This is a genomic window from Nonomuraea sp. NPDC051941 (assembly GCF_044593615.1).
Map to the genome: position 1 here is coordinate 225,379 of NZ_JBIUCF010000005.1, position 115,343 is coordinate 340,721.

Sequence of the window (115,343 nt, forward strand, 5' to 3'; positions counted from 1 at the left end):
TCGTCTCATCGACGTAGCCTATGATCGCCCGATTCACCACAAGGCGTTTGTCGATGAAATCGATCTCGGCAGGGCGGACCGGAACCGCGGGGAGTTGAGCGTCAACTTCCAACTTCTGTTCCCGTTGGGAGACGAGGAGATCGCCCAAACAATCATTCACGAGATGATGCACATGGCGCATTACGGCCATCCCGAAAGGCACGGCCCTCCCGCAGGGACCCCCTGCACCTCCCCGCCGTTCGACTGCCCCGGCGACAATGGCCCGTACTACGGCACGCCTCCACTGCGGGCCGAGCTTTGCATTGCGGGCGACCAGAGCCTGCACGGGCGACTTGAGCGCAAGGCTTTCAACAAAGGTTGCATGAGCGATGGGCAAGATGTGGCCACGATCTACGTCGAGTCTTCAGGGACGCCCCGTTCTCGTCGGCCCGCGTACAGGTGATCACCCGCATGAAGCCCATCGGTCGTGCGGCCCGCCAGGCCACCGAGTGAGGGACCGAGGAGGCGTTGCGGGTGCCGTCCGTCGCGCACCGGGTGACTTCCGGCGTTCGGCCGTTGTCGAACAGGTGGGCCACCGCACGATCCGTGCCCATGTGCCGTCCCGCTGCCGGCGCCGAAACAACCCGTGATCATCCTTCGAGACGCGGGCCGGCGTGCCCGGCCAGACAGAGCCAGCGGTCCCCTTCCTTGACCCAGGTCTGGGTCATCGGCATCCGGAACGTCGAACGAACGCTTTCGTCGCTGACGACGTCGTCGGCCGCCACGCAGCGCAACACCGCGACCTGCTCGACCACCACCACCTCGGCGTCGGTCAGCGACTGCTTCTTCCACGTGATGGCCCCCGCTGTGTTGGACCGGACATAGTCCTCTCGATCGAACTGCTCGCCCAGATGCGACGTCCAGTGAAAGTCCGGGTGCAGCAACCGGCGTAGCCGATCAGAGTCTCCCCCCGCCAGAGCGTCCGCGCGCTCCAAGGCCGCCGCAATGACCTCCTGCTCCGCATTCATGTCTGGAGTCTCAGCGCCGGCACCCAAGAGATCAAGGAACTCCTCGCGGCCCGCCAGAAAATCGGCCTGATTCCAGCAGCGAGGCCGGCCGACTCCATGGACAGTGCCCGACAGAAGCCAGCAGCGATCCGGCAGAGCCGCCTGGCAAAACGACGGACGTCCTCATCGTCGGTGCCGGCCCGACCGGGCTCACCCTCGCCGTGCGCCCTACCCGCCGCTGCGGGTCAGAATGGGCAGGGTGGCCGTGTGGCAGGCCCGCATGCACAAGCGCGTTCTGGCCACGGACGCGGTCCCCTACCCGACGGTGATCATGCACCCGCAGTGGCTCACCGAAGCGGTGCTGCGCGAGCGGCTCGCCGAACTGGGCGGGAAGGTGGAGCTGGGTACCGCGCTGACCGGTTTCGAGCAGGACGCGCACGGGGTAACCGCCAGGCTGGGCACAGGGGGGATCGCGGGTGCGTTACCTTGTCGCGGCGGACGACGGCAGGAGCCCGGTACACAAGGCGCTCGGCATCGGCTTCACCGGCGAGACGCGCGAGGAGGAGCGGATGGCCCTGGGGGGTCAACATCCGCCTCGCCGACCGTTACCGCTCCGGCCGCGTCTTTCTGGCCGGGGACGCCGTCCACGTGTACCCGCCGACGGGCGAACGAGTGCCCGACGGCCCGCTTCGGCTGGCCGACGGGACGCGGGCACGCATGTTCGACCTGCTGCGGGGCCCGCACTTCACCCTGCTGTCACCCGACCCCGTCCCTCGCGTCGCGCATGGTCCCGAGGTACGCGCCTACAGCCCGGCCACGCCCTACGGCGGCGAACCGCACACACTCGTCACTACGCGGTGAACGAGGGGGCCGATCCGTCCTGGGCCACCGCTCGTGGCGAGCTCACCCGCCGCCGCACCTGGGACCCGCCGCGATCAGCCGGAAACGCCGATGCTGCCACCGCCGATTCCCTACCGTGCGAGACATCGGTCCGGAGATGCGGGAGGCGCATGCGCTACTCAGAAGAAACCTCAGAGGAGTTCGCCGCCAAAGCGGCCGCCTCGTTCACGGTCACCCGTCCGAGTAAAGGCTCGATCGTGCTGTCGGGCTCCTGCCCCCGATGTTCCTCCTCGATGGTCTTTCCAACGGTCGATCGCCTCTATCGGAGCGCGGTTCCCGAGGCCGAGGTGAAACCCATCCTGGTCTTCTGCACGGCGGTCGACCAGGAATATGAGGGGCGGCCGAACGGCCGCGTCGGGTGCGGCGCGTACTGGAACCTCGTCCTGTGAGCGAGGACGTGCTCCGGGCCGGGCCACCGGCCGCGCTCGATGAGTTGCGCCGAGCGCAGGAGCGGCACCGGCTGCTGGCCTCCGAACTCGACCGGGTACGGGGAGCGGCGCTGGCCTGGCGCAATGGGCTGGGCGCGCTGCTGGCCGGATTGGTCGGCTTCGGACTCCTGAAAGGACGCAACGATGTCAGCGCGGCGGCCGTGCCGTACGCGATCGCGGCGGGTGTGTTCCTGCTCGCGGCGTTGGCCTGCGGCGTCTGCGCGGCGTTGTACCTGCTGCGGGCGGCACACGGCAAACCCGCGGTGGTCGACGCCGACGCCGTCCAGGTGAGGGAGATCGCCGATCATGAGGAGGCGCTGGGTGCCGCACAAGCCCTGCGCAAGGGCATCGGCCTGACACTTGTGTGCACGGTGCTCCTGGGGGTGGCGGTCGGGGTGACCTGGTACGCGCCGACTCGGGACACGCAGCTGAACCTGCGGGTCAGTACAGCCGCGGGTACGGTGTGCGGAACGGTCCAGGCGCAGGCCAGAGGCTCCGTCACACTGAAGGGCAAGGACGGCGTACGGCAGGTGGCGCTCGCCGAGGCCGTCGCCGTCCAGCCGGTGGAGTCCTGCCCGTGAACGCGACACCCATGAGCAGAGACGAGGCCCTGGCCGCCGTGTACGGACGCCTGGAACGCGCCGATCCCGGCGGCGAGTTGGAGGCCGTGCGCGAGGACGGGGCGCTCGACGACGGCTGCGCGTTGCTGGCGTGGGAGCCGGAGGTGTTCGACGACCAGGAGGCCACGGTCGCGCTGGGCTGGCTGTACTGGTATCGGTTGACCACGGTGTCGCGCGAGGAGATCGGCGGGCCGCTTCCGCAAGCGCTCGCGGTGGCGGCCGCCTACCTGATCAGCCCTCAATATCTGCAGGATCGCAAGGTCGTCCCGAAGGAGTTCGCCGCTTTTCTCAAGACCGTGCCGGGCGATCTCCTGGAGTCCTTCGGGTGGCAACCCGCGTACACGATTCCGCACGCCCAGGTGCTGGCCGCCTCGGGTACGCGCGAGTCGTTGCGGGTGGCGGCGGGCATGCTGTATCGCAGCACCCACCTGACCGGGATCGAGCATCCGGTGGCGCCGGCCCTGTTCGGGCAACTCGGCGGCGTCGTCCGGGCGCATCACGAGCTGACCGGGGACCTGCCCGAGCCGCTGGAGTCCTGCGCGGGGAACGAGCCGGTGATGCTCAACGACTACGCCTTCGCACTGCGTCAGCACGCCGAGGATCTGGGAAACGAGCCCGCGGCCGCGGACCTCGGCATCGAGATCGCCCGGCGGGCGGTGGCCGCGACGGAGCCGGGCGAGGCGCAGCGCGGGGCGGCGCTTTCCACGCTGGGGCTCTTGCTCCGGATGCGGGGCCTGCTGGAGGAGGCCGTGGACGCGCTGCGCGAGGCGAGCCGAACCGACGACGAGCGGGCGCAGCGCGGCGGACGGCTGCACAATCTGGCCGTTGTCCTGGTCGAGCTGCATACGGCGACGGGACGCCCGGGGCTGCTCACCGAGGCCGTCGAGGCGCACCGCACCGCGCTCACCCTGGGAGATCCCGCCCTCGCCGCGGAGACGCACGAGCACCTGGCGGCCACGGCCAAGCTCCGCTACGAGCGTGAGCCGTCGGACGAGCACCTCGACGCGGCTCTCGCGGCGGCCAGACAGGCTCAGGACGGCGGACAGGTGGCCGAGCTGCTGCTGGAGGTGTATGCCGAACGTGGCGACGTCCGGGCCGCCCAGGAAGCGCTGGCCCACTACCGCCGCGCGCTCGCCGAGTCGCCCAGAGCGGAACGTGCGGAGGCACGGCTGCGGCTGGCGCTCGCCCTGTACTCGGTGTCGGAGGGCGAGGACTTTCCCGAGGCGCTGGAGGAGTCCGTCGCGTTGTTACGCCGGAACTCCCGGGTACGCGGCCTCGACCCGAGGCTCAAAACCATGAACGCTTCGTTGCTCGAGCAGATCATGAACGCCGAGCAGGGCCGGCCCGGCGAAGTCGAGATCATCTTCAACCCGGCTTACCTCGAACCTCCGGCCAGACCGGACGGACAGGCCTCGGCTCGCGAGGAGTCTCCCGCCGGCGAGACCACCCGGCTTCGCCGGCTCTACGAGCGCAACGGCGACCTGCCGACCCTGGCGGAGGCGGTGGAGGCGGGCCGTAGGGCTCTCGACGTGTCGAAGGGCACACCGGCCTGGCGCGGCGCGGCCACCGAACTGGCCGTCGCCCTGTCGCTGACCTACGCGACCACCCGGAATCAGGCGGTGTTCGACGAGAGCCGGGATCTGTTCCAGGCCGCGCTGGACAGGGAGGCCCCGGATTATCCGTACATATCGGGAGAGCTGGGTATTCTCCTGCAGTACGCCCGTCACACCGACCCCGGCCTGCTGGACGAGGCGAACAAGCGGCTGCAGGAGGCATACGCGGCGGCGCCGGAGGGCAGTGACGGGCGCTGGTCCGTCGGCTCCAACCTGGCGCTGTGCCTGATGCAGCGCTTCGAGTCCACCAGGGACCTGGCCTCACTCGAATCAGCGGGGAAGCTGATCCAGCAGGTGGCCGAGCTGGTACCGGCGCAAGCTCCGCAGCGGGCGGCCGTGCTGACCAACGGCGCGAGCATCCTGCGCCTGCTGGCCGCCGAGACCGACCAGCCGCCTACGGCCGCCGCCGGGATCAGGCTGGCGCAGGCCGCCGTTGACCAGGCCGCGCCGGATGATCCGCGGATGCCGCTCTACCGGCTGAACCTGCTGCTCAGCTTGCGCGACCCCTACCACAACGACGAGATCCCCATTGGCGCGCTGTGGTACCGGCAGGAGCTGCGGAAGATCTGCGCCCTGCCCGACCATCCCACCGTGCCGATGGAGCTGCGGAAGAGCCTGCTGGCCGACGCGCTCCTGATGTCCTTGGACCTGGCCGCCGGGCGCAGGGGGGACCTGCTGCCCGGGCTGTCACCTGTCACAGGTGCGCGGTGGGCAGGTGAGGACGACCGCGTCCGCGACGAGCGTGAGGTGGAGTCGTGGCGGGCCGAGGCGTTCGCGCTCCTGGCCGCCGCGCTGGAGCGCAGCGCGCCAGGCAGCCCGGCAGAGAACACTGCCCGGGTCCGGCTTGGGTACGCCTACCTGATGCATGGCGACGCGGACCGGCAGGAGGAAGGGCTGCGACTGCTCGCCGCCGCCCTGCGCCGCGAGGGAGGTCTCACTCCTGTCGAACGCTGCCATATGGCCAGGGTCTGGGCGCGTGCGGCCGGCGAACGCGGCGACTGGACGGGCGCGGCGCAGGCTTACCGGATCGCGGTGGACATGCTGCCCAGGATCGTCTCTCGGCGGCTGGACCAGATGGACGAGGAGCGCGAGTTGGGCGCGCTGCACCTGCTCCCGATCGAGGCGGCGGAAGCGTGCGCGCTGGCGGGTGACGCGGCGGGCGCGGTCTCCGTGCTGGAGCAGGGACGCGGACTGCTGCTTGCCCGCGCTCTGGATCAGCGCATCGATCTGGACGCGCTCGCGGCCGTGCGACCCGACCTCGCCCGGCGGTTCGGCGCGCTGGCCGAGGCGCTCGACGGCCTGACCGATCCCCGCCGGCTCCTCTCACCCGGTGACGCCTCGCCGAGTGAGCGCCGGCACGAGATCGCCGCACTCTGGGACAAGCTGATCGCCGAAATCCGGCAGGTGCCGGGCTTCGACCGGTTCCTCGCGCCACCCCGGCCGTCCGAGCTGCTGCCTGGCGCGCCGGGCGAGGCGGTCGTGTACCTGAACGCGGGCTGGCGCAGCGCCCACGCGTTCCTGCTCACGAACGGCGATGTCCAGGCGGTGGCGCTGCCCGGCCTCTCGCTGGACGCGGGCACCGACCTGGCCAACACGTGCCTGCGCACCGAGCATGTGCTCCAGTCTCCCGCCGCCACCGCGACCGAGGTCTACCAGGCCGAGCTCGCACTCACCGATGTGCTCGCGGAGCTGTGGGACAAGCTGGCCGCACCCGTGCTGGAAGCCCTGGGCCATACCGGGCGGCCGGAGGGCGTCTGGCCGCGGGTCCGCTGGGTGCCGACCGGGCCTTTCACCTTCCTGCCCATCCACGCGGCTTCCGCCGATGGGCACGCCGTTCTCGATCGCGTGGTGTCGTCGTACCTGCCAACGGCTCGGATCTCACGCCCGGCCAGGGCGGAAGCGGGTGGACGGGCGCTGGCGGTGGCGGTGTCCGGGGAGCCGCCGCTGGCGGCGGCTGTGGAAGAGGCCGCCCTGGTGGCGGATCTGATGGGCGGACGGCTGCTGTCCGAGGGCGAGGCGACCAGGGCGGCGGTGCTGGAGCTGCTCGGGGACTACGGATTGATCCATTTCGCGTGCCACGCGCTCAGCGACCTGGACGGGCTGACCGGCGGACGGCTGATGCTGGCCGGCGAGGAGCCGCTGGCCGTGGCCGACATCGCGCGGTTGAACGTTCCGGAGGGGCGGATGGCATTTCTGTCAGCCTGCGGGACGGCTCAAGGCAGCACCACGATCCTCGACCAGGCGATCCACATTTGCTCGGCGTTCCAGCTGGCCGGATACTCCGATGTGATCGGAACGTTCTGGCCGGTGGCGGACGGGGTGGCGTACGTGCTGACGGAGGACGTTTACACCAGGCTGAGTGCGGGTGAGATCCCCGCGCTCGCCCTGCACCACGCGGTCCGCGAGACCCGTGACCGCTTCCCCTACAGTCCCTGGTTGTGGGCCGCGTTCGCGCATTTCGGTCCCTGAGGACTTCATGAACCGACGTCCGCCCCAAGTCGCACGCTCGGGACCGCGTACCCAAACCTCACGGGACAGATCAGCTAGAACGCCATGTGGGCCAGCCAGTGCTCCAGCAGCGCACGGTCCCCGGAGACCGCCACCCGGGCGTCGTCGAGGGGAAGGCGGCGGGAGCACACCAGCATGAGGTCCGCGACGGCTCCCGACACCACCGCGTCCACCTCCACCGGCCCGTGCTCCCACCACAACCCCTCGGGACTCCTGACGATGACCCAGCCGTCGCCCACGTCCGGCCGCACCCCCAGCCGCTCGCCCCGGCCGCGCAGCTCCACCAGACTCGGCTTCAGCGACTCCGAACCCGGGGAGGCCGGCATCTCCATGCCCTCGATGATCACGTCGGCCGCGAGGTCGTCGGCGATCCCGAACGCGGCCCCCGTCGTGGCTGGGCGCGACGCACCTGTGGCTGACCGACTCCCTCGAACGCTCGATCCGCTCCACCCGCTGAACCACCCGGCCCGGCGCGGAGATCGGGGTGACGGTCACCTTGAGCGGCGGGTCATGAGGACGGCGAGGACCGCCAGCGCCAGCCAGGCCGACGTGAGGCCGATCAGCCAGGCCCAGCCCGCGTGCCCGTACACGACGCCGCCCGCCGTGCCGCCGAGGCCGCTGCCCAGGTAGTAGCAGAGGGTGTAGACGCCGGCCGCGCGGCCCCGGGCGCTCGGGGGCGCCTCGGCGGCGACCCAGGCGTTGGCGATGGCGTGCGCGGCGAAGAACCCGGCGGTCAGTACGGCGAACCCGGTCACGATGAGCGGCAGCGACGGGTGCGCGGTGAGCACGGAGCCCGCCACCGTCACGGCCAGGGCCGTGACCAGCGCCTTCGTCCAGCCCAGCCGGGCCGCCAGGCGTCCGGCGGCGGCCGAGGAGGCGGTGCCCATGGCGTAGGAGAGGAAGACGAGGGAGGCGGCGGCGGGGGCGAGCGACAGGGGAGGGGCGGCCAGGCGGAACCCGGCGGCGTTGTAGAGCGCGACGAACGCCCCCGTGGCCAGCGTCCCCACGGCGAACGGCCCGACCAGCCCGGCCCCGATCCGAGCCCTCCGGACGGGCTCGGCATCCGGCGACCCGCGCCCCGAGGCCTGCGATCCGGGCTCCGGGCCGAGGTCGCGCGGGAGTGTGAGGGCCGCGAACAGTGCGCACAGCAGGGACAGCACGGCCACCACCAGCAGCGCGCCGTGCCACCCCATCGGCCCGGCGGCGAACCCGGCGCCGAGCCGGCCCAGCATCCCGCCGACCGAGTTCCCGGCGATCATCGCCCCCACCGCGGCGGGCAGCCGTGCCGTACCGACCGCGTCGGCCAGGTACGCCGCCGCGACCCCGGCGAACCCCGCGACCGCCACCCCCTGCACCGCCCGCATCACCAGCAGCACGGGGAAGGACGGGGCCAGCGGCAGGAGCAGCCCGATGATCACCGAGGCCAGCACCGACCAGACGATCACCCTGCGCCGCCCCACCCGCCCGGCGAGCCACGCCACCGGCAGCACGGCCACGGCCAGCGCCCCGGTGGCCACGCCGATGGTCAGCGAGGCGCTGCCCGGATCCAGCCGGAACCCGGCGGCGAGCTGCGGCAGCACGGGCTGCGGCGCGTACAGGAGGGCGAACGACGACACCCCGGCGGCGGCCACAGCCGCACTGACCCGCCGCGTGTCACGAACCGGAGGAGCCTCGAGAACCACCACGCCTGCAACGCTAAGCAAGGCTAATAAATACGTCTAATGCAAGAATGGGCGACAATTCATACCATGATGGATGAATCGGCGGACGAGCGACTGGCGGCTCGGCTGGCGCCCGCGCTGGCCCTGCTGGCCGCCGTGGGTGAGACGGGTCACGTGACGCGCGCCGCCGAGCTGCTCGGCATCCCGCAGCCCACGGCCAGCCGCCGCCTCGCCGCGCTCGCGGACCTGGTCGGCGCCCCGCTCGTCGTACCCTCCGGCCGTGGCATCCGCCTCACCCGGGCGGGCCGCACCCTGGCCGGCGCCTCCGCCCGCGCCCTCACCACGATGGCCGCCGCCGCCCGCGAGGTCCGCGAGGAGATCGACCCGGCCTCGGGCCGCGTCGTCCTGGGCTTCCTCCACCTCCTGGGCCGCACCCTCGTGCCGTCCCTCATCGGCGGTTTCCGCGAGCACCACCCCGGCATCCGCTTCAGCCTGGTGCAGGGCTCGCGCCACGACATGATCGAGGAGCTCCGCGAGGGCCGCATCGACCTGGTGTTCGTCGCCCCCATGCCCGTGGACGCCCCCGACCTCGCCGGTGCTCGCCTCGCCGACCAGGAGCTGGTGCTGTCCGTGCCGCCGTCCCACCGGCTCGCGGCGCGGGCGCGGGTGCGGGCGGCGGAGCTGGCGGGGGAGGAGCTGGTGACGCTGGAGCCGGGGTACGGCCTGCGCCAGATCACCGACGACCTGTGCGCGGCGGCGGGGTTCGAGCCGAGGATCGCGTTCGAGGGCCAGGAGACGGAGACCGTACGCGGACTGGTGGCGGCCGGGCTCGGCGTCGCCGTCCTGCCCCGCTCCACCCACCCCGCGGCGGACGCGACCGCGGCCGGCGTGGTGGAGATCCCGCTGTCCCCGCCGCTGTACCGGACCATCGGGGTGAGCTGGCTCCAGGACGCGCGCCTTCCGCCGGCCGTACGAGCCTTCCGGGACCACGCCCGCGCCGGCACCACCGCCCTGGGCCCGGGCTTCCGCCCCGCCAGCCCCTGAACCCCGTCAGACTGGTGGCCATGAATCACGATGGCGATGCCGGCGTGCCGGGTTCGTTGGCGAGGGTGCTCGCGGACGTGACCGCCGAGCGGGTGGCCCAGGACGTGCGGTGGGGCATGCAGCTCCTGCCCGACGGCACCGGGCACGAGGGGACGGCGGCCGAGTCCGGCCGGGCCAGGTCCGAGACGGACGCGGCGGCCGAGGCCGGGACGCTGACGTGGCGGCACGTGCTGGCGGAGGAGGTGCTGGAGGCGTTCGCGGAGTCGGACCCGGAGCGGTTGCGCGCCGAGCTGGTCCAGGTGGCCGCCGTCGCCGTCAAATGGGCCCAGGCCCTCGACCGCCGCCCACCCCTCACCCCCGATCGAGGGCTGCCGAGGGAACGTTTCCGGGCGATCGTCGACGTGCACGTGCTCCTCCTCCGCGACTCCACGGTGCTGCTCGGCAGGCGGGCCGGCACCGGGTACGGCGACGGGCTGTGGCACCTGCCCTCAGGCCACCTCGAAGCGGGCGAATCGGCGACCGAGGCGGCCGTCAGGGAGGCGGGCGAGGAGGTCGGCGTGACGATCGATCCGGACGACCTCAGGTTCGTCCACGTCATGCACCGGGCCCCGGAACGCGTCGGCCTCTTCTTCGCCGCCGACACGTGGACCGGCGAGCCGTACAACGCCGAACCGGACAAATGCTCTGAGATCGCCTGGTGGCCCTTGGACGGCCTGCCCCGCGACATGGTCGGCTATCCGGCGGCGGCCATCGCCAACGTCGTGAACAGCGTGCCCTACGCCCTGCACGAATGGTCTACACCTCGATGATGCGCCGTACGTAACAGAAGGCAGATTGCTGACCGCGAAGGCCTGCGAATCCTGCGACGTGACTCGGAAAGCACTACACAGCCTTGACGCAACTAAAAGCCTGCTGTTGAACTCGGAGGTGTCGAGCGGGAGGCGGAGGTCCGGGATGTCCATCGACTACTCCGAGCGCATACCCAACAACGTCGACCTCGCGGAGGACCGCCGGCTGCGGCGGGCGCTGGAGTCGTGGCAGCCGCGCTTCCTGCAGTGGTGGTCGGAGATGGGCCCCGCGCTGCCCACCCAGGACGTCTATCTCCGTACGGCCGTCGCGGTCGGCCGCGAGGGGTGGGCGCATTTCGATCACGTGGCGCTGCCGGACTACCGCTGGGGCATCTTCCTCGCCGAACGCGACACCGACCGGCGCATCGCGTTCGGGCAGAACAAGGGGCGGCCCGTCTGGCAGCAGGTGCCCGGCGAGCACCGGGCGGACCTGCAGCGGCTCATCGTCATCCAGGGCGACACCGAGCCGGCCAGCGTCGAGCAGCAGCGGCGGCTCGGCCTCACCGCCCCCTCCCTCTACGACCTGCGCAACCTCTTCCAGGTGAACGTGGAGGAAGGGCGGCACCTGTGGGCCATGGTCTACCTGCTGCACGCCTATTTCGGCCGGTCCGGGCGGGAGGAGGCCGAAGCGCTCCTGCTACGCAACTCGGGCAGCGAGGACTCTCCGCGCATCCTGGGCGCCTTCAACGAGGAGACGCCGGACTGGCTGTCGTTCTACATGTTCACGTACTTCACCGACCGGGACGGGAAATACCAGCTCGGCACGCTGAAGGAGTCGGCGTTCGACCCGCTGAGCCGTACCTGCGAGTTCATGCTCAAGGAGGAGGCCCACCACATGTTCGTGGGGACCACGGGCGTGGACCGCGTGGTGGAGCGTACGGCGCAGCTGATGCGCGAACACGACACCGACGACATCTGGGAGCACGGCGGCATCCCGCTCGACGTCCTCCAGAAGTACATCAACTTCCACTACAGCGTCAGCCTCGACCTCTTCGGCGGCGAGACCTCCACCAACGTGGCCAACTACTTCACCGCCGGGCTCAAGGGGCGGTGGCAGGAGGAGCGGCGCAGGGACGACCACCTGCTCACCGAGGCGGTCGCCGTCGTGCAGCGGGTCGAGGCGGGGCGGCTGGCCGACGTCGAGTTGCCCGCGCTCACCGCGCTCAACGCCGACCTGCGCGGCGAGTACGTCGCCGACTGCGTCACCGGCGTCAACCGGTGGAACCGGATCCTCGCCGACCGCGGTCTCGGCGCCGTCCTCTACCTGCCGCACCTGGGGTTCAACCGGCGGGTGGGCATGTTCGGCGGGCATCACATCTCGCCGCACGGGCGCCTTCTGGATGAGCCGGCCTGGGAGGCGTCCCGCGACCGGTGGCTGCCGACGGCCGAGGACAAGACGCGCGTCCAGGCGCTGATGCGCCCCGTCTACGAGCCGGGGAAGATCGCGGCCTGGGTGGCGCCGCCCCGCAACGGCATCAACGGCCGTCCGTTCGACTACGAGTACGTCCACCTGTGACGGGCCACTCGGGAGCGGATCTTGCGGGGAGTGGAGGCGTGACCTGGCCCACAGGGTGTTATCTTGCCTGCGTGGCGGGCGTGGATGGGGAGGACGGGCTGACGGAGGCCTTTCTGCGCGAGCCGCGGCGCTATACCAGCCACCAGGTGGCCTACATGGCAGGGGTGCCGGTCTATCGCGCGCGGCGTTACTGGCGTGCTCTGGGGTTCGCGAACGTGGCCGACGACGCGGTCGAGTTCACCGACTCCGACGTGGAGGCGCTCAGGACGATGCTCGAGCTGGTCAGCTCGGGCGTCTACGACGAGGAGCACATGCTGCTGGTCGCGCGATCGATCGGCAGCGCGACGACCCGGCTGGCCGAGTCGCAGGCCGAGCTGGGCGTCGAGGCGCTCGACCAGGCCGGGGTGCCGCTGGCCGAACGCCCGCGGGCCTGGCGCAGGCGGGCCGAGCGGGTGGTGCCCGACCTGGCGCGCCTGCTGGTCTACGGCTGGCAGCGCCAGCTCGCCGCCGCCGCGGGGCGCATCGCCGAGCAGGACATGAGCGCCGTACGCCTGGCCGTCGGCTTCGCCGACCTGGTCGCGTTCACCCGGCTGAGCAGGCAGATCACGGGGAGCGAGCTGTCCAGGCTGATCGACAGGTTCGAGGGGCGCTCGGCCGACATCGTGACCTCCACCGGTGGGCGGGTGGTCAAGACGCTGGGCGACTCGGTGCTGTTCGTGGCCGACCAGTCGCACGTCGTGGCCGAGATCGCGCTGCGGCTGGTGGAGACGCACGCGAAGATCAAGGACATGCCGGAGCTGCGGGTGGGGCTGGCGGCGGGCCCGGTGATCTGGCGCATGGGGGACGTCTTCGGCACCACGGTCAACCTCGCCAGCCGGCTCACGGCGCTGTCGCTGCCGGGGACGATCCTGGCGGATCCGCAGTTCGCCGAGGAGCTGGAGGGGGACCGGGCGTTCCGGCTGCGGCCCGTCAACCGGCTGTCGGTCCGCGGGCTCGGCGAACTGGCCCCGTTCACGGTCACCCGCGCCGGCTCCTGACCCACCAGCCCGGCCCGCACCACTTCCGCTGAACCGCTGCGCACGGCACGGGGCCGGCGCGGCGGAGTGCCGAGGCGCTGGGGCGTTTCGGACGGTGGCCGAGGCCGGGCGGTGGGATCGGGTGTGCGCTCGCCGGCCGTTGCCGGGGGCGGGCAACCTGGGGTTGCGGTCGATGCGTCACTACCGGCAACGGGCTCTCACGAGAGGCAAATCAAGTTGGCGGATAGGGCGATATTTCAGGACTTCGTGGTGGCGAGGTCGGATCGGCTGTTACGCACGGCGTACCTGCTGACCCACGACTGGGCCACCGCGGAGGACCTGCTGCAGGAGGCGCTGGCCAAGGCGTGGTTCGCCTGGCCGGGCATCGACGAGCCCGAGGCGTACGTGCGCCGCGTCCTGGTGACCACGTACACGTCCTGGTGGCGCCGCAGGTGGCGCAGGGAGCTGCCCAGCGGGGACCTGCCGGAGGCGCCCGCGTACGACGACGCGGGCAGGGGCGACGAGCTGTGGCAGGCGGTCGGGCGGCTGCCCGCCAGGCAGCGCGCGGTGATCGTGCTGCGCTTCTACGAGGACCTGCCGGTGGCCGAGGTGGCCGCGATCCTGGGCTGCCAGGAGGGCACGGTCAAGAGCCAGACCGCCAAGGCGCTGGCCAAGCTGCGAGTGGACGAGTCGATCGTGAAGGAGCTGCACCGATGACCGTGCAAGACCTGCGTGACGTCCTGCGCGAGCGGGCCGAGGCCCCCTCGCCGGGCAACCCGAACCGGCACGAGCAGGTCAGCTCCCGCATCCGCAGGACCCGCCTGCGCAGGCGGGCGACGGCGGGCGCGGCGGCCGTGGCGGCGAGCGCCGTAGTGGGTGTCTCCTTGTTCCCCGGTACGGTGACGGCACCAGGGCCCGGCACGACCGCCACGGCAAGGACCGAACAGGACAAGCCCGCCGGACTGCCCGAGGAGTTCACCGCCGGGGACGGCACCGCGTACCGCAGCCTGGCCGTCGGCACGATCGGGAAGGAGGGCGCGAAGAAGGTCTCGCTCACGGTGCCGGTCTCCGGCAAGCCGCTGGACGTGGCCATGACGTGCGACGGCGACACCGGCGCCGACTCGCCCGTCGTCGTCGTGAACGGCAGGGCCGACACCGGCTCCCAGGCCGTGCCGTGCGGGAGGTCGATGCAGCTGCGCCCGCTGTCCGTGGTCCGGCGCGGCGCGACGGAGGCCACGGTCACGTTCGACACGACCGTCGTGGCCCGGGGCTGCGTCCAGTTCAAGAAGGACGGGCCGTGCGTGACTCCCGAGCCGAAGGAGGCCACCTGGCACGTGGCCGTCTACGAGTGGACGCCGCCTGCCCGGCCGGTCGAGCCCGAGCCGGTCAGGGACTTCCCTGATCGGTTGGCGGGGTGGAAGCTGGCCCGTTCGGCGACGGGTATGTGGGATCGGAATCGGTCCTTCACCCTCGTGGTCACGAGCCCGGGCGGCAGGATCAGCGTCGACGGGCTCTGCACGGGTGAGCTGGCCACGCGGATGTGGTTCAAATACCGGGTCGATGCCGAGGAATCCATGGCCACGAGCTGCGCCGTCTGGAAATCAGGCCCGTACCCCATGGCCATGCAAGAATTTTTCGTCCCCAAAGGCAAGAAGGTGACGATCACCGGAAAGATCGGCTTCTGGGGCGAGTACACCAACCGCCCGGTGCGATGGTCGGTGGGCGTGTACGTAAAGTAGATCGCGTGACGGAACGGGCAGCCTTCGAGGGCAGGCTGGTGGACGCCGACGCGCGCCTCATGTGGCAGGCGCGCTACGGCCACTTCACCGCCATGCAGGTCAGGGATCGCCGGGTGCGGGGGCTCGACCTGCACGTCGCCCGGCTGGAGGCGGCCAACGCCGAGCTGTTCGGGGTCCCGGTCGACCGCGCCGCCGTGCTCGGCTCCGTCGCGGCCGTGCTCGGCGACGACGTGCGGGACGCGAGCGTACGCGTGTCCGTGGTGGAGTTCGCCGACGGCCCGCGCGTCATCGCCGTCGCCGCCCCGCCCCACGAGCCGCCCACCGGCCCGGTGAGCGTCAAGTCGGTCGTCGGCCAGCGCTACCTGCCGCACATCAAGCAGGCGTCCGGCATGATGCAGGCCCACATCGGGCGGCAGGCCGAGCGCGAGGGCTTCGACGAGGCGCTGCTCACCGCCGAGGACGGCCTGATCAGCGAGGGCTCGATCACCAACGTGGGCGGCTTCGCCGGTGGGCGCCTGGTCTGGCCGGACGCGCCGATGCTGCGCGGGATCACGATGCAGCTGCTGGAGCGGATGGACGTCCCGCAGGAGCGGCGGCCGTTGAAGGTCGCCGACCTGCAGGGCCTCGACCAGGTCTTCCTCTGCAACTCCTGGGGCGTCTGGCCGGTCGGCGGGGTGGACGGCATCCCGCTGCCCCAGGACGACACGCTGATGGCGAGCGTTCTCGAGCATTACGACCGTATTGCGTGGGATCCACTGGACTGACCCCTTTGTCAGGTACTATCGCCGATCATCGTTCTGCGATCGCAAGGGAAGTCCGCATGACGACTCGCCGGCACGCCATTGGTGATCTCCTCCGTCGCTCCGCCGCCCGCCACCCGGCCAAGACCGCCGTCGTCTACGGCGACCTGCGGCAGAGCTACGCCGACCTCGACCTGGCGGTGAACCGCACGGCCAACGCCCTGGCCGCGCGCGGTGTCGGCAAGGGCGACCGGTTCGCCGTCTTCAGCCACAACAACCACGCGTTCGTGGTGGCGTACTTCGCGCTGGCGCGGCTGGGCGCGATCTCCGTGCCGATCAACTTCATGCTGGGCACGGCGGAGGTGGCGTACATCCTGGAGCATTCCGGCGCGACCGGGATCCTCGTGGAGGAGGCGCTGCTGCCGGTGGCCGCGGCGGCGGCCGGGCCGCAGGTACGGGTGCGCGGCGTGATCGGTGCGGCCGACGGCTGGGAGTCGTTCAAGGAGTGGGCGGCCTTCGACGACGCGTCGGAGCCGCAGGTGGAGATCGCCGACGACGACCCGATCCAGCTCATGTACACCAGCGGCACCGAGTCGCGGCCCAAGGGCGCCACGCTGTCCAGCCGCAGCCTGATCGCCCAGTACGTCACCTGCGTCGTGGACGGCGAGATGAGCCACCACGACGTCGAGATCCACGCGCTCCCGCTCTACCACTGCGCCCAGCTGCACTGCTTCCTGACGCCCGGCGTCTACCTCGGCGCCACCAACATCATCCTGCCCGGCGCCACCCCGGCGTCGATCCTGGCCACCATCGAGGGCGAGCGCGCCACCAAGCTCTTCTGCCCGCCCACCGTCTGGATCGGCCTGCTGCGCCACCCGGACTTCGACCGCCGCGACCTGTCGTCCCTGCGCAAGGGCTACTACGGCGCCTCGATCATGCCCGTCGAGGTGCTGAAGGAGATCGCCGCCCGCCTGCCGGACGTCCGCCTGTTCAACTTCTACGGACAGACGGAGATGGCCCCGGTCGCCACCATCCTTGGCCCGGAGGAGCAGCTCACCCGCCTCGGTTCGGCCGGCAGGGCCGCCCTCAACGTCGAGACCAGGGTCGTCGACGACCAGGACAGGCCCGTGCCGCCCGGCGTGGTCGGCGAGATCGTCCACCGCAGCCCGCACGCGATGCTCGGCTACTGGAACGACCCGGACAAGACCGCCGAGGCGTTCAGGGGCGGCTGGTTCCACAGCGGCGACCTGGGTGTCATGGACGCCGACGGCTACCTGTCCGTGGTGGACAGGAAGAAGGACATGATCAAGTCGGGCGGCGAGAACGTCGCGAGCCGCGAGGTGGAGGAGGCCATCTACCAGCATCCGGAGGTGGCGGAGGCGGCCGTGTTCGGGGTGCCGGACGACACGTGGATCGAGGCGGTCACGGCCGCGGTGGTGCTGCGCGAAGGGGGCGGGGCGACGGAGCAGGGGCTGATCGCGTTCCTGCGGGAGCGGCTGGCGGCGTTCAAGACGCCCAAGCGGGTGGTGTTCGTGGACGCCCTGCCCAAGAACGCCTCCGGCAAGGTGCTCAAGCGGGAGCTGCGCGACGCGTTCTGATCGCGCGCTTGCGTCAGCTCGGCGATTAGCGGGCATTCACTCTCGGTGACGAACTCCTCCTCAGACCCTGGGGCGCTCCTCCGCCTCGACCGAGAGAGACCGCATGCCGAGTTTGCCGGAGATCATGCACCGTACGTTCTTCCGTACCCTGTCCCTGCTGTCTCCGGAGGGGCAGGCGGTGCTCCTGCGCTACGTCTTCGACTGGCTGCACCGGACCCCTGACCCGTGGAGCCTCGCCACGGACAGTTACGAGCAGGACAAGTACCGGACCACGCTCATGCACCTGCCCGCCCGGCCGTACCGGCGGATCATCGACGTCGGGTGCAGCGAGGGCGTGTTCACGCACGTCCTCGCGGTGACGTACCCGGACGCGGAGATCATCGGGGTGGACGTGTCGGAGCGGGCCCTGGCGCGGGCGCGCGAGCGGGTGCCGCCGGACGGGCGGGTGCGCTTCATCCGGGCGGACATCCTCACCCACCGCCCCGACCAGCGCTTCGACCTGGTGTTCTGCTCCGAGACCCTCTACTACCTGGGCCGCCACGAGCGCCTGCGGCGAGCTTCGGCGCAGCTCAGCGAGCTGCTGGTGCCCGACGGGGTGCTCGTGGCGGTCCACCCGTGGCCCGAGGCCGGCCGGCTGCACCACTACCTGGACTCGCACGCGGCGCTGTCACGGCTGACCGAGCAGGTCTACACGGCCACGTCGCGCCCGTTCGCCATCACCGTCTACGGGACGAAACCGGCGCCGCCGACCTCCTAGCCGCCAGTCTTGCCCAGGAGGTCGGCGGCGATCTGGCGGATCACCACGCGCTGGATCTTGCCGGTCGCCGTCTTCGGCAGCTCGTCCAGCACCAGGACCTCGCGCGGCCGCTTGAAGGAGGCCAGGCCCTCCCGGCAGAAGCCGATCAGCTCGCCGGCGTCCACCGTGCGGCCCGGGGCGGACACCACGCAGGCCACCGGCTTCTCCAGCCCGTCCTCGTCGATGTACGCCACGACGGCGCACTCGCCCACCGACTCGTGCTGGAGCAGCCGGGCCTCGACCTCCATCGGCGACACCCAGATGCCGCCCGCCTTGATCATGTCGTTGGAGCGGCCGAGACACTGGTAGAAGCCGTCCTCGCCTCTGATGTAGGTGTCGCCGGTACGCAGCCACTCGCCCTGGAACACCTGCCGGGTGGTCGCCGTGCGGCACCAGTAGCCGGTGGCCACCGAGTCGCCCCGGACGTACAGGTGGCCCGGCTCCCCGTCCTTGACGGGCGCGCCGGAGTCGTCGAGCAGCTTGGCCTCGTAGCCCGGCACGACGGTGCCCGAGCTGCCCGGGCGTACCCGGCCCGGGTGGTTGGAGATGAAGATGTGCAGCGCCTCCGTCGAACCCAGGCCGTCGATGATGTCCACCCCGAAGCGCTCGGTGAAGCGGCGGTGGATCTCGGCGGGCAGCGCCTCGCCTGCGGAGACGGCCAGCCGTACGGACTGGAAGGCGCCGGCGGGGATGTCGGCGGCGAGCAGCGCCGCGAAGAACGTCGGGCCCGCGAAGAACAGCGTCGGCCGCTCCTCGATCACCCTGGCGACCACGCCCGCGGGGGTGGGCCGCGCCGGGTCGAGGACCGCCGTGGCGCCCGCGGCCAGGGGGAAGAACATGGAGTTGCCGATGCCGTACGCGAAGAACAGCCGCGCGACCGAGAAGCACCGGTCGTCGGGGCGGATGCCGAGGACCTGCCGCCCGTACCCCTCGTAGACCTCCTGGATGGCGCCGTGCCGGTGCATGGCCGCCTTGGGGGCGCCGGTGGTGCCGGAGGTGTAGAGCCAGAGGGCGGGGGAGTCGCGCCAGGTGTCATAGGGGAGGCCCGCCGCCCTGCCCGACTCCAGGACGTCGGACCACAGGCACACCGGCGTTTCCTCCTCCGCCGGCGGCGGGTCGATGAGGACGAGCACCGCCACGTCGGGCGTGCTCCGCACGGCCTCGCGCACGGTCGGCGCGAACTCGGGGGTGGCCACGACGACCCTCGCCCGCGAGTCCCGGACCAGGGTGGCGAGCTCGGTGGGGTTGTACATGGTGGAGACCGGTACGGCGACCGCGCCCATGCGCATGACGGCCAGGACGGTGATCGCGGTCTCCGGGCGGTCGGACATGACGAGCAGGACCCGCTCCTCGGGGCGGACGCCCATCGTGCGTAAGCCGGCCGCGAACCTGGCCACGTGGTCGGCCAGCTGCGCGTAGGTCAGCGTGCCCGCGGGGCCGGTGACGGCGATGCGATCGCCGTGGCCCGCTTCGACCTGGCGGTCCACGAGAAAGACGCTGGCGTTGAACGACTCGGACGACATGGGCGTCCCCATCCGCAGGCGCGTGTACGTAGGGAAATCTTCTACATAGGAGGGATGTGACGTCAATGACATGTAGTACGGGGAAACCGGTCGTCCGGGGTTGCGGTCCTTGGGAGGTCAGTCTCCGCTGATGAGCTCGTCTATCGCGGTGCAGCTCGCGTGCGAGGCGGGAGCCCGAGTGATCGGCACCGGCGGGGCCGGCGACAGGGATCGCCCAGCGCGCCCCCGCAAGACGATCATCCGGGTGGCGGCAGCCGAATAGCCGGGCACGTGCGCGGCCGCCGGCTGCCGGCCCGGCCACACGGCAGGATCGGCCGCGCAGTTCGTCGCGGCGCGGTCCTCAAGCGGCTCGACCTGCGCCTGAACAGACCATCGCCAAGGCTTGATTTCGCCCTCGATAGGCATCGAATCGCTTGGGCAGCGTACTCGAGCACGTCCACCCCGCCTGGCCGGGACGCCACACCGAGGTCAGCGCCTGTCTGCGGTGGTGTGGCGAGTCGGAGCAGCGAGCCCTCAGGGCCGGAGCGCGGGGAGGCCTCGGGATCGTCCCGTCGGCCTCAAGGTCCAAGCGGGATAGGAGAGACGTCATGATCCGACGGCGGTGCGCCGGTGGCATTCTGGCTGCCGGCATGGTGGCCGCGGCCGCCGCATGTGCTCCCGTAGCAGAGCATGCGACCGGCAAGGTGCAGGGTGCGGCCGAGGTGCCGGCTGCCGTCACGGTTACGCAACCGCCGACAGAGACGCTCTCGATTCTGTCGGAACAGGCGCTTCCCAATGTCAAGGGCAAGACGTTCACCTCGGCGATCGCAGACTTCCCGCCAGGTTCACGTGCGGTGCCGCATCGGCACGGCAACAGTTTTGTGTACGCCTACGTGCTTGCAGGAACTTTTCGTAGCCAGATCGGTGGCGAGCCGGTGCGAACCTTCCCTGAGGGCGAGCACTGGGTCGAGCCTCCGGGTGCCCACCATGTGCTCACGGAGAACACCAGCCAGACGAAACCGGCGAAGCTGCTGGTCATCTTCATCTCCAACACAGGAGACAAGATCAAGATCGATGACCCGCCAGGGTAGTCCATCGATGGCACAACCACCGGCCGAGCGGACGACCGCATGCCGCGGGTTCTCGACGGCTGCCGCCGTTGGTTGCGGCCGTGACGCGACCATGACACGGCGCGGACGAGGCGGGGACATATCCGGCCGACAGTGGGTGGGGTCGGCGGGCGAGCTACGGGTGAGTTACCGGGCGTGCGGCGAAACCCGGCGGCGTGTCATGAGTGCTGTCGATCGAGGATGACCGACCGTGCGGGAGGGCCTTGGGGCCCCTCATCGAGCAGGGCGAGATGAGCCGGCCGGGGCTGCGGTGACCGTCCGTTGGATGGAAAGTTCCGGCGAAGGTGATCACGAAAAGGAGAGGGCGTTGGTTGATGGCGGAGAATGGGACCGGCGTTCGGTGTTACGGGGCGCCGCGGTGCTGGCCGGTGCGGCCGCGACGGCGCCGCTGTCAGGCGGGGCGGCCACGGCGCTGGCCGGCAGCGGTGACGCGGACGCGCTGTTCAAGGCCGGGAAGTTCGAGGAGGCCGGCCGCGCCTACGAGGAGATCCTGAGAACAGACCCCACGAACCTGCACGCGGCCCGCCGTCGCGGCTATGTCGGGCTGCTGGCCAACCAGTTCCCCGACGCCGAGAAATACCTCAAGATGGCGCTCAAGCTGGCGCCCGAGGACAAGGACGCCAACTACTATCTGGCCGACTGCTACCTCCGGCAGGACAAACTCTCCCTCTCCATACCGCACTGGCAAGCAGCCGGCGAAGAAATCTACGCCAAATGGTTCGCGGCAGTACGTGGCAAGCCGTATCGGATCCACGGCGACATCGCGCGGGTGCCATGGCAGCAGACGGACCCGATGCCGCTGGTAGAGGCCTCGGTCAACGGCGGACCGCCGAAGCGCTTCACGTTCTACACCGGCACCGGGTGGCTGGGCCTGTCCTCGACGGTGGCCAAGGAGGCCGGGCTGAGCCCCGTCGCCAGTCAGAAGATCGAGTTCCTGAACGGCGTCATATGGCAGTACTTCGGGGTGCTGGACTCGTTCAGGCTGGGCGGCATCGAGCTGCGCAACATCCCCGTGGGCTGGTCGGCGACGGAGTCGGGCGAAGATGTCGACACTGACAGCGACGGCATCATCGGCACGTGGGTCTTCTACCACTTGCTGACCACCTTCGACTACGCGGGCCGGTCGCTGATCCTGCGCCGCCGAACCCCCGAAACGGCCGGCAAGGCACGCGCCGCCGCCACCCGGGCGGGCGCCAAGCCCCTGCCGCTGTGGCTGGCCCGTGAACACGGGTGCCACAGCAGGGGCAGCATCGCCGGCATCGCCGACTCCGGCACGCAGGTGGTGGGCGTGCTCTGCGGCGGACACAGCGAGGTCACCGCGGTCGTGAACGGGGAAAAGGCCAAGCAGTTGCAGATCCGCATCGACTACGACCGCCCGGTCGAGACTTTTGCCCACAGCCACCCAGTTGTCACCTACCCCTGCTACCCCAAGGAAATCCGCCTCGGAAACGCCGTCGCCAAGGAGGTCTACTGCTACACGAACCCAAACTCGCCGCTCGCCCCCAACGGGTTCGACGTGTCGGCCGCCTTCTTCCACAGCTTCCACAAGCCCAACAACATCACCCTCGACTTCACCGACATGAACCTCTACATCGCCCGTGGCAAGGCCACCTGATCACCGCGACTGCACGGGCGTCATGAGAGGCAGGAGCGTGGATCTTCGTGGGGGCCGTGGCCGAGTTGTCGGTGAGCGTCTCGTCCGGCTCGGGGGCGCCGGTGATCTTAGCGGTGCTCGTGAGCGTCGTGCCGTCACCAGCCGTGCAGGGGACCGTGAACGTGAAGGTCTCGGTGGCCGGGGTTGAGGGACGGCGGGGCAGCCATGATCGGTGACAGTGATCGCGACCTGCGCCAACACTCAAGATCGCGTTGCCGTACGGGATTGCAGCGCCATGTTCGAGTCAAAGCTGACTCAACACCGTTGGCCATTGCAGCCCGCGGGGGGTGCGGACGGTGAACGTGTCCAGCCACGGCTGGCGTCCCCAACCCCCGCCGGCACGGCCCTCGCGGTTGGCTAACCTGATCAATAGAGGGTGAGGAGGGGGCCGATGACTGTCTCGATGGCGGTAGCAGTCCTGATGCTGCTCACGGTTGCGGCGATCGCTGTCCGTTCGGCGTGGTCACTGCTGTTCCGCAAGGCTCCCGTGCCCAGGCGTCGGGCCCGGGGCCGCCACCTGCCGTACCACGGTCCGATGGATAACGCCGGTCAGTACCCCATGCCCGGCGCGGACGGTATCGGCTGTGACCCAGGGATGGTCATGGCGTCTCTAGCCGTAGCAGGCGTCGTACATGACGCCGCCGCGGCTGAGCAGGAAGACGTGCGTGTAGGTGATCTCGGGGGAGTCCTCGATGATGACGCCCTCGCTGAGCTGCGACTCGAAGACGTCGCGGACGAGGTCGCCGACTCTGGACCAGGACCAGCGGCCTTCCGTGTCCGCCTGATCAGCCCACACGGCGGCGGTGGTGTCGCCCACCAGGGCGGCCGGGAAGAAGTCCCCGCCGGCGCGCGGCTGAACGAGGGCGGTCCCCAGGCCGAGGTTCACCTGCTCCTCGGGCGGGGCGCCGGCGTCGTGCCAGCCGGTGCCGGCGGCGTCGGTGACGTGGGCATATAGCGGCTGCCTGTTGGCGGTGATGAAGGCGCAGACCTGTGGAGCCTTGTCATCGGCGTTCTGGATGGCCGTCACGCCGGCGGTGCCGCTGCTCGGAACCGGCGGCCTTTCGAGGTTGATCCATCGGGTCTCGCCCGTGTCGGAGACACACAGCCACAGGTTTCCGTCGCCACCGTTCATGTAGACGTGCAGGAGCCCGTGACCGGTCGTTCGGTCGGTGACGGCCACCACGCCGATCTTCCCGCTGAGGCCGACGCCCTCGGGGTGGCGCAGGTTGGCCCACTGCCAGCGGTGCTGAGTGGCGTTCCACCAGCCGGCCCACAGATTGGTGTCCTGGCCGCGTACGACCACGAACGGCTGGGCGCCGGCGCCGGGGACCAGTGCGAGGGAGACCGCGCCGATGCCTTCTTTGAGGGTCGTGCCGGGTGGCGTGCCCAGAGCCGTGGGGACCCACTTGGTGCCATCCCACCAGTACAGCTGCAGTTGCCTGTCAAGCAGGACGAAGATATAGGGGCGGGTGCCCCGGCTGTCGTCGTCGACGGCGACGACGCCCACCGGTTGGTCGGCCGCGCCTTTCACGTGCTTCCACTCCCACACGCCGGGACCGTGCGGTGTGACCATCCACAGGTGGCCGTCGGTGCCCTTGACGAAGGCGACCGGCGAGGGGATGGGGGCGAACGTGGAATTGAGCATTCTGATCGCGCCGAGCATTTCGGCGATCGCCCCGGATTGCGGCTGGCCGACCTTCTCCAGGTGCCACCGTCGCCGGATCGGCACGTCCTGGTGAATGTCCTGCGCCTGTGTGTTCTGCCGGCCATCGTTGGTTGTCATGGTCCGTCCCGTTCTGATGGATTCGATGCACGTACCATCACTCGCCCGGATCGCCGAACTCTCACAAATCGATACACGCTCTATCGGCGCTGATCGAAATACTTTGGCGGGTGCGAAAAAAATGCACTTATTGACATGTCATGGGGTGCCCTGGCAGGCGTACCGCGACAACGTGTGGTGGCAGCCGCCACGATGAACGGCCGCCGGCGCCGGACAACGTGGGTCACGCGGGCTACTTGGGGATAACGGGGCGACCGGGATGTCAGGCCGTTCAGTGGCGATCGCGAGATCGTGCAACCAGGCGACGGGGCGGCAGCGGGGGATCAGTCGAGGAGGGCGCTGAGGGCGGGGCGTTCGGGGGCGGGGATGTAGCCGGCGTAATAGTCGTACATCGCCTTTTTCGACAGCCGAGCGGCCAGCGGGCCGTCGCCGGCGCGCATGGCGGCCAGCACCTCCTCGTGGTGCCGGATGCTCTGCCGCATCAGCGCCTCCCGGTCGGGCGCGTCGGCGATCTTCTCCGAGATCAGCTTGAGCACGATCGAACGGACCACGTCCGTGCAGATCTGGATGAGCTTGTTGCCGCTCGCCCGCGCCACCACGTCGTGGAAGGCCACGTCGGCCTCGCCGAACGTGTCCTGCCCCGTCTCCACGGCGGTCCGCATGTGCGCGACGGCCGACTCCATCTCGGCGAACTGCGCGTCGGTGCGCAGCCGGGCCGCCAGCAGGATCGCCGACGAGTCGAGCACCATCCTGAACTGCACCAGCTCGGCCAGCGACAGCTCCTCCACCCTGGCCAGCGTGGTCATCGACTTGTGCAGCGTGGCGGGCGAGAACGGCAGCACCTCCGCCCCGTTGGGGTCGCCGGGCCGTGACCGCACCAGGCCGCGCGCCTGCAGCACCCGCAGCGCCTCGCGCACGGTGGACCGGCTGACCGAGAACTGCACCATGAGCTCCCGCTCGCTCGGCAGCCGCTCGCCCGGCGAGAGGGAGCCGCTCTCGATGGCCTCCTCGACCTGCTCCACGACCCGCTCATAGGCGCGTACGGTACGCACCGGCTCGAACCGCGGACCACCCATGAAAGCCCCCTTGACCCGAGCCGCCGCCGACTGGCAATGTGCGTAGCCTACTGGTCCGACCAGTGCACTAGCCAGGAGGCAGTAACACATGAGGCGAATCGGCATCTGGATCGCCGCCGGCGGTCTCCTGCTGGGCACGGCCGCCTGCGGCGGCACCTCCAGCGGCGGCGGCAGTGCGGGCACCCCCAAGACCCAGGCCCTTTCCGTGGGATTCGTGGCCGAGCCCGCGAACCTCGACTTCACCTCGACGGAGGGCGCCGCCATTCCGCAGGCGCTGCTCGTCAACGTCTACGAGGGCCTGGTCAAGCTCGACCAGGACGGCAAGATCGTGCCGCTGCTCGCCGAGAAGTGGGACGTCTCGCCCGACCGCAAGACCTACACGTTCAGCCTGCGCAAGGACGTCAAGTTCAGCAGCGGCGCGCCGTTCACGGCCGACGACGTGGCGTTCTCGCTCGACCGGGTCAAGACGGACTGGAAGCTCAAGATCAAGGCACAGCTCGACGTCGTCGACAAGGTGGAGAAGAAGGACGACTCCACCGCCGTCGTCACGCTCAAGAAGCCGAGCAACGGCTTCCTCTACTCGATGGCCACCAGGCTCGGTGCCATGTTCAGCCGCACCGGGATCGCCGACCTGGCCAACAAGCCCGTCGGCACCGGCCCGTACACGCTCGGCTCGTGGCGGCGCGGCGACTCCATCCAGCTCAACGCGAACGCCTCCTACTGGGGCACCAAGCCGCCGCTGTCGTCGATCACGCTGAAGTACTTCAAGGACGCCACGGCGATGAACAACGCGCTGCTGACCGGCGGCATCGACGTCATCTCCGCCGTGCAGGCGCCCGAGTCGCTGCAGCAGTTCGCCGACCCCAACCGCTTCCAGACGGTCGAGGGCACCACGAACGGCGAGGTCGTGCTGTCGATGAACAACAGCCGCCCGCCGTTCAACGACAAGAAGGCCAGGCAGGCCGTCCGCTACGCGATCGACCACAAGGCGCTGCTGGAGACCGCCTGGGCCGGGCGCGGCCAGCTGATCGGCTCGATGGTGCCGCCCACCGACCCCTGGTACGAGGACCGCACCGGCGACTACCCGTACGACCCGGCCAAGGCCAAGGAACTGCTCGGCGGCAAGACGCTCAACGTCAAGATGCGCATCCCCAACCTGCCGTACGCGGTGGCGAGCGCCCAGGTCGTCAAGTCGCAGCTCGCGCAGGTCGGCATCACCGCCGACATCGAGCCCCTGGAGTTCCCGGCCCGCTGGCTGGACGTGGTGTTCAAGCAGGGCGATTACGACCTGTCCATCATCAACCACGTCGAGCCCCGCGACATGGGCATATTCGCCGACAAGTCGTACTACTTCCGCTACGACAACCCCGAGTTCGGCAAGCTCCTCGCTTCCGCCGACGAGGGCACCGAGCAGCAGCAGACCGACGACCTGAAGAAGGCCGCCAAGCTGCTGTCCGACGACGCGGCCGCCGACTGGCTCTTCCTCTTCCCCAACCTGATCGTGGCGAAGAAGGGCGTCACCGGGCTGCCGAAGAACGCCATCGCGGAGTCCTTCGACTTCACCGCGCTCTCCAAGCAGCAGTGACGCTTTACCTGATCAAACGCCTGGCGGTGCTCGTCGCGAGCACCGCCGTGGCGGGCGTGGTGGTGTTCGCGTTCATGGCGCTGCTGCCCGGCGACCCGGCGGAGGTCGCGCTCGGCGTGAACGCCACGCCCGACGCGGTGGCGGCGCTGCGCAAGCAGTTCGGCACCGACCGGCCGCCCGTCGTGCAGTTCTTCGACTGGTTCGGCGGGCTCCTGCACGGCGACTTCGGCACCTCGTACGTGACCAGCTCGCCCATCGGCCCGCAGATCAGCGACCGGCTCGGCGTCACGGCCGTGCTGGTGCTCGGTGGGATGCTGGTGGCGCTGGTCATCGCGGTGCCGCTCGGCACGTTCGCGGCCGTGCACCACCGCAACCCGCTCGGGGCGGCCATCAGCGCGCTCAGCCAGGTCGGCATCGCGATCCCGGCGTTCCTTGCGGGCATCCTGCTGGTGTTCGTGTTCGCGGTACAGGCCCAGGCGCTGCCGTCCGGCGGCTACGTGCCGATCGCCGAGAACCCGGCGCAGTGGCTGCTCAGCCTGCTGCTGCCGTGGTTGTCGCTCGGCCTCGTACAGGGCGCGGTCCTGACCCGGTACGTGCGCAGCGCCGTGCTCGACGTGATGCGCGAGGACTACCTGCGCACGGCCCGCGCCAAGGGCCGGGGCAGCACCGGCGCCCTGTGGCGGCACGGCCTGCGCAACGCCTCGATCCCCGTCGTCACCGTGCTCGGCCTGCAACTGGCCACGCTGCTGATCGGCGCGGTAGTGGTCGAGCGGGTCTTCGTCATCCCCGGGCTCGGCGACCTGCTGCTCAACGGCGTCGCCGGGCGTGACCTGCTGCTCGTCCAAGGTGTGGTGATGGTGCTGGTGGCGGCCGTCCTGCTGATCAACTTCGTGGTGGACGTGGCCTACCGCGTGCTCGATCCGAGGCTGCGATGAGGGGCCGGATGAACGCCGGGCTGCTGGTCGGCGGCGTGCTCGTCGGGCTCGTGGTGCTGGCGGTGGCGGTGTCGTTCTTCTGGACGCCGCACGACCCGACGCTCGTGGACGCGGCGCGCAAGCTGCGGCAGCCGGGCGGCGGCTACCTGCTGGGGGCCGACAAGTTCGGCCGCGACACCTTCAGCCAGATCATGGTCGGCGCCCGGACCACGCTCTACGTGGGCATCGTGGCCGTCGGCATCGCCGCCGTCATCGGCACGCCGCTCGGCATGATCGCCGGGATGACGCCGCGCGGCTGGCTCTCCGAGCTGATCATGCGGGTCAACGACCTGGTGTTCGCGTTCCCGGCGCTGCTGCTGGCCGTCATGCTCGGCGCGGTCTACGGGCCGGGCACGCTCACCGCGATGATCGCGATCGGCGTGGCCACCGTGCCCGCGTTCGCCCGGGTGGCCCGCGCCGCCACGCTCCAGGTCATGGTGACCGACTACATCCTGGCCGCCAGGGCCGCCGGGCGCCGCCGCCCGGCCATCGCGATGCGCCACGTGCTGCCGAACATCGGCTCCGTGCTCATCGTGCAGGCGTCGGTGTCGTTCGCGATCGCGATCCTGGCCGAGGCGGCGCTGTCGTTCCTCGGCTTCGGCACCCGCCCGCCCACCCCGTCGTGGGGGCGGATGCTGCAGGAGTCGCAGGAGCTGCTGTTCTCGACCCCGCGCCTGGCGCTCTGGCCCGGCCTGGCGATCGCGCTCGCGGTGCTCGGCTTCAACCTCCTCGGGGACGGCCTGCGCGACTACCTCGATCCGAAGCTCAGGAGGGTCCGTGCTGAAGGTTGAGGGGCTGACCGTACAGGCTGACTCGCTGGAGCTGGTGCACGAGGTGTCGTTCGCCATCGCGCCCGGCGAGCGGGTCGGGCTGATCGGCGAGTCCGGGTCCGGCAAGTCGCTGACCGCGCTGTCGCTCATGGGCCTGCTCCCCGAGGGCGTCACCGCCTCGGGCACGGCCACGATGGGCGGGAACGACCTGGTCGGCGTGCCCGAGAGCCGGCTGAAGCGGCTGCGCGGCCAGGACGTCTCCATGGTCTTCCAGGAGCCCATGACCGCGCTCAACCCGCTCATGCGCATCGGCGCCCAGGTCGCCGAGGTCATGACCCTGCACGGCACGCCGCGCGCGCGGGCCCGGGAGAAGGCGCTCGACCTGCTGGAACGCGTACGCCTGCCCGAACCGGCGCAGATCGCCCGCGCGTACCCGCACCAGCTCTCCGGCGGCCAGCGCCAGCGCGTCATGCTCGCCATCGCCCTGGCCAACGAGCCGAGCCTGCTCATCTGCGACGAGCCCACCACGGCGCTCGACGTCACCGTGCAGAAGCAGATGCTGGAGCTGATCGCCGAGGTCGCGCCCGCGCTGCTGTTCATCACCCACGACCTCGCCGTCGTGGCGTCGGTGTGCGAGCGGGTCCTGGTCATGTACGGGGGCCGCGTCGTCGAGAGCGGCCCGATCCGCGAGGTCTTCACCCGGCCCCGCCACCGCTACACCGAGGGCCTGCTGGCCGCCTCCAGGCTCACCCCGCGCGGCACCCGGCTGCCCACCATCAAGGGCAGCGTCCCGCCGGCCGGGCAGTTCCCCGGCGGCTGCGTCTTCCGCAACCGCTGCCCGCACGCCACCGCCGAGTGCGAGACCGTACCCGCGCTGACAGGAGACGGCCATGCCCACGCATGCTGGCACCCCGCTGATTGAGGCCCGCGACCTCAGCCGCGTCTACCACCGGCCCCGCACCTCGCTCACCAAGGCGGGCGCCGCCGTGCACGCGCTCAAGGACGTGTCGCTCACGGTCGGCCGGGGCGAGCGGTACGGCATCGTCGGCGAGTCCGGCTCCGGCAAGTCGACGCTGCTGCGCCTGCTGTGCGGGCTCGATCAGCCGACCGGCGGGTCCATCCGGTTCGACGGGCAGGAGATCGCCGGCAAGCCGGAGCGCCGGCTGCGCTTCCTGCGGGAGAACCTGCAGATCGTCTTCCAGGACCCGATGAGCTCGCTCGACCCCCGCATGCGCGTCCGGGACCTGGTCGCCGAGCCGCTCGTCGCGCTCGGCCTGCCGGTCGGCGACCGCGTGACCGAGCTGCTGGAGGGGGTCGGGCTGCCCGCCTCGGCCGCCGAACGCTACCCGCACCAGTTCTCCGGCGGGCAGCGCCAGCGCATCGCCATCGCCCGCGCGCTCGCGCCCCGGCCGAAGGTGCTGGTGGCCGACGAGCCGGTGAGCGCGCTGGACGTGTCCGTGCGCGGGCAGATACTCAACCTGCTGGCCGACCTCGTGGACGAGCTGGGGCTCACGCTCGTGTTCGTCTCGCACGACCTGTCCGTGGTGCGGCACGTGTGCGAGACGGTCGCGGTCATGAGCCATGGGGAGATCGTGGAGAGCGGGCCGGTGGACGAGGTCTGGGCCGCGCCCGCCCACGCCTACACGCGTACGTTGCTGCAGGCCGTACCGACTCTGGAGGGATTGTTTTGATCGACGTCGATGCCGACGGAGTGGTGGGGTTCACCCAGGAGCTGGTGCGGATCCCCAGCACCAACGACCCCGGGCGGCGTGAGCGGGCCGCCGCCGAGCTGGTGGCCGCCAAGATGCGGGAGTGGGGCTGGGAGCCCACCGTGTACGAGGTGGAGCCGGACCGGCCGAACGTGGTGGCCGTGGTCGAGGGCGGCGGCGGTGCCGGGCCCACCCTGATGTTCGAGGGCCACACGGACGTGGTGACCGAGGGCGACCTGTCCACCTGGACCGTCGACCCGTTCGGCGGGGAGATCCGCGACGGGAGGTTGTGGGGGCGGGGCAGCGCCGACATGAAGTCCGGCCTGGCCGCGACCCTCTACGCCACCCGCGCGTTGCAGCTGGCTGGACCGTTCCCCGGGCGGATCAAGGTGTGCGCGCTGGCCGACGAGGAAGGCCTCATGATCGGCGCGCACCACTTCGTCTCCGAAGGGCTGACCGCCGACGTGGACGGCGCGATCGTCGCCGAGCCCGAGGCGGGCGAGATCTGCGCGGTGGCCAAGGGCGCGCTGCGGCTGCGCGTCGACCTCGCTGGCAAGATGGCGCACGGCGCCATGCCGCAGCACGGCCGCAACCCCCTCCCCGCCGTGGGCTCGCTGCTGGTGGGGCTGGGGTCGCTGCAGGAGGAGCTGCAGGGACGGCACCCGGCGCACGAGCATCTCGGCGAGGTGTACGTGACGCCGACCGTGCTGCGGGCCGGCTCCGAGGAACAGGTGAACGTGATCCCGGCGGCCGCCTCGGTCTTCGTGGACGTGCGGACGATCCCCGGGGTCGAGCACAAGCTGATCGCCGACCGGGTGGCCGCGCTCGCCTCCTACGACGGGATCGCCGCCGAGGTGTCGGTGCTGGTGGACCGGCCGCCGGTGGACGTGCCCGTGTCGGACCCGGTGGTGGCCGCGCTGGCCGCCGCCCACCGTACCGTCACCGGCGCGGAGCCCGTCTACGGCGGGGTGCCCGGGTCCACGGACGGGACCGTGCTGACGCACTGGGGCGGGATCCCGTCCGTGGTGTACGGGCCCGGCGGGAAGTGGATCGCGCACCAGGCGGACGAGTTCGTGGAGGTGGCCGAGATCGTCCAGTGCACCCGCGTGTTCGCCGAGGCGGCCCGGCGCTTCCTCAACGGGGACTTCTGATGCGCGCCGGGCCTTCCAACTCGCTGATGGACGTGGCCGGGCTCCGGGTCGGCCACGCGCAGCGGGTCGGCGGCGGCTACCGCACGGGCACCACCGTCGTCCTGGCCCCTCCTTCGGGGGCCGTGGCGGGGGCGGACGTGCGGGGCGCCGCTCCCGGGACCCGCGAGACCGAGCTGCTGGATCCGCGGAACCTGGTGTCGCGCGTGCACGCCGTGGTGCTGACGGGCGGGAGCGCGTACGGGCTGTCGGCGGCCTGCGGGGTGGTGGAACGGCTGGCGGACGCGGGCATCGGGTATCCGGTGGCCGGCGGGGTGGTGCCCATCGTGCCGGCGGCGGTCATCTTCGACCTGGGGCGCGGTGGCACGTTCCGCGCCGTACCGGACGCCACCTTCGGCACCGCCGCCCATGACGCCGCCGCCCCGGACGGTGGGTCGGCCGCTCTCCCGCCGTCCGTGGCGGGGGTCCCTTGGGGGAGAAGCGGGACGGGCTCGCCGGACGGCGTCGTACCCGTCCGAGGGACCGTCACCCTCGACGGCGGGGTGGGGAATGGGTCGGTCGGGGCCGGGACCGGGGCCAGGGCCGGTGGGCTGGCCGGAGGGGTGGGGACGGCGAGCTTCGTCCTGCCCGGCGGCGCCACCGTGGCCGCCCTGGTCGTCGCCAACCCCGTAGGCTCGGTCCTCGACCCCCGCGACGGCACGCTCGCCGGCGCGAGGTACGGCCTGCCAGGCGAGTTCGACCACCTCCAGCCCCCGCTCCAGGCGGAGATCGACGCCTGGAGCCCGCAGAACGCCCCCTCCTTCAACACCACCATCGGCGTGGTGGCCACCGACCTCACCCTCACCAAGGCCCAGTGCGGCAAGCTCGCCGCGGTCGCCCACGACGGCCTGGCCAGGGCGATCAGGCCGGCCCACACCATGACCGACGGCGACACGATCTTCGGCCTGGCCACCTGCGCCGGCCCCGAGCCCGACCACGACACCCTGCAGGAGGTCCTGGCGGCGGGGGCCGACGTGTTCAGCCGCGCCATCGCGCACGCCGTCCTCGCCGCCACCGGCCACGAGGACGCGCCCGCGTACCTCGACGTGTTCCCCAGCGCCCAACGGAAGCGAGCATGAGCATCGACACCGCATGGCCGTCCGGCCTGCCCATCGGCGACGGGTGGGTGGAGACGGCGGAAACCGACGACGTCACCTTCCCGTACGACGGCTCCCTCGTCGCCACGGTCCCGAGGGGCGACGCCGGTCTCGCCCGGCGGGCCGTGGACGCGGCCCTGGCCGTCGCGCCCGCCATGGCGGCGCTCCCGTCGCACGCCCGCCGCGCCGCCCTCATGAAGGCCCACGACGCGCTCGCGGCCAACCGGGAGGAGTTCGAGCGGCTGCTCGTCCTCGAGACCGGCAAGCCGCTGGCCGACTGCAGGGTCGAGGTCGCCAGGACGCTCGTCACGCTGGCCACGGCCGCCGAGGAGGTCGCCAGGCTGCACGGCGAGACCGTGCCGCTCGACCTGCTGCCCTCGGGAGAGGGACTGGTCGGGTTCTGGACGCGCCGCCCGATCGGCGTGGTCGTCGGGATCACCGGCTTCAACTACCCGCTGCTCCTCGCCGCCCACAAGATCGCCCCGGCCGTGGCCGCGGGCTGCCCCGTGATCGTCAAGCCCGCGCCCGCGACCCCGCTGGCCACGCTCTGGCTGGTGCACCTCATCCGGTCGGCGGACGCGCTCCCCCCGGCCGCCGTGCAGCTCGTCACCGGGGACGTCGAGGTCGGCAGGACGCTGGTGGAGGACCGCCGGATCGGCGCGGTCTCGTTCACCGGCTCGGCCGCCGCCGGGCACGCCATCGCCCGCAACGCCGCCCCCACCAAGGTCCTGCTGGAGCTGGGGTCGAACGCGGCGCTCGTCGTGGCGGCCGACGCCGACCTGGAGGCCGCCGCCGACGCCGTCGTTCGCGGCGGTTACTACGCCTCCGGCCAGGCGTGCATCTCCGTCCAGCGGGTGCTGGTCGAGGAGCCCGTACGGGAGCGGTTCGTGTCCTTGCTGGCCGACCGCGTCAAGAACGTCACGGTCGGCGACCCCCGCCTGGCGGAGACCCGCGTCGCCCCGCTCATCGACGAGACCGCCACGGACCGCGTGCTGGAGTGGATCGCGGAGTCGGGGGGCGAAGTGGTCACGGGCGGGCACCGCGACGGCCGGGCCATCGCGCCGACCGTGCTCGCGGGCGTCGGCGACGGGGCCGCCGCGTGGGATGAGGAGATCTTCGGCCCGGTGGTGTGCGTGCGCCCGGTGCGCGACCTCGACGCCGCCTTCGCCGCCGTCAACGAGTCGCGGTACGGCCTGCACGCCTCGGTGTTCACCCGGTCGCTGGCCACGGCGTTCGCGGCCATCGAGCGGATCGAGGCCGGGGGAGTGGTGGTCAACGAGGTGCCGGGGTTCCGGGCGGACAACATGCCGTACGGCGGCGTGAAGGACTCCGGGATCGGGCGCGAGGGGCCCCGCTTCGCCATTGAGGAGCTGACGGTGACCCGGATGGCGATCATCCGGCCCGCCTAGCGGGTGGTCATGGCGACCGGGTCGCGGGACCCGGTCGCCGGCGCCTTTCTAGTTGGGCGGGTCGAAGCGGCCGTCCACGGCGGTCCAGCCGCCGTCCACGTACAGGACCGAGCCGGTCACGAAGCTGGCCGCGTCGCCGGCCAGGTAGACCACCGCGCCGGCCATCTCCCGCGCCGTCGCCCACCGGCCGAGCGCGCTCTTGTTCGCGTACGCGGCGTACCAGTCGGGGTTGTCCTTGATCTGCCTGGTCAGCGGCGTCTCCACCACGCCGGGCGCGATGGCGTTCACCCGCACCCCGTGCGGCCCGAACTCGGCCGCCGCCGTCCGCAGCAGCTGCACCAGGCCCGCCTTCGTGGCCGAGTAGACGCTCTGCCCCGGCTCGGTCACGGACGCGCGGATCGAGGCGAACCCGATGATCGACCCGCGCCCGCGCTCGACCATGCCCGCCCCGAAGGCCCGCACCACGTCGAACGAGGCCCGCAGGTTCAGCCCCACCACCCGGTCGAACTCCTCGCCGGAGTAGTCGAGCAGCCGCTTGCGGACGTTCGTGGCGGCCGTGAACACCAGCACGTCGGCGGGCTCCTCCCCGGCGGTCCTCTGCACCTCGGCGGCGTCCAGCACGTCGAGCAGCCGGGCGTCGCCGCCGCACGCGGCGGCGGTCTCCTCGGCCGAGGCCAGGTCGCGGTCGGCGCACACCACGGAAGCCCCGTGGGCGGCCAGCGCCAGCGCCGCCTCCCGGCCGATCCCGCTCCCCGCCCCGATCACCACGGCCCGCCGCCCATCCAGGCGGAACAGCGCGTCATATCCCATACGAGGCACCCTAGCGACTGGTCCGACCAGTGCACCAGGTTGGGGGTCAGCGCGTCTCCCATTCGGCGCGCGTCAGCTCGTACTCCACCTCGCCGTGCTCGGCTCCCGGCAGCGGGTCCTCCCACTCCAGGTGGAAGGTGCGGGTGAAGCGCAGCCCGCACTTCTCCATGACCCGCCGCGAGCGCACGTTCACGGCCATCGTCTGGGCGTAGACCCGGCGCGCGCCCAGCTCCCGGAACGCCTTGTCGATCAGCGCGAGCGAGCCCTCGGTCGCGTACCCCCTGCCCCAGGCCGACTTGTGCAGCCGGTAGCCCAGCTCCGGCTCGTCGTCCGGCGTGCCCTTGGGCGCGCGCAGGTGGAACCACCCGAGGAAGGCCTCGGACGGCTTCTCGATCGCCGCGAAGAAACCGGTTGCGATGAACGCGGGCAGCGTCTTCCCGACGATCACCTCGTGCGGCGTGGGCTTGCCGCCGTTGAGGAACTCCATGACCTCGGGGTCGTTGTGGAGGGTGAAGAGGTGGCCGGCGTCGGACTCGGTGAAGCGGCGCAGGATCAGCCGCCCGGTTTCCAGATAGATGTGCACCGGCAAACGCTAGTGAGCCGGTGGCCGCGCCTTCGACAGGTTTTCCGACAGCTCGCGCAGCCGGGCCCGCGCCCCGGCGTCGTACGCCTGCTCCAGCGCCTGCGAGGGCCACAGGCCGTCGAAGAAGCGCCCGGACACCTCGTCCAGCTCGGGGTCGGTGACAAGCCGCGACGTGGCCTCCACGCCCTCCCGCAGCTCGCTGACCGGTGTGGCGACCATTTTGGTCGGCATGTAGGTGGCCGGGTGCAGGGCGTTGGCGGTGACCCCGGTGCCCGCCAGCTCCTCGGCCAGGTCCACGGTGAACATCACCTGCGCGAGCTTGCTCTGGCAGTACGCGCGCACCCCGCTGTAGCCGGCGGCCTGCATGACGTCGCCGAAGTCGATCGGGGCCTGGCCGAGGCTGCTGACGTTGACGATCCTGGACGGGGCCGACTCGCGCAGCACCGGCAGCAGGAGCCGGGTGAGCAGGTAGCCGGCCAGGTAGTTGACCGCGAAGCGCAGCTCGTGGCCGTCCGCGCTCTCCTGCCGCACCCCGCCGCCCGGCACGGTCGTGCCGATCCCCGCGTTGTTCACCAGCGTGTCGAGGTCCTTGTGGTCGGCCGAGACGGCCTGCGCGAGCTCGCGTACCTCGTCGAGCGAGGCCAGGTCGGCGCGGTACCAGTGCAGCCGCGCGGCGGGGACGGCGGCCCGGATCTCCGCCAGCGTGTCGTGGCCGCGCCGGTCGTCGCGGCCGTGCACGAGGACGGTCGCGCCGCGTGCGGCCAGGTCGGCGGCCAGCGCCCGGCCGAGCCCGTCGGTGGCGCCGGTGACGAGGATCGTCCGCTGCTCCATGGGACGCATGCCCACCACGGTATCAAGACGGAATTTCGTTCTCTGTTACTCTGCCGCCATGGAACGTAATTCCCTCGCGGCCACCGTGCGGGCCAGGCTCTCCGGGCTGCACGACGCCGAGGCGCGGGTCGCGCAGGTGGTGCTCGACCAGGGCGCCGGGCTCGTCCACCTGAGCGTGAGCGACGTGGCGCGGCTGGCCGGCACGTCGGCGTCCACCGTCGTACGGGCGTGCCGGCGGCTCGGGTTCGGCGGCTACCAGGAGCTGAAGATCGCCTCCGCCCGCGAGACGCCGCGAGCGCCTGAGCCCCAGGACGACCGCGACCCGCTGGCCGCGACCGTGCGGGCGGCGCAGGAGGCGCTCGGCGGGCTGGGCGCCACGCTGTCGCGCGACGACCTGAACGCCGCCGCCGAGGCACTCAGCGGGGCCGCCCGGGTGCTGTTCGCCGCCACCGGCCTGTCGGGAGCGGTCGCCGTCGACGCCGCCTACCGGCTGCGGGCCCTCGGCCTGCCGGTGGACCTGCCGCCCGACCCGCTCACCGCGCACCTGGCCGCCGAGCTGCTGCCGGAGCCGTCGGTCTGCCTGGCGATCAGCCACAGCGGGGCCACCCGCTCCACCGTCGACACCGCCCGCCGCGCCCGCGCCGCCGGGGCGCGGGTCGTGGCGATCACCAGCTACGCCAGCTCGCCGCTGGCCGAGGAGAGCACCTGGGTGCTCGTCGGCGGCGGGCAGGACCTCGTCTTCGGGATGGAGGCGGTCGCCAGCCGCCTGGCCCACCTCACCATCGTCGACACGCTGTCCATGATCGTGCTCGCACTGCGCGGCGGCACGGCCGAGCGGGCGGTGTCGGCCTCCGCCGACGTCACGGCGGACCACAGCTACTGAGAGGGCACAGTGATCAGTCAGACTTTCGACATCGCCGGTGAGCTGCGGGTCAACCGGCTCGGGTACGGCACGGGCATGCTCACCGGGCCCGGCTACTGGGGGCCGCGCCTCGACCCGGACGAGGCCGTCGCCATCCTGCGGCGCGCCGTGGAACGCGGGGTGACGCTCGTCGACACGGCCGACAACTACGGGCCGGACCTGGCCGAAGAGCTGGTGGCGCGGGCGCTGCACCCGTACCCGGACGATCTGGTGGTGGCGACCAAGGGCGGTGTCGTCCGTACGGGCCCCAACGTCTGGCACGTCTCCGGGCGGCCCGAGCGGCTGCGCGCCATGTGCGAGGCGAGCCTGCGCCGGCTCAAGACCGACACCGTCGACCTCTACCAGCTCCACCGGATCGACCCGGACGTGCCGCTGGCCGACCAGCTCGGAACGCTCGCCGAGCTGCGGCAGGAGGGCAAGATCCGGCACATCGGCCTCGACACGGTCACCGTGGAGGAGCTGGAGCGGGCGCTGGGGATCACGGAGATCGCCTCGGTCCAGAACCGCTTCAACCTGCTGGACCGCGAGTCCGCGCCGGTGCTGCGGGCGTGCGAGGAGCGCGGGCTGGCGTTCCTGCCGTGGTTCCCCCTGGGCAACGGCTCGCTGGTCCGCGACGGCCTGCCGGAGACGGCACGGCGGCACGGGGCGAGCGCCGGTCAGGTGGCGCTGGCGTGGCTGCTGCACTACTCGCCCGTCATCCTGCCCACGCCGGGCACCGGGTCGCTCGCCCACCTGGAGGAGAACCTGGACGCGGCCGCCGTCGAGCTCACCCCCGACGACCTGGCCGCCCTGGACACCTTCCTGCCCTAGCGGCGGCGCAGGATCGCCGACCACGCCGCCGCGCAGCCCTGGGCTCGCAGGGTACGGGATGAGCACCCGGTCCTGGACGTTCCCGTACCGGTACAGGACGCCCATCGCATCAAAGACGATCACCTTCACGAAGATCTCCTCCCGCACCGACGCTACTGCGGCGCGGGATGGCCGAGGCGTCGAGCGCGGGCTTGCAGATTTCCATAAGACGCGGCATGAGAAAGGCATGCCCTTTGCGGGGCGGCCCTTCGGGTGCAATGTGGGAAGGAACCTCAAAGTTGCCCAAGACCAGCTGAGAGGAACTCATCATGCGCGCGAACGTCGGTGACCACCTGATCGTCCACGGCAACGTCGTCGGCCACGGAGACCGGATAGGCGAGATCATCGAGACCCGGGGCGAGAACGGCACGCCACCGTTCCTGGTGCGATTCAAGGACGGACACGAGCAACTCGTCTTCCCGGGACCCGACGCGGTGGTCGAGCCGGCCGAGGCCGTCTGACCGCCGTCCTCGAGTTGAGCCGTGCCGACCCACACCACACGAATCCGGCCCCGACCGACCCACAGCCGCACCACGACCAGCAAGCCCAGACGCTTGGCCACCGCCCATCTCAACACACTCGACCGAGCTCAGAGATCACGGCGAAACCGTACTGGACCCGCCGGGAACGTCAGTCCAGGCGGGCGCGCAGGGCCTCGGTGAACCAGCCGAGGGCGGGGCTCAGCGGCTCCGGCGAAGGCCAGCCGTTGATCACCGCCAGCAGTTCGAGGTAGTGGTCCCTGCGTGGGTCGTCCGCCTCCTCCAGTCGGTCCAGCAGCCGCCGCCGGAGGGCGGGGTCGTCCGGGAAGCCGAGGTCGCGGGCGTACGCGGCCACGACCGCCGCCACCACGGAGTCCGCCTCGGGGGCCTCGGGGGCGAGACCCGCTGTGAGGGCCGGGCGGGCGTGGTCGCGGGCCAGTGCGGCGGGGTCGGGGCGCGGGGGCGCGTCGGCCTCGCCTCGTTCGGCCGCGTGCCGGGCGAGGATGCGCCGGACGGCGGCCCGGAAGTCCGGGTCCTGCGCGAGCTCGGCCAGCTCCACCCAGGCCTCCACCTGCTCGGGCGAGGGGTCGTCGGGCAGCTCGGGCGTCATCGAGCGCATGATCCCGGCGAACCCCGGAACGGTGTCCAGGCCGTCGAAGGCGGCCTCCAGGAAGTCGTCGACGAGGCGGCGGCGTTCGTCCTCGGAGAGTCTTGCCAGTTTGTGCATGAGATCCATTTCCTCGGGGCTGGAGCCGCGCCTGGCCACCGCCGTGAGCACCGCGCGCCGCAGCCGGAGCGTGCGGATCTGCACGGCCAGCGCTTCGGCGTGCGCCGCGGCGACCTCGGGGAGCGAGACCTCGTGTGCCACGACCCGCCGGATCGTGGGCAGGTCCACTCCCAGGTCGCGCAGCGTCCGTACGAGCTCCAGGCGTGCGACGGCGTCGAGGTCGTAAAGGCGGTACCCGGTGGGGCTGCGGTCGGTAGGCGGCACGATCCCCCGATCGGAGTAGAACCGGATGGTCTTGACCGTCAGCCCGGTGCGCCGGGCCAGGTCACCGATGGAGTAGAGCGCCATGTCTCCACCTTTCCGCCTCCCCTAGATGGAGACTCAACCGCTTGACAGTGATCCTGAAAATTGGGGTCCCATGTCCAGGTGGGTTTGACTACCTGTGAGGAGGTGTGGTCGCATCGTGACCTATGTTTCTGATGGGATGAATTAGACCGGTCCGGGGGAGAACGTTTCATGCCGCACGCCCTTCTGCGCGTGCTCGCTTCGACGTCCATCGCAAGCGCCACAGTCCTGGTGGCCCTGCCACCGAGTGCCCAGGCCCAGACGCTGGGCCACACCCAGGTGAGGGTCCAGCCCGTGCCCGCCGTGCAGGAGCCGCCGGCCGCCGCGGTCAGCGTTCCCACCCGGCCCTCGCTCGCCGTCAGGCCGGCGGGCACCGGGCGGGTGGGGCCCGACGAGCCCGAGGTGACCACGCCCGCCGGGCCGCGGCTCATCGACGAGGTCACCTCCGAGGCCGCCTCCGTCCAGGAGGAACAGGGCTTCGGCAGGCAGGCGCCCGACGTCCGGAGTGTGCTGCCCGACACGGCGGACGCCGAGCCGCTGACGCTGATCAAGCCGCTGGCGCCGATCCTCAAGGCCTTCGACGGGCTGGGTGGGCTGGGCAAGGTGGTGCCGGGGCTGACGTACCGGCTCTGCGTCCAGAGCGAGGCCGTGCCGGTCTCCTGCTCCATCTCGCAGCCGGTCGCCACACCGGCCGTCGCCGACGTCACCGGCGACGGCCGGCCCGACCTGGCCGCCGACCTCGTGCCGACGGCCAACCCCCTGGAGGGGGCGGCCGGGCTGGGGTTCGCGGTCAAGCGGCTGTCGCAGGGGCAGGTCAAGGCGCTGGTCTGGGCCGAGTACGACGGCAAGGTGTCGGTCGGGTTCGACGGCCTGCGGCACGGCGCGTCGTTGTCGGCCTTCGACTGGGGGACGTTCGGCGTAGACCTGACGGGCAAGCAGGTCAAGGCCAGCGTGAAGCGTACCGATCCCGGGAAGTCCGCGGCCCTGGTCGCGGGGCTGACGGGCCGCAGCGTGGTGAGCCTGCGCCAGACGCCCGCCACCGAGAAGCTCAGCGTGACCGCCGCGCTCGACTCGCCCTCCCTGGACGTCCACGCCTCCGCGCCCGCCAAGCTGGAGGCGCTGGCGGTGAACGGCCGCCAGTTCACCCAGGCCGTGCTCGACCGCATGCCCGCCCGCGCCGCGGTACGGCTGTCGGACGGCGAGGTCCGCTTCACCAGCCCGTCCTCGATCGCCCGCGCCCGGCTGCACAGCTTCACCTACCGTGACGGCAAGCTGGCCAGGGTGCTGAGCGCCCAGGTCAGGAAGGTGCCGCCGACCCTGACCGCCAAGTACGCGGCCGCGGACGGCAAGCAGACCCTGACCGTCGAGTCCGCCAAGGGCCGGGCCGGGGCGGCCTCTCTGCTCTTCTTCGACCGGGCCGCGGACAAGACCGTGCTGAGGACCGAGCTGAGCGACCTGCCGGCCAAGGTGCGCCTGGTCAACGACCTGGCCGAGCACCGCGTCACGCACACGACCAGCTCGCCCATCGGCCGGTTCGCCGTGGTGCTCCAGCGCAACGAGGGCGCCATCTCCAGCCCGCGCGGCGGCCACGTCACCATGATCAAGAAGGGTGACGCGGTGGGGGTGTCGGGGCTGCTTTCGGGGCTGTCCGGGTTCGACGTCACGTACGGGGCCGTGCCGCACGCCCACCTGGAGGTGGGCTCCAGCGGGCGCTCGTTCGTGGGCGCGGCCAGCATCGACGGCACCCACGTGGCCCGCCTGGAGATCTCCAACACGCCCGCCACCGTGGACGTCACCCTCGACCCCGCGGGCCGGAAGGCCGAATACCAGGCCAGCGGCGTGATCCGCAGCATCCGCGCCGCCTATGCGAATCTCGAGACGGGCCCCACCGTCGACGGCACCGTCCTGGGCGTGCGCGACGACGTCAAGGCCTCGTGGGAGCTGGGCGAGCGCTCGACCGTCAAGGTCGCCACGTCCGCCAAGATTGACCAGATCAAGATTTATGCCAATAAAGCGCACGTGACCTCGCCGTCCGGGGAGGACCTGGAGGCGACCGTCGAGGGCGTGCGCAAGAGCGTCGAGCTGGTCGCCGACACGGGCGCCCGGACCCTCACCTGGACCGCGGACGCGCCGGTGGCCAAGGTCTCGGCCCTGGCCAGGGTCAAGCTCGGCGACCGGTACGCCAGGGCCGCCGCCGAGGTGAGCGGCGTGCCGGCCCGCTTCGACGCCTCGTGGGACCCGGCGTCGTACCGTTTCCGCGGCCTGTCCGGGCCGGTCGGGTCGGCGGAGGTGGCGTTCACCAACCACGACGGCGCCAAGGCCCCCACCGGGCCGCACCTGGCGGCGCACTACAGCCAGGCCACCGGCGACCTGGACGCCAGCGTGCTGGTCAAGGGGCTCAAGCAGGTCGGGTTCACCCCCTTGAAAGGCGCAGGGGCGCAGGGGTTCAGCGCGGACTTCCGCTCGGCCCGGCAGAGGCTGGCCGTGGACGCCGACATCACGCAGGGTGACGCCCGCTTCGGCCTGATCGGCACGCTCGGGCCCGTGCCCGGCAGCCTGTCGGTCACCTCCGACGGGGGCAAACTCACCTACGCCGGCTCGCGCCTGGACGTGCGCGCCCGCGCCTGGCTCGGCAAGGCCGGGGCGCTCGACCGCATGCGGGCCGCGCCCGCCGTGCCCGGCGGCGTGTCCCTGGTGGACGGCGGCTGCGCGGCCGGATCCGCGGGCTGCTCCCAGGGGCCGTTCTGCACGCCGGATCGCGGCTGCTTCGGCCTGCAGGGATACCTGGACGTGAGCGGGCTGCCGGACCAGGTGACCGTGGACATGACGGGTAAGACGTTCGCGTTCTCGGGGTTCAGCCCGCGGCGCAAGAGCCTCGGCGTCTATCTCGCCAGCAGCGTCCTGTCACCCGTGCCCGTCAAGGCCAGGGCCACCCTGACCGGGCTGCCCTCCCAGATCACCAGCATGTCGCTGGGGCCGTTCGGCGTGGCGCAGGGCAACGCCGTGCAGGCCGCGTACCGCATCGAGCCCGCCGCCACGCTCGGCGCGCTCGACGTGCAGGCCGAGGCCGGTGACCTGCGCGGGCACGTGTCGATCGACCCCGTGCCGGCCTCGGTGTCCGTCCAGGGCACGTACGGCGCCCAGACCCGCATCCGCGTCAACAACTCCGCGGCCGTCAAGCGCCTGGACGCCAAGGTCACCCTGGCCGGGAAGGGCACCGGCGAGCTGCGCTTCGCGGACGTGCCGGCCTCGTTCGGGGTGGACGCCGACGCCTCGGCCGCCGGGCTGAGCGTGCCGGCGCTCACCTACAAGTCGAACGTCAGCACCCTCGACGGCTACCTCGGCGTGGAGGGCGGCCTCGTGGACCCGCAGGGCAGGCTCGGGGACGTGTCGTTCGCGGTCAAGGACCTGGCCGCCGACACCACGATCCGCATGAACCCCGACCAGTCGCTCGACCTCGTCTCCCGCCCCGTCCCCACGGGCCGCCTGTCGCTGCACGCGGGGCTGCGGATGGACGCGGTCGCGCCGCAGCAGATCTCCGTGAGCAAGGAGGTCCCGTACACGACGGGCTTCCTCACCTACAACGTCGGCGGGAAGTTCGGGTTGCAGGCGAGCGCGGTCAAGGACCTGTCGCTGGACGCGCAGCGCGTGTCGTGGCTGCGCATCCGGCCCGGCAAGGTCCCGTTCGGGCTGAAGGCACCCCCGGCCCTCGGGTACGTCGCGCCCGGCTTCGAGGGCGACTACGGCCAGCTCAAGCTGGCCGCCAAGGGGGTGGACCTGCGGCCCGAGGTCTCCCTGGACGTGCGGCTGAGCAGGGAGGTCGGCAGCGACGTCTTCCGCGACTCGGTGCGGCTGGCCCCCACCGACTCGCTCGCGCTGCGCCGCTACGACCAGCGGATGCGGCGGATCGGCGCCAAGCAGGAGATCAAGGCGGCGGGGATCAGCCTGGCGTGCGTGACGGTGGACGCCAAGCCCGGCTTCGCGGCCGGGAACGGGTCCAGCTCCATCACGCTGCGTGGCGCCGACGGGCCCCAGATGGTGTCGCTGCTGGATCCGGGGGGCCAGGTGCCGGACTACGCGGTGGACCTGCTGACCCACTTCATGAGCCCGTTCCCCGGGGCGGAGTGGAAGGTCGCGGGCACCAAGGCGGGCGGCTGCGACCCCGAGCGTCGCCCGGCCTCCCGCTGACCCGGCCCTGCTGCTCACGGGCCTGCTCGCCCGGCTGACCGCCGCGCCCGGCGCGGCGGTCAGCTCGGGCCGCGGTAGCCGGGCGGCGGGCGCTCGCCCTCGTACGCCTCCACCGGGCGCCCGGACAGGAACGCCCGCAGGACCCCGAGGTACGGCTCGCTCGCATAGGCGTCCGTGGAGGCCTGGTCGTCGAGGTAGGCGAGCGTGGCCGACGGCAGCGCCCGCCGGTAGGCCATGGCCGACGTCCAGGCCTCCTCGTCACACCGGCTCTTGACGATCAGCACGGGGGACTTCGCCTCGGACAGGCTCAACGGGAGCGAGGAAGGCGCAGTCCGCCCGGTCAGGCCGACGTACCCTCCGGATCCGGTCGTGGCGGCGGCCGGGCACGGGTGCGGCTCCCCCTGCCGGACGAGGCCGAGGTAGGCGTCCAGCTCGCGGTCACCCGCGAAGGCGTGCGCGGCGTGCGGGTCCACCCGCAGCAGCGTGGAGACGGCGAGCAGGCGCGGGTCCGGCGAACCGCCCCGCCCGAACATCGCCGCCAGCTCGACCTCGCCGTCCGGCTTCCGCTCCGGCGGCAGCCCGGTGGGGGAGGCCAGGACGGCCTTCGCCACCCGGTCGGGATGCGCGGCCAGGTAGGCGGTGGCGAGCTGCGCGCCGTAGTCGTGGGCGATGAGGTTCAGCCGGTCCGCGCCCACGGTCTGCCTGATGGCCTCCAGGTCCTCCACGTCGCGCGTCAGGCCGTACTCGCGCGGGTCCCGCAGCCGGGCCGAGCGCCCGGCCCCGAGCTGGTCGTAGACGTACACCTGGTAGCCGTCCGCCGTCAGCTTCCTGAAGAAGGCCGAGGAGGCCGCCAGGTCGGCCACGCCGGGCCCGCCGTGCAGGAACACCACGGGGTCGGGGCGCGTGACCCGCTTCGGCGCGAGCCGTACGTACGCCAGCTCCGAGCCCGTCGGCAGCCGCCACTCGCGCTGCCCGGCCACCGGCGCCGGGGGAGCGGAGGGCTGCGGCGGGCGCAGCGTGGCGACACCGACCGGCCACACGACGGCCGCCTCCACCCCGAGGATCACCAACGCCCGCAACCAGCGCCCCCACACGGCCCTCGGCCTGGGCACGCACAGCAGCAGCCCCAGGAAGAACACCGACGCGAAGACCGCCAGCCCCGTCACCGTGAACGTGGTCGCCTCCGCGCCCACCATCGCCATCCCGGCCAAAGTGGCCAGCCCGAGGACCGGTGACAGGGCCAGCACCCCGGCGCCCGCCACCGCCCGTCCGGCCAGCCTGGCGAAAGAAGCCACAAGGGGACGTTAGTGCACGCCACGGGTTTCGGTCAGGTGGATGGGGTTCCGGACGCGGAGTGGGATAGCGCTTACCGGCGGGATGAGGTGAAATATCAGCGTCCCTCTACGAGGCTGGAGATTCCGTGCCACTGTTCGACCTGCCGCTTGAGCAACTCCGCAGCTACCTCCCCGAACGCGACGAGCCCGCGGACTTCGACGCGTTCTGGTCACGCACTCTGGCCGAGGCCAGGGAGTTCGACCTGAGCGCCGAGTACGTCCCGTACGACCTGCCCCTCGCCACCGTCGACGTGTTCGACGTGTCCTTCGCGGGCTGGGGCGGGCACCGGATCAACGGGTGGTTCCTGGTGCCGCGCGGCGTCGAGGGCCCGGTGCCGTGCGTGATGCACTACATCGGCTACAGCGGCGGTCGCGGGTTCGCCAAGGACCACCTGTTCTGGCCGTCGGCCGGGTACGCGGTGTTCGTGATGGAGACGCGCGGCCACGGCGGCGCGAACGCCGGCAGCCCCGGCGCGACCGGGGACCCGCACGGCAGCGCCTCGCCGCAGGCGCCGGGCATGATGACCCGGGGCATCCTCGACCCGGACGACTACTACTACCGGCGCGTCTTCACCGACGCCGTCAGGGCCGTGGACGCGGCCCTCGAGCACCCGGCGGTGGACGCGAGCCGGGTCGTCGTCTCGGGCGGCAGCCAGGGCGGCGGCATCGCGCAGGCCACGGCCGCGCTGCATCCGGCGGTCAAGGCGGCGCTGATCGACGTGCCGTTCCTGACCCACTTCCGGCGGGCGGTCGAGATCACCGGGAGGGACCCGTACCAGGAGCTGGTGCGTTTCCTCTCCACCCGCAGGGACACAGCCGACCAGGTCTTCCGCACGCTGTCGTATTTCGACGGGCTCAACTTCGCCGCCCGCGGCCAGGTGCCCGCGCTCTACTCGGTGGCGCTGATGGACGACGTCTGCCCGCCGTCGACCGTGTTCGCCGGATACAACCACTGGCAGGGCCCGAAGGAGATCTCCGTGTGGCCCTGGAACGGCCACGAGGGCGGCGGCGGCTTCCAGACGGAGGAGCAGCTGCGCTACCTCCACAAGCTCCTCAGCGACGGCTGACGGGCGCGCCCGCCGTGCCGGTGCGGCACGGCGGGCGCCCATGTCACGCCATCTGATCCTTGACCAGGAACGACACGCTTCCCTGGTCGTCGGCTCCGGCGTCCAGTGACTTGTCCTCCAATACGGTGGCCGCCACGGGGTCGAGGTAGACGCGCGCCCCCTCGGCCTCGACGACCTCGTCCGCCGGCTCCGGAGCGGTGGCCAGCGTAAGGGTGAGCGAACTCGCGCCCTCTCCCTGAGACGAGATGCGGATCCCGCTCTGGGCAGGTTCGGGCGCAGTCGAGGTCAGATCGCGGATCGCCTGGGCTGCGTTGGCTGTCAGGGTGAGCACTACGGCTCCTCCTCACGGTCGACGTTCAGGAGTTGCCTGCCCTTCCCCCAACTTTTCAGCTCAACCCTTCTTGGCTGTTTCTTTACTCAGATTTCCTGGAGCTCCCTGTGGAGAATGGGGGCCATGGACTTCGCGGAGCAGAGGCAGGCCATGGTGGCGCACCTGCGGAAACGCCAGGACATCAGCGATCCCGTGGCCGCCGCGCTGCTGGCGGTGCCGCGCCACCTCTTCGTGCCCGGCGTCGACCCCGAGGACGCCTACCGTGACGAGCCCATCGTCACCAAACGTGACGACGCGGGCCGGCCGATCAGCTCGTCCTCGCAGCCCGCGATCATGGCCACGATGCTCGACCAGCTCGGCGTGGAGCCGGGGCACCGGGTGCTGGAGATCGGCGCGGGCACCGGCTACAACGCGGCGCTGCTGGCCCGCCTCGCCGGGCCCGCCGGGCACGTGGTGAGCGTCGACATCGACGAGGACATCGTCGCGCGGGCCGGACGGCACCTGTCCGCCGCCGGGGCGGAGCGGGTGGAGGTGGTGTGCGCGGACGGCGTCCAGGGGTACGCGGAGCGGGTCCCGTACGACCGCGTGATCGCCACGGTCGGCGTGTGGGACCTGGCCCCGGCGTGGCTGGAGCAGCTGGGCGCGGGCGGGCGGCTGGTGGCGCCGCTCGACCTGCGGGGCGTGCAGGTGTCCGTGGCCCTCGAACGTGCCGGTGACCACTGGGCCAGCCGGTCGGTGGCGCCGTGCGGGTTCATGCGGATGCGCGGGGCGTTCGCCGGGCCCGAGGCGATCGTGGTGCTGCGCCAGGATCCCGAGCTCATGCTGAGCCTGCCCGAGTGGCGCGAGATCGGCGACGTGCTGGCCGCGCTCGACGCCGAGCCGGACGAGGTCGCCGTTGACGGGGGCGAGGAGGTGGCGTACGGGCCGGGTGTCACGCTGTGGCTGGCCCTGCGCGACTCCCGGTGCTGCGTCCTGACCGGCAGGCTGGGGCAGGGGTACGGCATGAGCATCGGCCTCGTCGACGGTGACGCCGTCGCGCTGCTCGGAGGGCGGGGCGCGCACGTGGCCCGCGGCCGGGGACCCACCGGCCCCGGTCTGGCGGCCCAGGGCCACGGGCCGGGCGGCGCCGCGCTGGCGGCCGACCTGGCCGGGCACGTGCGGGCGTGGAGCGAGGCGGGCCGCCCGGAGACGGGCGACCTGCGCATCCATGCCTACCCCGGGGCCTATCCCGGGCGCGCCGGCGACGACGGAAAGGGGGCGGTCATCCCGAAGCGCCACACAACCCTGGTGGTCACCTTCAACTGACCGTCCACCCGCCGTCGCGGATGAGGTCGCGGCCGCGCAGCTCGTTCGCCTCGCGCCAGGCCTGCAGGCGCACCGGCGTGATGCGGAAGTAGTGGTAGGACTCGGGCTCCTTGCGCGGGTCGAAGCCCGTCTTCGCCGCGAACGCGTCGCCGACCCCGGCCGGGATCTCGGCTTCGGGGATGGCCTCGGCCGTGCCCTCGACGAGGACGACGTCGCGCACCAGCCCCACGCCCACGCGCAGCCGCCCGGAGGCCAGCAGGTTGCGGGCGGTCCGGCTGGCGCTGACGGTGGAGATCAGCAGGGTCGCGCCGTCCCACAGGAACGACAACGGCACCAGGTACGGCACCCCGCCCTCGTCCGCCGTGGCCACCCAGGCGTCCACGTCGTTCTCGAGCCGGTCGAGGGTGTCCCGCTTGCGCTGGTGGGGCGTGCGGGGATCTGGCTGGGTCATCCGGGCTCCGGTCACATCGGCCTCATGGTCGTCGTCATTATCGTTCGTGCCCGGCTCCGCGCGCCCGGGGGTGGGATGTCGGGTTTTGGGGGAAGGGGTGATTACGTACTGTATTTGAGTCGTATCACAATGTTATAGGAAATGCTCATGCGCACACTGTTGCTGGCCGCCGTGGCCCTCGCCGCTCTCGGGGGCTGTGCCGACGTGCCGACGGACACCGCGGGCCTGGTGTCGCGTACCGACACCCAGCCGTCCGAGCAGGACAAGGCCTGGATGCGGGGCATCCACGAGGCCAACCTGGCCGAGGTCCAGGCGGGGCAGCTCGGGGTGGGCAAGGGGAGCACGGCGCGGATCAAGGCGATCGGCAAGATGCTCGTCGTGGACCACACCAAGCTGGACACGCAGGTGACCAACGCGGCCACGCGGCTCCGCATCCCGCTGCCCATGTCCCCGAGCGCCGACCAGCGCGCCATGCTGGCCGAGCTGCAGGACTCGCCGCGCGACGAGTTCGACCAGGACTTCACGGCCGCCATGATCAACGCGCACCAGCAGACGCTGGCGGCCACGAAGGTCGAGATCTCCCACGGGACCTCGCCGACGGTGGTGGCGCTGGCCAGGACGGCCGAGCCGGCGCTGGTGGCGCACCTGACCGCCTTGCGGCAGTCCGGGGGCGGCCAGCCCACGCAGACACCCACAGAGTCGCCTACTGGGTCGCCTACTGGGTCGCCCACCGAATCGTCCATCGGCACGCCCACGGAGACGATCCCGGGACCGGAGACGCCTCACGGCGAGTAGAGCTCGATCTCGTTGAGCATGCTGCACGTCCGGCCGAGCTCCGGCTCGCAGCCGGAGCTCGGCTCAGTGACGATCTTGATGTGCCGGCCGGTGCGGTCGATCTCCTCGTACCGCATCGCGTAGTCCGTCCGGTCCGTGATCGTGACGACGGGCTCGCCCCAGGAGCGGCCGTCCTCGGAGACGTACACGCGGGCCCCGGCCGGATGGCCCGGGCGCAGGCTGAGGCCGATCCGGGTCAGCGCGTACGGGCGGTCCAGGTGCAGCACGTACCGGCCGCGGCCCCGGGCGACGGCGCTCGACCAGTAGCCGGTGCTGCCGTCGAAGGCCCCGCCGGGACGGCTCCTGGGCCGGCCGGTCCAGCGCATGGTGGTCTCGACGCTCAACCGGCCGCTCCGGCGCATCGCGGCCAGGTCCAGCAGGCCGGGGCCGGGGGGATCGATCGTGAACAGCTGCCGCTTGATCGCGTACCAGCCGTGGTTCTCGAAGCGCCCGTGCGCCGGGCAGGCGGTCTCGTCCAGCAGGCCGTCGCGGCGCACGCCCGGCAGCTTGCAGTTGTCGAACACCTGGATCAGCCGGTGTGGGCCGAGCGCCGCGATCCCGGTGTAGCCGGACGAGCCGTGGACGGGCCAGATGCCGTCGCGGTTGTGGTACGTCACCCGCGGCTCCAGCCACTCATCGCCGAGCCCGTCGGGGGAGACGGCCAACCAGTTGTCCGGGCGCCCGGCGCTGAGCACGAGGACGCCGTCCGGCATCAGCAGCAGCCGGGGCGCCACGCCGCGGACCACGCAGTCCTGCCCCGCGAAGCGCAGCTCGCCGACCGGCGACCAGGTGCGCCCGCCGTCGGTGGAGCGGCTCTGGTGCAGTGTGGAGAACCGGCCGCCGTCGCGGCGCAGCACCGCCAGCAGGCTGCCGTCCATCGTCTGCGCGATGCTCGCCTCGTTGTAGACCAGCCCGTCGGACGGCGGCCCGATCACGCCGCGCCGCTCGAACGTCCGGCCGCCGTCCCGGCTGGCGTACAGCTCGGCCTGGTACATCCCCGTGTCGCGGTACTGGGCGTACATCGTGATCAGGATCGTGCCGTCGGCGAGCTGCACCGGGAGCCCGTGCGTGGCCCCGCCGGGCAGCAGCTCGCCGGGCGTGGTCAGCGCCGCCTCCGAGCGCACCCAGCTCTCCCCGTCCTCCAGCGACGAGGTGGTGAGCACGCCCAGCGTGCCGGTGTGCGGGCCGGTGACCTGCAGGTAGTACTCGGTGGCGAAGTAGCGGCCGTCGAGCAGCTGGATGGGGGCCTCGCGGAGCGGCGTCAGGTTCGCCGGGCCGAACGCGAGCCCGCCGTCGCCGGAGACCGCGACCGAGTTGGTGAGGGTGACGATCTGGTCCACGTTCGTGGTGAAGGTGCTGATCACCTTCTGCCGGGGAGCCCCGCCGGGGCCCACGACGTCGAGGACCGAGACGTTCGGGAAGCCCGCGAAGTCGAGCCGTTCGGACTCCGTCGGCTCACGGTCGACGGGCGGCGGATTGGGATGAATCCAGTCTGGTGAGGAAGCAGTATCGATCAGGTAAGCCTCGCCCGGGATGGACGGCTGGGAGTGATCCGGTAGCTGGCAGTAACCGGCCGCCGCCTGCGTCGCGTCAGGCGGCGCGGGCAGTCCCGCGGCCACCGACAAGGCCACGACCACGGATCTTGGCACCCACACCGGCTCGCTCCCCGCATCTCTCCCGAACTGACCGAACCGTTCGGACTCTAGATGATCCACGCTCCGTAACACCGGATTCACCTGCGGGAAGTCGCGGGTTCACGGCGGCCGCCGATCGGGCGGCGGGGGACCCATGCTGGTTTTGTTAAGTACCAGTTGACAGAAAACCCCTCTCTGACGACGATCGGGACGGCACTATTAAGTGTCAATTTACGTAGGCCGTGGGTCGGGAGGTGGCCCCAGATGAGCATCGAGCCGAGGGCGAGAGTGGCCCCAGAGCGAGTGCTGCCAGGCCCGGTGCCTCTGGCGCCGGAGACAGCCGCCCAGCAACGGGTGGTTCAGCGAATCTGCGCCAGAGTGGCGCCCGCCGGCGTGGACGTCGGCGTCGACGAAGTACCCCCGGGCGGCCTGCAGGTGTGGATCGACACCCCGGTGCCGGTCCCCGCGCAGGAGTCCTGGGTGCTCTACCACCGCATGGCGCGCGAGGTCGCGCTGGTCGGCTGGCACTGCGAGGCCGACGCCGACCGGCTGCTGGTCCTCGGCTGGAGCGCCGCCTGCCTGCACAATCGCGTACGCCTGCTCCAGAGCGGGCTGCGCCGGCTGACCGACTTCGAGTCGACCGCACAGCGGGCCGTACAGCTCGAAGGGCGGCGCCCGGACGAGCCCGCCACGGAGATCGTCGCCGCCGTGAACGCCTCGGTCGAACGGCGGCTGCGCTGGCCCGAGCGGCTGGCCGAGCTCGACGGGTTCGAGCGCAGCTCTGGGCTGTCCCACCTGCAGCTGCTCCTCGCCCAGGTCATCGGATTGGAGGCGAAGGTCTCGGCCGCCTGCGCGGAGCACCTCGTCATGGCGCGGGTGCTGGCGCGGGCCGTCTGCGAGCAGTACGCCCGCCACTCAGACCTGTCGCGCGCCCAGCGCGACGTGCTGCTGGAGTCGCGCCGATGGGTGCACGCCAGCTCCATGATCCGAGGCTCGGCCGGCGCCCGGCCGAGCACCGGTGGCACCGCCGGCCGTCCCCACATGGGGCTGGCGGAGCGCCGCATCGCCGCGAGCGTCATCAACCACGGCGTGCCGCGGGCGACCCCCGCGGCCGTCACTCCGGTGGTCGACCACCTCGACCACAGGGAGGGCGCACGCTGACCCAGATCCGCTCAACGGCGAGCGGTCGCCCGGAAAAACCCCATCGAGTCCGGTAGGAGAGCTCCCGTCATGCGAACCCCCCCGCACCTGCCCGCCAGAACCATCCGCGACACCCGGGACACCGACATCCGGCCCCGCCGGCACCCCTATGGCCTGCACGAGGTCCCCGTGCAGTCGGCGCCGCTCGGAACCCTCGACCTCCCCGACACCACCACCGAGCCCGACGAGTACGTCGAGCAGCGGCTGCTCGGCATCAGGGAGATGTCCAACCAGGCCATCGGCTCCATCGACGACCTGCTCCAGCACACCGCGTGAGCCGAAAGAGGAGAGTCATGCAGGACCTAGAGCGACTGGAGCTGAAGTCGCACGACGTCGGGGGTCACCAACCGCGTTCCGTGGCGGGCATCGACACTCCGCGCAGCCTCGACGAGGTACGCGCGCTCGTACGGCAGTCCATGAGGACCGGCCGCCGCCTCTACCCGATCAGCACCGGCAAGAACTGGGGCATGGGCTCGGCCGTGCCGGTCACCGACGACAACCTGGTCGTCGACCTGAGCGGCATGAACCGCATCCGCGGCCTCGACCTGGAAGCCGGCTTCGCGATCATCGAACCCGGGGTGACCCAGGCACAGCTCGCCGAGGCGCTGCGCGACACCCCCTGGATGCTGAACGTCACCAACTCCTGCGCCGACACCTCCGTCGTCGGCAACGCCCTGGACCGCGGCGACGGCACCTTCCGCTCCCGGGTGCACGACGTGGCCGGGCTGGAGGCCGTGCTGGCAGACGGCAGCGTGGTCACCACCGGCGGGCTGGACCCGGCGGGGCGCTATCACGGCCGGGTCGCCGGGCCCGACCTGACGCCCGCCTTCGTCCAGCACAACCTGGGCATCGTCACCGCCATGGCCGTCGCCCTCGTGCCGCGCCCGCAGACCGTCGGCCTCGTCTACGGCCGCATGCCGCGCGCCCAGGTCGGCGTCGCGCTCGACGCGATGGCCGGATTCCTGCGCCGCGGCAACCCCGCCGACGGGATGTTGCGCGTGCGCGAGCTGGCGCTCGTTCCGAGCCACGGCGACTGGTTCCTGCCCAGGGGCGTCGACCCCGGCCTGTTCACCGTCATGGGGCCGCTGCTCGGCAGCGACGCCACCGTCGAACTGGCCGAGGAACTGCTGCGCAAGGCGCTCATCGAGGTCGAGGGCGCCGAGTCGCTGCGCGTGGTCGACGCGGCCGAGGTGGGCCCCGACGACCCGCTCTACCCGAGGGCGCTCATGTCCCAGGGCATCCCCACCTGCCTGGGCGTGCGCAACGCCCTCCGCGTCACCTCCTGCGACCAGATCGACGAGGGCCAGACCGGCTTCCTGGCGTTGATGCCGCTGATGCCGACGCACGCCCGCAGGACCGAACACATCCTGGCCGCCCTCCAGACGGCCGTGGACGCGCACACCACCGCGCTCATGGTCGAGTGGAACCTCGTCAGCCGGCACATGGCCAACGGCGTCATCCAGATCTTCTTCGAACGGGGCGCGCCGGACGCCCCCTACCGCGCCCACCAGCTCCGCAACGACGGCAACTGCCTGCTGCGCAGCCACGGGTGCGCCATCTACCGCTCCGACATCGACCACGCCGCCGCCGACGTGTGGTCGGAGACCAGCACCGCCAGCCTGGGCATGCTGCACCGGCTCAAGACCGCCCTCGACCCGGACGGCCTGCTCTCGCCCGGCCGCTACGGCGCATAACCGAACGACCCACCTCCGCCGGTCGCACATCCGGAGTGTGCCGGTCGGCGGAGACCACTCATAGCTTGGAGGTGACCACGTGCGTTCGTCACCAGCGCGGGGGACGAGCACCATCGACCGTCGTCACGCCGTGATGCTGCGGCTGGTCGGTGCGGGTGTCATGTTGACGGTGATGGCCGACACCACGGCCACCACCCTGGCAGTCGGAGTCCTGCGGTACACACCCGCCGGGGCCGGCATGCCGCTGGGCGACCTGGTCTGGCTGACCAGCGCGGCGTTCATCCCGATCGCGGCGCTGCTGGCCACCGCGGGCCGCTGGGCGGACCTGTTCGGCCGCCGACGGGTCCTGGCCGTCGGGCTCGTGGTGTTCGTCCTGGGCGGTGTCGCCACCGTCCTGGTGGACTCCTGGTCGTACGTCCTGGCGGCTCGGGCCGTCCAGGGCGCCGGTGCCGCGGCGATGATCCCGGCCAGCCTCGGGCTGCTGCTCGGAGAGCTGCCGGAGTCGCAGCGGCGCGGCGCGATCGCTCTCTGGAGCTCCGCCTCCGGGCTGGGCTGCCTGCTCATGCAGGCGGGCGGCGGCTGGCTGGTCGTCTCCGTCGGCTGGCGGGCCCTGTTCGTCCCCGACGTCGTTATCGGCGTCGCGCTCCTGATCGCCTGCGCCGCGCTTCCGCCGGGTAAGCGCGCCGGCGCCAGGGGCCTGCCGGACGTCCTCGGCGCGTGGCTGCTCGCCGCGGGCATCGCGGTCATCGTGCTGGCCATCTCCAAGGCGATGGCCTGGGGCATGGACGTGGTGTGGCTGGCGCTGGCCGCGCTGGCCCTGCTGGGCGGCGCGTTCGCGCAGGCCAAGCACCACCGCCTGCCCGCGATCGACCTGGCCCTGTGGCGGCGTCCCAGATTCGTCTGGGGCTGGCTCGCGACCTGGGGCTTCGGCGCCCTGTCGTACGGGCTGCTGACCGTGCAGCCGCTGTACCTGCTCCACCTGGGCTACCCCATGCTCGAGGTGGCCATGTGGCTGACACCCACGTCGGTGGCGGTCGTCGTGACGAGCTTCCTGGCCGGGCGGATCGTCAAGCGGGTCGGCGCGTACGGGCTGATCTACGCGGGCTCGCTGCTGTGCGGCGGCGCCTGCGTGCTCGTGCTGACACAGGCCGGGCCCACCGTGTGGGGCCTGATCGCCAGCGTCGTGGTCGGCATCGGCGTCGGCGCGCTCGCGCCGGGCACCTCCGTCGCCACCACCCTGGCCGCCCGCCCCCACCAGTACGCCTCCGCCGTCGGCGCGGCCACCATGGCGCGCATGGTCGGCGGGGCCGTCGGCGTCGCCGTCGTGTCGGTCGTCATCGACCACCCGTTCATGACCGGCCCCTTCGCGGGGCTGGCCGGCGCGCTCGCGATGTGCGTGGCCATCTCCGTGCTGATCGGCGCGCTGGCCCTCACCAAGATCACCCGGCTGCGGACCGACCCGGGCGACGTCATGATCAAAGTGCCGCGCCGGATGCTGCTGGAACTGCGCATGACTCTCGCCACCGTGGCGGCGGAGGCCGACGCGTTGCTGCCTGCCGAGACCCGCACACCCCCCACGGACCACATCCCGCGGCCGCGGGCGGCCGAGCCAGGCCCGCTCGCCGGTTCCCGCGGGAACCCGAACTAGTTCAACCATTCGAAAGGGCTCTCGTCATGGCAACCACATCGTGCGACGTAGCGATCGTCGGCGCCGGGCTCGGCGGCTGCTTCCTCGCCTTGCTGCTGCGTCGCCGCGGACAGCGCGTCGTCGTCATCGAACAGGGACCATCGGTCCCCAGCGCGGGCGCGGACTTCCTCAAGCCCCCCGGGCTCCGGGTGCTGGCCCGGCACGGGCTGGCCGACTTGGTCGGACGCCATGGCCTCAGGCGCGACACCATCCGCTACTACCACGACGGCGACCCCATCCAGGAGTGCCGCTTCCCGGAGGGAGGCTTCCTGGTCCGCCCCTACCGGGAGCTGGTCGAGCTCATCTACACGAGCTGCGTCATGGAGGGCGTCGAGTTCTGGTTCGACGCCAGCATCGACGACATCGCGATCGGCGACGGCCGCGTGGAGGAGCTGACGCTCTCGAACGGGCGCAGGCTGCGGGCCGGCGTCGTGATCGGCGCCGACGGCACCAGGTCGGCCGTACGGCAGGCGCTCGACATCGAGCAGCGCACGCTGCCGTACGAGCGGCTGCTGATGCGGGTGGCCACCGTCCCGCTGACAGCCAGCGTCGCCCAGCTCAACCGGCTGTACTTCAGCTCGGAAGGCTGGTTCGCCTACCTCTATCCGATCAACAGGGACCAGGCCAGGGTGTTCGTCGGCCTGCCCCCCGAGGACGACAAGGAGATCTTCCAGGACGGCATCCCCGCGCTGATCGACGCGCTGAAGAAGTTCGTCACCGACAGCTCGGACGCCTTCAACGTCCTCCAGCCCGCGACCTGGCAGCGGATCAAGGTCTCCTCGATGCGGGTGGCGGAGTACCACAAGGGCAACGCGGCGCTGCTGGGCTCGGCCGCGTTCGCCTGCCACCCCATGACCGGGATGGGCATGAGCTACACGCTGCACGACGCCGAGCTCCTGGCCGACGTCATCTGCGCGGCCGGCGGCGACGCGGACCTGCTCGATCGGCTGCTGTCCGCCCGCTACGAGCCCCGCAGGGACGCCCACAGGCAGCTGATCGACTACGGGGACGCCCTGGCCGCGACCTTCCACGACCGGGCCGCCTACCTCGCGGCCTTCCGTCCGGACCTGCACATCTACGGCGACGCCGCGGCCCTGCAAACGGCACTGCAGCCGATCTGAGCCGGTGTCCCCGCCGCCCGCCATTCCCCACCAGAGGTGAGGTCGTCCAGTGCCACGCTGAGTGCGATGGACCGGCCCTGTCCCCAGGCGGCGGGGGCGCCCACCGGGCGCCCCGATGGTAGGGCGGGCACTACCAAGAGAACGGGTGACAGCGGGGGTCCGCCGGACCCCCGTCTCTCGCGATGCTGATGAGTGATCACATACGACTCGTCAGCATCGGAGAGAAACGTGGGGACTGTGGGGACCGCCGCCGTTCGGCGCGGCAGCGACTTCGCGAGACTGTCACGCCGCATCGCCGAGGCGGGGCTGCTGGACAAGCGGCCAGGCTATTACGCGGCCAGGATCGGCATGGTGTCCGGGCTTTTCGCGGGGAGCTGGGCGCTGTTCGCCATGGTCGGGGACTCCTGGTGGCAGATCCCGGTCGCGGTGCTGCTGGCCGTGGCCTTCGCGCAGGTGACGCTCCTGGCCCACGACCTGGCGCACGGGCAGATCTCCCGGTCGCGGCGCATCAGCAGGATCGCCGGGCTGCTGGTGGGCAACCTGGCCGTCGGGCTCAGCTACGGCTGGTGGATGGACAAGCACACGCGCCACCACGCCAACCCCAACCATGAGGAGCACGACCCCGACGTCGCGCCTGACAGCCTGATCTGGTCGCAGAAGCAGGCCGAGGAGGCGCGCGGGATACCCCGGTTCATCGGGCGCTGGCAGGCGTTCCTGTTCTTCCCGCTGCTCACCCTCGAAGGCGTGAACCTGAAGGTGTCGAGCTTCCGCGCGCTGCGCCGCCCCTCGCTCAAGAACAGAGGGATCGAAGGGCTGCTGCTGAGCGCGCATGTGCTCGCCTACCTGGGGGCGGTCTTCCTGGTGCTGCCCTTCGGCACGGCGCTGGTGTTCGTGATCGTGCACCAGGCCTGCTACGGCGTCTACCTCGGCTGCACGTTCGCGCCCAACCACAAGGGCATGCCGGTCCTGACCGCCGAGGACGAGCTGGACTTCCTCCGCCGCCAGGTCCTGACCTCCCGGAACGTACGCGGCGGGCGCCTGGTCAACACCGCGCTCGGCGGCCTGAACTACCAGATCGAGCACCACCTGTTCCCCAGCATGCCGACCGCGAACCTGCGCAAGGCGCAGCCCATCGTCCGCGAGTACTGCGAGCGGCTCGGCGTCGACTACCTCGAATGCGGCCTGTTCGCGTCGTGGGGCCAGGCCCTGCGGCACCTGCACGAGGTCGGACGCCCGCTACGCGAGGCGGCATCGAGGGCGACCGAGCCCGTCTCTGCGGAGCAGAGGCCATAAGCACGTGTTGGTAGGGTTTAGTCGCAAATAGGCTGATCTGAGCGGGTGGGGATAGGTGGAGGTCGAACAGACAGCGCTGCCGGGAATCGGGCTACGACACGACTTCACCACCCGCAAAGGACAGCGGGTCGGCGTGGTGTCCCATCGCACCGGTCGCCGGGACCTGGTGATCTACGACGCGGACGATCCCGACGCCGTCTGCCACGTGGTCAAGCTCAACGACGAGGAGGCCGACGCCCTGGCCGAGCTCCTCGGCGCCCCCCGCATCGTGCAGCGGCTCAACCAGCTGCACGAGCAGGTCGAGGGCCTGGTCAGCGTGCAGCTGCCCGTCCCGGACGGCTCCCCCTACGCCGGGCGTCCCATGGGTGACGCCCGGGTGCGGACCCGTACCAGCGCCTCCATCGTGGCCGTCGTGCGCAGCGGGCGGGTCTTCGCCAGCCCCGGCCCCGACTTCGTGTTCGCCGCGGGCGACGTCGTGGTCGTCGTGGGCAGCGAGGACACCACCGCCGAGGTGGCCGGCATCCTGGCGGACGGGTAGGGCCGCGGGTGCACCACACCGCGGTCCTCTTTCTCGAGTTCGGTGCCATTGTCCTCGCCCTGGGAATCCTGGGCGCCCTCGCGCTGCGCGTGGGCATCTCGCCCATCCCGCTCTACCTGATCGCCGGCCTGGCGTTCGGCACCGGCGGGGTGCTGCCGCTGGCGACCAGCGACGACTTCGTCTCCGTCGGCGCGGAGCTGGGCGTCGTCCTGCTGCTGCTGACGCTCGGCCTGGAGTACAACGCCGACGAGCTGGTCACCAGCCTGACCGGCAACGTTCGCGCGGGCATCGTCGACCTGGTGCTGAACGCCGCCCCCGGCGCGATCTGCGCATTACTGCTGGGCTGGGGCCCGGTCGCGGCCGTGGCCATGGCGGGCGTCACGTACGCCACCTCCTCCGGCATCACCGCCAAGGTGCTGTCCGATCTGGGGTGGATCGGTAACCGGGAGACGCCGACGGTGCTGTCGCTGCTGGTCTTCGAAGACCTGACGATGGCCGTCTACCTGCCGATCCTGACGACCATCCTGGCCGGGCTGAGCCTGGCCAGCGGGGCGGTCGCGGTGGGCGTCGCGCTGCTGACCGTGAGCGCGGTGCTGGTGGTGGCGCTCAAGTTCGGGCGCTTCATCGAGGCGTTCGTGGCCAGCCCCAACAACGAGGTGCTGCTGCTCAAGGTGGTCGGGCTCGCCCTGCTCGTGGCCGGGCTCGCCCAGCAGCTGAACGTGTCGGCGGCGGTCGGCGCGTTCCTGGTCGGCATTGCGCTGTCCGGCGAGCTCGCCGAGGACGCGCAGGCGCTGCTGGCGCCGCTGCGCGACCTGTTCGCGGCGGTGTTCTTCGTCTTCTTCGGCCTCCAGACCGACCCGGCGAAGATCCTTCCCGTGGCGGGGCTGGCCGCGCTGCTCGCGGTGGTCAGCATGATCACCAAGCTGCTGACCGGCGCGTACGCGGCCAGGCGGGCGGGCATCGGCAAGGCGGGTCAGGCGCGGGCGGGCATCGCGCTCATCCCGCGCGGCGAGTTCAACATCGTCATCGCGGGCCTGGCGGTGGGCGCGGGCGCCCACCCCGACCTGGGCGCGCTGGCGGCGGCGTACGTCCTCATCCTGGCGGCCTTCGGGCCCCTGGCGGCCAAGCTCGTGCAACCTCTCATCACCTCCATCGCCAAGCGGTCCTGATCCGCTAGTTTGTTCGCATGACCCAGCCCACCGAGAAGACGATCTGGTCCACCGACTGGGACAGCCTGGAGATCTCCGGCGAGAGCCATCGCCGGGTGCTGTTCCAGGACGTGGACATGACCGAACTGGTCGATCACGGCTCCTCCTTCGAGGAGTGCCACTTCAGCAACGTGCGCTTCAACGTGTCGGTCCACGACGACGCCCGCTTCGTCAACTGCACGTTCACGCGGTGCTCGTTCTTCGACGCGACGTTCGACGGATGCAAGCTGACCGGCAGCGTGTTCGACGGGTGCACGTACGGGCTGCTCAAGGTCGAGGGCGGTGACTGGTCGTACGTCGGCCTCGCCGGCGCCGACCTGCGGGGCAGCGTCTTCCGCGGCACCCGGCTGCGGGAGGCCGACCTGTCGGGCGTCCGGCTGGAGGGCGCCGAGCTGCGGCGGGCCGACCTGTCGGGCGCGTCGCTGCGCGGCGCCGACCTGACGCGGTGCGACCTGCGCGGCAGCGACCTGAGCACGCTCGACCCGCTCACCGTCACGCTCAAGAACGCGATCATCGACCCGTTCCAGGCGACGGTCGTGGCCGGCGCGCTGGGGCTCGACGTACGCGAGTAGGCGGCCACCGAGATCGGCTGCGGATACCGGGCGGGCAACGCAGTATGGCCGTGTGAAAATCACCGATCTCCTCCCGGCCGAGCGGGCCGTGGCCGAAGCCGTGCCCCACGGCAGGGAAGTCGACCTGCGCTCGGGCGACCTCGACCCGGCCGTTCGCGCGCAGGCCCTGGCCGAGCTGCTCCTCGGCGAGCACGACGGGCCCAAGCCCGCGCTGCGCCTCATCGGCGCCCGGATCGCCGGCCTGCTCCACCTGGCCTTCGCCGAGATCGGCTTCCCGATCACCCTTGAGCAGTGCACGTTCGACGAGGCGCCCGACCTGTACCAGGCGCGCACCCGCTTCCTCAGCCTGAGCGGCTCCACGCTGCCCGGCCTGATCGCCTCGAACATCCAGGTGGACGGCAACCTGCGCCTGGCCGGCTGCCACGTCACCGGCGAGCTGCGCCTGTCCGGCGCCCGCGTCAGCGGCAACCTCAACCTCAACCGCGCCCACCTGGACAACCCGGGCGGGGTCGTCGTCAACGGCGAGCACCTCGACGTCGGGGGCAACCTGCGGGCCCAGGACGGCTTCAGCAGCCACGGCGAGATCTTCCTCACGGCCGCGCGGATCGGCGCCGCCGTGAACCTCGACGACGCCCGCCTGCACGCGCCCGGCGGCATGGCCCTCGAGGCGTCCAACCTGACCGCCCAGGTGGGCCTGCTCGCCCGGAGGATGACCGTCGACGGGGAGATCTGCGTGCGCTCCGCCCGCGTCGGAGGGCCGCTCACGCTGCGCGGCTCGCGCGTGCGCAACCCCGGCGGCATCGCCGTGCGCGGCGGCGGGCTCAACGCCGAGGGCGGCCTGTTCCTGTCGCTGGTCGAGGCCGAGGGCCAGGTACGCCTGGGGAGCGCCGCCGTCGCCCGCTCGCTCAACCTCGACGGCGCCACCCTGCGCAACCCGGGCGGCGTGGCCCTGGCCGGCGACGGCCTCACGGTGGACGGCGCCCTGCACGCCCGCGACGGGATGACCGTGGAGGGCGAGATCAGCCTGCTCGACGCCTCCGTCACCGGCCCCGCCCACTTCGAGGGCGCCAGGCTGGCCAACCCCGGCGGCTCGGCCCTGACCGCCAACGGCATCACGGTCGGCAAGGTGCTCAACCTGTGCAGCGGCTTCTCGGCCCAGGGCCGGGTCCGCCTGACCAACGCCCAGGTCGGCAGCCGCCTGTGCTTCGACGACGCCACGCTGGAGGCACCCGGCGAGGTGGCGCTCAAATGCTGGCGGGTGGAGGCGCGCGAGCTGGCCCTGCGCACCGCCGCGCCCGTCCGGGGCACGGTGGAGCTGCGCCACGCGCGCATCGGCGTCCTGCGCGACGACCCCGGCGTCTGGCCGGACGCGATGCGCATGGACGGGCTCGCGTACGAGGTGCTCGACCCCATGCTGCCCGCCGCCGGACGGCTCGGCTGGCTGCGCAGGGATCCCGAGGGCTACCTGCCGAACGCGTACGAGCAGCTCGCCGCGATGTACCGGCGGCTGGGCAGCGACGCCGACGCCCGCGACACGCTCCTGGCCGGCCAGCGGCGGCGGCGCGCCACCCTCCCGTGGTACGCGGGGCTCTGGGGCCACCTGCAGGACGTCACCGTCGGGTACGGCTTCCGCCCCTTACGCGCGGCCGCCTGGCTGCTGGCGCTCCTGGCCGTGGGCACGATCGTGTTCGGCCTGGCGGAGCCGCCGCCGCTGAAGCCGGGGGAGGCACCGCCGTTCCACGCGCTCGTCTACACGCTGGACCTGCTGCTGCCGCTCATCGACTTCGGGCAGGAGAAGGCGTTCAACCCGCTCGGCGGGACGCAGTGGCTCGCGTACGGGCTGATCGCCGCCGGCTGGGTGCTGGCCACCACGATCGCCGCGGGCCTGACCAGGTCGCTGCGCCGCGCGTAGGAGCGGTCAGCCGCTGACGGCGCGCAGGGCGCCCGGAAGGCGGCCGGTCAGGCGGTCGAGCGCGGCCGAGGTGGCGGCGTCCGCCGGCAGGTAGACGACCACCCGCTGGTCGTCGTAGGAGAGCTCGAGCTGCTCGCGCTTGAGCCGCAGCTCCCCGGCCAGCGGATGCGCCAGCCGCTCCACCGGGGCCGGCAGCGGCGGGGCGGGGCGGGCCGCCCGCCCGCTGAACGCCTCACCCGCCGCGAACGACAGCTCCGCGACCAGCTCCTGCGCGAACGGGTCGCCCTTGGTCGCCGCCAGCTTGAGCGCGGCCGCGTGCTCGTCGGCGACGCGGTCCCAGTCGGGGTAGGCGGCCCTGGCCCGCGCGTCGGCGAACACGTACCTGACCATGTTGGGCGGATCGCCGTCGAGCAGCCCGACCGGGCCGTACAGCCGCTCGAACCCCGTGGTGCGGGCGAGCACCTCGCCCACCCGGTTGAGCAGCACGGCGGGCGCGGGCTCCAGCCGGTCGAGCACCGCCCGCACCGTCGGGCGCACCGTGCGGGCCGGGGCCTCGGCCGCGGCCGGGCACAGCCGCACGTCGCCGCTGGCCACCTTGGCCAGCTGACGCACGTGGACACGCTCCTCGTGGGTCAGCCGCAGCGCGTCGGCCAGCGTGATGAGCACCTGCGTGGAGGGGTTGCGGTCGCGGCCCTGCTCCAGCCTGGTCAGGTATTCGACGCTCACCCCCGCCAGGGTGGCCAGCTCGGACCTGCGCAGCCCCGGCGTGCGCCGCCGCGGGCCGCCGGGCAGCCCGACGTCCTCGGGCTTGACGGCCTCCCTGCGGGAGCGCAGGAACGCCCCCAGTTCGTTGTCATCCACGGGCCACGAGTGTAGGCCCGGCGACCGGCCCGTAGCGTGGCCCCGCGAGGGCCAGTCTCAGCGCGGTCTCCCTAGCCCACCCGGTGTCCACGAGCCTGGGACGCATGGAGAACATGACATTGGCAGTGATCACCGGCAGCGTTCGCGAAGGGCGGTTCGGCCCCAGGATCACGGAGTGGCTCACGGAGCGGGCGCGCACGCACGGGCTGTTCGACCTCGACGTGATCGACCTGGCGCAGACGCCGCTGCCCGCGGTGATGCCCGCCACCCCCGAGGAGCTGGCAGACGTGGAGTCCCGCCCGGAGGACCTCAGGCGGCTGGCCGCGCGGCTGGCGGCGGCGGACGCGTTCGCCGTGGTGACGCCGGAGTACAACCACAGTTTCCCGGCCTCGCTCAAGAGCGCCATCGACTGGCACTTCACGGCGTGGATGGCCAAGCCGGTCGCGCTCGTCTCCTACGGCGGGTACGGCGGCGGGGTGCGGGCGGCCGAGCACCTGCGGCCGGTCTTCGCCGAGGTGCACGCCGTGACGATCCGCAACACGATCAGCTTCGACCAGCACTGGAGCCGGTTCGGCCCCGACGGCGAGCTGCTGGACCCGGAGGGGCCCGACGTCGCCGCCAAGGCGCTGCTCGACCAGCTCGGCTGGTGGAGCGGGGTGCTGCGGGACGCCCGCCGGACCACCCCCTACGTGGCCTGAGGCCCTAACACAGGGCCATCGCCGTCTGCCACACGCCGGGCAGCGCCGCCAGGACCAGGTCTCCCTTGCGGCGCCGGTCCCGGCGCGTCTCCGCCCCCAGGTCGGCCAGCAGCTCGCGGAAGCCGTCCTCGTATCCGTGCTCGCCCGCCTGCTCACCCGCCTGCTCACCGGCCAGCTCACTCGCCGCGGCCCGCTTGGCCAGGCAGCGCGCGTAGGTGGCCACCAGCCAGAAGACCGCCTCCCGGTGCAGGCCGCGCCCGATGAGCTCGCGGGTGCCGTCGATGGCGATGGGCCGCGCGGCCGGGGTGATGTCCGAGTCGAACGGGTAGGAGGGGACGCGGACGGCCGCCGTGGCGTCGAACACCTTCTCCAGCACGGCCAGGTGCCGCTCGACCCGGGCCGCGCTCAGGTGCGCGGCGCCCAGGAGTTCGAGCAGGCTCTCGTGGAAGTCCAGCCGCCCGTGCTCGGCGAGCAGCTCGCCCACGTCCACGTAGCGGCGCCGGATCGTGGGGTTGCGCAGCGCCGCCACCAGCAGCACGTGGGTGGTCACCCCGGTGCCGAACAGCCACGAGTTGACCTGGTCGGGCAGGGGAGCCCGCTCGTCGATGCCGTTGATGAACCCGCGCACCCGGTCCATGGCGTTGGTGCACCGGGCCAGGATCCACGGCCGCTCGGCGAAGTCGCGCGAGACCACCCGCTGGATCTCGGTCAGCCGCCCGGACGGGTCGGCCAGCACGCAGGGCAGGTGGAAGCTGCCGGCCAGGTGGTAGTCGCTCAGCACCTCGTGCGTGGAGCCCAGCTCGGAGACGGAGGAGACCTCCAGCAGGACCCCGCGGTAGGCGAACTTGCCCAGGCGGACGGGCTGGTCCGCGACCACGATGACGTCCACGTCCGAGGTCGCGGCCAGCTCGGCGGCCGGGTCGGCCCACAGGGCCGACCCGGTCAGGAAGGCCCCGTCGAAGCCCGGCAGCGCGGCGCCTTCCTCCAGCACCCACTGCCGAGCGATCTGCCTGGCTTCCTCAATCCGCATCCACTTCCTCCCGATCTGGGCCGCGGCGCGCGGTCCGGATCAGAACGAACGCGCCCAGCACGACAAGCACCACCAGCCCGCCCCAGATCCAGCCGGGAACCCCCGCGGAGGCCGCGGGCCGCTCGCCGGCCGCCGCGGCGGACCCGACCGCCTGGGGCGGCGTGCTCGCCGTCGGCCCCCCGCCGATGGACGAGGGCGAAGCCGATGAAGAAGGTGATCCTTTCACGCTGAAGGGGATTTCGCCCTCAATGGGATGCCCGTCGGACGAAACCACCCGCCAGGCGATGACGTACGGGCCCGGGGGGAGCGGCTGCGGGACGTCGGTGAGCACCTTCGGCCCTTCGAGCACCGGCTTGCCGAGCGGGACCTCCTTGCCAGCCGCGTCGTGCAGCACGACGAACGGGAACTTCACGCTCGCGCTGTATTCGAGCTCGATCTCGTCGACCGAGCCGACCTGGGAGTTCTTGGCAGGCGAGCTGCTCTTGAGCGCGTCGTGCGCGAACGCCGGCGACGCGGGGAATATCAGGACGAGGGCGCACGCGAGTGCCGCCCCGATGATGTGTCGTGGCAGGAACGCCATGATGGGTCTCCAGAACGATCTCCCGGACGCGCGCGTGGCGCCGTCCGGACACAGGCAAGGGTACGCGCCCCGCCGGGCGCGCCAAGAAACTTGTGCGTCAGCCGAAGTGCCTCGGCCCCTGGGGTGGGCCTCGCCTGAGGATCGCGCCGGAAACGGTCCTTCCCGCGTACGCGGTCAGGTAGGGGGTGACCGGCCGCCACGAGGGCCGCACGGCCCCAGCCGGGACGGCGGCGGCGGGCAGCGGGACGATCGGCCGCGGCGCGCCGTACAGGCGGATCATGAGCCACAGCGCGCGCTCGCCCCGGTGCAGCCACCAGGCCGTCAGCCCCGCCATCGTCAGATGGACCAGCGCCATGCCGGGCGCGGGATGCCCGTGCGCCGGACCGGCCTCGGCGGCGGGGGTGAGCCGCTCGAAGAGCTGGTGCAGCAGCATCTGGGTGCCCACGGTCACCACCAGCACCGCCACGGGGCCGCGTTCGCGCCCGTCGATCAGGTACGCCAGCCCGAGCGCGGCCAGCACCCCGGCCAGGTAGACCTCGAACGGCACCAGGCCGCCGCCCGCCAGCGCGTGCCCGCCCGCCGACACCGCGCCGCAGACCGTCGCGAACACGACGGCCCGCACAAGACGCAGCACTGACGACGCGCAGGACACAGCCGACATTCTCCTGGAAGGTCGGGAGAAATTCTCAGATTTCCACGGGGAATTACCCTTTTGGCCGGCCCGGACGGCCCCGCAATCGGCGTCGTAGCAGGTCATCCGGCCCATATCCGACTCTCCGGACACAGGCTCGGCGACGTCGGAACACCGCGATGTGCGTTTGTGAAAGGGACGACCCGCTATTGACACTTTTTCACCGGCGCTTTCCCAGCATGGGATATTCGCCTGCGGCGTGGCGTTGAAGAGCGCCTCGCCGCAACTGTAACCATCGTACCGATCTTGTCGGCCCGCTCGACGGGCGGCACGGCCCGGACCCTGGCCTGACGCATCCCGAAAGGTACGGTACATGTCCACTCCCAATTCACTGACAATTGCCCCAGTCAATTCCGCTTGGCCCAAGGCGCGTCACGCGATGAGATGGGCAGTGAGCGGCTCTCTTTCGATGGTCCTGGTCGCCGCCCTGGTGCCGGCGGCGCGAGCGGACGACGACGACACCGACCGCACCGACCGCACCGTCGAGGCCGCTGACACCGACACCGCCGACACCGGCACCGCCGACACCACCGGCACCGCCAACACCACCGACCGCCGCCGCCGTCACCGTCACCGTCACCGTCACTTCCCCCTCATCCACGGCGACAGATGCAGCCCGCACCTCTTCTTCAAGGTGCACTCGCTCTCTCCGCGGAACTTCTTCCTGCCCCGCACCAACTTCGTCGACGGCCCCGGCGGCACGGTCACGGCGTCGGTCACCCGGGAGCACGAGGTCCGCGCGTTCCTGGAGACCGAGAACGAGAGGCGGAGAGCCGTCTCCACGACTGAACCGCTCACCCTCGTGGAACCGATCACCACCCGCGAAGTGGTGCACGAGATGCGCAGGATGGGGCTTCCGCACCTCGAAGAGCGTCACATGGTCTTCACCGGCCACGAATACAGCCGGGAGATCACCAAGGGGATGTACGGCCATCTGTGGTACCGCGTCTTCGGTTACCGCATCGGCTGGTCGGCCTGGCAGGTGATGGGCACGTGCCGCGACGTCAGGGTCTCCAGCGGATTCGCCAACATTCCGGCCAGGGTCGAGGGCTGGCGCTACTGGGAGACCAAGTATCCGACCTTCAAGCACCGCCGCCTGCCCTGGAAGCCGTGAGCGTACGGCGCCGTTGGCCACGGGCGCGCGGGCCGTGGGACACTGCTCGTGGCGCCGGGCCGGCGTGCGCCCCGCGCGGGCGCGGAAACCGCGGACAGAGGCAGCGGCAGACATGGCGACTCCCCCTTCGATCCGGGTGGTTCTCGTGGAGGACCACGCCATGGTCGCCGAGGCCATCGGGCTGGCGCTGGCGCGGGTGCCCGACATCGAGGTGGTGGCCCAGACCGGCAGCGTCGCCGGGGCGGTGGCCGAGACCGGCAGGTGCCAGCCGGACGTCGTCGTGCTCGACCGGCGCCTGCCCGACGGCGACGGGATCGCGGCCATCGGGCGGCTGGTGGCGGCGGCGCCCAAGGCGCGGGTGCTGGTGCTGACCGGCGAGGCGACCGTCTCCGTGGCGGCCCGCGCGGTGGCGGCCGGGGGCGCCGGGCTGGTGGTGAAGTCGTCCCGGCTGGGGGAGCTGGAATCGGCGGTGCGCGAGGTGGCGGCCGGCGGGGTGGTGTTCGCGCCCGGGCTGCTGCCCGGGGTGCTCGACCGGCTGACCGGGCGCGCGGGGCTCCTGGGGTCCGCGCTGACGGCTCGCGAGCGGGAGACGCTGCTGCTCCTGGCCGACGGCATGGGCGCGCGCGAGATCGGCGAACGGCTCGGCGTGGCCCGCAACACGGCGCGCAACCACGTGCAGCACGTGCTGGAGAAGCTGGGCGCCCGGACCAAGCTGGAGGCGGTCGCGCTGGCCCGCAGGGAAGGGCTGCTCGACTGACGCATGTGCACCATCTCGCGTCCCACAGGTGTACCAGGCCGCCTGGCGCGGATGCGTCTCGTGATCGGATAATGGCTACCCGAAAGTAGAGGGGTGGTCAGCGAGAAGGCCGGGCAGTACCAGGTGGACACGCCCCTGCCGAAGGAGATGGACAGCATCACGGCGGCGCGCCGGATCGTCCGTCGAGCCCTGGCGGAGTGCGGCTACCAGGGCTATCACGAGGACGTCCTCCTCGTGGTGTCCGAGCTGGTGACCAACGCGCTCGTGCACGGCGACGGCCCGCCGTCCCTGAGGATGCGGGGCAGCGCGGCGCAGGTGCGGGTCGAGGTGGGCGACGCCGGGGAGCGGCTGCCCGAGCCCCGCGAACCCGGCCCGTCGAACGGCTGGGGCCTGCACGTCGTCCGGCTCCTGTCCACCGGCTGGGGGACCACGCCCGTCGACGGGGAGAAGGGCGGAAAGGTGGTGTGGTGCGAGCTGGCGCCCCGCCTCGCCCCCCTCCAGGCCCGCGCTTACGACTCCTGAACCTGCCGGGAGGGTTTGGGCCATCGGGCCACGTCGTGAAAAGCTGCGGTATGGCCGTGGATAATCCTCCACAAGCGGATATGGAGCTGCTCGTCCAGAGCATCCGCGATTACGCCATCTTCATGCTCGATCCCCACGGCAGGATCGTGAGCTGGAACGCCGGGGCCCAGCGCATCAAGGGGTACACGGCCGAGGAGATCATCGGCACCCACTTCTCCGTCTTCTACCCGCCCGAGGACGTCGCGGCCGGCAAGCCGTTCACGGGGCTGGAGACGGCCGCCGCCGACGGCCGCTGGGAGGAGGAGGGGTGGCGGGTCCGCAAGGACGGCACCAGGTTCTGGGCCAGCGTGGTCGTCACCGCCCTGCGCGACGGGCGCGGCGAGCTGCGCGGGTTCGGCAAGGTGACGCGTGACCTGACCGAGCGGCGCAGCATGGCCAGGGCGCTGGACGAGCGCGGCCTGCTGCTCGGCCACCTGGTCCAGGCCCAGGAGCGGGAGCGCCGCCGCATCGCCTCCGACGTGCACGACGACACCATCCAGTCCATGGTCGCCGTCGGGATGCGGCTGCGGGCGATGGAGGAGGGCCTGCCCGAGGAGCACGCGGCCGACGTGCGCGCGCTCGGCGACGCCGTCGAGGCCGCCGTGGGGCGCCTGCGCGACCTGGCCTTCCGGTTACGCCTACCCGGTGAGGGGCTGGCGGAGGGGCTCGCCTCGTACCTGGAGCGGGAGATGGCGGGGGTCACCTACGAGCTGGTGAACCGCCTGGACGGAGAGCCGCCCGCCGAGGCCGCGATCACCGTCTTCCGCATCTGCCAGGAAGCCCTCACGAACGTCCGCAAGCACGCCGGGGCCGCCGCCGTCGCCGTGGAGCTGGCCTGGCTCGACAAGGGCGTCCACGTCCGCGTGCGCGACGACGGGGTCGGGATCACCCGCCAGGACGGCCAGGACGGCCACTTCGGACTGATCGAGATGCGCGAGCGGGCCGAGACGGCCGGCGGCTGGTGGAGCATTCGCGGCGCGCCCGGCGCGGGCACGACGGTGGACTTCTGGGTGCCGGCCGTCGCACGCCGCCTGTCATGATCCCGGCGTGATCAGCGCAAGGGTCTGGCGGGCGATCTCCCATTCCTCGTCCGTCGGGATGACGAGCACGGCCACCTCCGCGCCCGGCGGCGAGACCGCCCGCTCCCGCGCCGACTCGTCCTGATTGAGCGCGGGGTCCACGGTGACGCCGAGCCGGTCGAGCCCGGCCAGGGACTCGGCGCGGGTGGCCGCGTCGTGCTCCCCGACCCCGCCGGTGAACACGATCGCGTCCAGCCGCCCGAGCAGCGCGTAGTAGGCGCCGACGTACTTGCGGATGCGCCGCGTGTAGACCGCCAGGGCCAGCCGGGCCTCGGCGTCGTCGCGGGCGCGCACCTCGCGCATGTCGCCCGTCCCGGCCAGCGCCAGCAGGCCGCCGTGGCGGTCGAGCCCGCTCTCCACCTGCCGCGCGTCCATCCCGTTCACGCGTGCCAGGTAGCCGGCGAGCGCGGGGTCGACGTCGCCCGAGCGGGTGCCCATGACCAGTCCCTCCAGGGGCGTCAGGCCCATGGAGGTGTCGACGCTGCGCCCGCCGGAGATCGCGGTCGCGCTGGCGCCGTTGCCCAGGTGCAGCACGATGAGGTCGAGGGTGGCCGGATCGCGGCCGAGGAAGGCGGCGGCGCGGCGGGAGACGTACGCGCAGGAGGTGCCGTGGAAGCCGAAGCGCCGCACGCCGAGCCGCTCGCGCCAGTCGCGCGGCACCGCGTACGTGTACGCCTCGGGCGGCAACGCCAGCTGGAACGCGGTGTCGAACACCGCCACCTGCGGTACCCCCGGAAAGGCGCCGCGCGCCACCCGGATCCCGGCGAGGTTGACCGGATTGTGCAGGGGTGCGAGCGGCGCCAGCTCCTCGATCGCCCCGATGACGCCGTCGTCGACGAGCACCGCCTCGGTGAACCGGGTACCGCCGTGCACGACGCGGTGTCCGACCGCGACCGGGTCCAGCTCAGGCCCCGCCGCCTCGAACGCCTTCATGACCGCGGCCAGCCCCGCCTCGTGCCCGGGGAACGCCTCCTCCGACACGTAAGGAGGCCGGTCCCCGGCGTGGTGCGTCAGCCGCCCGCGCTCCTCGCCGATGCGCTCCACCAGCCCCCTGGCCGGGCGCTCGCGGGTGCGGACGTCGACGAGCTCGTACTTGATGGACGACGAGCCCGTGTTCAGTACGAGGATGCGCCCGGCCACGTCCACGACCTGATCTCGGGGGTGTCCTCGCCGGTCTCGCGCGTGTGGGCGCGGGCCCGCAGCCGCTCGTCGCTCATGCGCTGGCGCAGGTGCGCCGCCGTGGTGCCGAGCCCGGGCACCCGGTCGATGACGTCCATGACCAGGTGGAAGCGGTCGATGTCGTTCATCATGGCCATGTCGAACGGCGTCGTCGTGGTGCCCTCCTCCTTGTAGCCGCGCACGTGGATGTTGGCGTGGCCGTGACGGCGGTAGGTGAGCTGGTGGATCAGCGACGGGTAGCCGTGGAAGTCGAACACGACCGGCCTGTCGGCGGTGAAGAGGGCGTCGAACTCGGCGTCCGACATGCCGTGCGGGTGCTCCGTGGGCGGCTGGAGGCGCATGAGGTCGACCACGTTGACGACGCGTACCTTCAGCTCGGGCAGGTGCTCGCGCAGGATCGCGGCGGCGGCGAGCGTCTCCTGGGTGGGCACGTCGCCCGCGCAGGCCAGCACCACGTCCGGCTCGGCGCCCTCGTCGGTGGAGGCCCACGGCAGGATGCCCAGGCCGCGCGTGTTGTGCGCGACGGCCTCCTCCATCGTGAACAGGTCCAGCACCGGCTGCTTGCCCGCCACGATCACGTTGACGTAGTCGCGCGAGCGCAGGCAGTGGTCGGCGACCGACAGCAGCGTGTTGGCGTCCGGCGGCAGGTAGACCCGCACCACGGACGCCTTCTTGTTGATCACCACGTCGAGGAAGCCGGGGTCCTGGTGGCTGAAGCCGTTGTGGTCCTGGCGCCACACGTGCGAGGACAGCAGGTAGTTGAGCGAGGCGACGGGCCGCCGCCAGGGGATCTTCTGCGATGACTCCAGCCATTTCGCGTGCTGGTTGAACATGGCGTCCACGATGTGGATGAACGCCTCGTAGCAGTTGAACAGCCCGTGCCTGCCGGTCAGCAGGTAGCCCTCCAGCCAGCCCTGGCACAGGTGCTCGCTCAGCACCTCCATCACCCGGCCGCCGGGGGCCAGGTGCTCGTCCGTCGGCAGCATCTCGGCGTTCCACGCCCGGTCGGTGGCCTCGAACACCGCCGACAGCCGGTTCGAGGCGGTCTCGTCCGGCCCCATCAGCCGGAACGTCCGCGGGTTGGCGATGATCACGTCACGCAGGAACCCGCCCAGCACCCGCGTCGGCTCGCTCGACTGCCCGGCGGGCGCCTTGACCTCGACCGCGAGCCGGCGGAAGTCCGGCAGCCGCAGCGGCTCCAGCAGCTCCCCGCCGTTGGCGTGCGGGTTGGCGCTCATCCGGCGCGTACCGCGCGGCACGGTCTCCAGGACCTCCCGCACGGGCCCGCCGGCGGAGTCGAACAGCTCCTCCGGCCGGTACGAGCGCATCCACTGCTCGAGCATGGCCAGGTGGGCGGCGTTCTCGCGGACGTTGGCCAGCGGCACCTGGTGCGCCCGCCAGGTGCCCTCGACCTGCTTGCCGTCCACCTCGCGCGGCCCCGTCCAGCCCTTCGGCGTCCGCAGGACGATCATCGGCAGCCGGCCGGCCCTGCCCTGCTTGTACGCGGCCATCTGGTCGAAGGCGGTGTCCAGGGTGCGCGCCATCTCCTCGTGGTCCGGCCCCACCACGTGGGGGCGGTAGCCATAACCCTCCATGAGCTTGAGCAGCTCTTCCTCGGGGATGCGGGCGAGCACGGTGGGGTTGGCGATCTTGTAGCCGTTCAGGTGCAGGATGGGCAGCACGATGCCGTCGCGGTCGCGGTCCGCGAACTTGTTGGAGTGCCAGCTCGCCGCGAGCGGGCCCGTCTCGGCCTCGCCGTCGCCGATGACGCAGGCCACGACCAGGTCCGGGTTGTCGAAGGCGGCCCCGTACGCGTGCGCGAGCGAATAGCCCAGCTCCCCGCCCTCGTGGATCGACCCCGGCGTCTCGGGCGCCACGTGGCTCGGGATCCCGCCGGGGAAGGAGAACTGGCGGAACAGCCGCCGCATGCCCTCCACGTCCTGCGAGACGTCCGGATAACGCTCCGAGTAGGTGCCCTCCAGCCACGCGTGCGCCACCGCGGCGGGGCCGCCGTGCCCGGGACCGGCGATGTAGATCATGTCCTGGTCCCGCTCCCTGATCACCCGGTTGAGGTGGGCGAAGCAGAAGGTCAGCCCCGGCGTGGTGCCCCAGTGGCCGAGCAGGCGCGGCTTGATGTGCTCGGGCCGCAGCGGCTCGCTCAGCAGCGGATTGTCCAGCAGGTAGATCTGCCCGACGGACAGGTAGTTCGCCGCCCGCCAGTACGCGTCGATATGGTCCATCTTCTGCTGCTTCCTCCACAGAACGCGCTGAATCCACCAAACGCCGGATAAGGTGCCGAATATGGCATTCAGGAGTTCGCGCTGGTACTCGGGGAACGACCGCAACTCCTACATCCATCGGGCATGGATGCGGCGCGGCCTGCCCCGCGAGGCGTTCGAGGGCGGCAAGCCGCACATCGCGATCGCCAACACCGCCTCCGACCTCACCCCCTGCAACTCCCATCTGAACGAGGTCGCCGAGAGCGTCGCCAACGGCGTCTGGGAGGCCGGCGGCGTGCCGCTCAACCTGCCGGTCGTCTCCCTGGGCGAGACCAACGTGCGCCCCACCGCCATGCTCTGGCGCAACCTGGCCGCCATGGCCACCGAGGAGATGCTGCGCGCCAACCCCATCGACGGCGTGGTGCTGCTCGGCGGGTGCGACAAGACCATCCCGTCGCTGCTCATGGCCGCCTCCTCCGTGGACCTGCCCGCCGTCGTGATGCCCGGCGGCCCCATGCTGACGGGGCACTTCCGCGGCGCGCCGCTCGGCTGCGGCACCGACGTGTGGCGCCTCAGCGAGGAGGTACGCGCGGGCACGCTGTCGCGCGAGGCGTTCCTGCGGTCCGAGTCGTCCATGATCCGCAGCCGCGGCCACTGCAACACGATGGGCACCGCCTCCACCATGGCCTGCATGGCCGAGGCCCTCGGCATGACGATCCCCGGCACCGCGGGCACCCCCGCCCCCGACAGCCGCCTGCTCGAACGCTCCCACGAGACCGGCCGCCTGGCCGTGGACCTCGTCCTTGAGGGCCGCCGCCCCAGCCAGGTCATGACCAGGGCCGCGTTCCTCAACGCCATCGTGACCCTGGCCGCCGTCGGCGGCTCCACCAACGCCGTCGTCCACCTGCTGGCCGTCGCGGGCCGGCTCGGCGTGGACCTCAGCCTGGACGACTTCGACCGCACCGGCGCCGGGGTGCCGCTGCTCGTGGACCTCCAGCCCGCCGGACGCCACCTGATGGACGACCTGTTCCGGGCGGGCGGCCTCACGGCCGTGCTCAAGGAGGTCGAGGACCTGCTCGACCCGGAGGCGATCACCGTCACGGGCCGCCCGCTCGTCGAGCACCTCGCCGAGGCCGAGATCTGGGACGAGAGCGTCATCCGGCGCCGCTCCGACCCGCTGCTGCCCGACGCCGGCATCGCCGTCCTGCGCGGCAACCTCGCCCCCGGCGGCGCGGTGATCAAGCCCGCCGCCGCCTCGCCCGAGCTGCTGCGCCACCGCGGCCGGGCCGTCGTCTTCGACAGCATCGAGGACGTGTACGCCCGCCTCGACTCGCCCGACCTCGACATCGACGAGACCTCCGTGCTCGTGCTGCGCGGCTGCGGCCCCAAGGGCTACCCCGGGATGCCCGAGGTGGGCAACCTGCCGCTGCCCGCCAAGCTGCTGGAGAAGGGCGTGCGCGACATGGTGCGCATCAGCGACGCCCGCATGAGCGGCACCGCGTACGCACGGTCGTCCTGCACACCGCGCCCGAGGCGGCGGCCGGCGGCCCGCTGGCGAAGGTGCGCACCGGCGACCCGATCGTGCTCGACGTGGCCGCCCGGCGGCTCGACGTGGACATCCCCGACGCCGAGCTGGCCGCCAGGGAGCCCGTGAAGATCGGGTACGCCCGGCCCGTACGCGGCTGGGAACGCCTCTACGTCGAGCACGTCACCCAGGCCGACCGCGGCGCCGACCTCGACTTCCTCATCGGCTCCAGCGGCGACCACGTGGGCCGCGAATCCCACTGAGCCAAAAACTCCGCTCCGCCGTGCGCGGAATGAGGCCCTGTGGGTAAGCGGTTCCAGTGGGAGATCTGCGAAGCTGGCTGACGCCACGGTCTTAACGGAGCACGACAAAGGTGCGGCGGTCGGACGAGCAGGTTTCCCGTTGGCAGGGACAATGGTGATCCGGTTTGGCGACACGAGGAGGAAGCGTGAACGGCGACATCACCCAGAGCCAGGAGTGGGCGGCTCTCGGCAAGCACCATGAGGAGCTGGCGGGCAGGCGGCTGCGGGAGCTGTTCGCGGAGGACCCGGGCCGTGCCGGGCGCATGACCGTGACCGCCGGCGACCTCTTCCTCGACTACGCCAAGCAGCGCGCCACCGGCGAGACGATCGACCTGCTGGTGGCCCTGGCCGAGCGGGCGGGGCTGCGCGAGCGGATCACCGCGATGTTCGGCGGCGAGCACATCAACGTCAGCGAGGACCGCGCCGTCCTGCACGTCGCCCTCCGCCTGCCGCGCGCCGCCGAGCTGGTCGTGGACGGGCAGGACGTGGTCGCCGACGTGCACGCCGTGCTCGGGAAGATGAGCGCCTTCGCCGACCGGGTCAGGTCCAAGGAGTGGAAGGGCGCCACCGGCAAGCCCATCGAGACCGTGGTCAACATCGGCATCGGCGGCTCCGACCTCGGCCCCGCCATGGCCTACGAGGCGCTGCGCGACTACGCCGACGCCGGCGTGGCGGCCAGGTTCGTCTCCAACATCGACCCGGCCGACATCACCGGCAACCTCGCCGGCCTCGACCCCGCGACCACGCTGTTCGTGGTCAGCTCCAAGACGTTCACCACGCTCGAGACGCTCACCAACGCCCGCGTCGCCCGCGGCTGGCTCGTCGAGGCGCTGGGCGAGGACGCGGTGTCCAAGCACTTCGTGGCCGTTTCCACCAACGCCGCCAAGGTCGCCGAGTTCGGCATCGACACCGACAACATGTTCGGCTTCTGGGACTGGGTCGGCGGCCGCTACTCCTACGACGGCGCCATCGGCCTCTCTCTGATGATCGCGATCGGCCCCGAGCGGTTCCGCGAGATGCTGGCCGGCTTCCACCTCATCGACGAGCACTTCCGCAGCGCCCCGTTCGAGGCCAACATGCCGGTGCTGATGGGCCTGCTCGGGATCTGGTATACCGACTTCTTCGGCGCCGAGACCCGCGCCGTGCTGCCCTACAGCCAGCGGCTGCACCGCTTCCCCGCCTACCTGCAGCAGCTCACGATGGAGTCCAACGGCAAGTCCGTACGCGCCGACGGCACCCCCGTCCCGGCCGCCACCGGCGAGATCTTCTGGGGCGAGCCGGGCACCAACGGGCAGCACGCCTTCTACCAGCTCCTCCACCAGGGCACCCGGCTCGTGCCCGCCGACTTCATCGGCTTCGCCGAGCCGTTCGAGGACCGCGAGGGCATGCACGACCAGCTCACCGCCAACCTCCTGGCCCAGACCTCGGCGCTGGCGTTCGGCAAGACGGCCGAGGAGATCGCCGCCGAGGGCACGCCGCCCGAGATCGTGCCGCACAAGGTGATGCCCGGCAACCGGCCCACCTCCACGATCCTCGCGCCCAAGCTGACCCCCTCGACGCTGGGCCAGCTCGTCGCGCTCTACGAGCACATCGTGTTCGTCGAGGGCACGATCTGGGGTGTCGACTCCTTCGACCAGTGGGGCGTCGAGCTGGGCAAGAAGATGGCGCTCGACCTGGCGCCCGCGCTCACCTCCGAGGACCCGCCCACCGGGCTCCCCGACGCCTCCACCGAACAGCTCGTGCGGAAATACCGCGAGCTGCGCGGAAGGCGTGTCTGACATGCGCCACGCGTCCGGGACCGAGCACAGGAGGGGCGCGGAGCGGGCGGGGGCGCTGGTGCTGTTCGGCGTCACCGGCGACCTCGCGCGCAAGATGATCCTGCCCGCCCTCTACCGCCTGACCGCCGACAGCAGGCTCGACCTGCCCGTCATCTGCGTGGCCAAGACCGACCTCGGCCTCGACGGGCTGCGCGAGCACGTCCGCCAGGCCGTCGGCGGCGTGCGCGACGCGGCCTTCGACAAGCTCGCCGGAAACCTGCGGCTGGTCGCGGGCGACTACCGCGACCCCGAGACGTTCGCCAGGCTCCGCGAGGAGACGGCGGGCAAGGGCTTCCTCGTCCACTACCTCGCGGTGCCGCCGTCGCTGTTCGCCACGGTCGCCGAGGGCCTGGCCGGGGCCGGGCTCAACCACGACGCCAGGCTCGTCGTGGAGAAGCCGTTCGGCCACGACCTCGCCTCGGCCCGCGAGCTCAACGAGGAGCTGCTCAAGCACTTCGACGAGGACCACGTGCGGCGGGTCGACCACTTCCTGGCCAAGGAGCCGGTCGAGGACCTCATGGTGTTCCGGTTCGCCAACACGCTGCTGGAGCCCATCTGGAACCGCAGCCACATCCGCAGCGTCCAGATCACCATGGCCGAGGACTTCGACGTGCGCGACCGCGGCGCCTTCTACGACGCCAACGGCACGATCCGCGACGTGGTGCAGAATCACCTGCTGCAGCTGCTGGCCATCCTCGCCATGGACCCGCCGCCGTCCACCGACGCCCGCGCCCAGCTCGACGAGAAGTGGCGGGTGCTGCGCGCCGTGCAGGCCATCGACCCCGCCGACGTCGTACGCGGCCAATACTCCGGCTACCTCGACACCCACGGCGTCCGGCCCGAATCCACCACCGAGACGTTCGTCGCCCTGCGCGCCTACATCGACAACTGGCGCTGGGCCGGCGTGCCGTGGTGCATCCGCTCCGGCAAGGGGCTGCCGACCACCGACCTGGAGATCGTCGCAGAGCTGCGCAAGCCGCCGGTGACGATGTTCCACGGCGGCGACGCGCCCCCCGGCCCCAACCTCATCAGGTTCCGGCTGCAGCCGGACGCGGGGGTCACCTTCGACCTGCTGGCCAAGGAGCCGGGCAAGCAGCACACCAGGCCGGTGCCGGTCAGCGTCGACTTCACCAAGGTGCTCGGGCCGATGGAGGCCGCCTACGAGCGCGTCCTGGCCGACGCCGTCAGCGGCGACCCGCGGCGGTTCGCCAGGTTCGACCTGGTGGAGGAGTCGTGGCGGATCGTCCGGCGGGTGCTCGACCTGCCGGACCGGCCGTTGCCGTACGAGCGGGGCTCCTGGGGGCCGGAGGCGGCCGCGAAGATCGCGCCGGGCGGCTGGCACGAGATCTCGACGACGTTCGACTGACGCGGGAGCGACGCCGGTGGCGAGAGGGGCGAGCTGTGGTCGACCATGGTGGGATGGACATCATGAAGGTGGTCGAGCAGGCGAAGGACGCCGCGACCGTCAAACGCGTCTTCGGTGAGCCCGTCCAGCAGGGCGACGTCGTCGTCATCCCGGTCGCCCGGGTCATCCAAGGGGGCGGCGGCGGGGACGGCCGGGGCAAGGGAGAGAGCGGCGAGGGCGGGGGCAGCGGCGGCGGCTTCGGCTTCAGCGCCACGCCCGCGGGCGTCTACGTGCTGAAGGACGGCGAGGTCAGCTGGCGGCCCGCCGTCGACGTCAACCGCATCGTGCTCGGCGGCCAGATCGTGCTGATCGTGGCGGCGCTGACCGTCCGCTCCATCCTCAAGAAGCGGCGGCGCGGGCGCTGACGTGCTGATCGACCTGCTCGACGCTGAGCTGCCCGCCCGGGACTTCCTGATCCCGGGCTCCAACCTGCCGGTGCGCCAGGCCCGGCTGGACGGCGTGTCCTCGCTCGTCCGCTTCCCGCCCGGCTGGGCCCGGCCCCAGCGCGGCCACTACCTGGCAGGGGAGGAGTTCGTGCTGCTGGAGGGCGAGCTGTCCGTCTCCGGCATCACGTACGCGGCCGGGCAGCACGGCTGGCTGCCCGCCGGGACGCTGCGCCACTCCGGCGCGGCCCCCGGCGGCGCGCTGGCGTTCACGGCCTTCGCCGGCGAGGACACCTGGGTGCCCAGCGACCTGGACGAGCCGGACGGCCCGAGCCTGCGCACGCCCCTGGAGAGCGTCGTCATCCCCGAGGGCGGCCTGCGGCTCACCCCGCACTCCGTCCTCCTGGACACACCCGTCGCCCTCGGCGGCCCCGCTGAGATGATCACCGTGCCGACCTGGACGTGGGAGCGGTCGGCCCTGATCCCCGAGGGGCGGGTCCTCGTAAGGTGGCCGCCATGACCTCTGCGACGTCCGGCGGTCAGGCGGCGCTCGGTGTCCGGTGATCCGGGAGGGCCGGTTCGGCGGTGGCCGGCATCCGGTGGTCCGGGAGGATCGGTTCGGCGGGAGCCGGCGTCCGGCGGTCAGGCGGTGCTTGGCGTCCGGTGGTCCGGGAGGACGGGTTCGATGGGAACCGGCGTCCGGCGGTTCGGGAGGGCCGAGCCGGCGGCCAGGACGGCGAGGCCGGCGAGGGTGATCGCGGCGCCGACCCAGAGCGGTGAGACGAACCCGAAGCCGGCCCCGAGGGCCAGCCCGCTCAGCCAGGCGCCCAGCGCGTTGCCGACGTTGAAGGCCGCGATGTTGGCGCCGGAGGCCATCGTGGGCGCGTCCTGGGCGTACCGCATGATCCGCAGTTGCAGCCCGGGCGCGGTGGCCAGTCCGACCGCGCCCATCAGCAGCAGCGAGACGACTGTCATGACCTTGCTCTGCGCGGTCAGCGCGAACACCGCGAGCACCGCGGTGAGCAGCGCCAGGATCGCGGCCAGCGACGTGTTCAGCGCCCGGTCGGCGAACTTGCCGCCGAGGAAGTTGCCCGCGAACGTGCCGGCCCCGAACAGCACCAGCAGCCAGGGCACCGTGGCGCCGGCGAACCCGCTGACCTCGGTGAGCGTGAACGCGATGTAGGTGAACGCGCCGAACATGCCGCCGAAGGCGAGCACGGTGACCGCGGCGGAGACCCAGACCTGCGGCCGGCGGAACGCGCCCAGCTCGGCGCGCAGGCTCGTCCCGGCCGGCGCCGGCGTCGGCGGCACCAGCAGCCGGATCCCGGCCAGCGCGACCACGCCGATGACCGTGATCGCCCAGAACGTCGAGCGCCAGCCGAGCTGCTGGCCGAGCAGCGTACCCAGCGGGACCCCGAGCACGTTGGCCGCGGTCAGCCCGCCGAACATCAGCGCGATGGCGCCGGCCCGCCGGTTCGGCGCGACCATGTCGGCGGCGACCACCGAGCCGACGCCGAAGAACGCGCCGTGGCACAGCGCCGCCACGACCCGGCCCGCCATCAGCACCGGGTAGACCGGCGCGATCGCGGAGATCAGGTTGCCCGCGACGAACAGCACCATCAGCGCCAGCAGCACCTTCTTGCGGTCGAACCGGGCGATGGCCGCGGTGAGCCCGATGGCGCCGACCGCCACGCTCAGCGCGTAACCCGAGACCAGATATCCGGCGACCGGCTCGCTGACGCCGAAGTCCGCCGCGACCTCGGGCAGCAGACCGATGATCCCGAACTCGGTGAGCCCGATGCCGAAGCCCCCGAGTGCCAGGGCGAGAAGCCCGACAGGCATGTCAAATCCTCCATTGCAGTGCGTTCGCCTTTATGCGGCGTCTGCAATTATTGCCAGCGCTGCCTGACTCCCACCAGTGGCCGGTGAGCCACTATGCGAAAGAATCAGGCCACCCTCAGGACTTCGTCGCGCCGGCCGTGAGGCCGGTGATGAGGTGGCGCTGGACGAGGAGGAAGACGGCGCCGGCCGGGATGGCGATGAGCACGGCCGAGGCGGTCATCAGCCCCCAGTCGGACCAGTGCTGGCCGACGAACTGCTGCAACCCGACCCCCAGGGTGCGCTTGTCCTCCTGGGACATGAACACGGTGGCGTAGCCGACCTCGCCCCAGGCGGTCATGAAGCAATAGAACGCGGTCACCGCGATCCCCGGCCGCGCCAGCGGCAGCACCACCCGCCAGAACGTGCCGAACGGGGGCAGCCCGTCCACCATCGCCGCCTGGTCGATCTCCACCGGCACGGTGTCGAAGTAGCTCTTCATCATCCAGGCGCAGAACGGCACCGAGATCGTCATGTACGCGATCACCAGCCCGGGGATCTGGTTGAGCAGCCCGAGCCCGGCCATCAGGTTGTAGAGCGGCACGATGAGGATGGCGACCGGGAACATCTGGGTGATCAGCAGCAGCCACATGACCGAGCGATGCCCGGGGAAGCGGAACCGGCTGACGGCGTACCCGGTGGTCGCCGCCAGGAACACCCCGGCCAGCATGGTCAGACCGGCGGTGAGCACGCTGTTGAGCAGCCACCGCGGGAACTCGGTCGCGGTCAGCACGCGGACGTAGTTGTCGAGCGAGGAGTGGTCGAAGAGCCGCAGCTCCGCCGACAGCCAGCTGTCGCGCGGCTTGAGCGAGGTCAGCACCAGCCACACGACCGGGAACAGCGAGACGGCCACGGCGAGCAGCAGGCCCGCGTGCAGGCCGATCGAGGCCAGCGGGCCGCGCTCGCCGCGCCCTCGACCGTGCCCTCGACCGTGCCCGCGACCGTGCCCGCGCGTCGTCGTGCTCACCAGGGGTCTCCTTGACTACGCAACGTGCGGCGGTAGCCGACCGCCAGCACCACCAGCATGAGGAGGATGATCACGCCCCAGGCGGCCGAGCCCGCGTAGTCGCGCACGCCGGTGAAGGCCTCGCGGAAGGCGTAGGTGACCAGGATCTCGGTCTCGCTGCCGGGGCCGCCCCGCGTCACCAGGAAGATGATCGGGAACATGTTGAACGTCCAGATCGTGCCGAGCAGGATCACCGTGGACGACACCTGGCGCAGCCCCGGGAGCGTGATCGCCCGGAACCGCTGCCACGCGTTCGCCCCGTCCACCTCGGCCGCCTCGTACAGCTCGGCCGGGATCGACTGCAGGCCGCCGAGCATGGCGACCATCATGAACGGCACCCCGATCCACACGTTCACCGCGATCACCGCGATCTTGGCCGTGGTCGGGTCGTCCAGCCAGCCCACCGCGGGCAGCCCGGCTGCCTTCAGCATGCCGTTGATCACGCCGTAGTCGCTGTTGTACAGGTAGCGCCAGACGAAGGCGGCCACGAAGGCGGGGACCGCCCAGGGCAGGATCAGTAGCACGCGGTAGACGGAGCGGAAGCGCAGCCGGCGGTTGAGCATCACGGCCAGGCCGAGGCCGATGCCGTAGTGCAGGCCCACGCAGACCACCGTCCACACGACGGTCCAGGCGAGCTTGTCCCAGAACAGGCCGGAGGTCAGGATCCGCAGGTAGTTGTCCAGGCCGACGAACTCATAGGTGGCCGGGATGACGTTCACCCCGATGGTCCGGCCGATGTTCGCCTCGGTGGCGTCCGTCAGCGACAGGTACACCCCGCGCGCCAGCGGCCAGCCGATCAGCACCGCCATCACGACCACCACCGGCGCGATCATCGCCCACGCGTACCAGTGGGCCGACAGCGCGCGCCGTAACCGCCCTGGCCTGTCGTGGCGGCCGCGAGCCCCCTCGCCCGCGGCCGCCACCCGTCCGGTCGAGACCGCCACCGGTCAGCTCCAGTCCTTCATGATCCCGCGGTACTGCTCGTCGACCTTCTTGAGCAGGTCCGCGGGCGCGGACTTGCCCCCGACGAGCGCCTGGTAGCCCTCCAGCAGCGGCTGGAACAGCTGCCCGCCCTCGGGGATCCAGGGCCGCGGCACGGCGGTGTCCATGATCGGCTTGAAGACCACGACGTCGGAGTTGCCCTGCACGTCGGGGTTGGCATAGGCGGAGGTACGGGTCGGCAGCAGGCTGATCTCCTTGGCGATCTTCGCCTGGGCCTCCACCGTGGTCATGAAGCGGACGAACTCGTAGGCGGCCGGGATGTTCTTCGAGCCCGCGTAGATCGCCAGGTTCCACCCGCCCGTCGGCGCCCCGGCCTTGACCGAGCCGGCCGGGACCGGCGCGATGCCCAGGTTCTTCTTGTCCTTGAACTCCTTGCCCTGGTAGATCTCCGACAACGACCACGGCCCGTTGTAGATCATCGCCGCCTTGCCCTCCTTGAGGGCGGTCATCGCGTTGGCGTAGCTCTCCGTGGTGGCGGGCTTGGGCGCGGCGCCCGAGCTGATCAGGTCGGCCACGGTCTGGATCGCCCGCACGTTCGCCGGCGAGTTCACCACGATCTTCTTGTTGGCCACGTCGAGGAGGTCGCCGCCCTCGCCGTAGATGAACGGCAGCAGGAAGTAGGAGTCGACGTTGAGCGCCAGCCCCTCGGCGCCGGTCTTGGCCTTGACGTCGAGCGCGGCCTGCTTCAGCTCGGCGATCGTCTTCGGCGCCTCCTCGTGCCCCGCCTCCTTCAGCAGCCGCTTGTTGTAGAGCAGCGCGAGGGTGTCGGTGACCTGCGGCACGGCGTAGGTCTTGCCGTTGTACTTGGTGCTGCTCAGCGGCCCCGGCAGGAAGTCGGCCTCGTTGTCGACCGCCCGCGTGCCGTCCAGCGGCTGCAGGTAGCCCAGCGACGCGAACTGCGAGGTCCAGGCCACCTCCGAGCGGATCACGTCCGGCGCCCCCGCCCCCGCCTGCGCGGCGGTCTGGAACTGCCCCTGGGCCTGGTCGGAGGGCACGTTCACGTACTTGACCTTGACCTGCGGATATTTCGCCTCGAACGCCTTGATCAACGCCTGGAACGTCGGCCCCTCGCTGTCCGGCCGCGTCGTGTCCCACCACGTGATCTCGCCGCTGACCTTCGACGGATCGGAGACGGTCGCGGTCGGGGGCGCCGGGGTCCCACCGCCGCAGGCGGAGACCGCCAAGGCGAGTGCCGCAACGACCGCTGCGGCGGGTAAGAGTCGTCGCATGTCCTTCTCCTCATCTTTCCGAGGGGGGAACACGCCGGACGTTACGCCGAGGTGACGCTCCTTGAAAGATGGGTACGTAAGGTTTTGCAAGTTGTTACCTTGATCCACGGATCTGGCGGATCGGCCGCCGGACCGCGTGTTCCCCGACGTTTTCGCAGGTGATCTCCTATGGTGGAGCCCTGCCCGCCGCGCGTCCGCCGGCCCTCCGGTCGGGGCGCGGTCCCAGCGGTTTCAGAAATTTCCAGAAAGGGTTGCAAAGCGTCGTGATCCGCGAGGGCGAGGCGAGGGCCCACTGGATCGACCGCGACACGGTGGCGTGGCAGGTCGACCCGTCGTTCGAGCACAGCCTGGCGTGCGGCGCCGAGCGGGTCATCCGGCTGTCGCCCGGGACGCTGAGCGACGATCAGCGGAGCGCGTGGCCGCACCTGGCGTCGTACACCGCGCTGAAGGTGGACCCGCGCGACGCCGGTCTCGTCCGCGAGGCGCTGCGCGAGCGGGTCCTGGCCGTGGCGCGGGACGGCTCGGGCGAGCTCGCGGCGGCGACGGGCGTGCAACTCCCCGGCGTGCTCGACGACCTCTACGCCGGGGCCGCCACCGCGCCGCTCGGCCCCAGGGGACGGGCGGTCCCGAGGCTGTCGCTGTGGGCGCCGACCGCCCGCAAGGTCGAGCTGGCCCTGTACGGCCCCACTGATGGGCCCACTCACGGGCGCGGCCGGAGCGTGCACCCGATGCGGCGCGACGACGAGACCGGCGTCTGGTCGGTACGCGGGCTGCCGGCCTGGTGGGGCCGCGAGTACACGTTCCTGGTCACGCACCACTCGGGGACGAACGAGGTCACGGACCCGTACGGTCTGGCCGTGACCCCGGATGGCGGGCGCAGCAGGCTCGTCGACCTCGACGGCCCCGCGCTCAAGCCGCCCGGCTGGGACCGGCTCGCCAAGCCCCCGGCCGTCCCCCAGCACCGGGCGACGATCTACGAGCTGCACGTGCGCGACTTCTCGGCCTCCGACGCCACCGTCCCGGCCGGGCTGCGCGGCACGTACGCGGCCTTCGGCCTCGACTCCGCCGGGACGCGGGAGCTGCGGGCGCTGGCGGAGGACGGGCTGACGCACGTGCACCTGCTGCCGGTGTTCGACTTCGCCACGGTGCCCGAGCGCAGGGCCGACAGGACCGAGCCCGGCTGCGACCCGGACTGTGACTTCGCCGCGCTGCCGCCCGACTCGCGGCGGCAGCAGGAGTGCGTGGCGCGCACGGCCGCGACCGACTCCTTCAACTGGGGGTACGACCCGCTGCACTACACCGTGCCCGAAGGCTCGTACGCGACGGACCCCGACGAGCGGATCAAGGAGTTCCGCGCCATGGTCGCCGCGCTCAACGGGGCCGGGCTGCGCGTGGTGATGGACGTGGTCTACAACCACACCCACTCCACCGGCGTGCTCGACCCGATCGTGCCCGGCTACTACCACCGCCTGCTGGCGGACGGCGCGGTCGCCGACTCCACGTGCTGCCCCAACACCGCGCCCGAGCACACGATGATGGGCCGGCTGGTGGTCGACTCGGTCGTCACCTGGGCCCGCCAGTACAAGATCGACGGCTTCCGCTTCGACCTCATGGGCCACCATCCGAAGGCCAACCTCCTCGCCGTCCGCCGCGCCCTCGACGAGCTGACCGTGGACGGGGACGGCGTGGACGGCAGGTCGATCATCCTTTACGGCGAGGGCTGGAACTTCGGCGAGGTGGCCGACGGGGCCAGGTTCGAGCAGGCCACGCAGGCCAACCTGGCCGGGACCGGCATCGGCACGTTCACCGACCGGCTGCGGGACGCGGTGCGCGGCGGCACCCCGTTCGAGGCCGACCCGCGCGTGCAGGGGTTCGGCTCGGGCCTGGCGGGCGCGCCGAACGGCGCCGCGGTCAACGGCACGGCCGAACAGCAGCGGGCCCGGCTGGCCGGCTACACCGACCTGATCAAGCTCGGACTGGCCGGGAACCTGCGTGACTACGTGCTGCCCTCCGGGAAGAAGGGCTCGGAGATCGACTACAACGGCGCACCCGCCGGGTACGCGGCCGAGCCGGGCGAGACGGTGTCGTACGTGGACGCGCACGACAACGAGACGCTGTTCGACGCGCTGGCGTACAAGCTGCCGCAGCCGACGCCGATGGCAGACCGGGTGCGCATGCAGGTGCTGTCGCTGGCCACCGTGCTGCTGGCGCAGGGGACGGCGTTCGTGCACGCGGGCAGCGAGCGGCTGCGCTCGAAGTCCCTCGACCGCAACTCCTTCGACTCCGGCGACTGGTTCAACCGGCTGCTGTGGGACTGCTCGCTGGGCAACGGGTTCGGCGGCGGGCTGCCGCCCAGGGCCGACAACGAGCCCAGATGGCCCTACGCCGGGCCGCTGCTGGCGGACCCGGCCCTGCTCCCCGGATGTGCGGCGATCGGCGAGTGCCGGGCCGGGTTCGGGGAGCTGCTGCGGATCCGGGCCTCGTCGCCGGCGTTCGCGCTGGGATCCGAGGTGTGCGAGCGGCTGACGTTCGCCGACGCGGCGGACGGGGTGATCGCGATGCATGTGGACACGTCCGGGCTGGACCCGCGCTGGTCGTCGGTCACCGTGGTCTTCAACGCCACCCCGGCCACGCAGGCCCAGCCGATGGAGCAATGGGCGGGGCGGTCCAAGGGATCAGTGGCGCTGCACCCCGTGCAGGCCGCCTCCGGCGATCCGGTCGTCCGGGAGTCCGCCTTCGACCCGGACACCGGCACGCTCACGGTCCCGGCCCGCACGGTGGCGGTGTTCGTCGCCAAAACCCACCCGGGATAGAGGTGGGACGGCTCGGGTAGGGGGAACATTCAGGACGAAGAACATACATCACTGGCGTTGGCGATCGCGACAGCGCAAACTGGATGGACGGCGATCGCGTGGAGCAGTGGAGCACCCGTGGACAATCACCTTGATCACATGCCGGTCCTGTCCCGCGGCAGACATCGCAACCCGAAACGCGGTGCCTGCTTCATGGAACTGGCCTCCTACCTGGCCGGAGAGCGGTGGAGCGACCACCCGGCCTGCACCCACCCGTTGCTGGCCGCACTCGCCCGCCTGGTCAACGACAACACCAGCGACGAAAGCCGCGCCCAGCTCGTCCACCTCGTCCCGACCATCATCGGCCTGACCAGCGACGACCTGAGGCTGGACGCCCGCATCGCGCTGCGCTGCGCCACGACGGCCCTGCCGGTGGCGGCGGCCGAGCGCCAGCTCGCGCTGGCGGTGTCGGTGCTGGCGGCCGAGGAGATGCTCGCCAGGCTCGAAGGAGCCCCGTCGGGTCAGCTCAGCGAGCGGAGCCGCCGGGCCATGGAGGAGGTGCCGCACGCGGCCGAGCAGGCCCGGCGCTTCAGCCGCGCGGCCCGGATCACGGAGAAGGGCTTCCGCCGGTACGCGGCGCCGAACGCGGTGCAGCTGTCGGTGGTGGGCATCGTCCAGGCCTGCATCGCCGACCCGGACGCGCTGCTGCGCCGCCTGCTGGAAGAGGCGATCGACGACTGCGTGACCCTCATCCACACCCCGGAGCGCACCACCCCGGCCCCGGCCCACGCCTGACCGGTTCACGGCGGCGCCCGGGTGCCGGGCGCCGCCCGTGATCGGGCTTCTTCGCAGCTCAGGGAAGCCTCTCCTTCGTTGCGGATCTTGGTGACCTGTGTCTACATTTCCAAGTGAAATATTGGGAATGGAGGCACTTTCGTGACTATTGAGCTGACTCATCCTTATTCGCCGGAGAAGCACCACAGTCACCGTGACGTCACCGGTGGGTGGTTGCGGCCCGCCGTCTTCGGGGCGATGGACGGGCTGGTGTCCAACCTCGCGCTGATCGCCGGAGTCGTGGGCGCGGCCGGCGCCGGACGCGGTGCGGTGGTGGCCGGGGTCGCGGGGCTGATCGCGGGTGCCTGCTCCATGGCGGCCGGCGAGTACACCTCGGTGAAGTCCCAGACCGAGCTGATGCGGGCGGAGATCGCCGTCGAGCGGCGGGAGCTGGCCCGCAATCCCGAGGGCGAGCAGGCGGAGCTGGCGGCGATGTACCGGGCGAAGGGGCTCGACGCGGACCTCGCGCGCAGGGTGGCCGAGGGGCTGTCGGCCGATCCCGAGCAGGCCCTGCGGGTGCACGTGCGGGAGGAGCTGGGCGTGGACGTCGACGACCTGCCCTCGCCGTACGTGGCCGCCGCGTCGTCGTTCGGAGCGTTCGCGGCCGGGGCGCTGGTGCCGCTGGTGCCGTTCCTGTTCGGGGCGTCCGGGCTGGTGGTCGCCATGATCGTGAGCGTGCTGGCGCTGTTCGGGTTCGGGGCGGCGGTGGCGCGCATGACCGCGCGGCCGTGGTGGCTGGGCGGGCTGCGCCAGCTCGCGCTGGGCGCGGGGGCCGCCGCCGTGACGTTCGGGCTGGGGCATCTTCTGGGCGTCACCGTCTCGTGAGACCCCGCCCGGAACGTGTGACATTCTCGTGACTGTACGTGACGGCTCCTTGGGCGGATCATGTCGGCATGGACGGATTCCTCGACGAGACCCGCTCGGGAGTGACCGAGCTGCGCGTCCACGGCGTCTCCGGCACACCCCCCGAGGGCATGCTGAACCATCCCCACCCGTGGATCGTCGCGGGCGACGGCACCACCGGGTTCTACCGGCGCTGGTGGACCGACGGGCCGCCGGACGGCGAGCACGCGGACGTGCCGGACTCCCGACATCGCGAGGCGTACGCGTGGGGCGGCCTCACCTCCGGCGGTAAGACGATCGCCCTGTGGCTGCTCCTGCTGCCGTTCGCGCTGGCGAACCTGTCGTACTTCATGCTCCCCAGACCCGCGCGCGGCACGGGCCTGCGGCACGTGACCGAGGCGGCGCAGCGGCTGTTCGCCCTGCTGCTGACCGGCACCCTCGTCGGGGCCGTCACGCGGGCCAGCGTGGACCTCGTCGGCTGGCAGTGCACCGCGGCCGGGCGGGCCTGCACCTACGACACCGCGCCCGTGTGGGTGCACTGGCTCGGCGCGCTGTGGGGCAACGAGCCGTCCCGGCGGCTGGCGGTCACCGCGCTCGTCCCGCTGCTGGTCGTGGCGCTGCTGTGGTGGATCGCCCGGCGCACCTGGCAGCGGGACGAACGCACGGCCGTGCCGCCCGACGGCGGCGGCACCGAACTGCCGCTGGCCCGGCCGCGCCTGTGGCACGGCGACGAGCCGGTGTGGCGGCTGCGGGTCGTGCACGTCTGCTTCGCGATCGCCTCGATCGGGGTGGCCGTGGCCGCGCCGTTCGCGGGCACCCCGCTGGGGCTGGCCCTGACCGTCGCGAACGCGGCCGTGGAACTGGCCGCCGTGGTGCTGGTCGTGCTGCCGGGGATCGCCCGGCGGCTGGACCCCGGCTCTGACGAGCGGATCCCCGGCTGGCTCACGTTCGCGTGCCGGGCGCTGCGCGTGCTCGCGCCGCTGGTGTGCCTGGCCACCCTCGGGGCGGCGCTGGCCGGGATGGCGCCGGGCGCGCCCGGACGGCAGCTGCCCGGCGTGGGGGTGGGGACGTTCCAGTTCGCGCTCACGGTCGGGATCGGGGCGTTCATCCTGGTCGCCACCTGCGTGCTGGCCTGGATGGACCGCGCTTCCGGCGAGCCCCGGGCGATGGGCGGGATCGCCGCGTGGTTCGTGCTGATGGTGGCCGCGGGCAGCGCGAACGTGCTGGGGCTCGGCCTGCTGTTCTGGACCGCCACGTTCTTCGGCGTCCCGGGCACCTCCGCCTCCCCGGAGGCGGCCGGCAAGAAGCTCTTCCTCGACGACCCGGTGTGGTGGACGGCCGCGCTGGTGCCGCTGCTGGCCGTCGGTTTCGCAGGCCTGGCCGTCACCCTGTACGCGATCCGCGGGTCCGACGCCACCCGGCTGACCCCCGAGCTGACACCCCTCTACGGCGAGCGCGACGGCGGCGCGGTGGCCGGCAAGTGGGCGCTCGCCGCCCTGACCGACCGCGCCGGGCTCGTGCTGGCCGTGCTGACCGGCATCGGCGTCGCCGGGTTCGCCGCGGTGACCGTGATCTACCAATTCCACCTGTTCACCCCGAACGGCGGGATCGTGGGGCTGCTCGCCACCCTCGGCAGCTGGGCCATGGCGGCGGTCATCGTGGGCCTGGTCTTCCTCGGCCGCCGCACGTACAGCGACTCCGGGCTGCGCCGGACGATCGGGATCCTCTGGGACATCTCCACCTTCTGGCCCCGCGCCATCCACCCGCTGGCCCCGCCGTGCTACACCGAACGCGTCATCCCCGAGCTGATCGACCGCGTGGGGCGGCTGGCCAAGCAGGAGCGGGACGAGGTGGTCCTGTCCGGGCACAGCCAGGGGAGCGTCATCACCGCCGCCCTGGTGCTTCAGCTCGGCCCCGAGGCGCGGGCCCGGGTCAGGATGCTCACGCACGGCTCGCCGCTGCGCCGCCTGTACGCCGCCTTCTTCCCCGCCTACTTCGGCACCGCCGGGCTGTCGGCCGTACGCGACGCCGTCCCCTGGTACAACCTCTACCGGCTGAGCGACCCCATCGGCGGGCCCGTCTTCGGCCGCGTCGACCCCCTGGCCCCCGGCGCCCCGAACGGCGTGGACGTCTTCTGCTGGGACCCGCACCGGCCCGCCCCCGGCGAGCCCCTGCCGGAGGCCCGCTGGCACTCCGACTACTGGCTCGACCCGGAGTACGACGAGGCGCTGAGCCGATTGATCGTCGGATCGTCGCGAAGCCCTTCGCCTGAGCCCCAGGCCCGGTAGGGTTTCGGGCGTTTCCAACAAGAGCGGGGGTCGGTCGGTGAGGTGGGTGCTGTTGCTCCTGGTGTCGTCCGCCCTGTGGTGGGCCGCCCCGCCCGCCCAGGCGGCAGTGCGGACGGCAGGGCAGGAGGACGCCGGAGGGCGGGTGGCCTTCATCGGGGTGCCGGGGCTGATGTGGGACGATCTCGACCCGGCGGACACGCCCCGCCTGTGGCGGCTGGCCGGGCAGAGCGGGATCGGGTCCCTGTCGGTCAAGGCCGTGGGCACCGTGACCTGCGCGTACGACGGGTGGCTGACCGTGGCGTCGGGCGTGCGGTCGGCGGTCGGGCGCCGGTGCGGGATGTCGCCCGAGCCGGTCGCGCAGGGGTCCGGGGCCGTGGTCTCCGAGGTCCCCGGGTTGCTGCAGCTGCGCGACGGGACCTTCGCGGGCACGCTCGGGACCGCCGTGCACGCCGCCGGGCAGTGCACGGCCGCCGTCGGGCCCGGTGCGGCGCTGGCCCTCGCCGACCGGACGGGCAAGGTCGACCTGTACGCCGCCGAGCCCGCCGGGCTGGCCGACTGGTCGCGCTGCCGGATGCTGGCCGTGGACGTCGACGTGCTGGTGAAGCCGTACATCGTGGACGGCAAGCTGCCGCTGGAGCCCGAGCTGCTCGCGCCGGAGCGGCGGCGCGCCCTGGTCCGCGAGGCCGACGCCAAGGTCGGCGCGGCGCTGGACAAGCTGCCCCCGGACACCGAGATCGTGCTGGCCGGGATCGGCGACCACGGCTCGGTGCCGCACCTGCGCGTGGCGATGTGGAAGCGCTCGGGCATGGCGGCCGCGCCGGGCGGCGAGGTCGCCGGGCCGTCGGTGGGGGCCAACTCCACCCGGCGCGCGGACATCGTCGTGCTGCCCGACATCACGCCCACGCTGCTCAACGCGTTGGGCATCGCCGCGCCCTCCACCGTGATCGGGCTGCCGTGGCAGCTCGGCGAGCGCACCACGATCGACGACCTGCGCAGGGCCGACCTCAAGGGCACCGCCGTACGCGGCACGACCGGCTACTTCTTCACCGGCTTCGCCATCCTCCAGGTCGCCTTCTACGCCCTGGCCTACTTCCTGCTGTCCAGGCGCAGGCGGCTGGGCGCGGTCGGCGTGGCCGCCATCGTGCTCGCCTCCATCCCCGTCTCCACGTACGCGGTCAACCTGGTGCCGTGGGAGCGCAGCCCGTACCCCGTGCCGACGCTGATCGGCGGGGTGCTGGCGAGCACGGCGATCATCGCGGCCGTCGCGCTGGGCGGCCCGTGGCGGCGCCACCCGCTGGGCCCGCCCGCGGCCGTCGCGGCCACCACCGCCGCCGTGCTCGTGGGCGACCTGCTGACCGGGACGACGCTGCAGTTCAACAGCCTGATGGGCTACACCGCCGTGGTCGGCGGCCGTTACTACGGGCTGGCGAACATCCCGTTCGCGCTGCTGGCCACGGCCGTGCTGATGGTCACCGCCGTGGCCGCCGAGCACTTCGTCCGCGTCGGCCGCAAGCGGCTGGCCGTGGCCGGGGTGACGGGGCTCGGCGTGGTGGCGATGCTGCTGGCCGGCTGGCCCGGCGTGGGCAGCGACTTCGGCGGCGTGATCGCGTTCGTGCCGGGCATCGCGGTGACCGCGCTGCTCGTCGCGGGCAAGCGGGTGTCGGTGCTGAAGCTGGCCGCGTTCTGCGTGCTGGGCGGGGTGGCGGTGTCGATCATCGCGGTGCTCGACCACCTGCGCCCGCCCGCCTCGCAGACCCACCTGGGGCGGTTCGTGGGGCAGGTGATCGACGGGACGTTCCTGCCCATGATCGGGCGCAAGCTGGGCGCCATGCTGAACACCATGCTCTCCCCGAACCTCATGCCGATCGTGCTGGCCGGCCTGGCGTTCCTGATCTTCGCGGTGCTGCGGCCCGGGCAGATCAGCGCCGGCATCGTGCCGAAGGCGTTCGCGCGGGCGCCGATGCTGCGGGCCGGGCTCGTCGGGGCGCTGGTCAGCGGCGTGGTGGGCATGCTGGTCAACGACTCGGGCACGGCCGTGCTGTCCATGGCGGTCGCGCTGGCCGTGCCGCTGGTGCTGCACGCGGGCGTGCGTTCGGCGGAGGAGCCGGACTCGCCGGCTTCGGCGGGCGAGCCGGGCTCACCAGCCGAGGTGGAGCTCCTCGGGGGCCCGGTGGATGAACGTGGCCGCCATGACGACGTCCTCGCCGGCGAGACGTAGACCGGGCAGCTCGCGTACGAGCAGCTCGAGGGTGACCTTGAGCTGCTCGCGGGCCAGCAGCGCGCCCGGGCAGCCGTGCACGCCGTGCCCGAACGACAGGTGCCGCACCGGCTCCCGCGCGATGTCGAACTCGTCCGGCCGCTCGAACACCGCCTCGTCCCGCCCGGCCGAGCCGAACGACACGAACACCGTCTCGCCCTCGCCGAGCGCGGTCCCCGCGAGCTCCAGCGGCCTGGTGACGGTGCGGCGGAAGCCCTGCACGGGCGCCTCGTACCGGGCCGCCTCCTCGATCGCCGCGCCCGCCAGCTCCGGCCGCTCGCACAGCAGCTCCCACTGGCCGCGCTCGCGCAGCAGGTGGTGCACGACGGTGCCGAGCAGGGCGGTCGTGGTCAGGTGGCCGGCCAGCATGACGTTCTGGGTGTTGGCCACGATCTCGTCGTGCTGCTCGGGCGTCGGCTCGCCGGGACCCGGGGCCAGGCCGCGCGACAGCTCGCCGGTCAGGCTCTCGGCGGTCCTCGACCTGGTCGCGTGCGCCGCGAAGAGGTGCCGCAGCGCGGCCACCTCGCGGGCCGCGGCGACCTGGTCGTCCTCCGACATCGGGGTGAACAGCAGGTCCTCGGCCCGGTTGCCGGCCCGGATCGCGGCGGGCACGTCGGCCGGGTCGAGGCCGAGCAGGTGGCAGATCACGGCGGCCGGGAGCGGTCTGGCGTACCCGGACATCCACTCCACGTGCCCCGCCTTGGCGAACGACGCGACCAGGTCGCCCGCCGTCGCCCGGACGAACGGCAGCGCCGCCGCCACCTTGGCCGGGGACAGGCCGCGGGTGAGCGGCCGGCGGTAGCGCGCGTGCGCCTCGCCGTCCGTGCTCAGCACCACCGGGGCGCCGCCGGGCGCGCCCGCCAGCTCCGCGAACGCCCGCGGGCCCGGGATCACGTCGGGCCGCAGCGCGCCCTTGGAGGAGAAGTCGTCCGGGCGCCCCAGCACCTCGCGCACGTCGGCGTGCCGGGCCACCAGCCAGGCGTCCAGCTCCTCGACGAAGGTCAGCCCCGGCGCGGCGCGGGCCCGGGCGTAGACGGGATACGGGTCGCGGTAGAGCGCCTCTCGATCCACGCGTACCATCCTGCAAGCCCTGGTGGAGGGTCGACAAGATCTGAAATTTTCTTTTAGTTCACTCTTAAGTCTTGAAAGTTATATCCACGAGCGATTGAGTTCGGTCGTGCAGTCCCTCAGAATCCTCACAGCTTCGGTGCTGGCGTTAGGCCCTCTCGCCCTGGCCACGGCCCCGGCGCAGGCCGATCCCGCGCCCCCCGTAGAGGACGCGCTCAAGGCGTCGTCCTACCCGCCGCCGTCCACGCTGCTCGTCCAGGATGCCGGGCAGCGGCTGGAGACGGCCAAGAGGACCCGGCCGGTGGCGCCGGGCATCTCGCTCACCTCGTTCGACACCTACGACGCGCTCGGCTGGCTGCGCGCGGACGCGGTCACCGCCGACCTCGGCGGCGCGAAGGCCGACTACCTGTACTCCGGCGAGGTGTCCAAGACCGAGCCGCTGTCCGGGCCCGCCAAGAGCGCGCACGCCGTCGCGGCCGTCAACGGCGACTTCTTCGACATCAACAACTCCGGCGCCGCCCAGGGCATCGGCGTGCAGGACGGCTCGCTGGTGCAGTCGCCCGTCACGGGCCACGAGAACGCGGTCGCGATCACCGGCGACGGCCTCGGCCGCGTGCTCAAGATGTACTTCGAGGGCACCGCCACCCCGGCCGACGGCACGCCCATCGCGCTCACCCAGTTCAACCAGATCGTGAAGAGCGGCGGCGTCGGGCTGTTCACGCCGCTGTGGGGCTCGTTCAACCGGGCCCGCGCCGTCGAGGGCGCCACGTCCGTCGCCGAGGTCGTCCTGGTGGACGGGGTGGTCTCCGAGGTACGCACGTCCGCCGGCACCGGCCCCATCCCCGCCGGGACCACGATCCTGCTGGGCCGCGACGCCGGGGCCACCGCCCTGTCCGCGCTGAAGGCCGGCGACCGCGTGGACGTGAAGTACCAGCCGAAGTCGTCGGACGGCAGCCAGGTCAAGGCGGCCGTGGGCGGCAACTGGGTGCTGGTCAAGGACGGGGTCGTGCAGAACTCCACCGACCCCGCCGCGCACCCCCGCACCGCCGTCGGGTTCTCGGCCGACGGCAGGAAGATGTACCTGCTGACCGTGGACGGCCGCCAGGTCGACAGCCGCGGCGTCACGCTCAACGAGCTCGCCGCCATGATGGTCGACCTCGGCGCCGCCAACGCCCTCAACCTCGACGGCGGCGGCTCCTCCACCATGCTCGCCCGCGAGCCCGGCGCCGCCGACGTCCAGGTGGAGAACAGCCCCTCCGACGGCGGCGAGCGCCACGTGCCCAACGGCCTCGCGCTCTACGCGCCCGAGGGCAGCGGCAAGCTCAAGGGCTTCTGGCTGGAGACCGCGAGCGACCCCGCCAAGGCGCCCGGCGTCGGCCCGGTCTCGGGTGGCCGCCCCGACCGCGTCTTCCCCGGCCTCACCCGGCGGCTGACCGCCGCCGGATACGACGAGACGTACGGCCCGGCCGTCGGCACGCCGTCGTGGCGGGCCAACCCGGCCGTGCACGGCGTGATCCGCGACGGGAAGTTCCACGCCCTGGTGCCCGGCCAGACCACCGTCACCGCCTCCCGCGGCGGCGCCAAGGGCACCATCGACCTGACCGTCCTGCAGCCGCTCCAGCGGCTCGGCGCCACCGCCGACCGGCTCGGACTGGCGGGGGCGGACGGCGTGGCGACGTTCGGCGTGGTCGGCTACGACCGCAACGGCAACTCCGCGCCCGTCGAGCCCTCCGACCTCACGCTCGACTACGACAAGAGCCTGTTCGAGGTCACCGCGGCCGAGCACGGCTACTTCACCGTCAAGGCCAAGAAGGCCGTCGGATCCGGCCTGATCACCGCCAAGGTCGGCAAGATCGGCACGGCGGTGCCGGTGACCGTCGGGTTCGAGGAGAAGCCGGTCGCCGACTTCGAGGACGCGGCGAAGTGGACGTTCGCCGCCGCCCGCGCCACCGGCTCGCTGTCGGCCGCGCCCGGCCAGAGCGGGGGCGGGCTCAAGCTCTCGTACGACTTCACCACCTCGACCGCGACCCGGGCCGCGTACGCCAGCCCGCCGCAGCAGATCGTGGTGGACGGCCAGCCGCAGGCGTTCGGGCTCTGGATCAACTCCACCGGCAAGGGCGAGTGGCCCAGCCTGGAGTTCTACGACGCGCTCGGCCAGTCGCAGATCCTGCGCGGGCCGTACATGACGTGGACCGGATGGAAGTACGTCGAGTTCGCCGTGCCTCCGGGCGTGAACTACCCGCTCAAGCTGCGGCGCTTCTACGTGGCCGAGACCAAGGCGGACGCGAAGTACACCAACGAGATCCTCATCGACGGCCTGGTGGCCAAGGTGCCGCCGTCGATCTCCGCGCCCGCCGCGCCGAAGGTCGCCGATCCGGTGGTCAAGGCCGACGTGGGCCGGATGCCGTGGCGGTTCGCGGTCATGTCGGACGCGCAGTTCGTGGCCCGGGACCCGGACAGCGACATCGTCAAGAACGCGCGCCGCACGCTGCGGGAGATCAAGGCGGCCAAGCCGGACTTCCTGCTGATCAACGGTGACCTGGTGGACGAGGCGTCGCCCGAGGACTTCGCGCTGGCGAAGAAGATCCTCGACGAGGAGCTCGGCGGAACCCTGGAATATCACTACATTCCCGGCAATCACGAGGTCATGGGCGGCAAGATCGACAACTTCAAGGCCGTCTTCGGCGACACGTACAGCACCTTCGACCACAAGGGCACGCGCTTCGTCACCCTGGACACCTCGCGCCTGAACCTGCGCGGCGGCGGCTACGACCAGGTGGCCATGCTCCGGTCCGAGCTGGACAAGGCCGCCGGCGACGCGTCGGTGGGCTCGGTCGCGGTGCTGTTCCACGTGCCGCCGCGCGACCCGACGCCCGGCAAGGGCAGCCAGCTCGGCGACCGCAAGGAGGCGGCGCTGGTGGAGGGCTGGCTGGCGGACTTCCAGCGCACCACCGGCAAGGGGGCCGCGTACATCGGGGCGCACGTGGGGACGTTCCACGCCTCGCACGTGGACGCGGTGCCGTACTTCATCAACGGCAACTCCGGCAAGAACCCGGCCACCGCGGCCGACGACGGCGGGTTCACCGGGTGGTCGCTGTGGGGCGTCGACCCGGTGTCGTCGGCCGAGGCCGAGCACGTGCGGCGGAACTGGTTCGCCGACGCGCCCGACTGGATCGGCACGCAGGTCCGGCCGCACCTGGACGACCTCGTGCTCACCGCCCCCGCCACCGTCGCGATCGGCGCGCCCGGCGCGGTGACGGCGGCGGTCAAGCAGGGGAGCCGTACGGTCCCCGCGGCCTACCCGGTCTCGGCGGCGTGGTCCGGCTCGCCCAACCTGTACGTCGGCGGCCGTGACGGCGTCAAGCCGTGGCACGTGGCCTACTTCGACCCCGCGACGGGGACGCTGACGGCGCTGCGGCGGGGGCAGGTGACGGTCGCCGTCACGGTGAGCGGCGTCACCCGCCAGGCCACCGTGGCGCTGGCCGCCAAGGCCGCCGCCTGACCTCCCTCCGGGCGGGCCGCCGGAGCGGCCCGCCCGGGCTCCTGAACAGCCCGGTCGTACCATGAAGGGAATGCATTCATAACAGCGAGTCGCCGTCTCCTCCCGGGCGATCGCGTCGCAAGGCGCTCAGAGGAGACGGGGGACGCTGATGGCGCTCTTTGACACCGAGGTGATGATCGTCGGAGCCGGCCCGACGGGCCTGCTGCTCGCGGGCGACCTCGCCGCGAGAGGCGTCGCGTGCATGATCGTGGATCGGGAGCTTCGAGGGTCGAAGCTGTCGCGGGCGTTCGTCGTGCACGCCAGGACGCTGGAACAGCTCGACGCCCGGGGCGTGGCCGACGAGCTGATCGAGACGGGCGCGATCTTCGGGACGATGTCGATGTTCGGCAACCTGGAGATCGACCTGTCCCGGTTGCGGTCGCGGTTCCCGTTCCTGCTGTGCACCCCGCAGTACAACACCGAACACGTGCTGGAGAACCGTGCCTCCAGGCTCGGCGTGGAGGTCATGCGCGGGGTCGAGGTCGTCGGTCTCCGCCAGGACGCCGACGGCGTGGACGTGAGCATGCGCATCGACGGCACCATCCACAGCCGGCGCGCGAAGTTCGTGGTGGGCGCCGACGGCGTGCGCAGCGTCGTACGGGACGCGCTCGGCGTTCCGTTCCTCGGGCGTTCCGCGGTGGACTCGGTGATGCTGGCCGACGTGCGCCTCAGCCGGCCCCCGACGCAGGAACTGGGCCTCAACACCGGCGCCGAGGGCTTCTGCTTCATCGCCCCCTTCGGGGACGGGCGCTTCCGGATCATCGCCTGGGACCGGCGACGGCAGCTTCCCAGCAGCGCGCCGGTCACGCTCCAGGAGGTGAGCGACATCACCCGCAGCGTCATGGGCGGCGACCTCGGCCTGCACGACGTGCGCTGGCTGACCAGGTTCCACAGCGACGAGCGGCAGGTTCCCAGCTACCGCGTGGGCCGGGTGTTCCTGGCGGGCGACGCCGCGCACGTGCATTCCCCCGCGGGCGGGCAGGGGATGAACACCGGCATGCAGGACGCGGCCAACCTCGGCTGGAAGCTCGCCGCGGCGGTCCAGGGCTGGGCGCCGGAGGGCCTGCTCGACACCTACCACGCCGAACGGCATCCGGTGGGCGGCATGATCGTACGGCTCAGCGGCCGCCTGCTCACCACGGCCCTGGCCCGTACGCGCCGTGACAGGGTCCTGCGGGCGACGCTCCCGATCATCATGAACCGGTTCCCGCCGGCCGCCCGCCGGCTGCGGGAGGCCATCTCCGGCCTCGCGATCTCCTACTCCGCGCCCCGGGGAGCGCACCCGCTGGTCGGCCGGCGGGTCCCCGACGTCCTCCTGACCGGCGACGCGAGCCGGCTGTACGAGGCGTTGCGCGACGGGCGCTTCGTGCTTTTGGCCCCCGCCGACGAGCCCGCCGTGCTTCCGCCGGCGCGGGTCAGGCACGCCATGCCGAGAAGCGCCCACCTGCCCTCCATGCTGGTCCGTCCGGACGGTTACATCGCCTGGGCGAGCGCCGCCGCGGATCCCGCCACCCGTGTCCTCGGCCTGCGTTCCGCCCTGGCGGAATGGTGCGGCTTGCCGCCGGAGTCGCCCGTGACCGGCCCGGTCGGGACGAGGCTGCCCGGTTGATGGCCTGACCTGCGCGTATGTGGGTAACAGGCCCATGGAGGTGTGGTGACCATGTCGAACAAGGACTCGGCGGCGGAGCCCGGATTCAAGATGCTGGCGGACATCAAGCCGCCCTTCATCCCCGAGGGTGCTTCGGGGATGACCATCCTCGTCGAGTGGTCTCCCGGCCACCCCGGCCTTGCTCCGCACCGCCACGCGGGGCCGGCCTTCGGCTACGTGATCGAGGGCGCGATACGGTTCGAGCTCGAAGGCGAGCCGGAGCGGGTGGTCGAGGCCGGTGAGACGTTCTGGGAGCCGGGCGGCGACGTGATCCACTACCAGGACGGCAACGCCTTGCCGGACGCGCCGACCAAGTTCGTCGTGTTCATGCTGTGCGCGCCCGGTCAGCCGATGCTGACGTACGTCGACGAGGCGGAGCTGGCGCAGCGGGCCCACCTGCGTGCCCCGCGCCCCACCGCTGGGCAGAGCCCGCAAGGCTCTTGAAAGCGTACGTCGTTCCGTGGCAAGTCAGCTGAAATCGGCGTATCGCACATTGTCGTCATCTCGCCACGAAAGGACGGCCCCTGATGACGATCCCCCGTACCCTCGCCGGTCTGGCCATCGCCGCCACCGCCACCATCGCCGCTGTCACGACCATCGCCCCCACCGCACAGGCCGCGACCGCGGCGGACTCGGCCGCGTGGGGCCCGCACTACGCGCCGGGGCGCGCCGCCCACGCCGTGGGCACGCTGACGGCCACGGGGGAGGACCACGCCGACCTGCCGACGGCCGACGCCGTCCGGGTCTCGGGCAAGGTGTACGACCACACGCGGCCCGCCGCCACCTGCGGCTGGGCGGTCTTCCGCATCACGTACCGCTCCGGGAGCAACCTGCCGTTCCGGCAGCACGCGGTGCGCGACTGCTCGTACCGCACCCCGAAGCGCTTCTCGTTCTCCTACCGGGACGTCTACCAGGTCGAGCTCAAGGTCTGCTCGGAGTCCAAGTCCGCCAAGCCGTCCCTCGTCTGCCAGTACGCGGGCACCTGGAAGACCCTCTACCTGTCGAAGTAGGCGCCCTCAGATCTCGGAGATGATCTGCCGGCGTTTGGCGGCGTACTCGTCGTCCGTGATCGCCCCCGTCGTGCGGAGCGCCTCCAGCTCCTCCAGGCGCTGGGCGGCGGACCGCTCGGACGGCGAGGCTGCACCCGCCGCCGGTTGGGCGGCGGCCCGGCGCACCACGGCCTGGATCTGCTGACGCAGCTCCGGTCTGGAACGCACGTCCATCATGCCGTTCAGCGGGATGCCGCTGGCCTTGAGGAGCTGCAGGATCTCCATGAGCGGTCCGGCCTGGCCGCTCAGGTCGTAGGTCCTGTTCTCCTCGGCCAGGCTGAACGTCGCCGGCATCAGCCCGTTCACCAGAGCGCTGCGCTCCCAGTCGATCTGGTGCTCCTGCGTGGCCGGATCGACGAGTACGACGAGCCTGCGCGCGTTGAAGTTGCCCGTCCGCGTCACACTGGCCAGCACGCGCTCCTGGGTGTCGAACGCGAACCCCGGGCCCTCGATGCGCAGGCCGAGCCTGATCAGCGGCTGGTCGTTGATCCTGGTGCCGGTCTCCGACATGCCGGTGATCTGCGCGAGCGTCAGCACCCCGCTCCGCTCCAGGGCGGCGGTCCTGGCGGCCGCCTTCGCGCCGCGGCGAGCCAGGGCCACCGCGACCACCACGTCGGACACCGTGAGCACCAGGCCGACGTAGAACATCCACTGGATCTCCGCGCGTTCGGCCGGGCCGAGCGCGAGGTAGACGATCACGAAGATCGGGCCGACCAGCCCTCCGCAGAGCAGGACGACCAGTTGTGACCTCAGATAACGCCCGAACATCGGCCTGCTCCCGTCAGTGGGGCGGTGGATCGGGTGCCAGAGTAACGAGCGGTGATCTCGGCCAGGGATCCGTTTGAGGAAGAATCGGACCGTTCCATCGACGCTTGGATGCGGCTCTGGACGGGAAATATGCGGATTGTTAGCCTTTCAGGAGGTTCTCCTGGTGCTCGAGAGACTCAATGGACAAACTCTCTGACGACGACCTGGCACTGTTACTGCTGATCCGATTCTTCGAGCTGAAGCTGCTCTCGCTCTTCGAGCGCGGCGAGCTCAACGGCACCACCCACACCTGCCTCGGCCAGGAGTACGTCCCCGTCTCCCTGCGGACGCTCCTGCGCGAGAGCGACTGGATCTTCAGCAACCACCGGGGCCATGGCCACTATCTGGCCAGGTTCGAGGACCCGGAGGGGCTGCTGGCCGAGATCATGGGCAGGAAGGGGGCGATCTGCGACGGCGTCGGCGGCAGCCAGCACCTCAAGCGCGGCCGCTACCTGTCCACCGGCGTGCAGGGCCAGAGCCTGCCCGTGGCGGCCGGGGTCGCCTTGCGGCTGAAACGGCACGAGCCGGGCGCGCTGGCGTGCGTCTACATCGGCGACGGCACCTGGGGCGAGGGAGCCGTGTACGAGGCGCTCAACCTGGCCCAGCTCTGGCGGCTCCCGCTCCTGGTCGTGGTCGAGCACAACGGCATCGCCCAGTCCACGCCGACGGGGCTGCAGATGGCGGGCACGGTGGAGGGGCGGGCGCGGGCGTTCGGCGTGGCGCACCACCGGGTGGATATCGTGGAAATTCACGAAATCCGCGGCCGGCTGGCGCCGCTCGTCGACCGCGTACGGACGGAGTCGCACCCGCTCGTCGTGGAGTTCGCCACCCATCGCCTCGGCCCCCACAGCAAGGGCGACGACACCCGGCCGCCGGACTTTCCCCGCTTCGACTGGTACGCCGCCTACCAGGCCGCGCATCCCGTACAGTCCGCCGGGATCGAGGCGGAGGCCCGTACCCGGATCGACCGGATCGCGGCCGAGGTCGCCGCCCGGCCGCCGTCCGTCTGGACGCCGGCGTGACGGTCGGCGGGGCGCCCGCGGGCAGGGTGCGGGTCGGTGAGAACCTCAACCGCGCGCTGCACGGGCTCCTCGAGGACGACCCCTCCGTGTACGTCCTGGGCGAGGACCTCCTCGACCCCTACGGCGGCGCCTTCAAGATCACCAAGGGCCTGTCCACCCGCTTCCCCGGCCGCGTGCTCACCACCCCGCTCAGCGAGGGCGCCATCGTCGGCGCGGCCTCGGGGCTGGCGCTGGCGGGCGGCAAGGCGGTCGTGGAGATCATGTTCGCCGACTTCGTGGCACTCGCCTTCGACCAGATCCTCAACTTCGCCGGCAAATCCGTCACCATGTACGGGACCCGCGTACCCCTCCCGCTGGTGATCCGGTGCCCGTCCGGCGGCCACCGCGGCTACGGCCCCACCCACAGCCAGAGCCCGCAGAAGCACTTCATCGGGATCCCCGGGCTGTCGCTGTTCGAGATGTCACCCTTCCACGACAACCGGGCCGTGCTCGACCGCATGCTGGCGCTGGGCGAGCCGTGCCTGCTGTTCGAGGACAAGGTGCTGTACACGCGGCGGATGTACGAGGTGGACGAGCTGTTCACGTGGGAGCTGGTGGGCGACGTGGCGGTGGTCCGCCTCGACACCGGGGGACCCGGCGGCCTCGACATCCCCTCCGGCGATCTCGACTACGTGCTGATCACCCCCGGCGGGGTCGCCCACCGCGCGCTGGCCGCCATGCGAACCCTGCTGCTCGACCACGACCTGACCGGCGTCCTGATGGTCCCCTCGCGCCTGTACCCCTTCGACCCGTCGGAGCTGCTGCCGCTGCTCGGGCGGGCGCCGCTGGTGTGCGTGGCCGAGGACGGCAGCGCGGGCGGCACCTGGGGCGATCATGTGGCCGCCGACCTGCACACCCGCCTCTGGGGCCGCCTGCGGCGCCCGGTCCGGCTGGTCAGCTCGGCGGACAGCGTGATCCCCACGGCCGCCCACCTGGAGCGCGAGGTGCTCGTCCAGGACTCCACGATCCGCCGTGCCGTGCTGGAAGGGCTGGAGGGGCTGGATGGCTGAGATCCGGGTGCCGAAGCTGAACACCAACGACTCGGCGTACGTGCTGCTGGAATGGCTGGTGGCGGATGGCGCGCCGGTGCGGGGGGATGACGTGGTGGCGTCGGTGGAGACGTCCAAGACGGTGGAGGAGCTCGTCAGCGGGCACGACGGGATCCTGGTCCAGCTGATCCCGGCGGGCGCCGACTGCACCCCGGGCCAGCCCATCGCCCACATCACCGCCCACCCCACCCCACCTACACCCACCCCCGCCCCGCCTTCGGGCGCGTTTGCGGCGGTCTCCGGTGACTCCCTGCCCGGTAAAGCGCCGCTGATCACGGCGCCCGCGCAGGCGCTCATCGACGAGCTGGGCATCGATCCCGCCCGCGTGCGCGACCTGCCCGTGAAGGTGGTGCGGCGCGCCGACGTCGAGCGCCTGGCCGCAGCGGGCTCACCCACGCCCCGGCCGCCGGCGTCGCCTGCCGTCGAAGGACCCTCGCTGTCCGCGGAGGCCGCCGTCGCGGAGAGGCCCCCATCGCCCACGCCCGCCGCCATCTCTCCCGCCGTTACGCCCACGGTCGCGCCCGCCTCCGTCGCGCCGGTCGGGGGGAGTGTGCGGGGGTTGAGCGGGAATCAGCAGGCCGTCGGAAGGACGGTGAGCCTTTCGCATCAGACGATCCCCGCCGCCTACACCGCCATAAAAGTGGACGTGGGCAAGGCCACCACAACCGCCCGCGACCTCACCAAGCGCCTGCGCAAGCTCGTCGGCCTGCCCGACCTCCTCATCGCCGCCGTCGCCCGCCTGCACCAGGACTTCCCGCTGTGCTTCGCCACCCTCATGGACGAGGGCACGGCCGCCGTCCCCGACGCCCCCAATGTGGGCGTCACGATCGATCTCGGCACCGGCCTTTACGTGCCGGTCATCCGGGACGCGCACGGCAAGGGGATCGAGGAGATCGCCGGGGAACTGGCCGGGTTCCGGCGGCTGGCCCAGCGCGGCGGGTTCAGGCAGGAGCACCTCGACGGCGGCAACATCGTCGTCACCCTGCACCACGACCGCGACATCGTCATGGCCATCCCCATCGTCTTCCCGGGCCAGGCGTGCGCCCTCGCGCTCACCTCGCCGCAGCGGGAGGGCGAGCGCACGGTGGCGGTGATCGGGCTGGCCTACGACCATCGGCTGGTCAACGGCAGGGACGCCGTTCTGTTCCTCCAGGCGCTCAAGGAAGCGCTAGAGGCGGCGTCGTTCGAGGGACTGTAGGCCGACCAGGTCGTCGGGGGCGGCGTCGGCGGCGTCGTCCACCAGGGACGGCAGCCGGGACCGGAGCGCCACGACCGCCAGCACCGCCATCGCGACCGCGAACAGGACGTACATCAACCCCACACCCCGCCCCGCCCCCGTCCCGATCAGCGCGCCGACGGTCGAGGCGAGCGGCCCGTCCGGGGTGAGCAGCGGGTCGAACACCGCCGCCCCGTACGGCGCCACGAGCCCGAACCCCAGCGGCAGCGTCGACCAGGCGATCAGCGTGTTCAGCGCGAACACCCGCCCGTGGAAGCGCTGCGGCACCTTCACCTGCACGATCGTGGCGTAGACCCCGTTGAGCAGCGTCACCCACAACGACATCCCGAACGCCCCGACCCCGATCGTCACCAGATCCGCCCGCAACCCCGTGACCATGCAGAACGCGGCCAGCGCGAGCGTGCACCAGAGCACCGCCCGCATCCGCCCGTGACCGGGCCCGCCCCACACCGTCATGGCCAGGCCGCCGAGCAGCACCCCGAGCCCCGACAGGAACGAGATCCGCCCCACGTCCTGCAGCCCCGCGAACGACAGCACCAGCGGCGAGATCATCAGGAAGAGCGGCGACAGGAACACGTTCAGGACCGCGAAGAACAGCAGCATCCGCCGGAACCCGAGCTGCCCCCACGAATACCGGAACCCGGCCACCAGTTCCGTCATGACCGGCTCCTTGCGCCGCCAGGCCATCGTCCGAGGGAAGCGCACCAGCAGCGTCACGGCGATCGCGAACACGTAGCTGATCACGTCCAGGACCAGGATGCCCCCGAGCCCGACGACCGCCATCAGCCCGGCCGCCGCCAGCGGCACGATGAGCTGCGTCATCCCCCCGGCCATCTGCACGATGCCGTTCGCGTGGCCGAGGTGCCGCTTGGGCACGAGCTGCGGCACCGCCGAGCTGTAGGCGAGGCGCTGGAACGTGAGCGCCACCGACAGCAGCGCGAGCAGCGGGTAGATGTGCCAGGTCTGCAGGTTGCCCGTCCACAGCAGCACGCCGAGCAGGAGCTGCGTCCCGAAGGCGGCGAAGTCGCCGCCGAGCATCACGGTACGGCGGTCGCTGCGGTCCACGATGGCGCCCGCCAGCGGGGCCACCACCATGCCCGGCACCAGGCCGAGGACGGCGAGCAGGGCGAACTGGGCCAGGGAGCCGGTGGTGAGGTAGATCCAGAGGGGAATGGCGAACTCGGTCAGCGCCGAGCCCATGATCGACACCAGCTGCCCCCCGGCCACGACCAGGAACCGCCCCATGCTGGGTTGCGGCCCCGCGAGCGGGACCCGAGCCGGGGCCGGGGCGGGGTCAGGGGGAGTGGTGGGGACCGAGCGTGCGGAAGAGGTTGGGGGCGATGGGGTGAGGTGGGAGGTGTCGTGCAGGCGCCAGTTCGGGCCCGAGAGCGGCTCGCCCGTGTCCAGGGCGAGGTGGGTGCGGGTGACGATCTCGGCCAGCTCCTGCGCCCGATATTTCAGGAAAAAGTGTCCGGCCTCATCCAGCTCCACCGCCGCGGCCGTCGGACTCAGGAAGTGCCACTCGCGATACCGTTCCTCGAAATACTCGGTAGCCGGATCCCGCTCGCCCGCCACACTGATCACCGGCGCCCGCAACGGCTCCACCGCGCTCTCGAACAGCCCGGTGAAATACTCCTCCGCCGCCTCCGTGTCCTCGCGCATGTTCCTGATGATGTGCCGCGCCTGCCCCGGATCGAGCTCGCTCATGTCGAGCCCCATCGAGGTCAGCCAGTTGGCGTAGCTGCGGTCGCTGCGCAGGTACTCCCGCCGCGCCAGCCGGGACAGCGCCGCCAGCACCCGGTTCCCCGGCCGGGCGAACGGGAAGATCGCCCCGATGTAGACCGCTTCGAGCCGCCGCCCGGCCGCCTCCAGCCGCCGCGCGATCGCGACCGTCAAAGCCGACCCGACCCCGCAGTGCCCGTACAGCGCGAGCGGCCCCCGTACCTTCTCCAGGATCTCCCGCACGCACCGGTCGGCCACCTCCTCCAGAGGCAGCCGGTCCTCGTCCAGCCCCACGTCGTGCCCGGGGATCGCGACCGCCCACAGCGCGTGCGTGGCGGGCAGCGCGTCGGCCAGCGGCTGGTAGGCCACCGCGGCGCCCCCGCCGTACGGGACGCACACGTACGTGAGCTCGGCATGCGCGCGGCGCGGCGTCAGCTCGTGCAGCAGCCCGCGCGGCCCGGCGGCGCCGCCGTCGGCGAACGCGGCCAGCTCGCGCACCGTCGGATGCTTGAACAGGTCCACCACCGCGACCGGCGACGGGAGCCGCCTGCGCAGGCGCGCCACGACCTTGATGGCCAGCAGCGAGTGCCCGCCGACGTCGAAGAAGTCGTCGTCGATGCCGAAGTCCGCCCCGTCGAGCACCTCCGCCCAGACGGCGCTCACCAGGCGCTCGGTGTCCGTCTCCGGCGCGGTGCGCGTTCCGGCCGGAGCGGCCGAGGGGGCGGGCAGGCGGCGGCGGTCCACCTTGCCGTTGGCCGTGAGGGGGAGGCTCGGGAGGGCGACGAAACGGGCGGGGATCATGTACGCGGGCAGCGTCTCGGCGAGGTGGGCGCGCAGGCGCACCGGGTCCGGATGCGGCGTGACGACGTACGCGACGAGCTGCGCCCCCGTGCCCCGCCCGTCGGTCGTGACCACGCACTCGGTCACGTCGGGGTGGCGGGCGAGATGGGTCTCGATCTCGCCGAGTTCGATCCGGTAGCCGCGGATCTTGACCTGCGCGTCGGCCCGTCCGAGGAACTCGATGACGCCGTCGGCGGCGTACCGGCCGAGGTCGCCCGTGCGGTAGAGACGCTCGCCGGTGCGGGGGTGGGTGCGGAAGGAGGCGGCCGTCCGCTCGGGGTCGCGCCAGTAGCCGGTGGCCACGCCCGCGCCGCCGATGTACAGGTCGCCGGGCACGCCGACGGGGGTGTCCCGCAGCCCGGGGCCGAGGATGTGGAACGTCTGGTTGGCGAGGGGGCGGCCGTACGGGATGGAGGTCCAGGACGGGTCCACCCGGCCGATCGGGTACGAGATGGACCAGATCGACCCCTCGGTGGCGCCGCCCAGGCTGATGACCTCGGCGTCCGGGGCGAGGGCACGGATGCGGTCGGGGAGCGTCAGCGGGATCCAGTCGCCCGACAGCAGGACCAGGCGCAGGGAGCCGAGGTCGGTGCCCTCGTGCTCGGCGTGGTCCACCAGGAGCTCCATGAGGGCGGGCACGGAGTTCCAGACGGTGACGCGTTCCCGCTCCACGAGGCGGGCCCAGGCGGCGGGGTCCTTGTCGGCGGCCGGGTCGCCCATGACGAGGGTCGCGCCGACGGCCGCCGCGCCGTAGACGTCGTACACGGACAGGTCGAAGCTCAGGGCCGAGAGCGCGAGGAAGCGGTCGGCGGGGCCGACGCGGAAGCGCTGGTTGAGGTCGCGGACGGTGTTCAGGGCGGCCCGGTGCTCGATCATCACCCCCTTGGGGGCGCCGGTGGAGCCGGAGGTGAAGATCACGTACGCGAGGTCGGAGGGGGAGGCCGGGCAGTCGAAGGGCGAGGCGTCCGCGTCCGGGAGCACCGCGAGGCGGGTCACCCCGTCCGGCCAGGACAGGTCCAGCCGGGGCTGGGTGACGGCGATCGCGCATCCGCCGCGCTCGATCAGCTCGAAGCGCCGCTGGTCGGGCAGGTCGGCGTCGATCGGCAGGTACGCCGCCCCGGCCGCGTTGATCGCCAGCACCGCGACGACCTGCTCCCAGCCCCGCTCCATCACGACGGCCACCAACTGTCCCGGCCCGGCCCCGGCCGCCCTGAGCTCGGCCGCCAGCGCCCGTACCCGGCGGCGCAGCTCCCCGTACGTGATCTCGCCCCCGGGATGCCGCACCGCCACGGCCCCGCTCTCCGCACCGGCCATGACCGGCTCGTGCAGCAGGCCCGGCGCGCCGAGGTCGACGGCGGTGTCGTTCCAGCGCCGCCGTTCCTCCAGCTCCGACGGCGTCAGCAGCTCCAGCTCCGACACCGGCGCCGCCGGATCGGCCGCCACCCCCTCCAGCAGCGTGGCCAGATGCCCGGCCATGCGCTCGATCCGCTCGGCGGAGAACAGCGCGGTGTTGTAGACGAACAGGAACGCCCCGCCGCCCCCGGTGTAGAGCTCCAGGTCGAACCGGGTCGCCCACACCCCCGGCTCGAACCCCTCCAGCGTCAGCGGCCCCGGCTCCGGCTCGCCGCCGTAGTTCTGCATGGCGAGGATGACCTGGAACACCGGAGACCTGGACGGCTCCCGCGCCACGTTCAGCTCCGACACCAGCCGCTCGAACGGCACCCCCTGGTGCGAGTACGCGTCCGTGGCCAGCTCCCGCACCCGTCCCAGCAGCTCCGCGAACGACGGGTCCCCGGACAGGTCCACCCGCATCGCCAGCATGTTGACGAAGCACCCGACCAGGTTGTCCAGCTCGGGCAGCGACCGCCCGGCCACCGGCGAACCGATCGCCACGTCGTCCTGCCCCGCGTACCGCCCGAGCAGCACCGCGAAGGCCGCCAGCAGCACCATGTACGGCGTCGCGCCATGCTCCCTGCCCAGCCGGTCCAGCCGCTCGGCCAGCTCGGGGGCGATCGCGAAGTGGTGCGCGGCCCCGGCGTAGGTCAGCTCGGGCGGCCGCGGCGCGTCGGCCGGCAGCTCCAGGGGCTCCAGCCCGGCCAGCCGGTCGCGCCAGTAGCCGACGTCGCCGTCCGCGCGTTCGCGCTGCCAGGCGGCGAAGTCCCCGTACGTGATCGGCAGCTCGGGCGCGGTCCCGCCGGTGCAGAACGCCAGGATGTCGCGCAGCAGGAGGTTCGCCGACCAGCCGTCGGCCGCGATGTGGTGCACGGCCAGCGCCAGCACGTGGTCGTCGGGCGCCAGCCGTACCAGCAGCGCTCTCATGACCGGGCCCGCCACCAGGTCGAACGGCTCCGCCAGGAACGGCCCCACCAGCTCCCTGGCCGCCTGCGCCGACCCGGCCTCGGCGACGGTCAGCGGGACCTCGGTCTCGTCCGACACCAGCACGTCCGGCTGCCCGTCCGCGCCGGCGGGGAAGCGGGTACGCAGCGGCTGGTGGCGTTCGCAGACCCTGCGCAGCGCCGCCGCCAGGACGTCGGGCTGAAGAGGCCCGCGTACCCGCCGCACCAGCGGGATCGTGTAGGCGGCGTTCCCAGGGGCGTACTGCTCCATGAACCACAGCCGCTCCTGCGCGTACGACAGGGGCGGGGGCCGGTCGGCGGGCAGCGCGGGGATGGCCGGCCGCGATCCGCCGCGCCTGCGGAGCCGCTGGGTGAGCAGCGCCCGCTGCGCCTGTGTCAACTCGGTCATGAGCCCTCCTTCGTCGGTCTCATGACCAAGGTGCTGTGCTTATTGATGACCTCGACAAGCTCGGTCATGAGCCCTCCTCCGTCAGTCTCATGACCTGCTCGTCGGACAGCCCCGCCACCTCGGCCACCAGCGCCTCCTCGACGGCCTGCGCCAGCGCCGCCACGGTACGGCGGTCGAACAGCGTACGGATCGGCAGATCCACCCCCGCCAGGGCGCGTAACCGGGCGGCCACCCGGATGGCGAGCAGCGAGTGGCCGCCGAGAGCGAAGAAGTCGTCGAACGCGCCGATCTTGTCCGCGCCCAGCACCTCCGCCCAGACGTCGGCCACCAGCTCCTCGGCGTCGGTCCTGGGCGGCGTGTCGTCGCTTCCGACGGGGGCGTCCGGCTCGGGGAGCGCGGCCCGGTCGAGCTTGCCGTTGCGGGTGAGGGGCAGCGCGTCGAGCAGCACCCAGTGCGCGGGCACCAGGTACGGCGGCAGCGCCCGCGCGACGTGCTCGGCCAGGCTCCCGGCGCCGGTCTCCCCACGCGGCACCACGTACGCCACCAGGTCGCCCTCTCGCGCGAGCACGGCCGCCTGCCGGACGTCGGGATGGGTGAGCAGGCAGTGCTCGACCTCGCCCGGCTCGACGCGGAACCCGCGCACCTTGACCTGGGCGTCCAGGCGCCCGAGGAACTCCAACCGGCCGTCGCGCCGCAGCCGCACCCGGTCGCCCGTCCGGAAGTAGCGGCCCTCCGGCAGGGTCACGAACGGCGTATCGGGGGCGTTGAGGTAGCCGCGGGTCACGCCGGGGCCGCCGACGTACAGCTCGCCGGGCGCGCCCGGCGGGGTGGGCGCCCCGTGGCGGTCGAGGACCTGGACGGGGGTCGCTTCCACGGGGCGGCCGATCGGCGGATGGGGGTCCCCGCCCTCCAGCTCCGCGTACGTGGCGATGATCGTCGCCTCCGTGGGGCCGTACGTGTTGACCAGCCGCACCCGGTCGCCGAAGCGTTCGCGCCAGCGGGCCACGGCCTGCGCGCGCACCTGCTCGCCGCCGAGGATCACCAGGCGGAGCCCGTCCGGCCAGGGGATCTCGTCGATCAGGTCCACCAGGTGGTGGAAGTAGGCGGTGGGCAGGTCGAGCACGGTGACGTCGGGCCGCCGGGCGAGCAGGTCGGGCAGGGTGGCGCCGCCTCCGGGCAGCAGCTCGACCGTGGCGCCCGCGGCCAGCGCGGGGAAGATCTCCTCGGCGTGGGTGTCGAAGCTCAGCGAGGCGAGCTGGACGACGCGGTCGCCGGGGCGCAGCCCGTACGCGGAGCGCATCCACCGGACCCGCTCGGCCAGCCCGGCGTGCTCGACGGCGACACCCTTGGGGGTGCCGGTGGAGCCCGAGGTGTAGATCACGTACGCCAGGCCCGGCCGGCGTTCCACGGAGCCCGGCCCCGGCTCGATCCCCGCCGTGACGACGAGGGACGTCCCCGCGGCCATGGTGCGCAGGCGCTCCGGCGGATACTCGGGGTCCAGGGGCACGTAGGCGGCGCCAACCTGCCAGATCGCCAGCATGGCCACCACCGCCTCGACCGAGCGGCCCGTCCGGAGCCCGATCAGGTCCCCGTCGCCCGCGCCCCGCCCGGCCAGCTCACCGGCCAGCCGCGCCACCCGCCGCTCCAGCTCGGCGTACGTCACGGCCTCGGCGCCGCAGCTCACGGCCACCTCACCGGGGTGCGCCGACACCGACTCGGCGATAAGCCCTCCGACGGTCCCCACGCTGCCCATAAGAGGGCCCGCCGGAGGGCGGTCCAGCGACGCGAGCAGGGCCTCGTCGGACGGCGCCAGCACGGGCAGGCGCGACAGGGGCACCCGCCGGTTGCCCGGGTCGGCCACCCCCCGCAGCACCACCGCGAACCGCTCCGCCAGCTCCGCCACCGTCTCCGCGTCGAACAACCCCGCGTCGTACCCGAACGCCACCCGCAGCCGCCCGGGCGACCGCCACGCCTCCACGGTCAGGTCGAACTTGGCCTGCCGGTACCCGTCGTCGAAGTACGACATCCGCACCGGGCCGAGGCGGTCGCGTTCGCCGTCGGCGGTCTGGCTGTTCAGGGTGAACAGGGTCTGGAACATCGGCTTCCTGGCGAGGTCCCGTTCCACGTCCAGCTCGGCCAGCAGCTGCTCGAACGGCACGTCGTGATGGGCCATCGCGTCCAGGACGGTCCTGCGCGTCCTGGCCAGCAGCTCCTCCAGCGCCGGGTCGCCCGACAGGTCGCCGCGCAGGACGAGCGTGGTGCTGAGGTAGCCGATGAGGGGCTCCAGCTCCACCCGGTCCCGGCCCGCCGTCGGCGACCCGACCAGCACGTCGTCCTGCCCCGTGTGCCGCGACAGCAGGATCTGGTACGCCGCCAGCAGCACCATGAAGAGCGTCACCCGATGCCGGCGAGCCGTCGACTCCAGCTGGGCGAGCAGCTCGCCCGGCACCTCCAGCAGGTGGAAGTCGCCGCGCGTCGCCCCGGGGCGGTGCGGCCGGTCGGTGCGCAGGTCCAGGGTGGGCGGGTCGGCAAGCTGCGCGCGCCAGTAGTCGAGGGCCGCGCCGCGGTCCTGCTCCCGCCGCCACCCGGCGACGTCCCCGTGCTGCACGGCCAGCGGTGCGAGCTCGGCGGAGGCGTACAGGGCGGCCAGGTCGTCCAGGAAGACGGTGATCGACCAGCCGTCGGCCACGATGTGGTGCAGGACGACGCAGAGCACGTGATCGTCCGGGCTGATCCGGACGAGCGTGACGCGCAGCGGCGGCGCGGCGCCCAGGTCGAGCGGGGCGTTCGTGCGGGCGGCGACGAGCGCGCGGGCCTCGGCCTCGTCGCGGGCTGCCAGCCGCTCGATCCTGGCGGGCGCGGGCCGCTCGACCACGGCCACCGGCCGCCCGTCCACCTCGGGGAAGCGGGTCCGCAACGACTCGTGCCTGGCGATCAGCCCGGTCAGCGCCCGCTCCAGCGCCGCCTCGTCGAGCGGGCCCTGGAGCCTGCGCACGATGTACATGTTGTACGAGGCGTCGGAGGGATCCAGGCGGTGCAGGAACCACAGGCGTTCCTGGGCGGGGGAGAGCGGCGGCAGCGTACCGGCCGGGCGCGGCACGAGGGGGCTGCCCGGCTCGCCCGCGAGCTCGTCCAGCGTCGCGGCGAACCCGGCGACCGTGGGATGCGTGAACAGCTCCCGCAGCGGCGCCGCCGTCCCCGCCGCCGCCAGCCGGGCGATGACCCGGGTGGCCAGCAGCGAGTGGCCGCCGAGCGCGAAGAAGTCGTCGTCCGCGCCGAGGTCGCCGGTGCCCAGCACCTCGGCGAAGATCCGCGCCACCTGCCGCTCCCTGGCGGTGACCGGCGCGCCGCCTCGGCCCGCCGCCGGCCGCGCGGGCTCGGGCAGCGCCCGCCGGTCCACCTTCCCGTTGGGGGTCAGCGGCAGGGCCTCCACGGGCACGACGACCGAGGGCAGCATGTACGGGGGCAGCCACTCGGCCGCCCGCTCCAGCAGATCGTCCGGGACCGCGGGCACCACGTAGGCCACCAGGTCGCCGCCCCGCACCACCACGGCGGCCCGGCGCACCCCCGGGTGCCGCTCCAGGGTGGCCTCGATCTCGCCCGGCTCGACCCGGTGCCCCCGCAGCTTGACCTGGCCGTCCCCGCGTCCCAGGAACTCCAGCGTGCCGTCGGCCAGCCACCGCACCCGGTCACCGGTCCGGTACCACCCGTCCGGGAACGCCTCCGGCGGCTCGCCCGGCGAGCGCAGGTAGCCGAGGGCCACCCCGGCACCGCCGATGACCAGCTCCCCGGGGACGCCGATGGGCGCGGGCGAGCCGGAGCGGTCGAGCACCCGTACCTTGGTGTTTGCCAGTGGCCGCCCGATGCTCACGCGGTCGGGGGAGGGCGGCACCTCCCAGGCGGTGGACCAGATCGTGGTCTCGGTCGGCCCGTACATGTTGAGCAGCCGCCCCACCCGCCTGCGCAGCCGCCTGGCCAGCGCGAGCGGCAGCGCCTCGCCCCCGGCCAGCGCCACCAGCCCCGACGGGTCCAGCCCGGCGGACAGCAGCATGCTCCACCCGGACGGCGTGGCCTGCACGTGGGTGACCCCGGACGCGCCGATCAGCCGGGCCAGCTCCACCCCGTCGCGCACGGCGTCGTCGCCGGCCAGCACCAGCCGCCCTCCCGTCACCAGCGGCAGGTACAGCTCCAGCCCGGCGATGTCGAACGACAGCGCCGTGCTGCCCAGCCACACGTCCTCCGGACGGGAGCCGAGCAGCCGCTCCATCCCGGCCAGCAGGTTGACCAGCGCGGAGTGCGGCACCGCCACCCCCTTGGGCGTGCCGGTGGAGCCCGAGGTGTGCAGCACGTACGCGGGGGCACCGGCCGCCGCCTGTGATGTGGCGAAGGACGCCTCGGGGGCGGGCTCGATCCGGTCGACGTGCCCGGGCAGGGGCGCCGACGGGCCGGCCAGCGCGACCCGCACGCCCGCCTGGGCGAGCATCGCCGCGACGCGCCCGGCGGGCAGCGCCGGGTCCACCGGCAGGTACGCGGCCCCCGCCATCATGACGCCCAGCAGCGTCCCCGGCAGCTCGGCCGAGCGCGGCAGGCACACCGCCACCACGGACCCCGGCCCCGCCCCGCGCGCACGCAGCCCCGCCGCGACCAGCCGGGCCCGGGCGGCCACCTCGGCATAGGTGCGCGCCTCCCCGGAGCACTCCACCGCCACGACGTCCGGCCGCAGCTCCGCCTGCCGCAGGAACAGGTCCACGACCGTGCCGGACGGGACATCGGCCGCGGTGTCGTTCCAGGAGTCCAGCAGCCCGCGTTCCTCGGGCGGCAGCATCTCCAGCTCGGACACCCGCGCGCCGGGACTGCGGACGACCGAGCCCAGCAGCGCGAGGAACCGCGCCGCCAGCCGCTCCACCGTGCCCCGCGAGAACAGCTCGGCGCTGTAGACGAACGCGCCGCGCAACCCGCCGCCGTCCGGCCACAGGTCCACGCGCAGGTCCACCATCGCGGGCGGCGTCCCGTGCGGGAACGGTTCGCTCGTCAGCCCGGCGAACGTGGCGGCCTCGCCGTACCCCACCGCCGCGTTGTGCAGCCCGAACATGGTCTGGAAGAGCGGCGTGCGGCTGAGGTCGCGTTCGATGTCGAGTGCCGACAGCACCCGCTCGACGGGCGTCTCGCCGTGCGCCATCGCCTCCAGCACGGTCCGGCGGGTCCGCCGCAGCAGCTCCGTGAACGCCGGATCACCCGACAGGTCCCCCCGCAGCACCAGCGTCGAGGCGAACAGCCCGACCATCGGCTCCAGCTCGGGCCGGTTCCGCCCGGCCGTGGGCGTGCCGACCACGATGTCGTCCTGCCCGGTGTGGCGGGCCAGCAGCGCCTGGTACGCGGCCAGCAGCACCATGAACAGCGTGCACCGCTCCGCCCGGGCCAGCCGCGCCAGCGCCGCCACCAGCGCGGGGTCGAGGTCGAACCAGGCTTCCCCGCCCGCGCTGCCCCGCCGGGCCGGGCGCGGCCGGTCCGCCGGCAGGTCCAGCGGCGCGGCCCCGTCGAGCCTGGCCGTCCAGTGGTCCACGTCCGCGTCGGCCTCGCGCTGCGCGTCGGCGTACTCGGCGTAGGTCGTGGCCAGCTCCGGCAGCCCGGCCGGGGTGCCGTCCAGGCGGGCCGCGTAGCACCTGGCCAGGTCGTCCATGAGCACGTTCAGCGACCAGCCGTCGCCGATGATGTGGTGCAGGACGACGCACAGCACGTGGTCGCCGGGGGAGAGCCGGACCAGTGTGACGCGCAGGGGCGGCGCGGAGCCCAGCTCGAAGGGGGTGTTCGCGCGCTCTTCGAGCAGCCGCGCGGCCTGCTCGGGCGTGTCGAGGTCGATGCGCTCGACCGGTACGGGGCCCGGCGGCTCCACGATCGCGACCGGTTGCCCGTCGTGATCGGGGAAGCGGGTGCGCAGCGACTCGTGCCGTGCCACCACGTCGCCGAACGCGCCGGTCAGGGCGTCGGCGTCGAGCGGGCCGGAGATCCGCCGCACGACGGCCACCCGGTAGGCCGGGTCGGCCGGGTCGAGCCGGTGCAGGAACCAGAGCCGTTCCTGGCCGAGGGAGATCATGCGCGCAGCTCGCTGACCGCCGCCGCCACCCCGGCGACCGTCGGATCGTCGAGGAACACGTCGAACGGCACCTCGACGCCGAGCCGTTTCCTGATCCGGGCGCCGATCTGGGTGATGGTCAGCGAGTGGCCGCCGAGGTCGTACAGGTCCTCGTCGGGGGCGAGCTCCTCGATCCGCAGGACCTCCATCCAGATCTGGCGTACCTGCTCGACCAGCTCGCCGTCCACCGACCCTGCCGCGGCGCCCGGTACGGGGCCCTCGACCGGCCCGGGAGCCGGCACCGGCGTGGCGGCGGGCAGGGGCAGGTCGGCGAGCCGGAGGTGGGGGTCGGCGGCGAGCACGGCCCGC

95 protein-coding genes and 1 pseudogene (2 of these 96 only partly in view) are annotated in these 115,343 nt (G+C 72.1%); 66 read left to right on the plus strand and 30 right to left on the minus strand.

Annotated elements, in window-relative coordinates:
- Positions 1-442, plus strand: partial view of a hypothetical protein gene (locus ACIHFD_RS12070; protein ID WP_397366823.1) — the end only. 890 nt of this gene lie to the left of the window's left edge; 442 of the gene's 1,332 nt are visible here — the last part of the coding sequence; the start codon falls outside the window, past its left edge; the stop codon is at positions 440-442.
- Here the strand turns inward: ACIHFD_RS12070 and ACIHFD_RS12075 are convergent.
- Positions 348-593: an XF1762 family protein gene (locus ACIHFD_RS12075; RefSeq protein ID WP_397366824.1), complete on the minus strand. Its 246-nt coding sequence runs from the start codon at positions 591-593 to the stop codon at positions 348-350. The genes ACIHFD_RS12070 and ACIHFD_RS12075 overlap by 95 nt on opposite strands.
- Before the next feature lie 36 nt (positions 594-629).
- Positions 630-1,007: a nuclear transport factor 2 family protein gene (locus ACIHFD_RS12080; RefSeq protein ID WP_397366825.1), complete on the minus strand. Its 378-nt coding sequence runs from the start codon at positions 1,005-1,007 to the stop codon at positions 630-632.
- Between the two features lie 259 nt (positions 1,008-1,266).
- Here ACIHFD_RS12080 and ACIHFD_RS12085 point away from each other — a divergent pair.
- The 5 genes and pseudogenes from ACIHFD_RS12085 to ACIHFD_RS12105 form a co-directional block, all read left to right on the plus strand.
- Positions 1,267-1,431, plus strand: a pseudogene (locus tag ACIHFD_RS12085) (FAD-dependent monooxygenase); the annotation flags it as partial.
- Between the two features lie 41 nt (positions 1,432-1,472).
- A complete protein-coding gene (locus ACIHFD_RS12090; RefSeq protein ID WP_397366826.1) occupies positions 1,473-1,847 on the plus strand; it encodes an FAD-dependent monooxygenase in 375 nt (124 codons plus the stop codon).
- 149 nt (positions 1,848-1,996) lie between these two features.
- Complete coding sequence (locus ACIHFD_RS12095) at positions 1,997-2,275, plus strand: hypothetical protein (RefSeq protein WP_397366827.1); 279 nt, start codon at positions 1,997-1,999, stop codon at positions 2,273-2,275.
- Positions 2,272-2,895, plus strand: a complete 624-nt coding sequence (locus ACIHFD_RS12100; protein ID WP_397366828.1) for a hypothetical protein — start codon at positions 2,272-2,274, stop codon at positions 2,893-2,895. The genes ACIHFD_RS12095 and ACIHFD_RS12100 overlap by 4 nt, the downstream gene beginning before the upstream one ends.
- Positions 2,896-2,906: 11 nt before the next feature.
- On the plus strand, positions 2,907-7,016 hold the full coding sequence (locus ACIHFD_RS12105) for a CHAT domain-containing protein (protein ID WP_397366829.1): 4,110 nt from the start codon (positions 2,907-2,909) through the stop codon (positions 7,014-7,016).
- Between the two features lie 74 nt (positions 7,017-7,090).
- On the opposite strand, the gene ACIHFD_RS12110 is transcribed toward ACIHFD_RS12105, so the two are convergent.
- Positions 7,091-7,387: a hypothetical protein gene (locus ACIHFD_RS12110; protein ID WP_397366830.1), complete on the minus strand. Its 297-nt coding sequence runs from the start codon at positions 7,385-7,387 to the stop codon at positions 7,091-7,093.
- A gap of 159 nt (positions 7,388-7,546) precedes the next feature.
- The gene (locus tag ACIHFD_RS12115; RefSeq protein ID WP_397366831.1) at positions 7,547-8,740 is read right to left on the minus strand and encodes an MFS transporter; all 1,194 of its coding nucleotides are present in this window, start codon (positions 8,738-8,740) and stop codon (positions 7,547-7,549) included.
- 63 nt (positions 8,741-8,803) lie between these two features.
- Between ACIHFD_RS12115 and ACIHFD_RS12120 the strand changes: the two genes are divergently transcribed.
- The 9 genes from ACIHFD_RS12120 (at position 8,804) to ACIHFD_RS12160 (ending at position 17,974) form a co-directional block, all read left to right on the plus strand.
- Complete coding sequence (locus ACIHFD_RS12120; RefSeq protein ID WP_397366832.1) at positions 8,804-9,760, plus strand: LysR substrate-binding domain-containing protein; 957 nt, start codon at positions 8,804-8,806, stop codon at positions 9,758-9,760.
- 20 nt (positions 9,761-9,780) lie between these two features.
- Complete coding sequence (locus ACIHFD_RS12125; protein ID WP_397366833.1) at positions 9,781-10,569, plus strand: NUDIX domain-containing protein; 789 nt, start codon at positions 9,781-9,783, stop codon at positions 10,567-10,569.
- 145 nt (positions 10,570-10,714) lie between these two features.
- On the plus strand, positions 10,715-12,124 hold the full coding sequence (gene boxB, locus ACIHFD_RS12130) for a benzoyl-CoA 2,3-epoxidase subunit BoxB (protein WP_397366834.1): 1,410 nt from the start codon (positions 10,715-10,717) through the stop codon (positions 12,122-12,124).
- A 71-nt stretch (positions 12,125-12,195) separates the two neighbouring features.
- Positions 12,196-13,161 (plus strand): adenylate/guanylate cyclase domain-containing protein, encoded by a 966-nt coding sequence (locus tag ACIHFD_RS12135; protein ID WP_350727830.1) that lies wholly within the window; start codon positions 12,196-12,198, stop codon positions 13,159-13,161.
- 216 nt (positions 13,162-13,377) lie between these two features.
- Positions 13,378-13,857 (plus strand): SigE family RNA polymerase sigma factor, encoded by a 480-nt coding sequence (locus ACIHFD_RS12140; protein WP_355195879.1) that lies wholly within the window; start codon positions 13,378-13,380, stop codon positions 13,855-13,857.
- Entirely contained in the window at positions 13,854-14,879 is a 1,026-nt protein-coding gene (locus ACIHFD_RS12145; RefSeq protein WP_397366835.1) for a hypothetical protein, read from the plus strand. The genes ACIHFD_RS12140 and ACIHFD_RS12145 overlap by 4 nt, the downstream gene beginning before the upstream one ends.
- Before the next feature lie 5 nt (positions 14,880-14,884).
- Positions 14,885-15,643, plus strand: a complete 759-nt coding sequence (locus tag ACIHFD_RS12150; RefSeq protein ID WP_397366836.1) for an aminotransferase class IV — start codon at positions 14,885-14,887, stop codon at positions 15,641-15,643.
- 56 nt (positions 15,644-15,699) lie between these two features.
- Positions 15,700-17,217, plus strand: a complete 1,518-nt coding sequence (locus tag ACIHFD_RS12155; protein ID WP_397366837.1) for an acyl-CoA synthetase — start codon at positions 15,700-15,702, stop codon at positions 17,215-17,217.
- Positions 17,218-17,320: 103 nt separating this feature from the next.
- The gene (locus tag ACIHFD_RS12160; protein ID WP_397366838.1) at positions 17,321-17,974 is read left to right on the plus strand and encodes a class I SAM-dependent methyltransferase; all 654 of its coding nucleotides are present in this window, start codon (positions 17,321-17,323) and stop codon (positions 17,972-17,974) included.
- On the opposite strand, the gene ACIHFD_RS12165 is transcribed toward ACIHFD_RS12160, so the two are convergent.
- Positions 17,971-19,536, minus strand: coding sequence for a benzoate-CoA ligase family protein (locus ACIHFD_RS12165; RefSeq protein ID WP_397366839.1), 1,566 nt, complete (start codon positions 19,534-19,536; stop codon positions 17,971-17,973). The genes ACIHFD_RS12160 and ACIHFD_RS12165 overlap by 4 nt on opposite strands.
- Before the next feature lie 587 nt (positions 19,537-20,123).
- Between ACIHFD_RS12165 and ACIHFD_RS12170 the strand changes: the two genes are divergently transcribed.
- The 3 genes from ACIHFD_RS12170 to ACIHFD_RS12180 all read left to right on the plus strand — a co-directional run bounded on the left by ACIHFD_RS12170 (position 20,124) and on the right by ACIHFD_RS12180 (position 22,475).
- Positions 20,124-20,606: a cupin domain-containing protein gene (locus tag ACIHFD_RS12170; RefSeq protein ID WP_397366840.1), complete on the plus strand. Its 483-nt coding sequence runs from the start codon at positions 20,124-20,126 to the stop codon at positions 20,604-20,606.
- A gap of 346 nt (positions 20,607-20,952) precedes the next feature.
- Positions 20,953-22,260 carry a tetratricopeptide repeat protein gene (locus ACIHFD_RS12175; RefSeq protein WP_397366841.1) on the plus strand — a complete coding sequence of 436 codons (1,308 nt, stop codon included), beginning with the start codon at positions 20,953-20,955 and terminating at the stop codon, positions 22,258-22,260.
- Positions 22,261-22,307: 47 nt separating this feature from the next.
- Positions 22,308-22,475: a hypothetical protein gene (locus tag ACIHFD_RS12180; RefSeq protein WP_397366842.1), complete on the plus strand. Its 168-nt coding sequence runs from the start codon at positions 22,308-22,310 to the stop codon at positions 22,473-22,475.
- Between the two features lie 434 nt (positions 22,476-22,909).
- On the opposite strand, the gene ACIHFD_RS12185 is transcribed toward ACIHFD_RS12180, so the two are convergent.
- Positions 22,910-24,082, minus strand: a complete 1,173-nt coding sequence (locus tag ACIHFD_RS12185; RefSeq protein ID WP_397366843.1) for a hypothetical protein — start codon at positions 24,080-24,082, stop codon at positions 22,910-22,912.
- 323 nt (positions 24,083-24,405) lie between these two features.
- Positions 24,406-25,158, minus strand: a complete 753-nt coding sequence (locus ACIHFD_RS12190; protein ID WP_397366844.1) for a FadR/GntR family transcriptional regulator — start codon at positions 25,156-25,158, stop codon at positions 24,406-24,408.
- 88 nt (positions 25,159-25,246) lie between these two features.
- On the opposite strand from ACIHFD_RS12190, the gene ACIHFD_RS12195 reads away from it, so the two are divergent.
- Genes ACIHFD_RS12195 through ACIHFD_RS12230 form a run of 8 tightly spaced genes read left to right on the plus strand, consistent with a single transcriptional unit; the run spans position 25,247 to position 33,889 of the window.
- Positions 25,247-26,743, plus strand: coding sequence for an ABC transporter substrate-binding protein (locus tag ACIHFD_RS12195; RefSeq protein WP_397366846.1), 1,497 nt, complete (start codon positions 25,247-25,249; stop codon positions 26,741-26,743).
- Positions 26,740-27,678 carry an ABC transporter permease gene (locus ACIHFD_RS12200; protein ID WP_355195897.1) on the plus strand — a complete coding sequence of 313 codons (939 nt, stop codon included), beginning with the start codon at positions 26,740-26,742 and terminating at the stop codon, positions 27,676-27,678. Before ACIHFD_RS12195 ends, ACIHFD_RS12200 begins: the two co-directional genes overlap by 4 nt.
- Before the next feature lie 8 nt (positions 27,679-27,686).
- Positions 27,687-28,508 carry an ABC transporter permease gene (locus ACIHFD_RS12205; protein ID WP_397366848.1) on the plus strand — a complete coding sequence of 274 codons (822 nt, stop codon included), beginning with the start codon at positions 27,687-27,689 and terminating at the stop codon, positions 28,506-28,508.
- Positions 28,495-29,409 carry an ABC transporter ATP-binding protein gene (locus ACIHFD_RS12210; protein WP_397366849.1) on the plus strand — a complete coding sequence of 305 codons (915 nt, stop codon included), beginning with the start codon at positions 28,495-28,497 and terminating at the stop codon, positions 29,407-29,409. The genes ACIHFD_RS12205 and ACIHFD_RS12210 overlap by 14 nt, the downstream gene beginning before the upstream one ends.
- The gene (locus ACIHFD_RS12215; protein ID WP_363974396.1) at positions 29,378-30,178 is read left to right on the plus strand and encodes an ATP-binding cassette domain-containing protein; all 801 of its coding nucleotides are present in this window, start codon (positions 29,378-29,380) and stop codon (positions 30,176-30,178) included. The genes ACIHFD_RS12210 and ACIHFD_RS12215 overlap by 32 nt, the downstream gene beginning before the upstream one ends.
- The gene (locus ACIHFD_RS12220; RefSeq protein WP_397366851.1) at positions 30,175-31,347 is read left to right on the plus strand and encodes a M20 family metallopeptidase; all 1,173 of its coding nucleotides are present in this window, start codon (positions 30,175-30,177) and stop codon (positions 31,345-31,347) included. Before ACIHFD_RS12215 ends, ACIHFD_RS12220 begins: the two co-directional genes overlap by 4 nt.
- Positions 31,347-32,462: a P1 family peptidase gene (locus tag ACIHFD_RS12225; protein WP_397366852.1), complete on the plus strand. Its 1,116-nt coding sequence runs from the start codon at positions 31,347-31,349 to the stop codon at positions 32,460-32,462. Before ACIHFD_RS12220 ends, ACIHFD_RS12225 begins: the two co-directional genes overlap by 1 nt.
- Positions 32,459-33,889: an aldehyde dehydrogenase family protein gene (locus ACIHFD_RS12230; protein WP_397366853.1), complete on the plus strand. Its 1,431-nt coding sequence runs from the start codon at positions 32,459-32,461 to the stop codon at positions 33,887-33,889. Before ACIHFD_RS12225 ends, ACIHFD_RS12230 begins: the two co-directional genes overlap by 4 nt.
- 48 nt (positions 33,890-33,937) lie before the next feature.
- Here the strand turns inward: ACIHFD_RS12230 and ACIHFD_RS12235 are convergent, their stop codons facing one another.
- The 3 genes from ACIHFD_RS12235 to ACIHFD_RS12245 are packed head-to-tail and all read right to left on the minus strand — an operon-like array spanning position 33,938 to position 36,122.
- Positions 33,938-34,699 carry an SDR family NAD(P)-dependent oxidoreductase gene (locus tag ACIHFD_RS12235; RefSeq protein WP_397366854.1) on the minus strand — a complete coding sequence of 254 codons (762 nt, stop codon included), beginning with the start codon at positions 34,697-34,699 and terminating at the stop codon, positions 33,938-33,940.
- 46 nt (positions 34,700-34,745) lie between these two features.
- Complete coding sequence (locus tag ACIHFD_RS12240; protein ID WP_397366855.1) at positions 34,746-35,282, minus strand: GNAT family N-acetyltransferase; 537 nt, start codon at positions 35,280-35,282, stop codon at positions 34,746-34,748.
- A 9-nt stretch (positions 35,283-35,291) separates the two neighbouring features.
- Positions 35,292-36,122, minus strand: coding sequence for an SDR family NAD(P)-dependent oxidoreductase (locus ACIHFD_RS12245; RefSeq protein ID WP_397366856.1), 831 nt, complete (start codon positions 36,120-36,122; stop codon positions 35,292-35,294).
- A 49-nt stretch (positions 36,123-36,171) separates the two neighbouring features.
- Here ACIHFD_RS12245 and ACIHFD_RS12250 point away from each other — a divergent pair, with 49 nt between their 5' ends.
- From ACIHFD_RS12250 to ACIHFD_RS12260, 3 genes are all read left to right on the plus strand, one after another.
- Positions 36,172-36,996 (plus strand): MurR/RpiR family transcriptional regulator, encoded by an 825-nt coding sequence (locus ACIHFD_RS12250; protein ID WP_397366857.1) that lies wholly within the window; start codon positions 36,172-36,174, stop codon positions 36,994-36,996.
- 9 nt (positions 36,997-37,005) lie between these two features.
- Positions 37,006-37,845: an aldo/keto reductase gene (locus ACIHFD_RS12255; RefSeq protein ID WP_397366858.1), complete on the plus strand. Its 840-nt coding sequence runs from the start codon at positions 37,006-37,008 to the stop codon at positions 37,843-37,845.
- Between the two features lie 308 nt (positions 37,846-38,153).
- Positions 38,154-38,345, plus strand: coding sequence for a DUF1918 domain-containing protein (locus ACIHFD_RS12260; protein WP_350727853.1), 192 nt, complete (start codon positions 38,154-38,156; stop codon positions 38,343-38,345).
- A gap of 169 nt (positions 38,346-38,514) precedes the next feature.
- Here the strand turns inward: ACIHFD_RS12260 and ACIHFD_RS12265 are convergent, their stop codons facing one another.
- Positions 38,515-39,438, minus strand: a complete 924-nt coding sequence (locus ACIHFD_RS12265) for a MerR family transcriptional regulator (protein WP_397366859.1) — start codon at positions 39,436-39,438, stop codon at positions 38,515-38,517.
- Between the two features lie 168 nt (positions 39,439-39,606).
- Here ACIHFD_RS12265 and ACIHFD_RS12270 point away from each other — a divergent pair, with 168 nt between their 5' ends.
- A complete protein-coding gene (locus ACIHFD_RS12270) occupies positions 39,607-43,623 on the plus strand; it encodes a hypothetical protein (RefSeq protein WP_397366860.1) in 4,017 nt (1,338 codons plus the stop codon).
- Between the two features lie 59 nt (positions 43,624-43,682).
- Here ACIHFD_RS12270 and ACIHFD_RS12275 read toward each other — a convergent pair whose 3' ends face one another.
- Complete coding sequence (locus ACIHFD_RS12275; RefSeq protein WP_397366861.1) at positions 43,683-44,918, minus strand: alpha/beta hydrolase; 1,236 nt, start codon at positions 44,916-44,918, stop codon at positions 43,683-43,685.
- 125 nt (positions 44,919-45,043) lie between these two features.
- On the opposite strand from ACIHFD_RS12275, the gene ACIHFD_RS12280 reads away from it, so the two are divergent.
- Positions 45,044-46,024: an acetylxylan esterase gene (locus ACIHFD_RS12280; protein WP_397366862.1), complete on the plus strand. Its 981-nt coding sequence runs from the start codon at positions 45,044-45,046 to the stop codon at positions 46,022-46,024.
- A gap of 43 nt (positions 46,025-46,067) precedes the next feature.
- On the opposite strand, the gene ACIHFD_RS12285 is transcribed toward ACIHFD_RS12280, so the two are convergent.
- Positions 46,068-46,355, minus strand: a complete 288-nt coding sequence (locus ACIHFD_RS12285; protein ID WP_350727858.1) for a Fe-S cluster assembly protein HesB — start codon at positions 46,353-46,355, stop codon at positions 46,068-46,070.
- 123 nt (positions 46,356-46,478) lie between these two features.
- Between ACIHFD_RS12285 and fxlM the strand changes: the two genes are divergently transcribed.
- Positions 46,479-47,660, plus strand: coding sequence for a methyltransferase, FxLD system (gene fxlM / locus ACIHFD_RS12290; protein ID WP_397366863.1), 1,182 nt, complete (start codon positions 46,479-46,481; stop codon positions 47,658-47,660).
- Here the strand turns inward: fxlM and ACIHFD_RS12295 are convergent.
- The gene (locus ACIHFD_RS12295) at positions 47,653-48,111 is read right to left on the minus strand and encodes a pyridoxamine 5'-phosphate oxidase family protein (RefSeq protein ID WP_397366864.1); all 459 of its coding nucleotides are present in this window, start codon (positions 48,109-48,111) and stop codon (positions 47,653-47,655) included. The genes fxlM and ACIHFD_RS12295 overlap by 8 nt on opposite strands.
- Before the next feature lie 147 nt (positions 48,112-48,258).
- Here ACIHFD_RS12295 and ACIHFD_RS12300 point away from each other — a divergent pair, with 147 nt between their 5' ends.
- Entirely contained in the window at positions 48,259-48,906 is a 648-nt protein-coding gene (locus ACIHFD_RS12300) for a DUF4142 domain-containing protein (RefSeq protein WP_397366865.1), read from the plus strand.
- On the opposite strand, the gene ACIHFD_RS12305 is transcribed toward ACIHFD_RS12300, so the two are convergent.
- Entirely contained in the window at positions 48,894-50,600 is a 1,707-nt protein-coding gene (locus tag ACIHFD_RS12305; RefSeq protein ID WP_397366866.1) for an exo-alpha-sialidase, read from the minus strand. The genes ACIHFD_RS12300 and ACIHFD_RS12305 overlap by 13 nt on opposite strands.
- A gap of 357 nt (positions 50,601-50,957) precedes the next feature.
- Between ACIHFD_RS12305 and ACIHFD_RS12310 the strand changes: the two genes are divergently transcribed.
- The 10 genes from ACIHFD_RS12310 (at position 50,958) to ACIHFD_RS12355 (ending at position 61,804) form a co-directional block, all read left to right on the plus strand.
- Entirely contained in the window at positions 50,958-51,740 is a 783-nt protein-coding gene (locus ACIHFD_RS12310) for a hypothetical protein (RefSeq protein ID WP_350727863.1), read from the plus strand.
- A 69-nt stretch (positions 51,741-51,809) separates the two neighbouring features.
- Complete coding sequence (locus ACIHFD_RS12315) at positions 51,810-52,055, plus strand: hypothetical protein (RefSeq protein WP_350727864.1); 246 nt, start codon at positions 51,810-51,812, stop codon at positions 52,053-52,055.
- A gap of 17 nt (positions 52,056-52,072) precedes the next feature.
- The gene (locus tag ACIHFD_RS12320) at positions 52,073-53,473 is read left to right on the plus strand and encodes an FAD-binding oxidoreductase (protein WP_397366867.1); all 1,401 of its coding nucleotides are present in this window, start codon (positions 52,073-52,075) and stop codon (positions 53,471-53,473) included.
- Between the two features lie 79 nt (positions 53,474-53,552).
- Positions 53,553-55,121: an MFS transporter gene (locus ACIHFD_RS12325; RefSeq protein WP_350727866.1), complete on the plus strand. Its 1,569-nt coding sequence runs from the start codon at positions 53,553-53,555 to the stop codon at positions 55,119-55,121.
- Between the two features lie 26 nt (positions 55,122-55,147).
- Positions 55,148-56,281 (plus strand): FAD-dependent monooxygenase, encoded by a 1,134-nt coding sequence (locus tag ACIHFD_RS12330; RefSeq protein WP_397366868.1) that lies wholly within the window; start codon positions 55,148-55,150, stop codon positions 56,279-56,281.
- A 228-nt stretch (positions 56,282-56,509) separates the two neighbouring features.
- The gene (locus tag ACIHFD_RS12335; RefSeq protein WP_397366869.1) at positions 56,510-57,574 is read left to right on the plus strand and encodes a fatty acid desaturase family protein; all 1,065 of its coding nucleotides are present in this window, start codon (positions 56,510-56,512) and stop codon (positions 57,572-57,574) included.
- A gap of 55 nt (positions 57,575-57,629) precedes the next feature.
- Positions 57,630-58,112 (plus strand): cation:proton antiporter regulatory subunit, encoded by a 483-nt coding sequence (locus tag ACIHFD_RS12340; protein WP_319713832.1) that lies wholly within the window; start codon positions 57,630-57,632, stop codon positions 58,110-58,112.
- Between the two features lie 8 nt (positions 58,113-58,120).
- Positions 58,121-59,281: a cation:proton antiporter gene (locus ACIHFD_RS12345; RefSeq protein ID WP_350727869.1), complete on the plus strand. Its 1,161-nt coding sequence runs from the start codon at positions 58,121-58,123 to the stop codon at positions 59,279-59,281.
- A gap of 17 nt (positions 59,282-59,298) precedes the next feature.
- Positions 59,299-59,892, plus strand: a complete 594-nt coding sequence (locus tag ACIHFD_RS12350; protein ID WP_363974338.1) for a pentapeptide repeat-containing protein — start codon at positions 59,299-59,301, stop codon at positions 59,890-59,892.
- Between the two features lie 52 nt (positions 59,893-59,944).
- On the plus strand, positions 59,945-61,804 hold the full coding sequence (locus ACIHFD_RS12355) for a hypothetical protein (RefSeq protein ID WP_397366870.1): 1,860 nt from the start codon (positions 59,945-59,947) through the stop codon (positions 61,802-61,804).
- Positions 61,805-61,810: 6 nt separating this feature from the next.
- Here the strand turns inward: ACIHFD_RS12355 and ACIHFD_RS12360 are convergent, their stop codons facing one another.
- Positions 61,811-62,665: a helix-turn-helix domain-containing protein gene (locus tag ACIHFD_RS12360; protein WP_397366871.1), complete on the minus strand. Its 855-nt coding sequence runs from the start codon at positions 62,663-62,665 to the stop codon at positions 61,811-61,813.
- Between the two features lie 113 nt (positions 62,666-62,778).
- Here ACIHFD_RS12360 and ACIHFD_RS12365 point away from each other — a divergent pair, with 113 nt between their 5' ends.
- The gene (locus ACIHFD_RS12365; protein ID WP_350727873.1) at positions 62,779-63,363 is read left to right on the plus strand and encodes an NAD(P)H-dependent oxidoreductase; all 585 of its coding nucleotides are present in this window, start codon (positions 62,779-62,781) and stop codon (positions 63,361-63,363) included.
- 4 nt (positions 63,364-63,367) lie between these two features.
- Here ACIHFD_RS12365 and ACIHFD_RS12370 read toward each other — a convergent pair whose 3' ends face one another.
- The 3 genes from ACIHFD_RS12370 to ACIHFD_RS12380 form a co-directional block, all read right to left on the minus strand.
- Positions 63,368-64,393, minus strand: a complete 1,026-nt coding sequence (locus tag ACIHFD_RS12370; protein ID WP_397366872.1) for a hypothetical protein — start codon at positions 64,391-64,393, stop codon at positions 63,368-63,370.
- A complete protein-coding gene (locus ACIHFD_RS12375; protein ID WP_397366873.1) occupies positions 64,383-64,973 on the minus strand; it encodes a copper resistance protein CopC in 591 nt (196 codons plus the stop codon). The genes ACIHFD_RS12370 and ACIHFD_RS12375 overlap by 11 nt, the downstream gene beginning before the upstream one ends.
- Positions 64,974-65,070: 97 nt before the next feature.
- Entirely contained in the window at positions 65,071-65,607 is a 537-nt protein-coding gene (locus tag ACIHFD_RS12380; protein ID WP_397366874.1) for a hypothetical protein, read from the minus strand.
- Between the two features lie 448 nt (positions 65,608-66,055).
- Here ACIHFD_RS12380 and ACIHFD_RS12385 point away from each other — a divergent pair, with 448 nt between their 5' ends.
- The 4 genes from ACIHFD_RS12385 (at position 66,056) to ACIHFD_RS12400 (ending at position 69,136) form a co-directional block, all read left to right on the plus strand.
- Positions 66,056-66,778 carry a hypothetical protein gene (locus ACIHFD_RS12385; protein WP_397366875.1) on the plus strand — a complete coding sequence of 241 codons (723 nt, stop codon included), beginning with the start codon at positions 66,056-66,058 and terminating at the stop codon, positions 66,776-66,778.
- Positions 66,779-66,890: 112 nt separating this feature from the next.
- Entirely contained in the window at positions 66,891-67,535 is a 645-nt protein-coding gene (locus ACIHFD_RS12390) for a response regulator transcription factor (RefSeq protein WP_364249565.1), read from the plus strand.
- A 93-nt stretch (positions 67,536-67,628) separates the two neighbouring features.
- Positions 67,629-68,057: an ATP-binding protein gene (locus tag ACIHFD_RS12395; protein WP_364249568.1), complete on the plus strand. Its 429-nt coding sequence runs from the start codon at positions 67,629-67,631 to the stop codon at positions 68,055-68,057.
- Positions 68,058-68,137: 80 nt separating this feature from the next.
- Positions 68,138-69,136 (plus strand): PAS domain S-box protein, encoded by a 999-nt coding sequence (locus tag ACIHFD_RS12400; protein ID WP_397366876.1) that lies wholly within the window; start codon positions 68,138-68,140, stop codon positions 69,134-69,136.
- Here the strand turns inward: ACIHFD_RS12400 and ACIHFD_RS12405 are convergent.
- Together ACIHFD_RS12405 and ACIHFD_RS12410 are read right to left on the minus strand one after the other, a co-directional pair.
- Entirely contained in the window at positions 69,131-70,315 is a 1,185-nt protein-coding gene (locus ACIHFD_RS12405) for an acetate kinase (protein ID WP_350727881.1), read from the minus strand. The genes ACIHFD_RS12400 and ACIHFD_RS12405 overlap by 6 nt on opposite strands.
- Positions 70,291-72,594 (minus strand): phosphoketolase, encoded by a 2,304-nt coding sequence (locus ACIHFD_RS12410; protein ID WP_397366877.1) that lies wholly within the window; start codon positions 72,592-72,594, stop codon positions 70,291-70,293. Before ACIHFD_RS12410 ends, ACIHFD_RS12405 begins: the two co-directional genes overlap by 25 nt.
- A 61-nt stretch (positions 72,595-72,655) precedes the next feature.
- Between ACIHFD_RS12410 and ACIHFD_RS12415 the strand changes: the two genes are divergently transcribed.
- From ACIHFD_RS12415 to ACIHFD_RS12440, 6 genes are all read left to right on the plus strand, one after another.
- A complete protein-coding gene (locus tag ACIHFD_RS12415; protein ID WP_397366878.1) occupies positions 72,656-74,227 on the plus strand; it encodes a dihydroxy-acid dehydratase in 1,572 nt (523 codons plus the stop codon).
- The gene (locus ACIHFD_RS12420; protein ID WP_397366879.1) at positions 74,134-74,361 is read left to right on the plus strand and encodes a dihydroxy-acid dehydratase; all 228 of its coding nucleotides are present in this window, start codon (positions 74,134-74,136) and stop codon (positions 74,359-74,361) included. The genes ACIHFD_RS12415 and ACIHFD_RS12420 overlap by 94 nt, the downstream gene beginning before the upstream one ends.
- A 185-nt stretch (positions 74,362-74,546) precedes the next feature.
- Positions 74,547-76,178 (plus strand): glucose-6-phosphate isomerase, encoded by a 1,632-nt coding sequence (pgi, locus tag ACIHFD_RS12425; RefSeq protein WP_397366880.1) that lies wholly within the window; start codon positions 74,547-74,549, stop codon positions 76,176-76,178.
- A 1-nt stretch (position 76,179) separates the two neighbouring features.
- Positions 76,180-77,583, plus strand: a complete 1,404-nt coding sequence (gene zwf / locus ACIHFD_RS12430) for a glucose-6-phosphate dehydrogenase (RefSeq protein WP_397366881.1) — start codon at positions 76,180-76,182, stop codon at positions 77,581-77,583.
- A 53-nt stretch (positions 77,584-77,636) separates the two neighbouring features.
- Positions 77,637-77,987 (plus strand): spore germination protein GerW family protein, encoded by a 351-nt coding sequence (locus tag ACIHFD_RS12435; protein ID WP_397366882.1) that lies wholly within the window; start codon positions 77,637-77,639, stop codon positions 77,985-77,987.
- Between the two features lies 1 nt (position 77,988).
- Positions 77,989-78,525, plus strand: a complete 537-nt coding sequence (locus ACIHFD_RS12440; RefSeq protein WP_397366883.1) for a hypothetical protein — start codon at positions 77,989-77,991, stop codon at positions 78,523-78,525.
- A gap of 122 nt (positions 78,526-78,647) precedes the next feature.
- Here ACIHFD_RS12440 and ACIHFD_RS12445 read toward each other — a convergent pair whose 3' ends face one another.
- The 4 genes from ACIHFD_RS12445 to ACIHFD_RS12460 all read right to left on the minus strand — a co-directional run bounded on the left by ACIHFD_RS12445 (position 78,648) and on the right by ACIHFD_RS12460 (position 83,120).
- Positions 78,648-79,847 (minus strand): MFS transporter, encoded by a 1,200-nt coding sequence (locus ACIHFD_RS12445; RefSeq protein ID WP_397366884.1) that lies wholly within the window; start codon positions 79,845-79,847, stop codon positions 78,648-78,650.
- 115 nt (positions 79,848-79,962) lie between these two features.
- Positions 79,963-80,850: a sugar ABC transporter permease gene (locus ACIHFD_RS12450; protein WP_397366885.1), complete on the minus strand. Its 888-nt coding sequence runs from the start codon at positions 80,848-80,850 to the stop codon at positions 79,963-79,965.
- Positions 80,847-81,833, minus strand: coding sequence for a sugar ABC transporter permease (locus ACIHFD_RS12455; protein WP_350727890.1), 987 nt, complete (start codon positions 81,831-81,833; stop codon positions 80,847-80,849). The genes ACIHFD_RS12450 and ACIHFD_RS12455 overlap by 4 nt, the downstream gene beginning before the upstream one ends.
- Positions 81,834-81,836: 3 nt before the next feature.
- Complete coding sequence (locus tag ACIHFD_RS12460; RefSeq protein WP_397366887.1) at positions 81,837-83,120, minus strand: extracellular solute-binding protein; 1,284 nt, start codon at positions 83,118-83,120, stop codon at positions 81,837-81,839.
- Between the two features lie 263 nt (positions 83,121-83,383).
- Between ACIHFD_RS12460 and pulA the strand changes: the two genes are divergently transcribed.
- From pulA to ACIHFD_RS12485, 5 genes are all read left to right on the plus strand, one after another.
- Complete coding sequence (pulA, locus tag ACIHFD_RS12465) at positions 83,384-85,933, plus strand: pullulanase-type alpha-1,6-glucosidase (RefSeq protein ID WP_397366888.1); 2,550 nt, start codon at positions 83,384-83,386, stop codon at positions 85,931-85,933.
- Positions 85,934-86,071: 138 nt separating this feature from the next.
- Positions 86,072-86,707, plus strand: a complete 636-nt coding sequence (locus ACIHFD_RS12470) for a hypothetical protein (protein ID WP_397366889.1) — start codon at positions 86,072-86,074, stop codon at positions 86,705-86,707.
- 141 nt (positions 86,708-86,848) lie between these two features.
- Complete coding sequence (locus ACIHFD_RS12475; protein WP_350727894.1) at positions 86,849-87,571, plus strand: VIT1/CCC1 transporter family protein; 723 nt, start codon at positions 86,849-86,851, stop codon at positions 87,569-87,571.
- Between the two features lie 68 nt (positions 87,572-87,639).
- The gene (locus ACIHFD_RS12480; protein WP_397366890.1) at positions 87,640-89,877 is read left to right on the plus strand and encodes a hypothetical protein; all 2,238 of its coding nucleotides are present in this window, start codon (positions 87,640-87,642) and stop codon (positions 89,875-89,877) included.
- A gap of 46 nt (positions 89,878-89,923) precedes the next feature.
- Positions 89,924-92,095, plus strand: coding sequence for a hypothetical protein (locus ACIHFD_RS12485; RefSeq protein ID WP_397366891.1), 2,172 nt, complete (start codon positions 89,924-89,926; stop codon positions 92,093-92,095).
- Here the strand turns inward: ACIHFD_RS12485 and ACIHFD_RS12490 are convergent.
- Entirely contained in the window at positions 92,015-93,205 is a 1,191-nt protein-coding gene (locus ACIHFD_RS12490; protein WP_397366892.1) for a cytochrome P450, read from the minus strand. The two genes, ACIHFD_RS12485 and ACIHFD_RS12490, sit on opposite strands and share 81 nt — an antisense overlap.
- A gap of 106 nt (positions 93,206-93,311) precedes the next feature.
- On the opposite strand from ACIHFD_RS12490, the gene ACIHFD_RS12495 reads away from it, so the two are divergent.
- From ACIHFD_RS12495 to ACIHFD_RS12510, 4 genes are all read left to right on the plus strand, one after another.
- A complete protein-coding gene (locus ACIHFD_RS12495; protein WP_397366894.1) occupies positions 93,312-96,704 on the plus strand; it encodes a phosphodiester glycosidase family protein in 3,393 nt (1,130 codons plus the stop codon).
- A 148-nt stretch (positions 96,705-96,852) separates the two neighbouring features.
- Complete coding sequence (locus tag ACIHFD_RS12500; RefSeq protein ID WP_397366895.1) at positions 96,853-98,352, plus strand: FAD-dependent monooxygenase; 1,500 nt, start codon at positions 96,853-96,855, stop codon at positions 98,350-98,352.
- 51 nt (positions 98,353-98,403) lie between these two features.
- The gene (locus ACIHFD_RS12505) at positions 98,404-98,835 is read left to right on the plus strand and encodes a cupin domain-containing protein (RefSeq protein ID WP_350727965.1); all 432 of its coding nucleotides are present in this window, start codon (positions 98,404-98,406) and stop codon (positions 98,833-98,835) included.
- 83 nt (positions 98,836-98,918) lie between these two features.
- Complete coding sequence (locus tag ACIHFD_RS12510) at positions 98,919-99,401, plus strand: hypothetical protein (RefSeq protein WP_397366896.1); 483 nt, start codon at positions 98,919-98,921, stop codon at positions 99,399-99,401.
- Between the two features lie 6 nt (positions 99,402-99,407).
- On the opposite strand, the gene ACIHFD_RS12515 is transcribed toward ACIHFD_RS12510, so the two are convergent.
- The gene (locus tag ACIHFD_RS12515) at positions 99,408-100,208 is read right to left on the minus strand and encodes an SHOCT domain-containing protein (RefSeq protein ID WP_397366897.1); all 801 of its coding nucleotides are present in this window, start codon (positions 100,206-100,208) and stop codon (positions 99,408-99,410) included.
- A 179-nt stretch (positions 100,209-100,387) separates the two neighbouring features.
- On the opposite strand from ACIHFD_RS12515, the gene ACIHFD_RS12520 reads away from it, so the two are divergent.
- The 3 genes from ACIHFD_RS12520 to ACIHFD_RS12530 are packed head-to-tail and all read left to right on the plus strand — an operon-like array spanning position 100,388 to position 103,555.
- Positions 100,388-101,269, plus strand: a complete 882-nt coding sequence (locus tag ACIHFD_RS12520; RefSeq protein ID WP_397366898.1) for a thiamine pyrophosphate-dependent dehydrogenase E1 component subunit alpha — start codon at positions 100,388-100,390, stop codon at positions 101,267-101,269.
- Positions 101,266-102,318, plus strand: coding sequence for an alpha-ketoacid dehydrogenase subunit beta (locus tag ACIHFD_RS12525; RefSeq protein ID WP_397366899.1), 1,053 nt, complete (start codon positions 101,266-101,268; stop codon positions 102,316-102,318). The genes ACIHFD_RS12520 and ACIHFD_RS12525 overlap by 4 nt, the downstream gene beginning before the upstream one ends.
- A complete protein-coding gene (locus tag ACIHFD_RS12530; RefSeq protein WP_397366900.1) occupies positions 102,311-103,555 on the plus strand; it encodes a 2-oxo acid dehydrogenase subunit E2 in 1,245 nt (414 codons plus the stop codon). The genes ACIHFD_RS12525 and ACIHFD_RS12530 overlap by 8 nt, the downstream gene beginning before the upstream one ends.
- Here ACIHFD_RS12530 and ACIHFD_RS12535 read toward each other — a convergent pair.
- From ACIHFD_RS12535 to ACIHFD_RS12545, 3 genes are all read right to left on the minus strand, one after another.
- Positions 103,526-108,901 carry an amino acid adenylation domain-containing protein gene (locus ACIHFD_RS12535; RefSeq protein ID WP_397366901.1) on the minus strand — a complete coding sequence of 1,792 codons (5,376 nt, stop codon included), beginning with the start codon at positions 108,899-108,901 and terminating at the stop codon, positions 103,526-103,528. The genes ACIHFD_RS12530 and ACIHFD_RS12535 overlap by 30 nt on opposite strands.
- 64 nt (positions 108,902-108,965) lie before the next feature.
- Positions 108,966-114,995: an amino acid adenylation domain-containing protein gene (locus ACIHFD_RS12540; protein ID WP_397366902.1), complete on the minus strand. Its 6,030-nt coding sequence runs from the start codon at positions 114,993-114,995 to the stop codon at positions 108,966-108,968.
- On the minus strand, positions 114,992-115,343 hold the final stretch of the coding sequence (locus ACIHFD_RS12545; protein ID WP_397366903.1) for a condensation domain-containing protein. The gene runs 1,130 nt beyond the window's last position; 352 of the gene's 1,482 nt are visible here — the last part of the coding sequence; the start codon falls outside the window, past its right edge; the stop codon is at positions 114,992-114,994. The genes ACIHFD_RS12540 and ACIHFD_RS12545 overlap by 4 nt, the downstream gene beginning before the upstream one ends.

Bases quoted from the DNA above. Each gene is read 5' to 3' on its own strand.
- ACIHFD_RS12190 (WP_397366844.1), bottom strand. From the start codon at position 25,158: ATGGGTGGTCCGCGGTTCGAGCCGGTGCGTACCGTACGCGCCTATGAG.
- ACIHFD_RS12295 (WP_397366864.1), bottom strand. From the start codon at position 48,111: ATGACCCAGCCAGATCCCCGCACGCCCCACCAGCGCAAGCGGGACACC.
- ACIHFD_RS12435 (WP_397366882.1), top strand. From the start codon at position 77,637: ATGGACATCATGAAGGTGGTCGAGCAGGCGAAGGACGCCGCGACCGTC.
- ACIHFD_RS12505 (WP_350727965.1), top strand. From the start codon at position 98,404: ATGTCGAACAAGGACTCGGCGGCGGAGCCCGGATTCAAGATGCTGGCG.
- ACIHFD_RS12170 (WP_397366840.1), top strand. From the start codon at position 20,124: ATGATCCGACGGCGGTGCGCCGGTGGCATTCTGGCTGCCGGCATGGTG.
- ACIHFD_RS12540 (WP_397366902.1), bottom strand. From the start codon at position 114,995: ATGATCTCCCTCGGCCAGGAACGGCTCTGGTTCCTGCACCGGCTCGAC.
- ACIHFD_RS12145 (WP_397366835.1), top strand. From the start codon at position 13,854: ATGACCGTGCAAGACCTGCGTGACGTCCTGCGCGAGCGGGCCGAGGCC.
- ACIHFD_RS12410 (WP_397366877.1), bottom strand. From the start codon at position 72,594: ATGGACCATATCGACGCGTACTGGCGGGCGGCGAACTACCTGTCCGTC.
- zwf (WP_397366881.1), top strand. From the start codon at position 76,180: ATGCGCCACGCGTCCGGGACCGAGCACAGGAGGGGCGCGGAGCGGGCG.
- ACIHFD_RS12195 (WP_397366846.1), top strand. From the start codon at position 25,247: ATGAGGCGAATCGGCATCTGGATCGCCGCCGGCGGTCTCCTGCTGGGC.
- ACIHFD_RS12205 (WP_397366848.1), top strand. From the start codon at position 27,687: ATGAACGCCGGGCTGCTGGTCGGCGGCGTGCTCGTCGGGCTCGTGGTG.
- ACIHFD_RS12330 (WP_397366868.1), top strand. From the start codon at position 55,148: ATGGCAACCACATCGTGCGACGTAGCGATCGTCGGCGCCGGGCTCGGC.
- ACIHFD_RS12370 (WP_397366872.1), bottom strand. From the start codon at position 64,393: ATGCGGATTGAGGAAGCCAGGCAGATCGCTCGGCAGTGGGTGCTGGAG.
- ACIHFD_RS12250 (WP_397366857.1), top strand. From the start codon at position 36,172: ATGGAACGTAATTCCCTCGCGGCCACCGTGCGGGCCAGGCTCTCCGGG.
- ACIHFD_RS12230 (WP_397366853.1), top strand. From the start codon at position 32,459: ATGAGCATCGACACCGCATGGCCGTCCGGCCTGCCCATCGGCGACGGG.
- ACIHFD_RS12155 (WP_397366837.1), top strand. From the start codon at position 15,700: ATGACGACTCGCCGGCACGCCATTGGTGATCTCCTCCGTCGCTCCGCC.
- ACIHFD_RS12480 (WP_397366890.1), top strand. From the start codon at position 87,640: ATGGACGGATTCCTCGACGAGACCCGCTCGGGAGTGACCGAGCTGCGC.
- ACIHFD_RS12350 (WP_363974338.1), top strand. From the start codon at position 59,299: ATGACCCAGCCCACCGAGAAGACGATCTGGTCCACCGACTGGGACAGC.
- ACIHFD_RS12520 (WP_397366898.1), top strand. From the start codon at position 100,388: ATGGACAAACTCTCTGACGACGACCTGGCACTGTTACTGCTGATCCGA.
- ACIHFD_RS12500 (WP_397366895.1), top strand. From the start codon at position 96,853: ATGGCGCTCTTTGACACCGAGGTGATGATCGTCGGAGCCGGCCCGACG.
- ACIHFD_RS12365 (WP_350727873.1), top strand. From the start codon at position 62,779: ATGACATTGGCAGTGATCACCGGCAGCGTTCGCGAAGGGCGGTTCGGC.
- ACIHFD_RS12235 (WP_397366854.1), bottom strand. From the start codon at position 34,699: ATGGGATATGACGCGCTGTTCCGCCTGGATGGGCGGCGGGCCGTGGTG.
- ACIHFD_RS12120 (WP_397366832.1), top strand. From the start codon at position 8,804: ATGATGGATGAATCGGCGGACGAGCGACTGGCGGCTCGGCTGGCGCCC.
- ACIHFD_RS12080 (WP_397366825.1), bottom strand. From the start codon at position 1,007: ATGAATGCGGAGCAGGAGGTCATTGCGGCGGCCTTGGAGCGCGCGGAC.
- ACIHFD_RS12470 (WP_397366889.1), top strand. From the start codon at position 86,072: ATGCCGGTCCTGTCCCGCGGCAGACATCGCAACCCGAAACGCGGTGCC.
- ACIHFD_RS12400 (WP_397366876.1), top strand. From the start codon at position 68,138: ATGGAGCTGCTCGTCCAGAGCATCCGCGATTACGCCATCTTCATGCTC.
- ACIHFD_RS12460 (WP_397366887.1), bottom strand. From the start codon at position 83,120: ATGCGACGACTCTTACCCGCCGCAGCGGTCGTTGCGGCACTCGCCTTG.
- ACIHFD_RS12535 (WP_397366901.1), bottom strand. From the start codon at position 108,901: ATGACCGAGTTGACACAGGCGCAGCGGGCGCTGCTCACCCAGCGGCTC.
- ACIHFD_RS12270 (WP_397366860.1), top strand. From the start codon at position 39,607: ATGCCGCACGCCCTTCTGCGCGTGCTCGCTTCGACGTCCATCGCAAGC.
- ACIHFD_RS12445 (WP_397366884.1), bottom strand. From the start codon at position 79,847: ATGCCTGTCGGGCTTCTCGCCCTGGCACTCGGGGGCTTCGGCATCGGG.
- ACIHFD_RS12105 (WP_397366829.1), top strand. From the start codon at position 2,907: ATGAGCAGAGACGAGGCCCTGGCCGCCGTGTACGGACGCCTGGAACGC.
- ACIHFD_RS12515 (WP_397366897.1), bottom strand. From the start codon at position 100,208: ATGTTCGGGCGTTATCTGAGGTCACAACTGGTCGTCCTGCTCTGCGGA.
- ACIHFD_RS12095 (WP_397366827.1), top strand. From the start codon at position 1,997: ATGCGCTACTCAGAAGAAACCTCAGAGGAGTTCGCCGCCAAAGCGGCC.
- boxB (WP_397366834.1), top strand. From the start codon at position 10,715: ATGTCCATCGACTACTCCGAGCGCATACCCAACAACGTCGACCTCGCG.
- ACIHFD_RS12320 (WP_397366867.1), top strand. From the start codon at position 52,073: ATGCAGGACCTAGAGCGACTGGAGCTGAAGTCGCACGACGTCGGGGGT.
- ACIHFD_RS12260 (WP_350727853.1), top strand. From the start codon at position 38,154: ATGCGCGCGAACGTCGGTGACCACCTGATCGTCCACGGCAACGTCGTC.
- ACIHFD_RS12110 (WP_397366830.1), bottom strand. From the start codon at position 7,387: ATGGAGATGCCGGCCTCCCCGGGTTCGGAGTCGCTGAAGCCGAGTCTG.
- ACIHFD_RS12165 (WP_397366839.1), bottom strand. From the start codon at position 19,536: ATGTCGTCCGAGTCGTTCAACGCCAGCGTCTTTCTCGTGGACCGCCAG.
- ACIHFD_RS12245 (WP_397366856.1), bottom strand. From the start codon at position 36,122: ATGCGTCCCATGGAGCAGCGGACGATCCTCGTCACCGGCGCCACCGAC.
- ACIHFD_RS12075 (WP_397366824.1), bottom strand. From the start codon at position 593: ATGGGCACGGATCGTGCGGTGGCCCACCTGTTCGACAACGGCCGAACG.
- ACIHFD_RS12415 (WP_397366878.1), top strand. From the start codon at position 72,656: ATGGCATTCAGGAGTTCGCGCTGGTACTCGGGGAACGACCGCAACTCC.
- ACIHFD_RS12225 (WP_397366852.1), top strand. From the start codon at position 31,347: ATGCGCGCCGGGCCTTCCAACTCGCTGATGGACGTGGCCGGGCTCCGG.
- ACIHFD_RS12300 (WP_397366865.1), top strand. From the start codon at position 48,259: ATGCGCACACTGTTGCTGGCCGCCGTGGCCCTCGCCGCTCTCGGGGGC.
- ACIHFD_RS12160 (WP_397366838.1), top strand. From the start codon at position 17,321: ATGCCGAGTTTGCCGGAGATCATGCACCGTACGTTCTTCCGTACCCTG.
- ACIHFD_RS12375 (WP_397366873.1), bottom strand. From the start codon at position 64,973: ATGGCGTTCCTGCCACGACACATCATCGGGGCGGCACTCGCGTGCGCC.
- ACIHFD_RS12530 (WP_397366900.1), top strand. From the start codon at position 102,311: ATGGCTGAGATCCGGGTGCCGAAGCTGAACACCAACGACTCGGCGTAC.
- ACIHFD_RS12215 (WP_363974396.1), top strand. From the start codon at position 29,378: ATGCCCACGCATGCTGGCACCCCGCTGATTGAGGCCCGCGACCTCAGC.
- ACIHFD_RS12315 (WP_350727864.1), top strand. From the start codon at position 51,810: ATGCGAACCCCCCCGCACCTGCCCGCCAGAACCATCCGCGACACCCGG.
- ACIHFD_RS12390 (WP_364249565.1), top strand. From the start codon at position 66,891: ATGGCGACTCCCCCTTCGATCCGGGTGGTTCTCGTGGAGGACCACGCC.
- ACIHFD_RS12125 (WP_397366833.1), top strand. From the start codon at position 9,781: ATGAATCACGATGGCGATGCCGGCGTGCCGGGTTCGTTGGCGAGGGTG.
- ACIHFD_RS12510 (WP_397366896.1), top strand. From the start codon at position 98,919: ATGACGATCCCCCGTACCCTCGCCGGTCTGGCCATCGCCGCCACCGCC.
- ACIHFD_RS12185 (WP_397366843.1), bottom strand. From the start codon at position 24,082: ATGACAACCAACGATGGCCGGCAGAACACACAGGCGCAGGACATTCAC.
- ACIHFD_RS12265 (WP_397366859.1), bottom strand. From the start codon at position 39,438: ATGGCGCTCTACTCCATCGGTGACCTGGCCCGGCGCACCGGGCTGACG.
- fxlM (WP_397366863.1), top strand. From the start codon at position 46,479: ATGGACTTCGCGGAGCAGAGGCAGGCCATGGTGGCGCACCTGCGGAAA.